105 protein-coding genes, 1 other RNA gene and 16 pseudogenes (2 of these 122 cut by a window edge) are annotated in these 110,789 nt (G+C 66.1%); 28 read left to right on the top strand and 94 right to left on the bottom strand.

The features are described 5' to 3' along the window. The 5 genes in view from LE197_RS12035 to LE197_RS12015 are tightly spaced (at most 25 nt apart) and all read right to left on the bottom strand, a layout consistent with a single transcriptional unit that may run on beyond the window. Positions 1-245, bottom strand: the 5' end (the start) of a protein-coding gene (locus LE197_RS12035; protein WP_003144639.1) for a penicillin acylase family protein. 2,185 nt of this gene lie to the left of the window's left edge; only the first 245 of its 2,430 coding nucleotides appear in the window; it begins with the start codon at positions 243-245; its stop codon lies beyond the left edge, outside the window. A gap of 25 nt (positions 246-270) precedes the next feature. Next, positions 271-894 (bottom strand): 2OG-Fe(II) oxygenase, encoded by a 624-nt coding sequence (locus LE197_RS12030; protein ID WP_009314568.1) that lies wholly within the window; start codon positions 892-894, stop codon positions 271-273. Positions 895-910: 16 nt separating this feature from the next. Continuing rightward, a complete protein-coding gene (locus LE197_RS12025) occupies positions 911-2,185 on the bottom strand; it encodes a fatty acid desaturase (RefSeq protein ID WP_003102695.1) in 1,275 nt (424 codons plus the stop codon). 18 nt (positions 2,186-2,203) lie between these two features. Continuing rightward, on the bottom strand, positions 2,204-3,373 hold the full coding sequence (locus LE197_RS12020) for a hypothetical protein (protein ID WP_003088150.1): 1,170 nt from the start codon (positions 3,371-3,373) through the stop codon (positions 2,204-2,206). Positions 3,374-3,378: 5 nt separating this feature from the next. Beyond that, positions 3,379-4,146 carry a sterol desaturase family protein gene (locus LE197_RS12015; protein WP_003102692.1) on the bottom strand — a complete coding sequence of 256 codons (768 nt, stop codon included), beginning with the start codon at positions 4,144-4,146 and terminating at the stop codon, positions 3,379-3,381. Positions 4,147-4,907: 761 nt separating this feature from the next. Here LE197_RS12015 and qscR point away from each other — a divergent pair. The 8 genes and pseudogenes from qscR to phzG all read left to right on the top strand — a co-directional run bounded on the left by qscR (position 4,908) and on the right by phzG (position 12,390). Beyond that, positions 4,908-5,621, top strand: a complete 714-nt coding sequence (gene qscR, locus LE197_RS12010) for a quorum-sensing transcriptional repressor QscR (protein WP_003118960.1) — start codon at positions 4,908-4,910, stop codon at positions 5,619-5,621. Positions 5,622-6,102: 481 nt separating this feature from the next. Further along, entirely contained in the window at positions 6,103-6,591 is a 489-nt protein-coding gene (gene phzA, locus LE197_RS12005) for a phenazine biosynthesis protein PhzA (protein WP_003450170.1), read from the top strand. 35 nt (positions 6,592-6,626) lie between these two features. After that, positions 6,627-7,115 (top strand): phenazine biosynthesis protein PhzB, encoded by a 489-nt coding sequence (gene phzB, locus LE197_RS12000; protein WP_003115119.1) that lies wholly within the window; start codon positions 6,627-6,629, stop codon positions 7,113-7,115. A 35-nt stretch (positions 7,116-7,150) separates the two neighbouring features. Beyond that, a pseudogene (phzC, locus tag LE197_RS11995) lies at positions 7,151-8,350 on the top strand (phenazine biosynthesis protein PhzC); the annotation flags it as partial. Positions 8,351-8,363: 13 nt separating this feature from the next. Continuing rightward, positions 8,364-8,987 carry a phenazine biosynthesis protein PhzD gene (phzD, locus tag LE197_RS11990; protein ID WP_003093625.1) on the top strand — a complete coding sequence of 208 codons (624 nt, stop codon included), beginning with the start codon at positions 8,364-8,366 and terminating at the stop codon, positions 8,985-8,987. Further along, a pseudogene (phzE, locus tag LE197_RS11985) lies at positions 8,984-10,870 on the top strand (phenazine biosynthesis protein PhzE). Before phzD ends, phzE begins: the two are co-directional and overlap by 4 nt. A gap of 13 nt (positions 10,871-10,883) precedes the next feature. Next, positions 10,884-11,720 carry a phenazine biosynthesis protein PhzF gene (phzF, locus tag LE197_RS11980; protein ID WP_003093628.1) on the top strand — a complete coding sequence of 279 codons (837 nt, stop codon included), beginning with the start codon at positions 10,884-10,886 and terminating at the stop codon, positions 11,718-11,720. 25 nt (positions 11,721-11,745) lie between these two features. After that, positions 11,746-12,390, top strand: a complete 645-nt coding sequence (gene phzG, locus LE197_RS11975; RefSeq protein WP_003112073.1) for a phenazine biosynthesis FMN-dependent oxidase PhzG — start codon at positions 11,746-11,748, stop codon at positions 12,388-12,390. Between the two features lie 295 nt (positions 12,391-12,685). Here the strand turns inward: phzG and LE197_RS11970 are convergent, their stop codons facing one another. From LE197_RS11970 to LE197_RS11670, 59 genes and pseudogenes are all read right to left on the bottom strand, one after another. After that, on the bottom strand, positions 12,686-12,910 hold the full coding sequence (locus tag LE197_RS11970; protein ID WP_010791890.1) for a hypothetical protein: 225 nt from the start codon (positions 12,908-12,910) through the stop codon (positions 12,686-12,688). A 77-nt stretch (positions 12,911-12,987) separates the two neighbouring features. Further along, a complete protein-coding gene (locus tag LE197_RS11965; protein ID WP_016068309.1) occupies positions 12,988-13,278 on the bottom strand; it encodes a hypothetical protein in 291 nt (96 codons plus the stop codon). Beyond that, positions 13,275-14,424: pseudogene (locus tag LE197_RS37115) on the bottom strand (hypothetical protein). Before LE197_RS37115 ends, LE197_RS11965 begins: the two are co-directional and overlap by 4 nt. Next, a pseudogene (locus LE197_RS11955) lies at positions 14,421-16,627 on the bottom strand (phage tail protein). The pseudogenes LE197_RS37115 and LE197_RS11955 overlap by 4 nt, the downstream one beginning before the upstream one ends. Next, the gene (locus tag LE197_RS11950) at positions 16,617-16,835 is read right to left on the bottom strand and encodes a hypothetical protein (RefSeq protein WP_015987655.1); all 219 of its coding nucleotides are present in this window, start codon (positions 16,833-16,835) and stop codon (positions 16,617-16,619) included. Before LE197_RS11950 ends, LE197_RS11955 begins: the two are co-directional and overlap by 11 nt. Then, entirely contained in the window at positions 16,832-17,071 is a 240-nt protein-coding gene (locus LE197_RS11945) for a hypothetical protein (protein ID WP_015987654.1), read from the bottom strand. Before LE197_RS11945 ends, LE197_RS11950 begins: the two co-directional genes overlap by 4 nt. Before the next feature lie 8 nt (positions 17,072-17,079). Then, positions 17,080-17,855: pseudogene (locus LE197_RS11940) on the bottom strand (phage BR0599 family protein). Between the two features lie 34 nt (positions 17,856-17,889). Then, positions 17,890-19,591, bottom strand: a pseudogene (locus LE197_RS37110) (hypothetical protein). Continuing rightward, a pseudogene (locus LE197_RS11920) lies at positions 19,591-20,513 on the bottom strand (hypothetical protein). Before LE197_RS11920 ends, LE197_RS37110 begins: the two co-directional pseudogenes overlap by 1 nt. A 1-nt stretch (position 20,514) precedes the next feature. Beyond that, positions 20,515-21,471 carry a hypothetical protein gene (locus tag LE197_RS11915; RefSeq protein WP_015987650.1) on the bottom strand — a complete coding sequence of 319 codons (957 nt, stop codon included), beginning with the start codon at positions 21,469-21,471 and terminating at the stop codon, positions 20,515-20,517. Between the two features lie 7 nt (positions 21,472-21,478). After that, positions 21,479-24,886: a tape measure protein gene (locus LE197_RS11910; RefSeq protein WP_237043634.1), complete on the bottom strand. Its 3,408-nt coding sequence runs from the start codon at positions 24,884-24,886 to the stop codon at positions 21,479-21,481. After that, a complete protein-coding gene (locus tag LE197_RS11905) occupies positions 24,850-25,176 on the bottom strand; it encodes a hypothetical protein (RefSeq protein ID WP_226034046.1) in 327 nt (108 codons plus the stop codon). The genes LE197_RS11910 and LE197_RS11905 overlap by 37 nt, the downstream gene beginning before the upstream one ends. A gap of 126 nt (positions 25,177-25,302) precedes the next feature. Further along, a complete protein-coding gene (locus LE197_RS11900; RefSeq protein ID WP_014604052.1) occupies positions 25,303-25,800 on the bottom strand; it encodes a DUF6631 family protein in 498 nt (165 codons plus the stop codon). Between the two features lie 3 nt (positions 25,801-25,803). After that, entirely contained in the window at positions 25,804-26,022 is a 219-nt protein-coding gene (locus LE197_RS11895; protein ID WP_226034045.1) for a hypothetical protein, read from the bottom strand. Positions 26,023-26,032: 10 nt separating this feature from the next. After that, positions 26,033-26,290: a hypothetical protein gene (locus LE197_RS11890; protein ID WP_226034044.1), complete on the bottom strand. Its 258-nt coding sequence runs from the start codon at positions 26,288-26,290 to the stop codon at positions 26,033-26,035. Positions 26,291-26,375: 85 nt separating this feature from the next. Further along, complete coding sequence (locus LE197_RS11885) at positions 26,376-26,576, bottom strand: hypothetical protein (protein WP_226034043.1); 201 nt, start codon at positions 26,574-26,576, stop codon at positions 26,376-26,378. 25 nt (positions 26,577-26,601) lie between these two features. Further along, complete coding sequence (locus LE197_RS11880; protein WP_015987646.1) at positions 26,602-26,787, bottom strand: hypothetical protein; 186 nt, start codon at positions 26,785-26,787, stop codon at positions 26,602-26,604. Further along, a complete protein-coding gene (locus LE197_RS11875) occupies positions 26,775-27,248 on the bottom strand; it encodes a hypothetical protein (protein WP_015987645.1) in 474 nt (157 codons plus the stop codon). Before LE197_RS11875 ends, LE197_RS11880 begins: the two co-directional genes overlap by 13 nt. Beyond that, positions 27,133-27,600, bottom strand: a complete 468-nt coding sequence (locus LE197_RS11870) for a DUF1320 domain-containing protein (RefSeq protein ID WP_264086480.1) — start codon at positions 27,598-27,600, stop codon at positions 27,133-27,135. Before LE197_RS11870 ends, LE197_RS11875 begins: the two co-directional genes overlap by 116 nt. 55 nt (positions 27,601-27,655) lie before the next feature. Further along, positions 27,656-27,823 (bottom strand): hypothetical protein, encoded by a 168-nt coding sequence (locus tag LE197_RS11865; RefSeq protein WP_003094562.1) that lies wholly within the window; start codon positions 27,821-27,823, stop codon positions 27,656-27,658. Next, positions 27,823-28,263 (bottom strand): hypothetical protein, encoded by a 441-nt coding sequence (locus LE197_RS11860; RefSeq protein ID WP_015987644.1) that lies wholly within the window; start codon positions 28,261-28,263, stop codon positions 27,823-27,825. The genes LE197_RS11865 and LE197_RS11860 overlap by 1 nt, the downstream gene beginning before the upstream one ends. A gap of 66 nt (positions 28,264-28,329) precedes the next feature. Beyond that, a pseudogene (locus LE197_RS37105) lies at positions 28,330-29,244 on the bottom strand (Mu-like prophage major head subunit gpT family protein). Positions 29,245-29,247: 3 nt separating this feature from the next. Continuing rightward, positions 29,248-30,218: pseudogene (locus tag LE197_RS37290) on the bottom strand (phage protease). Positions 30,219-30,563: 345 nt separating this feature from the next. Next, positions 30,564-30,788 (bottom strand): hypothetical protein, encoded by a 225-nt coding sequence (locus tag LE197_RS11845; protein ID WP_016068302.1) that lies wholly within the window; start codon positions 30,786-30,788, stop codon positions 30,564-30,566. Then, entirely contained in the window at positions 30,782-31,204 is a 423-nt protein-coding gene (gene acrF3, locus LE197_RS11840) for an anti-CRISPR protein AcrF3 (RefSeq protein WP_015987640.1), read from the bottom strand. The genes LE197_RS11845 and acrF3 overlap by 7 nt, the downstream gene beginning before the upstream one ends. 56 nt (positions 31,205-31,260) lie before the next feature. Then, positions 31,261-31,515, bottom strand: a complete 255-nt coding sequence (locus tag LE197_RS11835; protein WP_016068301.1) for a hypothetical protein — start codon at positions 31,513-31,515, stop codon at positions 31,261-31,263. Positions 31,516-31,627: 112 nt separating this feature from the next. Next, entirely contained in the window at positions 31,628-32,095 is a 468-nt protein-coding gene (locus LE197_RS11830; RefSeq protein ID WP_015649656.1) for a phage virion morphogenesis protein, read from the bottom strand. Then, positions 32,095-32,448, bottom strand: a complete 354-nt coding sequence (locus LE197_RS11825; RefSeq protein WP_226034041.1) for a hypothetical protein — start codon at positions 32,446-32,448, stop codon at positions 32,095-32,097. The genes LE197_RS11830 and LE197_RS11825 overlap by 1 nt, the downstream gene beginning before the upstream one ends. A gap of 232 nt (positions 32,449-32,680) precedes the next feature. Further along, positions 32,681-32,881 (bottom strand): hypothetical protein, encoded by a 201-nt coding sequence (locus LE197_RS36850; RefSeq protein ID WP_257601912.1) that lies wholly within the window; start codon positions 32,879-32,881, stop codon positions 32,681-32,683. Next, a pseudogene (locus LE197_RS11820) lies at positions 32,870-33,375 on the bottom strand (phage minor head protein); the annotation flags it as partial. The pseudogene LE197_RS11820 and the gene LE197_RS36850, both read right to left, overlap by 12 nt. After that, the gene (locus tag LE197_RS11815; protein ID WP_015987637.1) at positions 33,375-34,955 is read right to left on the bottom strand and encodes a DUF935 domain-containing protein; all 1,581 of its coding nucleotides are present in this window, start codon (positions 34,953-34,955) and stop codon (positions 33,375-33,377) included. The gene LE197_RS11815 and the pseudogene LE197_RS11820, both read right to left, overlap by 1 nt. Positions 34,956-34,964: 9 nt before the next feature. After that, complete coding sequence (locus LE197_RS11810; RefSeq protein WP_015987636.1) at positions 34,965-36,740, bottom strand: hypothetical protein; 1,776 nt, start codon at positions 36,738-36,740, stop codon at positions 34,965-34,967. Next, positions 36,737-37,237, bottom strand: coding sequence for a DUF1804 family protein (locus LE197_RS11805; protein WP_015987635.1), 501 nt, complete (start codon positions 37,235-37,237; stop codon positions 36,737-36,739). Before LE197_RS11805 ends, LE197_RS11810 begins: the two co-directional genes overlap by 4 nt. A gap of 8 nt (positions 37,238-37,245) precedes the next feature. Then, on the bottom strand, positions 37,246-37,434 hold the full coding sequence (locus tag LE197_RS11800; RefSeq protein WP_003094538.1) for a hypothetical protein: 189 nt from the start codon (positions 37,432-37,434) through the stop codon (positions 37,246-37,248). A 110-nt stretch (positions 37,435-37,544) separates the two neighbouring features. Then, on the bottom strand, positions 37,545-37,946 hold the full coding sequence (locus LE197_RS11795) for a hypothetical protein (RefSeq protein WP_015987634.1): 402 nt from the start codon (positions 37,944-37,946) through the stop codon (positions 37,545-37,547). Beyond that, positions 37,943-38,185, bottom strand: coding sequence for a hypothetical protein (locus tag LE197_RS11790; RefSeq protein WP_015987659.1), 243 nt, complete (start codon positions 38,183-38,185; stop codon positions 37,943-37,945). Before LE197_RS11790 ends, LE197_RS11795 begins: the two co-directional genes overlap by 4 nt. Next, positions 38,185-38,601 carry a structural protein gene (locus LE197_RS11785; protein WP_003094530.1) on the bottom strand — a complete coding sequence of 139 codons (417 nt, stop codon included), beginning with the start codon at positions 38,599-38,601 and terminating at the stop codon, positions 38,185-38,187. Before LE197_RS11785 ends, LE197_RS11790 begins: the two co-directional genes overlap by 1 nt. Further along, a complete protein-coding gene (locus tag LE197_RS11780; protein ID WP_012613779.1) occupies positions 38,601-39,023 on the bottom strand; it encodes a hypothetical protein in 423 nt (140 codons plus the stop codon). Before LE197_RS11780 ends, LE197_RS11785 begins: the two co-directional genes overlap by 1 nt. Next, positions 39,016-39,363, bottom strand: coding sequence for a hypothetical protein (locus LE197_RS11775; protein ID WP_015987633.1), 348 nt, complete (start codon positions 39,361-39,363; stop codon positions 39,016-39,018). Before LE197_RS11775 ends, LE197_RS11780 begins: the two co-directional genes overlap by 8 nt. Positions 39,364-39,466: 103 nt before the next feature. Further along, a complete protein-coding gene (locus LE197_RS11770) occupies positions 39,467-39,916 on the bottom strand; it encodes a Mor transcription activator family protein (RefSeq protein WP_015987632.1) in 450 nt (149 codons plus the stop codon). After that, complete coding sequence (locus LE197_RS11765) at positions 39,909-40,310, bottom strand: gp16 family protein (RefSeq protein ID WP_003137292.1); 402 nt, start codon at positions 40,308-40,310, stop codon at positions 39,909-39,911. The genes LE197_RS11770 and LE197_RS11765 overlap by 8 nt, the downstream gene beginning before the upstream one ends. Next, positions 40,243-40,602 (bottom strand): hypothetical protein, encoded by a 360-nt coding sequence (locus tag LE197_RS11760; protein WP_226034040.1) that lies wholly within the window; start codon positions 40,600-40,602, stop codon positions 40,243-40,245. The genes LE197_RS11765 and LE197_RS11760 overlap by 68 nt, the downstream gene beginning before the upstream one ends. Beyond that, an RNA gene (locus LE197_RS11755) (hammerhead ribozyme type II) lies at positions 40,603-40,674 on the bottom strand. After that, positions 40,673-40,822, bottom strand: a complete 150-nt coding sequence (locus LE197_RS11750; protein ID WP_226034039.1) for a hypothetical protein — start codon at positions 40,820-40,822, stop codon at positions 40,673-40,675. Before LE197_RS11750 ends, LE197_RS11755 begins: the two co-directional genes overlap by 2 nt. A 121-nt stretch (positions 40,823-40,943) precedes the next feature. Continuing rightward, on the bottom strand, positions 40,944-41,150 hold the full coding sequence (locus LE197_RS11745; RefSeq protein WP_003094506.1) for a hypothetical protein: 207 nt from the start codon (positions 41,148-41,150) through the stop codon (positions 40,944-40,946). 1 nt (position 41,151) lies between these two features. Continuing rightward, a complete protein-coding gene (locus LE197_RS11740) occupies positions 41,152-41,433 on the bottom strand; it encodes a hypothetical protein (protein WP_003094504.1) in 282 nt (93 codons plus the stop codon). 2 nt (positions 41,434-41,435) lie between these two features. Continuing rightward, positions 41,436-41,744, bottom strand: a complete 309-nt coding sequence (locus LE197_RS11735; protein ID WP_003094501.1) for a hypothetical protein — start codon at positions 41,742-41,744, stop codon at positions 41,436-41,438. Position 41,745: 1 nt separating this feature from the next. Beyond that, positions 41,746-42,123: a hypothetical protein gene (locus LE197_RS11730; RefSeq protein ID WP_004365122.1), complete on the bottom strand. Its 378-nt coding sequence runs from the start codon at positions 42,121-42,123 to the stop codon at positions 41,746-41,748. 1 nt (position 42,124) lies between these two features. Next, a pseudogene (locus LE197_RS11725) lies at positions 42,125-42,642 on the bottom strand (host-nuclease inhibitor Gam family protein). A gap of 16 nt (positions 42,643-42,658) precedes the next feature. Further along, positions 42,659-42,969, bottom strand: a pseudogene (locus LE197_RS37100) (hypothetical protein). Next, complete coding sequence (locus tag LE197_RS11715) at positions 42,932-43,345, bottom strand: hypothetical protein (protein WP_003099415.1); 414 nt, start codon at positions 43,343-43,345, stop codon at positions 42,932-42,934. Before LE197_RS11715 ends, LE197_RS37100 begins: the two are co-directional and overlap by 38 nt. Before the next feature lie 100 nt (positions 43,346-43,445). Next, positions 43,446-44,030 (bottom strand): hypothetical protein, encoded by a 585-nt coding sequence (locus LE197_RS11710; RefSeq protein WP_226034037.1) that lies wholly within the window; start codon positions 44,028-44,030, stop codon positions 43,446-43,448. 57 nt (positions 44,031-44,087) lie between these two features. Next, positions 44,088-44,840 (bottom strand): AAA family ATPase, encoded by a 753-nt coding sequence (locus LE197_RS11705; RefSeq protein WP_226034036.1) that lies wholly within the window; start codon positions 44,838-44,840, stop codon positions 44,088-44,090. A gap of 14 nt (positions 44,841-44,854) precedes the next feature. Further along, entirely contained in the window at positions 44,855-45,079 is a 225-nt protein-coding gene (locus tag LE197_RS11700; protein ID WP_226034035.1) for a hypothetical protein, read from the bottom strand. A 287-nt stretch (positions 45,080-45,366) separates the two neighbouring features. Further along, positions 45,367-45,513, bottom strand: a pseudogene (locus LE197_RS11695) (Mu transposase C-terminal domain-containing protein); the annotation flags it as partial. Between the two features lie 880 nt (positions 45,514-46,393). Then, positions 46,394-46,639: a hypothetical protein gene (locus LE197_RS11685; RefSeq protein WP_226034034.1), complete on the bottom strand. Its 246-nt coding sequence runs from the start codon at positions 46,637-46,639 to the stop codon at positions 46,394-46,396. After that, positions 46,624-46,922: pseudogene (locus LE197_RS11680) on the bottom strand (DNA-binding protein). The gene LE197_RS11685 and the pseudogene LE197_RS11680 overlap by 16 nt, the downstream one beginning before the upstream one ends. A gap of 209 nt (positions 46,923-47,131) precedes the next feature. Continuing rightward, positions 47,132-47,557: pseudogene (locus LE197_RS11675) on the bottom strand (hypothetical protein); the annotation flags it as partial. A 160-nt stretch (positions 47,558-47,717) separates the two neighbouring features. After that, positions 47,718-47,915 (bottom strand): helix-turn-helix domain-containing protein, encoded by a 198-nt coding sequence (locus LE197_RS11670; RefSeq protein ID WP_226034032.1) that lies wholly within the window; start codon positions 47,913-47,915, stop codon positions 47,718-47,720. Positions 47,916-48,446: 531 nt separating this feature from the next. On the opposite strand from LE197_RS11670, the gene LE197_RS11665 reads away from it, so the two are divergent. Then, a complete protein-coding gene (locus tag LE197_RS11665; protein WP_226034104.1) occupies positions 48,447-48,809 on the top strand; it encodes a helix-turn-helix transcriptional regulator in 363 nt (120 codons plus the stop codon). A 212-nt stretch (positions 48,810-49,021) separates the two neighbouring features. On the opposite strand, the gene LE197_RS11660 is transcribed toward LE197_RS11665, so the two are convergent. From LE197_RS11660 to LE197_RS11580, 18 genes are all read right to left on the bottom strand, one after another. After that, a complete protein-coding gene (locus LE197_RS11660; protein WP_003144460.1) occupies positions 49,022-49,558 on the bottom strand; it encodes an HIT family protein in 537 nt (178 codons plus the stop codon). 41 nt (positions 49,559-49,599) lie between these two features. Further along, positions 49,600-51,240, bottom strand: a complete 1,641-nt coding sequence (locus LE197_RS11655; protein WP_003144458.1) for an alpha/beta hydrolase family protein — start codon at positions 51,238-51,240, stop codon at positions 49,600-49,602. Further along, positions 51,237-52,448 (bottom strand): MFS transporter, encoded by a 1,212-nt coding sequence (locus LE197_RS11650; protein WP_003144456.1) that lies wholly within the window; start codon positions 52,446-52,448, stop codon positions 51,237-51,239. The genes LE197_RS11655 and LE197_RS11650 overlap by 4 nt, the downstream gene beginning before the upstream one ends. Before the next feature lies 1 nt (position 52,449). After that, positions 52,450-52,638: a hypothetical protein gene (locus LE197_RS11645; protein WP_003450223.1), complete on the bottom strand. Its 189-nt coding sequence runs from the start codon at positions 52,636-52,638 to the stop codon at positions 52,450-52,452. Continuing rightward, on the bottom strand, positions 52,635-53,786 hold the full coding sequence (locus tag LE197_RS11640; RefSeq protein ID WP_003144453.1) for a PepSY-associated TM helix domain-containing protein: 1,152 nt from the start codon (positions 53,784-53,786) through the stop codon (positions 52,635-52,637). The genes LE197_RS11645 and LE197_RS11640 overlap by 4 nt, the downstream gene beginning before the upstream one ends. Before the next feature lie 40 nt (positions 53,787-53,826). Beyond that, the gene (locus tag LE197_RS11635) at positions 53,827-56,241 is read right to left on the bottom strand and encodes a TonB-dependent receptor (RefSeq protein ID WP_003144451.1); all 2,415 of its coding nucleotides are present in this window, start codon (positions 56,239-56,241) and stop codon (positions 53,827-53,829) included. 208 nt (positions 56,242-56,449) lie between these two features. Beyond that, positions 56,450-57,400, bottom strand: a complete 951-nt coding sequence (locus LE197_RS11630) for a FecR domain-containing protein (protein WP_226034031.1) — start codon at positions 57,398-57,400, stop codon at positions 56,450-56,452. After that, a complete protein-coding gene (locus tag LE197_RS11625; protein ID WP_003088185.1) occupies positions 57,397-57,903 on the bottom strand; it encodes a sigma-70 family RNA polymerase sigma factor in 507 nt (168 codons plus the stop codon). Before LE197_RS11625 ends, LE197_RS11630 begins: the two co-directional genes overlap by 4 nt. Before the next feature lie 91 nt (positions 57,904-57,994). Next, positions 57,995-58,675 carry a hypothetical protein gene (locus tag LE197_RS11620; protein WP_003114933.1) on the bottom strand — a complete coding sequence of 227 codons (681 nt, stop codon included), beginning with the start codon at positions 58,673-58,675 and terminating at the stop codon, positions 57,995-57,997. 106 nt (positions 58,676-58,781) lie between these two features. Continuing rightward, positions 58,782-60,008: a DUF2599 domain-containing protein gene (locus tag LE197_RS11615; RefSeq protein WP_023109192.1), complete on the bottom strand. Its 1,227-nt coding sequence runs from the start codon at positions 60,006-60,008 to the stop codon at positions 58,782-58,784. A 567-nt stretch (positions 60,009-60,575) separates the two neighbouring features. Beyond that, positions 60,576-62,123, bottom strand: a complete 1,548-nt coding sequence (locus tag LE197_RS11610; RefSeq protein ID WP_023109191.1) for a PucR family transcriptional regulator — start codon at positions 62,121-62,123, stop codon at positions 60,576-60,578. Positions 62,124-62,186: 63 nt separating this feature from the next. Further along, the gene (locus LE197_RS11605) at positions 62,187-63,419 is read right to left on the bottom strand and encodes an aromatic amino acid transport family protein (protein WP_003139822.1); all 1,233 of its coding nucleotides are present in this window, start codon (positions 63,417-63,419) and stop codon (positions 62,187-62,189) included. A gap of 44 nt (positions 63,420-63,463) precedes the next feature. Further along, positions 63,464-63,811, bottom strand: coding sequence for a cupin domain-containing protein (locus LE197_RS11600; protein ID WP_003088200.1), 348 nt, complete (start codon positions 63,809-63,811; stop codon positions 63,464-63,466). Between the two features lie 12 nt (positions 63,812-63,823). Further along, positions 63,824-65,224: an NAD(P)/FAD-dependent oxidoreductase gene (locus LE197_RS11595; protein ID WP_023109190.1), complete on the bottom strand. Its 1,401-nt coding sequence runs from the start codon at positions 65,222-65,224 to the stop codon at positions 63,824-63,826. A 193-nt stretch (positions 65,225-65,417) separates the two neighbouring features. After that, the gene (locus LE197_RS11590; protein WP_003117379.1) at positions 65,418-66,116 is read right to left on the bottom strand and encodes an anaerobic ribonucleoside-triphosphate reductase activating protein; all 699 of its coding nucleotides are present in this window, start codon (positions 66,114-66,116) and stop codon (positions 65,418-65,420) included. Further along, complete coding sequence (nrdD, locus tag LE197_RS36845; RefSeq protein ID WP_003105835.1) at positions 66,113-66,259, bottom strand: anaerobic ribonucleoside-triphosphate reductase; 147 nt, start codon at positions 66,257-66,259, stop codon at positions 66,113-66,115. Before nrdD ends, LE197_RS11590 begins: the two co-directional genes overlap by 4 nt. Before the next feature lie 43 nt (positions 66,260-66,302). Continuing rightward, positions 66,303-68,330, bottom strand: a complete 2,028-nt coding sequence (locus LE197_RS11585) for a ribonucleoside triphosphate reductase (protein ID WP_003111559.1) — start codon at positions 68,328-68,330, stop codon at positions 66,303-66,305. Positions 68,331-68,487: 157 nt separating this feature from the next. Further along, a complete protein-coding gene (locus LE197_RS11580; RefSeq protein WP_003088221.1) occupies positions 68,488-69,297 on the bottom strand; it encodes a class I SAM-dependent methyltransferase in 810 nt (269 codons plus the stop codon). 167 nt (positions 69,298-69,464) lie between these two features. Between LE197_RS11580 and LE197_RS11575 the strand changes: the two genes are divergently transcribed. The 6 genes from LE197_RS11575 to metE all read left to right on the top strand — a co-directional run bounded on the left by LE197_RS11575 (position 69,465) and on the right by metE (position 80,854). Beyond that, positions 69,465-71,426 carry a TonB-dependent receptor domain-containing protein gene (locus LE197_RS11575; RefSeq protein ID WP_023109189.1) on the top strand — a complete coding sequence of 654 codons (1,962 nt, stop codon included), beginning with the start codon at positions 69,465-69,467 and terminating at the stop codon, positions 71,424-71,426. Then, entirely contained in the window at positions 71,426-75,271 is a 3,846-nt protein-coding gene (gene cobN, locus LE197_RS11570) for a cobaltochelatase subunit CobN (protein WP_023109188.1), read from the top strand. The genes LE197_RS11575 and cobN overlap by 1 nt, the downstream gene beginning before the upstream one ends. Beyond that, positions 75,268-75,744, top strand: coding sequence for a MotA/TolQ/ExbB proton channel family protein (locus LE197_RS11565; RefSeq protein WP_003088234.1), 477 nt, complete (start codon positions 75,268-75,270; stop codon positions 75,742-75,744). The genes cobN and LE197_RS11565 overlap by 4 nt, the downstream gene beginning before the upstream one ends. After that, on the top strand, positions 75,744-76,070 hold the full coding sequence (locus tag LE197_RS11560; RefSeq protein ID WP_003088238.1) for a DUF2149 domain-containing protein: 327 nt from the start codon (positions 75,744-75,746) through the stop codon (positions 76,068-76,070). The genes LE197_RS11565 and LE197_RS11560 overlap by 1 nt, the downstream gene beginning before the upstream one ends. An 80-nt stretch (positions 76,071-76,150) precedes the next feature. Next, positions 76,151-78,421: an OsmC domain/YcaO domain-containing protein gene (locus tag LE197_RS11555; protein WP_031638148.1), complete on the top strand. Its 2,271-nt coding sequence runs from the start codon at positions 76,151-76,153 to the stop codon at positions 78,419-78,421. A gap of 132 nt (positions 78,422-78,553) precedes the next feature. Then, positions 78,554-80,854, top strand: coding sequence for a 5-methyltetrahydropteroyltriglutamate--homocysteine S-methyltransferase (gene metE / locus LE197_RS11550; RefSeq protein ID WP_023109186.1), 2,301 nt, complete (start codon positions 78,554-78,556; stop codon positions 80,852-80,854). Between the two features lie 61 nt (positions 80,855-80,915). On the opposite strand, the gene LE197_RS11545 is transcribed toward metE, so the two are convergent. Together LE197_RS11545 and LE197_RS11540 are read right to left on the bottom strand one after the other, a co-directional pair. Continuing rightward, positions 80,916-81,485: a GNAT family N-acetyltransferase gene (locus LE197_RS11545; RefSeq protein ID WP_073647836.1), complete on the bottom strand. Its 570-nt coding sequence runs from the start codon at positions 81,483-81,485 to the stop codon at positions 80,916-80,918. A 46-nt stretch (positions 81,486-81,531) separates the two neighbouring features. After that, positions 81,532-81,828 (bottom strand): hypothetical protein, encoded by a 297-nt coding sequence (locus LE197_RS11540; RefSeq protein ID WP_003102361.1) that lies wholly within the window; start codon positions 81,826-81,828, stop codon positions 81,532-81,534. Between the two features lie 371 nt (positions 81,829-82,199). Between LE197_RS11540 and LE197_RS37285 the strand changes: the two are divergent. The 6 genes and pseudogenes from LE197_RS37285 to LE197_RS11515 form a co-directional block, all read left to right on the top strand. Further along, positions 82,200-82,919: pseudogene (locus LE197_RS37285) on the top strand (PAS domain-containing protein); the annotation flags it as partial. After that, positions 82,920-83,495 (top strand): methyl-accepting chemotaxis protein, encoded by a 576-nt coding sequence (locus LE197_RS37280; RefSeq protein ID WP_369810617.1) that lies wholly within the window; start codon positions 82,920-82,922, stop codon positions 83,493-83,495. A 169-nt stretch (positions 83,496-83,664) separates the two neighbouring features. Beyond that, positions 83,665-84,177 carry a (2Fe-2S)-binding protein gene (locus tag LE197_RS11530; protein ID WP_023109184.1) on the top strand — a complete coding sequence of 171 codons (513 nt, stop codon included), beginning with the start codon at positions 83,665-83,667 and terminating at the stop codon, positions 84,175-84,177. Beyond that, complete coding sequence (locus LE197_RS11525; RefSeq protein WP_023109183.1) at positions 84,174-85,163, top strand: FAD binding domain-containing protein; 990 nt, start codon at positions 84,174-84,176, stop codon at positions 85,161-85,163. Before LE197_RS11530 ends, LE197_RS11525 begins: the two co-directional genes overlap by 4 nt. Continuing rightward, positions 85,160-87,364 carry a xanthine dehydrogenase family protein molybdopterin-binding subunit gene (locus LE197_RS11520; protein WP_003102357.1) on the top strand — a complete coding sequence of 735 codons (2,205 nt, stop codon included), beginning with the start codon at positions 85,160-85,162 and terminating at the stop codon, positions 87,362-87,364. The genes LE197_RS11525 and LE197_RS11520 overlap by 4 nt, the downstream gene beginning before the upstream one ends. A 493-nt stretch (positions 87,365-87,857) precedes the next feature. Beyond that, positions 87,858-88,238, top strand: a complete 381-nt coding sequence (locus LE197_RS11515; RefSeq protein WP_003102356.1) for a DUF4354 family protein — start codon at positions 87,858-87,860, stop codon at positions 88,236-88,238. A gap of 502 nt (positions 88,239-88,740) precedes the next feature. On the opposite strand, the gene LE197_RS11510 is transcribed toward LE197_RS11515, so the two are convergent. From LE197_RS11510 to LE197_RS11495, 5 genes are all read right to left on the bottom strand, one after another. Further along, a complete protein-coding gene (locus LE197_RS11510) occupies positions 88,741-91,986 on the bottom strand; it encodes a hypothetical protein (RefSeq protein WP_124097462.1) in 3,246 nt (1,081 codons plus the stop codon). A 403-nt stretch (positions 91,987-92,389) separates the two neighbouring features. After that, complete coding sequence (locus LE197_RS11505; RefSeq protein ID WP_003117388.1) at positions 92,390-93,529, bottom strand: catalase family protein; 1,140 nt, start codon at positions 93,527-93,529, stop codon at positions 92,390-92,392. Positions 93,530-93,707: 178 nt separating this feature from the next. Beyond that, positions 93,708-95,603, bottom strand: coding sequence for a di-heme-cytochrome C peroxidase (locus LE197_RS11500; protein WP_016263564.1), 1,896 nt, complete (start codon positions 95,601-95,603; stop codon positions 93,708-93,710). Positions 95,604-95,914: 311 nt separating this feature from the next. After that, entirely contained in the window at positions 95,915-96,049 is a 135-nt protein-coding gene (locus LE197_RS36840; RefSeq protein ID WP_003088290.1) for a hypothetical protein, read from the bottom strand. 156 nt (positions 96,050-96,205) lie between these two features. Beyond that, positions 96,206-97,303 carry a GNAT family N-acetyltransferase/peptidase C39 family protein gene (locus tag LE197_RS11495; protein WP_003088292.1) on the bottom strand — a complete coding sequence of 366 codons (1,098 nt, stop codon included), beginning with the start codon at positions 97,301-97,303 and terminating at the stop codon, positions 96,206-96,208. A gap of 190 nt (positions 97,304-97,493) precedes the next feature. On the opposite strand from LE197_RS11495, the gene LE197_RS11490 reads away from it, so the two are divergent. From LE197_RS11490 to rbsK, 7 genes are all read left to right on the top strand, one after another. Next, complete coding sequence (locus LE197_RS11490; protein WP_003088294.1) at positions 97,494-98,981, top strand: RimK family protein; 1,488 nt, start codon at positions 97,494-97,496, stop codon at positions 98,979-98,981. Between the two features lie 135 nt (positions 98,982-99,116). Then, entirely contained in the window at positions 99,117-100,445 is a 1,329-nt protein-coding gene (locus LE197_RS11485; protein ID WP_003111270.1) for a sigma-54 dependent transcriptional regulator, read from the top strand. A 218-nt stretch (positions 100,446-100,663) separates the two neighbouring features. Then, positions 100,664-101,623 (top strand): sugar ABC transporter substrate-binding protein, encoded by a 960-nt coding sequence (locus LE197_RS11480; protein ID WP_003088297.1) that lies wholly within the window; start codon positions 100,664-100,666, stop codon positions 101,621-101,623. Positions 101,624-101,644: 21 nt separating this feature from the next. Further along, positions 101,645-103,177, top strand: a complete 1,533-nt coding sequence (locus tag LE197_RS11475; protein WP_023091390.1) for a sugar ABC transporter ATP-binding protein — start codon at positions 101,645-101,647, stop codon at positions 103,175-103,177. Between the two features lie 23 nt (positions 103,178-103,200). Continuing rightward, positions 103,201-104,199: an ABC transporter permease gene (locus LE197_RS11470; protein WP_196752423.1), complete on the top strand. Its 999-nt coding sequence runs from the start codon at positions 103,201-103,203 to the stop codon at positions 104,197-104,199. 3 nt (positions 104,200-104,202) lie between these two features. Next, the gene (locus LE197_RS11465; RefSeq protein WP_003119158.1) at positions 104,203-105,216 is read left to right on the top strand and encodes a LacI family DNA-binding transcriptional regulator; all 1,014 of its coding nucleotides are present in this window, start codon (positions 104,203-104,205) and stop codon (positions 105,214-105,216) included. Between the two features lie 53 nt (positions 105,217-105,269). Further along, a complete protein-coding gene (gene rbsK, locus LE197_RS11460; protein WP_003450278.1) occupies positions 105,270-106,196 on the top strand; it encodes a ribokinase in 927 nt (308 codons plus the stop codon). Between the two features lie 133 nt (positions 106,197-106,329). Here the strand turns inward: rbsK and LE197_RS11455 are convergent, their stop codons facing one another. From LE197_RS11455 to LE197_RS11435, 5 genes are all read right to left on the bottom strand, one after another. Further along, positions 106,330-107,595, bottom strand: coding sequence for a transporter (locus LE197_RS11455; RefSeq protein WP_003088309.1), 1,266 nt, complete (start codon positions 107,593-107,595; stop codon positions 106,330-106,332). A gap of 60 nt (positions 107,596-107,655) precedes the next feature. Next, positions 107,656-108,408: a hypothetical protein gene (locus LE197_RS11450; protein WP_003144431.1), complete on the bottom strand. Its 753-nt coding sequence runs from the start codon at positions 108,406-108,408 to the stop codon at positions 107,656-107,658. 13 nt (positions 108,409-108,421) lie between these two features. After that, the gene (locus LE197_RS11445) at positions 108,422-109,102 is read right to left on the bottom strand and encodes a C39 family peptidase (RefSeq protein WP_003117395.1); all 681 of its coding nucleotides are present in this window, start codon (positions 109,100-109,102) and stop codon (positions 108,422-108,424) included. A gap of 61 nt (positions 109,103-109,163) precedes the next feature. Next, positions 109,164-110,186 (bottom strand): hypothetical protein, encoded by a 1,023-nt coding sequence (locus LE197_RS11440; RefSeq protein WP_003121980.1) that lies wholly within the window; start codon positions 110,184-110,186, stop codon positions 109,164-109,166. 56 nt (positions 110,187-110,242) lie between these two features. Next, on the bottom strand, positions 110,243-110,789 hold the 3' portion of the coding sequence (locus LE197_RS11435) for a hypothetical protein (RefSeq protein ID WP_003111321.1). It continues 23 nt past the right edge of the window; the window shows 547 of its 570 coding nt (coding positions 24-570); the start codon falls outside the window, past its right edge; the stop codon is at positions 110,243-110,245.

Genomic DNA, 110,789 nt, shown 5'->3' with positions numbered 1-110,789 from the left:
AGGCGATCCCTGGCGTGGCTGTAGCCGAGCAGGAAATAGCCGTCCTCCAGGCTCTGCGCGCGGATATGCGGGACGCCGGCGGCGTCCCAGGCGATCCGCCCCTCGTGTTCCAGGCCATGGCCGACCTGGATCTCGCCGTACTTGAAGCCCAGCGGGACGGCCAGCAGGTAGACCGCGCAGGCCACTAGCCCCAGCAGCAGGCCGCCGAGGGACAGGCGCCAGGCGTAACGTGCGTTCTTCGACATCGCTTCGAGTCTCCACGCCGACGGGTCAATAGACCCGCCGGTTCCGGTCCGCATGGCGACTGACGAAGAACACCAGCGAGACGCGCTCGCCGGCGGTCACCCGCTGGACCTCGTGGGGATAGCTGCAATCGCTGATGATCACCGAGCGCGGCTCCGGCTTGATGTCGTTGCGCAGGTTGCCATCGCGGTCGTAGACCACGAACTGGCCGCCGGCGAAGTAGGTGCCGAGCTGCAGGACGATGGAGTACTGGTAGTCCGGGTTGCTGTCGGTATCCAGGTGCCGGCCGATGAACGAGCCGGCCTTCATCCGGTTCACCTGCATGCGCCGCACGTAGAAGGCGTCGTCGCCCATCAGCTTGCGGAACAGGCTCATCACGTTGTCGTTGCAGACGCGCGGGATGATCAGCTCCGACAGCGCATGGTTGACCACCGTGGGACGGTCGCGGTCGGTCATGAAACGGGCCACGTAGAGGTCGTTCTCCTCGTCGGCGTCGCCGATCAGGATCTTCTCCCACGGCAGGGTCGAGTTGGCCAGGACCTGGTTCATCAGTTCCCAGTCCTGCTCGTCGTAGAGCGCGTCGCTGGGGGTGATATAGGCGCAGCCGTTGGCTGCCAGGCTCTGGGTGATCTGGGCAATCTGAGTATTCATGGGGTTTCCTGTGTGATCAGGCGGTAGCCTGGGATGCGGGTTGGTTGGTGTGGGGCTGGTTGGCGGCATCGGTCTCCGGAGCGAGCCGGGCATGGTTCTCGCGGTACCAGTCGACGATTCCGAACGGGTCCGACTGGCCGCGGCAGAGGTGGTCGCGCAGGATCAGGAAGTTCTCCCACATGCCCCAGGTCTCGGTCATCGGGCCGAACTTCGAGGGGCGCGCCTCGTTGGCCGCGCGCTCCGGCGCGATGCGCCAGAAGTTCACTCCCGGCTTGCGATGGTGGAAGTCGTGGCTGGGCAGGTCCTGCATGAAGGAGAACACCCGCAGCGGGATGTCGATCAGCAGCACGCCCAGGCTCCAGCGAACGAACGCCAGGGCGAAGGCCAGGCCCTGCTTGTCGGCCGGGTAGGGGCGGCCGAGGAAGCGTCCCCAGCTCAGCGAGCCGTAGTGCAGGAAGCGCGGCAGGCCGTGCTCGTTGCGGGCGAACCAGAGGTGCTCGGAGACGTGCTGGATCCACGACGAGTACTGGGTGAGGATGAAGATCGGGAACAGGTAGAACAGCGCGAACGCCTCCAGGTAGCCGCTGGCGTACACCAGGCCGAGCAGCGCGGCCCAGTAGAGCGCCCGGCTGACGCGCTCGTGGCGCGGGGCGGAGACGAAGCTGACGTCGAAGCGGAACTTCAGGTGCTCGAGGATCCGCGCCGGATGGAAGGGCGCGAGCACCAGGCGGGTCCAGAAGGCGCTCTCGGACATGCCCTTGTAGAAGCCGTGCTGCTTCATGAAGACCAGGTCGACGTCGTGCTCGGTATTGAAGGTGCGTACGCTGTGGTGTTCGTTCACGTGCAGCTTCACGTACTCGTCGCGCGGGGTGTGCAGGATCGGGATCGACAGGATCCACTTGCAGGTGAAGCGGGCCAGCGCCTTGTTCTCCAGGCTGGCGCCATGGGTGGTGTAGTGGAAGGTATGGAGGAAGCCGCGCTGGCGGTTGACCACCAGGCACATGATCAACGCGCCCAGCAGGCACTTCAGCCACAGTGGCTGCTGCGAGGCGAGCAGTTGCTGGCCGTAGATCACCGCGAGGAAGAACACCGCGTAGCCCCAACTGATGTGCAGGTAGAGCTGCCAGGGCTTGAGCAGGGTGTCTTTCGGCCGTCGCGGCGGGCGGTCGTTCAGCGACTTGCCGGTGACCCAGGTCCAGAACGGCTGGCAGGGCAGGTCCTTGTAGGTACGGCGCACGTCGATGCCGTATCCGTACTTGGAGTATCGGGTCTTGAACAGTTCATCTTGCATGGCGCAGGCGCTCCCTGGTTACAGGTAGTCGGTTCGGATGTAGAGCGTCGGGACGGTCGCGAAGAACGAGTAGAACGGCTCCATCCGGTAGTGATCGACGGCCAGCACGACGAAGTTGTCGAAGCGCTCGCCGAAGAGTTTTCCCATCAATGCGTACTCGGCGGCCTGGGAGACGAAGCTGGCCCAGATCTGCTCGCGCGACTGGCTGGCGAACCATTTCTCGTAGAGCGGCAGGCGCGACAGGAAGATCGATTCCAGGGCCGGGTAGTCCAGCCCGGTCTGGCCGTAGTCGCCCTGTTCCAGGCGCTGGACGATCTCGCCGTGGGCCCGGTGCCAGCCGTCCTCGCCGCCGCACATCTCGAAGAACGAGCAGGTCGCGGCCGGGCAGGGCAGGGCCCCGGCGATCCGCTCGAGCTGGCGCTCGACCTTGCCGAGGAAACCCTCGCGGGTCTCGCCGGTGGCGGGGTTGCGGTTGAACGATAGGTACTCGAACTCGCCGCCGAGGATCGCGTGGCGGATTTCCACCTGGCGCGCCCTGGCCAGCTCCGCCACCGCCTGGCCGGCGCTGACCAGCTTGGCGCCGGCCAGGCCGGGCTGGTCGCCGACTCGCTCGAAGGTGTAGCGTGGCTTGCCCTCGGCATCGCTGGAGTGCGAGTAGTCCGGGCATACCGCGCTCACCAGGTGCAACGGACGGCCTTCGCCAGCGGCGCGCTCCAGCGCCTCAACCAGGCCGCGCAGGGCCCGCTCGCTGGGCGGCATGACGTTGCCGGCGGCCAGCCAGCGCTCGATGTCGCGAGCGTGGCGGTCGAGCTGCGGGATGTCCGGATGCTTGAGCTCCAGCTCGCTCTTGGCGTTGACCGCATCGGCCAGGAGCAGGGTGGTCAGGGACGGGATGCGTCCCTTGCTCTTGAATCGGTGGATGTTGGTGACCACCGAGTTGCCCTGGCGCAGCTTGAAGTCGAATTCCTGGTGGCGCGACTGGAGGATCAGGTAGAACAGGTAGTTGCTGAACGGCAGCTCGCGCGCGCCGTGGGAGATGCGCAGCTCCAGATACCTGCGTTTCAGTTCGCCGAGGCGCGTTTCCAGTTGCGCATAGGTATGGTCGGGGACCACTTCGGCGAGGGGGAGGCCATACGAGATGGATTTCAATATGTTCCGGCTGAGACGGGAATCGATGTCTGGAATCATGGCGTTCACCTGACGTCGGGCTTGACCAGGACGGGAGCGGGCTGGGTTTTTCCGGGGAGGCTGTGCACGTCGCGGAACAGCAGCATGTCGACGAACTGCTGCTCCTTGTCGCCGGCGAAGCCCTGCGGCTCGTCGATGCGGCGGGGGTTCTCGTAGGTGCCGAACAACATGTCCCAGATCGGGAAGTCGCTGTAGTTGCACTCGTGGCGGTCGCGCTGGTGGTGGATGCGGTGCATCTCCGGGCGCTGGAACAGGTAGCCGAGGACGTGCGGGGTGCGCAGGTTCGAGTGGTAGAACATCTCGCCGAGCGCGGCGAACATGATGTAGTAGGCGCCGGCCTCGATGCTGATGCCCATCACCACGTAGGCGACGAAGCTGCCCAGCAGCGAGTTGAAGACCATCTCGGTCGGATGCTTGTAGAAGGAGGTGAATACCTCGATGCGTTGCGGCGCGTGGTGCAACTGGTGGAACAGCCGCCAGAGCGTGTCGTTGGCGTGGCGCGCGCGATGCCACCAGTAGGTGACGAAGGTGTTGACGAAGTAGGCGGCGAAGCCGGCCAGCAGTGGTGGCAGGGCATCCGAGGTGTGCAGCAGGCTGTGCCCCATCATCCATTTGTTCCAGGTGATGCCGGCGAGCAGGGCGATCGACACCTGGACGATGTTGAGGAAGATCACCCGGGCCACCCAGGTGCTCACCTTGGGCAATTTCCAGCCGGGAACCAACTGTTCCAGCATGAAGATGAATAGCGCCACTCCGATCAAGTAATAAATCATATTTATCTCCTCTTCCTTAGGGGCGGACGCCATGCGGAACTTTCATCGATACGAAAGGCCAGCGTCCTGTTTATTGTCTGAAGCACTTCTCGGCAGGCTGCGGTTATCGCTTCGCTATATTCGGAAGGCGATCTCGGTCAGGCGTGGATAGCTTGTCCATGGTCGAATGGAGCGCTCTTTTTAATTGCCTCAGAATGCGCTTCGTGAAAATCGGCACGGACAATGAAATGCCTGGTCGAATTAAATTGTCACAGCCCGGCAGGGACAACCTGCCCTTCCGGGCAGGTATCTGCGGAGAGATAGGGGGGGAAGTATGTAGTTGCCATTTCTGGTCCCCGGGGAGCCTCGTCGACGAGGCCCGCCATGGGCCAAGGTTTGTTGTCGGGAGGCTCTCCCGACGACGATGGAGCGTGCGAGAAGAACAATGAGAAAGACCGCCGTGAGGCCCATCGGAGAGCCGTTCTACGGTTTCCGCAAAGATCCGGGGCGCCGTCCCCTCCAGCCCAGCGCAGTTCCTGCGCGGCGCCTCGTGTCCGTGCTCATCGAGAAGTTCTCTTCAGCCTCGTTTCGTCGTCGCCCGGCGGGCGGCGAATGGGCTCGACCTCGTCCGGAACACCCGCACAGGGCCGGTGGCGATATGTACTTCCAGGTCCGGCTTGATAAAGGGAATTGTCATGAGTGGATAAGACGGAAACAAAAAAGAATAAAAACGCTGAAGAACCGAATCCTGCCGGGATCGATTGTTGACTGGTGAAGCTGGCATGCATGATGAGAGAGAGGGATATCTCGAGATTTTGTCAAGAATAACAACCGAGGAAGAGTTCTTCTCCCTGGTTCTCGAGATATGCGGTAATTATGGATTCGAATTCTTTTCATTCGGTGCGCGGGCGCCTTTCCCGCTGACCGCACCTAAATATCATTTCCTGTCCAATTACCCAGGGGAATGGAAAAGCAGATATATCTCCGAAGACTACACATCCATCGACCCGATCGTGCGCCATGGTCTCCTGGAATACACCCCGCTGATCTGGAATGGCGAAGACTTCCAGGAGAACCGTTTCTTCTGGGAGGAAGCGCTGCATCACGGCATCCGTCACGGCTGGTCGATCCCGGTCCGCGGCAAGTACGGGCTGATCAGCATGCTGTCCCTGGTGCGTTCCAGCGAGAGCATCGCCGCCACGGAAATCCTGGAGAAGGAATCCTTCCTGCTCTGGATCACCAGCATGCTGCAGGCTACCTTCGGCGACCTGCTGGCGCCGCGCATCGTCCCGGAAAGCAATGTGCGCCTGACCGCCAGGGAAACCGAGATGCTCAAGTGGACCGCGGTGGGCAAGACCTACGGCGAGATCGGCCTGATCCTGTCGATCGACCAGCGCACGGTGAAGTTCCATATCGTCAATGCGATGCGCAAGCTCAACTCCAGCAACAAGGCGGAGGCCACCATGAAGGCTTACGCCATCGGCCTGCTCAACTGAATCGACGCCTCGTCGCCTAGCGAGGCCGCCGCGCAAGCGTCCGGCCATTCACCGAATGGCCGGATAGCGTTTGCGCCGGTCGCCTGAGCGCAGCCTTCCCACCGGCAGCGTTTCCCCGCTGCCCCCTTCGCCATTGCGCCCGTCCTCCTGTTGTCCGGCACGCTAGTGCAACTTTCCGGGCGCTTGGCAAACCGGCCAAAGAATAGAACGGAATCGATGCCCCACACCTGTAATTTTTAAGGGGTTATGGCTATTGCAAAAAAGCGTTTATAAGTTTGTCCCCTGTCAAATCTGGTTACAACTGGGTTTCAGGCGAAACATTCGGTCATGGCAATTCGGCATTAGTTGAAACTTTGGAGACGCTCCGAAGCGGGCAACTTTTGCCCGGAAAAAGCTTCACGGCAATTTCTCCGGCCTGTCATCCCGATGTCTTCTTTCCGGTATGGATGCCAGTCGATTCGAACTGGCGGAGATTCGCACCATGCGAGAGTACCAACGGTTGAAAGGGTTTACCGACAACCTGGAATTGCGTCGGCGCAACCGTGCCACGGTCGAGCACTACATGCGCATGAAGGGGGCCGAACGGTTGCAGCGGCACAGCCTGTTCGTCGAGGACGGCTGCGCCGGCAACTGGACCACGGAAAGCGGCGAACCCCTGGTTTTCCGGGGCCATGAGAGCCTCAGGCGGCTCGCCGAGTGGCTCGAGCGCTGCTTCCCCGACTGGGAGTGGCACAACGTGCGGATCTTCGAGACCGAGGATCCGAACCACTTCTGGGTCGAGTGCGACGGGCGCGGCAAGGCGCTGGTCCCGGGGTATCCGGAGGGCTATTGCGAGAACCACTACATCCATTCCTTCGAACTCGAGAACGGCCGGATAAAACGCAATCGCGAGTTCATGAACCCGATGCAGAAATTGCGTGCATTGGGAATAGCCGTTCCACAAATAAAACGTGACGGTATTCCCACCTGATTAATGTTTATTCCAATTCAAGAGGAGATATGACGATGCTCGATAATGCCATTCCCCAAGGTTTCGAAGACGCCGTGGAGTTGCGCAGGAAGAATCGCGAGACGGTGGTCAAGTATATGAACACCAAAGGCCAGGATCGCCTGCGCCGCCATGAACTTTTCGTCGAGGACGGCTGTGGCGGTTTATGGACCACCGATACCGGCTCGCCCATCGTCATTCGTGGCAAGGACAAGCTGGCCGAGCACGCGGTGTGGTCGCTGAAATGCTTCCCGGATTGGGAGTGGTACAACATCAAGGTCTTCGAGACCGACGATCCCAATCATTTCTGGGTCGAGTGCGACGGCCACGGCAAGATCCTCTTCCCCGGCTATCCCGAGGGCTACTACGAGAACCACTTCCTGCATTCCTTCGAGCTGGACGACGGCAAGATCAAGCGCAACCGCGAATTCATGAACGTCTTCCAGCAATTGCGCGCCCTGAGCATTCCGGTCCCGCAGATCAAACGCGAAGGCATTCCCACTTGATCGAAACGATATCTCCTGCCGAAGGGGGACCCACCATGGACGATCTATTGCAACGCGTACGGCGCTGCGAAGCGCTGCAGCAACCCGAATGGGGCGATCCGTCGCGCCTGCGCGACGTGCAGGCGTACCTGCGCGGCAGTCCGGCGCTGATCCGCGCCGGCGACATCCTGGCCCTGCGCGCGACCCTGGCGCGGGTCGCCCGCGGCGAGGCGCTGGTGGTGCAGTGCGGCGACTGCGCCGAGGACATGGACGACCACCATGCCGAGAACGTGGCGCGCAAGGCCGCCGTGCTGGAACTGCTGGCCGGCGCCCTGCGCCTGGCCGGCCGGCGGCCGGTGATCCGCGTCGGGCGCATCGCCGGGCAGTACGCCAAGCCGCGTTCCAAGCCGCACGAGCAGGTCGGCGAGCAGACCCTGCCGGTCTATCGCGGCGACATGGTCAACGGCCGCGAGGCCCATGCCGAGCAGCGCCGGGCCGATCCGCAGCGGATCCTCAAGGGCTATGCGGCGGCGCGCAACATCATGCGCCACCTGGGCTGGGACGCCGCGTCCGGGCAGGAGGCGAATGCCTCGCCGGTCTGGACCAGCCACGAGATGCTGCTGCTCGACTACGAGCTGTCGATGCTGCGCGAGGACGAGCAGCGCCGGGTCTACCTCGGTTCGACCCACTGGCCGTGGATCGGCGAGCGCACCCGCCAGGTCGACGGTGCCCATGTGGCGCTGCTGGCCGAGGTGCTCAACCCGGTGGCCTGCAAGGTCGGCCCGGAGATCGGCCGCGACCAGTTGCTGGCGCTCTGCGAGCGCCTCGATCCGCGCCGCGAGCCGGGGCGCCTGACGCTGATCGCGCGGATGGGCGCGCAGAAGGTCGGCGAGCGCCTGCCGCCGCTGGTGGAGGCGGTGCGCGCGGCCGGGCACCCGGTGATCTGGCTGAGCGACCCGATGCACGGCAACACCATCGTCGCGCCCTGCGGCAACAAGACCCGCCTGGTGCGCAGCATCGCCGAGGAGGTGGCGGCGTTCCGCCTGGCGGTGTCCGGCTCCGGCGGCGTGGCCGCCGGGCTGCACCTGGAGACCACCCCGGACGACGTCACCGAGTGCGTCGCCGATTCCAGCGGCCTGCACCAGGTCAGCCGGCACTACACCAGCCTCTGCGATCCGCGGCTGAACCCCTGGCAGGCGCTCAGCGCGGTGATGGCCTGGTCCGGCGCAGAAGCGATCCCGAGCGCAACCTTCCCCTGGAGACCGTGGCATGAGCGGCATTCCCGAAATCACCGCCTATCCCTTGCCGACTGCCCAGCAGTTGCCGGCCAACCTGGCGCGCTGGAGCCTGGAGCCGCGGCGCGCGGTGCTGCTGGTGCACGACATGCAGCGCTACTTCCTGCGCCCGCTGCCCGAGAGCCTGCGCGCCGGGCTGGTGGCCAACGCCGCGCGGCTGCGCCGCTGGTGCGTCGAGCAGGGCGTGCAGATCGCCTACACCGCCCAGCCGGGCAGCATGACCGAGGAGCAGCGCGGCCTGCTCAAGGACTTCTGGGGGCCGGGCATGCGCGCCAGTCCGGCCGACCGCGAGGTGGTCGAGGAGCTGGCGCCGGGGCCGGACGACTGGCTGCTGACCAAGTGGCGCTACAGCGCCTTCTTCCACTCCGACCTGCTCCAGCGGATGCGCGCCGCCGGCCGCGACCAGTTGGTGCTGTGCGGCGTATACGCCCACGTCGGGGTGCTGATCTCCACGGTCGACGCCTACTCCAACGACATCCAGCCGTTCCTGGTGGCCGACGCCATCGCCGACTTCAGCGAGGCGCACCACCGCATGGCCCTGGAATACGCCGCCAGCCGCTGCGCGATGGTGGTCACCACCGACGAGGTGCTGGAATGAACGCCCTGCCCACATCGCTGTTGCAGCGCCTGCTCGAACGGCCGGCGCCGTTCGCCTTGCTCTACCGCCCGGAAAGCAATGGCCCGGGCCTGCTCGACGTGATCCGCGGCGAGGCGCTCGAACTTCACGGCCTGGCCGACCTGCCGCTGGACGAGCCCGGCCCGGGCCTGCCGCGCCATGACCTGCTGGCGCTGATTCCCTACCGGCAGATCGCCGAGCGCGGCTTCGAGGCGCTCGACGACGGCACGCCGCTGCTGGCGCTGAAGGTCCTGGAGCAGGAACTGCTGCCGCTGGAGCAGGCCCTGGCGCTGCTGCCGAACCAGGCGCTGGAACTGAGCGAGGAAGCTTTCGACCTCGACGACGAGGCCTACGCCGAAGTGGTCGGGCGGGTCATCGCCGACGAGATCGGTCGCGGCGAAGGCGCCAACTTCGTGATCAAGCGGCGCTTCCAGGCGCGCATCGACGGCTACGCCACGGCCAGCGCGCTGAGTTTCTTCCGCCAGTTGCTGCTGCGCGAGAAGGGCACCTACTGGACCTTCATCGTCCACACCGGCGAACGCACACCTGGTCGGCGCCTCGCCCGAGCGACACATCAGCGTGCGCGACGGCCTGGCGGTGATGAACCCGATCAGCGGCACCTACCGCTACCCGCCGGCCGGGCCGAACCTGGCCGAGGTCATGGAATTCCTCGACAACCGCAAGGAAGCCGACGAGCTGTACATGGTGGTGGACGAGGAGCTGAAGATGATGGCGCGGATCTGCGAGGACGGCGGCCGGGTGCTCGGACCCTACCTCAAGGAGATGGCGCACCTGGCGCACACCGAGTACTTCATCGAGGGCCAGACCAGCCGCGACGTGCGCGAGGTGCTGCGCGAGACGCTGTTCGCCCCGACCGTCACCGGCAGCCCGCTGGAAAGCGCCTGCCGGGTGATCCGCCGCTACGAGCCGCAGGGTCGCGGCTACTACAGCGGGGTGGCGGCGCTGATCGGCGGTGACGGCCAGGGCGGGCGCACGCTGGACTCGGCGATCCTGATCCGCACCGCCGAGATCGAGGGCGACGGCCACTGCGCATCGGCGTCGGCTCGACCATCGTGCGTCACTCCGATCCCCTGGGCGAGGCGGCGGAAAGCCGGGCCAAGGCTTCCGGGCTGATCGCCGCGCTGAAGAGCCAGGCGCCGCAGCGCCTGGGCTCGCACCCGCACGTGGTGGCGGCGCTGGCCAGCCGCAACGCGCCGATCGCCGACTTCTGGCTGCGCGGCGCCAGCGAGCGCCAGCAGTTGCAGGCCGACCTGTCCGGACGCGAGGTGCTGATCGTCGATGCCGAGGACACCTTCACCTCGATGATCGCCAAGCAGCTCAAGTCGCTGGGCCTGACGGTGACCGTGCGCGGCTTCCAGGAGCCGTACTCGTTCGACGGCTACGACCTGGTGATCATGGGCCCCGGCCCGGGCAACCCCACCGAGATCGGCCAGCCGAAGATCGGCCACCTGCACCTGGCCATCCGTTCGCTGCTCAGCGAGCGCCGGCCGTTCCTCGCCGTGTGCCTGAGCCACCAGGTGCTGCTGAGCCTGTGCCTGGGCCTGGACCTGCAACGCCGGCAGGAGCCCAACCAGGGCGTGCAGAAACAGATCGACCTGTTCGGCGCCGCCGAGCGCGTCGGCTTCTACAACACCTTCGCCGCGCGCGCCCTGCAGGACCGCATCGAGATTCCCGAGGTCGGCCCGATCGAGATCAGCCGCGACCGCGAGACCGGCGAGGTCCATGCCCTGCGCGGGCCGCGCTTCGCCTCCATGCAATTCCACCCCGAATCGGTGCTGACCCGCGAGGGTCCGCGCATCATCGCCGACCTGCTGCGTCACGCGCTGGTCGAGCGGCGGCCCTGAGCCAGGAGAGCCCATGCACAGATATGTCGTGATAGACGCCTTCGCCAGCGAACCGCTGCAAGGCAACCCGGTGGCGGTGTTCTTCGACTGCGACGACCTCAGCGGCGAGCGCATGCAGCGCATGGCGCGGGAGATGAACCTGTCGGAGAGCACCTTCGTGCTCCGCCCGCAACAGGACGGCGACGCGCGCATCCGCATCTTCACCCCGGTCAACGAACTGCCGTTCGCCGGCCACCCGCTGCTGGGCACCGCCATCGCCCTGGGCGCCGAGACCGACAAGGACAGGCTGTTCCTGGAGACCAGGATGGGCACCGTGCCCTTCGCCCTGGAGCGCCAGGACGGCAAGGTGGTGGCCTGCAGCATGCAGCAGCCGATCCCCACCTGGGAGCACTTCAGCCGCCCGGCCGAGCTGCTCGCCGCCCTCGGCCTGAAGGGCTCGACCTTTCCCATCGAGGTCTACCGCAACGGCCCGCGCCACGTGTTCGTCGGCCTGGAGAGCGTCGCCGCGCTGTCCGCGCTGCACCCCGACCACCGCGCGCTGTGCGACTTCCCGGACCTGGCGGTGAACTGCTTCGCCGGCGCCGGGCGGCACTGGCGCAGCCGCATGTTCTCGCCGGCCTACGGCGTGGTCGAGGACGCCGCCACCGGCTCCGCCGCCGGGCCGCTGGCGATCCACCTGGCGCGCCACCGGCAGATTCCCTACGGGCAGCAGATCGAGATCCTCCAGGGCGTCGAGATCGGCCGGCCGTCGCGCATGTACGCCCGCGCCGAGGGCGCCGGCGAGCGGGTCTCGGCGGTGGAAGTGTCGGGCAACGGCGCGGCCTTCGCCGAAGGCCGGGCCTACCTGTGAACGGGCAGAACGGAGGAACGCCATGATGGGCGTCAACGCGAACATTTCCGAGTCCCTCACCGGGACCATCGAAGCCCCTTTCCCGGAGTTCGAGGCGCCGCCGGCGAACCCCATGGAGGTGCTGCGCAACTGGCTGGAACGCGCCCGCCGCTATGGCGTGCGCGAGCCGCGGGCACTGGCCCTGGCCACGGTCGACGGGCAGGGCCGGCCGTCGACGCGGATCGTGGTGATCGCCGAGCTGGGCGAGCGCGGGGTGGTGTTCGCCACCCACGCCGATAGCCAGAAGGGCCGCGAACTGGCGCAGAACCCCTGGGCCTCGGGGGTGCTGTACTGGCGCGAGAGCAGCCAGCAGATCATCCTCAACGGCCGCGCCGAACGCCTGCCCGACGAGCGCGCCGACGCCCAGTGGCTGAGCCGCCCGTACCAGACCCACCCGATGTCGATCGCCTCGCGGCAGAGCGAAACCCTCGCCGACATCCACGCCCTGCGCGCCGAAGCCCGGCGCCTGGCGGAAACCGACGGCCCGCTGCCGCGCCCGCCGGGCTACTGCCTGTTCGAACTGTGCCTGGAGTCGGTGGAGTTCTGGGGCAACGGCACCGAGCGGCTGCACGAGCGCCTGCGCTACGACCGCGACGAAGGAGGCTGGAAGCACCGCTACCTGCAACCGTGACGACACCGCTGCGCCGGCGTTTCACGGCGGATATGCGTCCCGCGGCCCCGGAGCCGGGCCGTAGGGCGAATAACGCCACCGGCGTTATCCGCCGCTGCGCTGGCGTTTCATGGCGGATAACCGCAAGCGGTTATTCGCCCTACGCGGCCTCGAAGCCCACCCGTTTCATGGTGGGTAATCGCACGCGGTTATTCATCCCACACGGCCTTGTAGCGCGGCGCGAAATTTGGCGCGGATTTGCGCAATAAATGACGCGCCCTAACCGTTTCGCCAGCGGCAAAAGAATTTCAAAAGATCAGCACAGCACGACGATATCGCCATCGGCTACCCGCTCAGACAGAGCGGTCAGCTTGCCGATGCCCTCCCGCAGGAATCGGCCGAGCTGCTCGATGCATTCGCGCTGGTCCTCGGTGAGGCTGAACTCGGCCTCCATCGCTTCCATCAGATCAAGGCAGCACTGGTTGAGAAACCCCACCTCCAGCAGCTCCGCCCGCAGCCTCCGTCTAAGCACCTCGTCCATACCAACATCCCTATCTACTCCGCACATCAGCTAGGGACCGTAGCAAAAGGAGACGTTGGTCACAATTATCAAAACGCTTAGGACTGGGGGAGCGGATAGCGTTCTTTGATCGCCTGCACGGCCGCGACCCATGCCTCCAGGTCCGGCTCTGTACCGGTAGCGATGGCGTCAAACTCGGCCTCCAGGCGCAGCGGGTCGGACTCGGTGCGATAGGCCTGGCGGCGAAGCTCCTGGACCTCTGCGAGGAGGTCGTCGGGATGGAACGCCAGGTCGCCGACCGGGACGCCAGCGAGTGCGGCGGCCTCGTCCAGCGTGCCATCCCATTCCGCGAAGAACTCGCCTTTCAGTAGAACTCGTTTCATGGTCATGCACTCTGTGAGTTGACGGTTGCAATGGGCGCGAAGTGGATTCCGGGGTCAACTAGCCCCCCGAAGAAAGCGGGACACGCCATAGCCGCAACCCCGCCTAGAGTCATGTGGAAGTACGGAAAACCGTTGTCGTACCCTTGCGCGGATCGCTTCGAAAGGCGGACATGCTTCCATCCATCAGCGGGGGTTAGTACCTGCCCCGGTAGTACGGGTTCGCCGTTAAGCCATATCCGGTAATCTGTCGTCGGAACCCCCGCCGGCATGAAATGGAGCGATCCGGTTTCAGCGCGCACCCACATCACCGCCGTACTCCATCCATCGGCGATGAACAGCGCTCGCGATACGTTGGTCATTTGAAGATAGCGGGTAGTCCCGTCGAGCCCAGAGGAACCCGTTGTCGCGTTCGGCCCTGCTGTCACCAGGGCGGTATAGAACTCCACCCCGTAGCGGGCAAGGCTACCGCTCGGCCGTCCCATCGCCACTAGCAAATCTTGGACGCGCTGGTTGATGTTGCCCGCCGTCCCGCCGTTTGTGGTGTTGTCGTAAATATACTTCCCGCCGTCCGTAATCGTCGCCCCGTTCCACGGCGAGAGGAACGTGCTGGAAAACGACCCGGTGAAGCGCAGAATCAGCGGATTGATGATGCCGGCGAATCGTCCGCTGTCGGGCATCAGATTGAGAAACGGCATGCCGTTGAGGTCTGCCACGGCAGCGGTCCCAAGTTTCCCCACGCCCCGTTGTTGCGTGCGTAGTTGCTGCCGTCGCTGGGCGCGTCCGACATACCGCCCACCAGCTCGACCCACGCCGTGCCGGAATACTCATACGTCTTGACCTGGCCGCTCGGCGTCGTCTCGTTTGCGACCTGGACACGCCAGCCCAGCCGTGGCGGCATGTACTCCCAAATTGCCGTGGTGGCGCCCGTTGCCCACCAGCGCGCTAGGCGGTTCTGATTGGAGCCGGAGCCAGTGAAAATGTACGTGTCCCCCTCGGCCTGGCCGCTGGTCGGGAGCGCGGCGACGCGCCCCTGACGACCGGCTGCCTCAGAAAGTCATCCCAGCGCCACATCCGAATCAGATCGCTGTAATGCCCTTCTCCCGGCAAGCCGTTGATCAGCAGGCCGGTGTTAGGCCCCATATAGAGAGTCATGCGGAAACGCCTCCAAGGTCTTCGCCCAAGCGGAAGCCCAGGCCGTGTCGTTCGATGGTGATGTCGTGTTGCTGCCAGGATTGGATTCCGTCGCGGACGCTGCGCAGGACTAGGCGCACGTCCTGGAGCGGGCCGTCAGCGACGTCTTCGGCCAGCGGATAGGACCAGTTACTGGATGTGAGGCCGGCATAGGTGCGCTTCAGCGTCGTGCCGCTGTAGACCTGGAGCGTCACCGTCGCCCCATCTTCGGGCCCGATGTTGCCGACAGTGGTATCGATCAACTGGTCGGCCTGGCCGATCCGGTCGCGCTTCGCCCAGCTCACCGACAGCGCCCCGTAGACCTTCGTTGGGTACGCGCTGCCGTTGATGCGGAACTGGCCGGGCGGGTACGGCTTACCTTGGCGCCCGGTCAGCGTCAGGCTGTCGGTGGCGGCCAGCGCCGGGGCCAGTTGGCCCTCGCTGGTGTTGGTCAGCAGCCGGGCCTGGAGCGTCACGCCCTGGCTGTATACCGTCTCGTCCACCGCTTCGAACGTGTCGTAGAACCAGACCCGAGCCCCGGCCAAGTGCTTGGCCGGCACGGTATCGGCGCAGCCGCGCGCCAGGGTGACGGTGCCACTGGCATAGTTGACGGCATCGACCCGGACTATCTCGTCGTCAACCACAGCGGCCTGGCCGACAGTGACGTCCTCCAGCCGACTGGCGTTGGTCAGCGTGACCACGTTCGGCCCGGCCGCCAGCGGCAGCTCGGCGGCGAGCAGGCCGGTCGGGCACCAATCCCCGGTTCCTCGATCAACGAACGCGCCAGAGCTGCCGACGCGGTCGGTCAGGGTGTAGCTCTGCGACAAGCTTGTCGGCGCCTCGGCCAGCGCAGCGAGGTAGGATGCGGACACGTCCAGGAGCTGGAGATTCGCCGGATCGATCACGCCGGCCAGTTCGCGATATGGCGCCTCGATCAGTCGGCGCACAGTGATCGCCCGAGGCGTCCGGTCGGGCGGAATCCAGCCCGGTGGCGGTGGCGCCACGCCGGTTGTCGCCGGCAGATTAAACTGGTCCTGGACGACGGTCAGAGTGATCTTGCCGTCGCCGAGGAAGTTGTCCTCGATCCGGCCGACCCTGACGACGGTTTCAGGGATGCCGCGTCGGGTCGAGCGGATGAGGAACGGTTGGCCGGGGTTCAGGCTGCGGGCGCGGCGGTCGAATACGCCTTTATAGCGCTTCAGGCCGGTTGTCTTCAGACGCATTTCCCGCTCCCCGACTCGCCCGGCCAGCTCGCCAGTCGGCACGCCCAGGAACTCGACTTCCTCGGACGACCGCCGCCCCTGCGAAGCGGCGACCGCGTTGTTGTTGACGATGACCTGGCGCTGCGCGCCGTCGGTCTGGTCGATGTACTTGACGATAAGCTGGCTCGGCGCGAGCGAGGTCGAGCCGGTCTTCTCCTGGGTGATCTCCAGGAGGCCGCTGTCCTCGTCGAACAGCGGCAAGTCTGCAACGCTGTAGTCGTCCCGCAGGAGGCGGATGCTGATTTGTCCAGTCTGTCGGTTCGGGTAAACCTCGGCGCCGATATGCGATTTCACCGTCTCGCAGAAGTTCTTGAAGCTGTCGGACCGGGTCCACTCAAAGCACAGCCCGAAGCCTTCGGCATACAACGTGTCGGCAGCAGCCCGCCAGCTCGCCTCGTCCATTCTTGTGCGGGCCAGCCCCGGAAGTCCCGGCCGGTGTAGACGAGATAGAGGATATGCGCCGGGTTCATCGCTTTGATCTGACCGTCCGCTAGCCAGACAAACTGCTTTTCGGGATACCAGGGTTGCCGTCCCACAAGCGGTTCCCGCCTCGGCGCAGAATCTCCCACTTCTTCGGGTACGGGTTAACCGAAGTCACCAGGCCGGAATAGAAGCACGTGGTAACGCCCCCGGAATGCCGGCACCAGGCCGCCGAGCATCGCCGCCAGGCGCGGCAGGACGCCCTGGTCCTCTTCACCGAACAGGACATCCAGCGTCCCATCGAGCCCGCCTTCGCCCTTGTCACCGCCGAACAGCTCAGGCGCGTTGATGCGGACCTGGCCATTGCTGGTGATTGACCCTTTCCATGCAGTCTTACCACTCGCCCGGATAGCACAGACTTCATCGACCTTCTTGCCCAGGGCGAAATGGATGTCGAAGTAATAGCGCCACCCGACCACCTGAGCCTTGGGTTTAGCGCCCATCAGCCACCTCCCGGCGCGCGTGCTCAACCAGTTTGAGCGCGAGCGCGTCGCCAGTCGCGATCAACAGGTCAGAGTCGATGCCGTCCTGCAAGAACGCCATCCAGTCCAGGCCGTGGCGCTTGAAGAATTCCCGCGCCCGGCCGTGGCAGTAGCCCTGCCGGGTAGTCCAAGTCGGGACGGTGTGCAGGTGCTGTACAGTCACGATCATTTCTTGCTCGCCTTGGTTTTGATGGCCTTCATGCGGCGGCGCTCTACCGTCAGCACCATCCACGACTTCGACCAGCACTGGCCGAACACCACCGCTTGATCTTCCCCTTCCTCGCATAGCGGGAAGTCAGCGGCATCGAATGCTGCTGGCTTGGGTTTCTGCGGTTTCGGCGCCAGGACGCTGGATAGGATGTACGACGCCGCCAGGATGGCGAGATTGATTGTGATCGGGTCCATGGCCTACCTCACCAGACCTGGTCGCCGTCGAACGGCGACCTGCCTTGCAGCTTGTTGAAGCCCCGGAAGTTCAGGATGTTGCCGAATTTGCTGTCGCAGGTTTCCGCGAGCCCGTCGCAACCCGGATACACCCGCAGCTGGCTCCCCGCCGGAATGCCCTCGGTGCCGCCCAGGATGTGCAGATCGGCCCCGGCGTGCTGCTCGATGAAGCGGCGGTCGTAGTTATCGCCGTCCACCTGCCACTCCACATAGCCCCGGTAAACCACCCATCGGCGTAGCCGGCGACCACGCCGCTGGAGATCACCCAGCCGCTGATGCTCTGCGGCGTCAGCGTCACGCGATACGGGACGAGGTTGACCTTGCAACGGTGGTCGCCAACGATGGCCGTGCAGGTGCGGCAGTAGGTGTCGATCAAGCCCGGCTGGTCCATCAGCTCGTCTTCGGACACGCACGTTATGCGGCAGCTATCCATGGTCGGCCAGTCCACATCGCCAATCTGGCCTACCCAGGAAACCGCTGCCTCGGCGTCGCCGTAGTGCATGTCGTAGACGACTAGGTCGATGGCATCACTCGGCGACCGGGTCTTGTACAGCAGCGCGACATCGAGGTCGGCCGGCGCGGTGATGACGAACTGGTCGGACTGCGGATCGCCGGAACAGATGATCCCGTTGTCGGTGATGCCGCCCTGGACCGTGCGGAAAATCTGGTTCTGGTAGGTGATGTCCCGGTCGCTGCTGTTGTAGCTCCAGCGGATCGCGCCACGGCTGAACTGGTACAGCCGCACCGGCTGCCCATCCGCGAGCGAGCTTTCGCGGCTGTTAAAACTCATCGTCACGAACCCCCTTGAACGTCAGGGCGGCAGTGGCGACGCCCTCGCTGTCGGTGACGTGCTCAATCTCGACCACGTCGCTTGCGGCGCTACAGAGCGCCATGAAACAAATGCGCGCCACGTCGCCAGGCTCGACCAGCCGGCCCAGGGCGGCGTCGATGGCCAGGCGCTCGGTGTCGGCGTCCAGCTCGGTGCTGGTAAGGATGCGTCGGTGATAGACGGTGCCGTCGTACAGCTCGATGCGGATATCGCGACGGCCCGGCCGACCATTGGCGAAACGGGCATAGCCGATATTGCGCACGTCCAGCGCGGTGGACAGCTGCGAGACGGTGGCGACCAGGGTCAGGTCGTCGGCGTGGGTCGGCACCCACAGCGGCTTCTGCTGACCGCGTAGCGCATAGACCAGGCTGCGGAACGCCGACCGTTCGGCTCGGCCCATGCCGATCCAGCGATGACCGATGACGGGCAGCGCCATGCCGGCGACGTCGGTCACGCGGGGAATGGCGCTGCCGTTATCCAGGGTGGACAGCAGGCGCTGATAGCTCGACGTCAGGTCTTCGCTTTCGTCGGGGCGCTGTTCCAGGACAGGACGCCCCCGGTACATCGTCGCCGGCATCACCTCGGGCCAACTGCTGGGTTCCATCACAGGAACGACACCCGCGCAGACTGCGCGGTATCGGTCAGCCGGGTCAGCGTGGGCTGTTCGGTCAGCTGCGCGGTGCGCACTGGGTACAGTCGCGAGCCAGTTCCCCACGCGGCCTGGACGGGCCGCACCAGGTCCAGGCCGCTGGCGGTCACCGTCTTGACCTCGACGACCTCGTAAGTAAAGCGTCCTCGCCGCGCAGCATCGCCAGACCGCCGTCGCGGAAGTCGAGGCCGGCCGTGTCGCACGGAATGCTCAGCGACCCGGCCGCCAGCGGCTGGTGGAGCAGCTGGATATCAGGCCAGATCGGCAGCGCCCAAATGCGCGCACCCCAGCCGAACAGCGTCATGTCCAGCAACTGCCGCTCGCGATCCACCGCGTACATGTTCGCTTCGAACTCTCGGCGCGGCGCCAGGCGCATGGCTCGGCGCTGGGTCACGGCCGATTCGCTTTGCAGGATATTTGTCGATGCGCTCAGGCGTTCGACGATGCTGTCGCCCCAGTCCGGCGCGAACGTCCAGGCGATGATGCGATTGCCAGTGATGACCAGGGCCAGGTCCGGCTCGCCCTGGAGCCTCCAGATGATCCGGGCATTGACTACGGGCGGGCCGTCGGTGCCAATGCTGACCGTCCAGGTGCGTTCCTCCAGGGCGGCAAAACCCAGCGGCGGCGAAGCCTGGCCGGACAGCGTAATGCCGTCTGCGGCTTCGCGGTCGATAGCGGTCAGCATGCGCGGGCTGAAATAAGCGTTCCAGACTGATGCCGGTCGTATCTGGGTGCTGACGACGTTGCCCAGTTCCATTGCGGTCGGAATCAACCAGAGGCGGTTGTAGTAGTTCTCTTCCAGAGCGCTTTGGTGGACAGCCTGGTAGGTCGAATGGATCACCTCTACCGGCTGATGCGCCCCATAGGCGCCGGCCCAGGTCGAGGCCGCGACCGCTGCAAGGCTGATGTCCTGGTTCAGCTCCAGGGCGTCGATATTCGGCGTGATGCCGGCAACGATCCCCTCCACAGGCTTCGGCACCTGGAACCCTGGAAACGTCGCCATCACTCGACCACCCGGAAGCAATAGCCGACCCAGGCGCTGGCGCTGTCGAAGTCGGTAGCGGTTCCGCGTTGGAGCAACGGATAGACGCGCCAAGTGTCGCTACCGACGACAAGCGGATCACCAGGCGCGAGGAAGGCCATGTTGCATATGCCAAAGTCCGGCACTTCGCCCACGTAGCGCGAGCGCTGCTGAGCGCCGAACGCATAGATGGCGCACGGCACAGTGGTGGTCGAGCTGTTCAGCTCGTTTGCGCTGGCGTCGATCAGTCCGACGTCAGGATGGTACTGACTTCTGTAGTTTCCACGGCCTGGCCCGATGACCCGCCGGGGATGGTCGTCGTGTAGTCGAATGGCAGCCAGTCGGGCGAGGGGCCGCCATCCAGGCCATCCACACGCAGTACGCAACCACCGTCGCTATAGCGAACGTGATAGCCGTCGAACGGATGACAGGACCAGCTCGATGTCAGCATCTGGCCCGTATGATAGATTACGGAGCCGCATACGTACTGGCCGCCGCTGTATTCGACTCCGCGCTTGTTGAGCGAGCCAATCATCACCGGCCGGAACTGACCGGCCGCAATCTCGACGTGCAGGTGCAGATAGGCCGCCGTGGCAAACAGGTGGTAGCGCGTGAACGGCCCACCGCTCAGCTGTGCGACGGTCGGTCCCTTCGACGAATAAGGGTTGTTCTGCACCGAGTTACCGGGCTGCGCGTTCCACGCCAGGCTGTTATCGAACCCCGTATTGCCCGCCATCTGGAACTGATTGGCTCCGGCATTGAATGACCAGTACCCATCAGCGTTGTGACAAAGCCATTCCGATGCCGAGGCGCGGTCGGTGACCCAGCCGAGCGACTCGGCGTGGACGCGCACCTTGGCGAGCAAGTCGGCCGGGTTGTTCGCTGTTCCTGTGAAATAGGCCATGTCAGTCCTTCCTGATCGCGTAGAGCCAGGGGTTGCCCGAGCGCCAGGCGGTTTGGAAAACAACGTGGTCCACTCCGTCCTCGACAATCACGTCCTCGGCGCCGGAGTTGAGCGTTGGCACGTAGAAAGCGCCGTCGAAGTCGCCCAGGTTTCGGCGACCCTCGGTTTCGCGGGTGACGAACGACAGCGCCTTGAGCGGGAACTTCCCGAATGAATCCCGCAGTTGTTTGACCACGGTGTCACTGCTGCCCGCATAACGGCCGCAGCCCAGCGGGAGGAGCGTCCGATTGTTGTAGTCGGACTCGTTGGCAGCCCCTCCGTCTACAGTGAAACCGAGCCAGCGCCCGGCAGGATCGCGGAGATAGCAGCTTCGCTCGTAGGGGCTGCTGATGCCTCGGTGCCGGTCGCTGACGTCTGACCAGCGAGTTGCAACGTCACCACGGTAGGAGCCCACGACGGCAAGCGGGTACGGATACTGCGACGGCGGACAGGGTGGCAGGATGAAGCCGGCGCCGGCCGACTCGTAGATCGTCGAGACTTTCACGACGATCCAGAAGCGTCGGCCGTTAGCGAAGAACCAGTACGGCATGGGCTGGTTCCACAGCAGCGCCTGAACCCGTGGGCTGTAGTTGGCAAACGCGGTCCAGTAGTCGCCACCGGGCGGGATCGCTCCAGGATTAAACGCCGTGCCGCCCATCAGGCGCAGGTTGTAGTAGTCCAGCGCCGTATCGCCATAACTCTGAATCCCCATGTAGATGGCGTCGGTGCCGCCCAGGCCTGGGGCGCGCAGTGTCACCTGGCGCACGGCGATGGCCGTGCCGGACGCGGGGATGGTGTTGTCGAAAACCTTTTCGTAGGCCTGCCCAGCCGCGACCAGGTCCGGGCTCACGGTGAGGAACTGGACCAGGCGCTCGACCAGGTCGGCGTGGTTGACGGCGGTGCCGAATTCGGTGGCCATGGGACTCCTAGATAATCTGCTTGACGGCCTGGCGGTTCTTGTTCAGCCAGACCAGGAAGTGTTCGCCGCCTTTGCCGGCCCACATGTCGGCCGCCATCTGATCCGTGTCCTGAACGGCGTGCAGGTAGATCGAGTTGGCGACCGAGGTACTGAAGTTCTTGGATGGTTCGGGCAGGTTCGCGCCGACACGGACGGGGGCCGGCAGGTTGGGGGCGGGAATGCCGGCACGTCCGCCCGTTGCGTGACGAACAGGATTCGCCCAGCCGGCCAGTGCGGCCATGCCGTAACGGTTGAACTGTTCGAGAAATGCCAGAGCGCCAGGTTGCTTCACGACGGCGGCACGGGTGACGTACTCCCAGTCCGACAGGCGAGCTGGAATGCTGTCACTGGTGGACGTACCGGGGCCGCGTACATGGCCGCCGCTGGCAAAACCGAACGCTCCAGCGATGGAGGACCACCAACTGCCGCCACCCGCCGCTGCTCCGGCCGCACCCGCCGCGCCACCGGCTGCGCCCAGGCCCTGGACGCCGTTAGCAGCGGCCAGGGATGCGGCGGCGGCCTGGATTGCGGCAGCCCCAGTCAGCAACGACGCCCCAGCGGTCGAAAGCGCGCCGGCCGACGCGGTAACAGCCGCCGCGCCGGTCGTCATACTGGTGTCCTGCTGGCCGCCACCAAACAGCCCCATGATGCCGCTGGACAGCGATTGCGCGAGGTTCTGCGCCGCCATGTTCACCAGGGCATTTAGTACAGCCTCGCCCAGCGACGTGATGGCGTCGCGCAAGTCCATGGTCCCGGAAGCCAGTCCCTTAATAGCGTCGGTAAAGCCGGTAGTGAGCCCGTCCCGCAAGGTGGTTTCGAGCAGCGTCGTGGTCTGCTGGAGTCGCTCCGCTTCAGCTTCCAGCTGGGCGAGCGATTCAGCAGCAGCTCGGCCGACCTCGCCAGGCTGGCGGGCCATCTGTTCCAGGATCGGCCGAATCTGCTGGAGCTTCTCGTAAGTCGCTCGGTGAATGTCCAGGATTCGCTGCCGAGCGTCCATTTCGTTGATAACGCCGGCATCCTGCTGGACGTTGACGGATGACTCAGCTCGCTGTTGCTCGGCCAGTAAGTCGTCCATCTTCTGCTTGACGTCATCCAGACGGACCTTGGCCTCGGCGACGGGGATTAGCTTGTCGATCCAGGCCAGGCCGGCGTCGTTGCCCGCCTTTTCGAAGTCCCGACGCATCGCGTCAAATTTCGTCCGAATCTCCAGCAGCCCCGCGTCAACGGTGCGCCCGGTCGCCCGCAGATACTCGGCCTGGAGGTCGGCATTGGCGCTTGCATTGGCATCGGCTTGGCGCCTCTTCTCGTCGGCATCGATAGCAGCCAGGGCAGCTTCTGCCCTGGCCCTTAGCGCTCCGGTAAGTCCTTTCTCGGCCAGCTCGTAGGCGCGAACCTCGGCGCTATTCATACCCAGCAGGGCCGCCTGGCGTTCCAGCTGGGTGACGTAGCCCTCTTGGCTCTTGCGCAGTTGTTCCGACGTCTGAGCGCTCTTGCGCGCCGCCGCTTCAGACTGGCGTTTGGACTCGGCTTCGGCCTTGTTGGTGGCGTCCAGCTTCTGGTTGGCGGCGGCCTGATCCAGGATCTTCCTACCCAGCTCCGACGTGGCGTCGATACCTTCCTTGCGCAGGTAGTTCAGGGCTTCTTCTGTCGCGGTGAGGTTCTGTAGGCGTTCGTTCTGGCGCTCCAGGTTCTCCAGGTACTGCTTGCCCTCGCGCACGTTCTTGAAGCGGTCGCCGGCTCGTTCTGCCTCAAGCCTGCGCAGGGCTCCGGTCAGCGCCTGTACCCGTTCGTTGGCTTCGTCCAGGCTCGGGAGGTCCATGCCCGGCACCGTAGGAACGTCCGTGTCCTGGAGGGCCTCGGCACGCTGCTGTATCTGCTCGGCCTCGGCCAGTTGCTGCTTGATCTGCTCGATGCTCTTGCCGAGCTGGTCGTAGTTGGCCGTCTTCAGGTCACCCAGGTTCAGCGCCTGGATGATGTTCCGCGAGGCGTTGCGGATGCGGACGCTAGCCGACTCGGTTGCATTGGCGGCACGGTCCATGCCGGACTCGGCGTCACTACCGAAGTCCAGGAACGCCGTGGCCGCAATGGCAATCATCGAGATAACGCCGATGGGACCGCCCAGGAACCCCAGCAGCCGGCCACCGACCGCCGTCACTGTTCCCATGCCGCGAGCCAGGAAGCTGGATGCCGCAGCGGCGGCCGCAGAGGCGATATTCGCGTTGTTCGTGGCGACCGTCAGGGCCTGTTGTGCCGAAGCGGCGGCCGCGACTGCGGCGGTCCTACGCTGATAGGCGGCGGTGACGGCGGCCGAAGACGCCAGCGTCGTGGATGCGAGCGCCGCCTCTGCGGCCTGGACCTGCCTGATAATGGCCACTTCGGACAGGCGCAGCTCAGCCAGGCGAGCGAGGGACTGTTGCCGGCCAATATCGGTGATCTGCGCCTGAAGGCGGGCCTGCTCCAGCGTGCGCTCCGCGACCAGGGCGGCCTGGACGTCCCGAAGGTTCTGGAGGCTGGCGGTCTGGCGGGCGCGGCTGGCCGCCACCTCGGCCTCTGCCGAGGCGACAGCGGCCTTGGCCCGTTGCAGCTCCTGGGCAGCGGCTCGCTGTGCCGCCACGGCGGCGCCTTCGTCGGCCGTGGCTTTCTGAGCGGCGGCGATGGCAGCGGCGCGGCTGGCCGCCGCGTTGCTGAGCCAGGTAGTGGTCAGCCCGGTGATGGCCGCCACCGCTCGCCCGGCTGCCGTCACCATCACGGCATCCAGGGCGGTGCCCAGTAGCTCGGCGTTATCGCTCAGGCCGTCCATGACATTGGCGACCCCGGAAATGGCACCGGCCAGCGCTTCGCCCGCACCTCGGCCATTGGTGAACTCACCTACCAGGCGAGTGAACGCATTCTCCAGTTCCTGGACTGCCATCGAAACGGTCTTGATGCGGGTGGCGAACTGATCGTTCACGCCGGCCGCCGCATTGCTCAAGGCGTCCACCAGGACATCAGCTGTCAACTGGCCTTCGTTCGCCATCTTGCGAAGCTCGCCGATATTGACGTTGAGGCCATCGGCAATTGCTTTCAGCAGCGCGGGCGCCTGCTCGCTGACCGAGTTGAATTCCTCACCGCGCAGAACGCCCGACGCCAGAGCCTGGCCGAACTGGACCAGGGCCGCCTCGGCGCTCTGCGCACTGGCGCCTGAAATCGCGATGGACTTGGCCACCGTGTCAGTCAGCGATGCGACTTGCCGCTGGCTGATGTTCAGCCGGTCGGCGTTCTGCGCGAAACGCTGGTAGACGGTGGCGGTAGAGTCCAGCGCTGAGCTGGTCAGCTGAGCGATGCGGTATACGTCAGCGGTCACCGCCGCCAGTTGAGCCTGGGTGCTGGTGACCAGGCGCAGCCGGTTCTGGAGGTTGGTCCAGGCGTCGGTGGTCTGGATGATCTCCCGAATGCTGAACAGCGCCCCAGCCCCAGCGCAGCGGCCTTGATGGAGGCAGCAGGGGCCGTCATGCCGCCACCGATACGCTGGGTGGCGGCATTCAGTTGATCAGCATCCCGCGCCGCTGTCCTGGTGCTCTGGCCCAGTTCATCGACATTACCGTTCAGACGACGCAGGGCGTCCTGGGCGTCGTTCAGATCGGCGCGGATGCGGAGGGCCAGTGTCAGTTGCTGATTGTTCGCCATTTCAGGATTCCAACTGTCGGAGCAAGGCGGTGGCGTCCGTGCCTCCCACCATTCCGTACATCACCGCGTTAATGTCTCGGGCCTGCTCGCGGCGCTCAGCCGCTTGCGCCTCTTCCCAAAAGAGAATCAGCTGTCGCCGGGTGTAGTTGTTGAGGGCGTCGCGGTGGTGGCCGGCGCGAATGAGGTCGGCGAAGACTCGGCTCCAGAGCGCTGCGCGGCCAGTGCCATTTCCAGGAGGCGCGGACGCCAGAGCCGTCGGACGAAAAAACCGCTGTTCACCTCCCACCAGGTCAGCACCAGGGCTTCACCTTCGTCTGGCGGCAAAGTGTCCACCCAGTCCACAGACTGGCCGCAGCTGATCGCGATCAGCTCGCGCAGCGCGTCAGCGTGCAAGGCCAGGGCGTCGAAGATGACGTTGATCGACTCCGGGCTGTCCATCTTCTGCGGGGGAATAGCGGCCAGGCTGTCGCCAAGCGGCGCGAGTAGATGGTTGTGGCGCAGTTGCTCGCTGAAACTCAGCTCGCGGACGGTCACCTCGACGCCCCCGACCGTCAGTTGACGGTCGGGAAACAGAACCTCCAGGCTGCCATCGGGAGCAGCCGCTTTCGCCTTCGGCTTCGCCATGGCTTAGCCCACCTGGATAATGCGGCCGAACTGCCCCAACGGACCATTGGCCGGCTTGGAGGTATCCAGGAGCGCGGAAAAGCTCACAGGCATACCCGCCACGTCGTTGCCGTCGGTGATCAGCGACAGTTCCTGGAGCAGCCCTGGGGAGAGTTTGTAAATCTCCACGATGATCGGCGCGCCGTCCTCAGCCAGGTTGATGCCTTCGTAACGCAGGGCCACATTGGAGCGCTTAGCCGCCGACAGCAACGTAACCTGCTTTACTGGCCATGTACTCATAGGCGGCAATGAACGGCTGGGTCGGAGCCGGCGACGTCGGCAGACTGAGGATTTCCAGCGCCCCAAACGCGGGCTCCAGCAAATAGTGATCCTCGGTCAGCGTGACGGGCGTACCCGCGCTATCGGTGATCACCAGGTCGCTGACGCCAGGGTTCTCCAATACAACCTGGTCACCTGCCTCCAGGCCGGCCGGCAGCAACTCACCGGTCACAGTACCGGCTGCGGCGGTGCTGGCGGTTCCTGGGAAAACAGGGCGACGTTGTCCACGTCCAGGCTGTGCAGGGTTGCGGTCATGTTCAACGAGGGGAAATGCCCCACTCGCGCACCTTTACCTTCTTGCCAGAGTACGATTCGCGGTGACTCATCGACTCTTCTTCCATCGCACCGCTGAGCGCGGACACGTCGCCCAGCCAGCGCCACGGAGTCAGCCCGGCAGCGGTATGGATGGCCAGCTTCAGCTTACCCTGGCCGTAGTAGTACGTTTCGACTTGGGCCATATCGGCACCCTCCTAGTTCGGTGGCTTATTTGTCGCTGTCGGCAACGGCCGAGCCTTGCGCTGATTTCGGAATCTTTTCGATCAGCTTCTTACGCAGCAGCAGTTGGGCCGCAGCGCGGGTGACTTCGATTTCGTCGCCCTTGGCCACCGGCTTGCCCGCGTGGGTGTGGTTGGGGTTCTCAGCAATGATCGTGACTTTTACGGTTTCCATGACTTGACCCTCGGGTAGACGAACCTGGCGGTGAACACCAGGGGGAAATAGAAGTAGCCGCTGGCGTAGGTGACAGGAGACTGTCGGGCGCTGCGCGCCAACGGCGCCACATCGATGGCTGGAGCCCATCCGGTCAGTGCCTTGACCAGCCGTCCCAGCAGCGGTCCTGCCTCTCGGCGCGCTCCTTCGCCGGAGTTCGACGAGTCGGCGTAATGCACCACCAGCACAACCGCCCATTGCTGGCCGATGGCCTGAATGGCGCGCCTGCCCCCTTGGTAATCCGCTCCGGTGCCTATTTCGTCGCCGAGATAGACGACATAGACGCTGGGGGCGGGCTGGTCCTGCTCACTCAAGGCCGCCAGATCGGGCACCCCGGAAACGATGGCCAGCCCAGGAACCTCTGAGCGGATACGCTCGATCAGCAACGGTTCCAGGAACAGGTAGTCGAACGGGTCGCTCACCAGTCGGCCCCCAGTCGTTACGGCCTTCGCTTATCTGCACCGTGTTGGCTACGGGCGCCGGCTTGCCGTCAGCATCCAGGGCCAGACTCAACTTGCCGTTGGCGATGCCCGACAGCAGCTTTCGCAGATGCTCGGCCGTTTTGTAGACCGGGTTCTCTTCCTTTAGAACGATGTGCAGATTGGCGTAGGCCAGGCCACAGGCAATGCGCTTGAGCGCCGTTGGCACGCTGGCGAGCGGCAACTGGTATCGGCCGTGCAGATGCAGGTCGATTTCTGAGTCGGCGTCGGCGATGGCGCGATCCACGATAACCGTGTCGATGGTTGTGGCCGGTTTATTGACGCGGTCACTCACCTCGCGGATTTTTGCTCGCTGTACTGCTCGATCAGGTCGGCCAGCGTGCAGTAGCTCACAGCGGCGACTCCAATTGTTCCAGGACGTCGAGCGCCTCGCGGCAGTCGGCGGCAACCTGGTGCTGCAACTCGGCCTGAGCGGCGTCACCCTGAGCCTCGCTGATTGGAGCGTTGTGCTCGGCGATCTGCGCGGCGATATCCAACTGGGCAATGGCGTGATTCATCACTCGCCCACCTGGTTGCCGGAAAAGGTGCAGCGCTCGACCTTGAGCAGCGGGTCCGACTCCAGAGCCTCCAGCTGCTCGTCGCTCAGCACGCCGTCAGCGAAGCCTTGGCCTTCCTTGTCGAAGCAGAAGCCCGCTCGGCAACGGCGCTCGACGGTGGCCCGAACAAAGACGCCCTCGACCTCGTCCGAGGCGCTGGCTGGCTTGGTGGCGGGCGTCTCGGATGCGGTGGACGAAGCGTCGTCCATAGAGTCCGGCAGAGTGTCGTCCTCGGGCTTCTCGGTCGCCGGAGCAGTTTGGGGCTTGGCGGCGGATGCCTCGGGTGCGGTGGACGAAGTGGCGTCCGTGGAGCCCGGCAGAGTTTCGTCCTTGGGCTTTTCGGTCGCCGGATCGGTCTTGGATTTTGCGGTGGTCTTGGCCGCAGAGTTCTGGCGTGCCATGTCGTGTCTCCTGTAGCTGGAAGAAGGTGGCCATCCTTGGCCTGGCAGGCGTTCCGTCTGGGGCTATCAGTTGAGCCAGGCGGTATCGAGTACCTGGACCAGTTCAGAAGTTGGGGTTGTCCGCGCCATTGGCCAGGCGCTGCACCCCGACCACTTCCTTGGCCTTGGAGCGCAGAGTGGTCGGCACCACCAGCAGGTTCGGACGAATGTCCAGCGGACGACCGCCGTCGGCCTTCTGGTTGCGCATGGCGTCGTAAACTTTCTCGAAGTTGACCTGGTTCAGTTCTTCGGTGGACATCGCCGCCAGTTGCCAGAAGCCGAAGCCGACATTGCAGCGGGAGCGCACGCCGTAGACGTACTCGTCGGCCATGAAGACCTGCTCGTTGTCTTCCTTGGTCAACGAAGTGAACGACGGCTTCATGCGCTCCTGGTAGATCAACGGCTTGAGGCTGCGGCTGGTGTCGAGCAGATACCAGGCCGCCCCGGATCAGCGGCCGGCGCGAACAGGTTGCTAACGGTGGTCGCCGTGCCGGTGCCATCCACGTTCGGATAGACCGGGTGATCGGTGTCGAAGAAGTTTTGACCGTCGTAGCAGAGATTGGCGTTGCCGGCCTTGAGCAGGGCGAAGACCAGTTCGTCGGGATGCGCGCCGGCAGCACGCCCCATTTCCTGCATGAGCGGTCCGTAGACGCCGAGGTTGTCGTCCTCGATGTCGGTACGTTTTACGCCCACGGTCGATTCGAAGAGCTTGTTGGTGATCTGGTAGCCCTGGGCCGCCATGTCCTTGATGACACGCTGACCGATCCACTCGCGCAGCTTGGGGAACTGCCCCAGCCAGCCATAGGTGTTACTGGCGGTGGTGGACGGAATCACCGTAGCAACCTGAAGGTAGGTGCTGGGTGCCGTCGCCAGGGCGTCCTGGAAGTGCTTCTGGAACGAGGTTTTCAGTGCGCTAATCAGCGCCGGAGTAATGATGGCCATGGGTCAGGCTCCTTTTGCCTTGGCGTAGTCGGCGGGGCTGATCCCGGTCAGACGGGCGGCCTCCATCTCGGCGTCGGTGAGGTTGTGGGTGTCGCCCTCCGGCTGGCGGCCTTGCAGGCGGGTCAGCGCGGCAATCGGCGCGGCCTTGTCCAGGTACGCCTTGAGCTGGACGATGTCCTTACCGCCCAGGTCGCGTGCCCACTGCTCCAGGGAGGGCAGCAGGCGACCGTCCTGGAGCGCAGCACCGACCAGCCTGTCCAGCTCGCCACCATTGAGGCGTGCGGTCAGAGCGGCGATTTGCTCCTGGAGGTCCGTCACAGCTTCCAAGGGCACGAACTTGGCCGGGTCGGGTTTCTGACTCGGGTCGGCCTTTTTCAGTTGGCTGGTGGCGGCGGCGATCTGCTCGACGCTGGCGTCCTGGCCAAGCCGAGGGTTTCGCGCAGCGTGGCCAGGCTGGCCGCCTGTGCGTCCAAGGCCGGCTTGAGCGCGGTCAGGGCGGCGATGGCTTCGGCCTCGGTCGCCCCTTCCTTGAGCGACAGCGCCTCGATGATGGCTTTCAGGAGTTCATCCACGGAGGTTTCCTCTTGGGTGGGGTAAAGGCCAAAGGTGGCCGCCGCTCGGCGGGCGAGCGGCTCCATGCCATCAATGGCGGGGTCGTTGGTGATGGCGCCCATCAGAATCGACAGGACCGTGCCGTCCGGGGCGTAGCTGAAGACCGGCGAGAAGTAGAGGTACTCACCGTCCTCGATCATCCGTGCGGCGCGGGCGGTGTATTCGACACGGCCCCACAGGCCGGAGCCTTCGCGCCATTCGAAATCGAGGAAGCGGCCGGCAGCAGGCGCCGGCTGGCCGTTTTCCTCTTTCTTGAGGGTCTGGTGCTCATAGTCCAGGACAGGCGGTGTCTTGCGTGCCCTGGCCCGGTCGATCACGGCGGCGGCGCTGGCGGCATCGATCCGCCAGGCCGGCACGTCCATGGGGCGCCCGTCCGTGGGCCGGAACTCACCAGCTGGAGTGACTTGAATCCAGGCGCTGCCATCCTCCAGCTGGGGAAGCTGGAACGAGCAGGCGGCGATGGCAACGAGTAGGCGGTTCTTTTCCATGCCGCCAATGGTGGCGACGGTCGAGCGCGGCGGTTACGGGAAGGGGTTCAACGACTGCGGAAACCGTCCGGCGCCATCTTCTGGCCAAACCCTGGCACACGAATGGCGCTGGAGCGATTTCTAACGGGGTTCTAACGGGGTTAACGCACCGACTCTGATGCGAGGTAGCGACTAACCCCGTTTCGGCGCGTGTAGCGCGTTTGCGGGCGGATCAGGTGATCACGCAGATGGCGGGTCGTTCGCCAGGCACTCCAGGGCGAACTGGACGGTATACGGCGCGGGGCGGTAGCCCTCCTTGATGTCCTCGCTCAGGTAATAGCGCATGACCCTATCACCGAGGCCGAGCAGCTCGGCTGCGCGCCGCTGGCTGATGCCGGCTTTCTTGAGCAGCCCGCGCAGGTAGCGCGGGTCTGGATTGTGGTTGGAGGCGTCAGGCGTCAGCATTCCTCATCCTCATAATGCTGTTGGAACCTGTCCTGAAAAATAGCCATTAAACGACCATGGACATGGCTTCCCCAGGCGACGCCTACGTTCTGCGAGGCAGTGGCCAGCATCACGTTGGCGATGCGATACCACCATCCCCAATCGGCAAACGGGTTGCTCGTTACTCGTCCATCTGCGTTGAGCAGCGCCTCTTCCCAGGCCTGGAACTCGCGATATTCGTCACGATTGGACTCGTCCACCAGTCGTTGCAGGACGGTAGCCTGAAGCCCCTCATGGAGCCTGGCGGCGAAACTAGAAGCGGCCAGAACCTGGCTTTCAGTCAGGTTGTCGGGGTCCGCATCTTCCCAGGACTGAATGAATCGAGCCGCTTCAATAACCGAGCGGGAGATGATGCGGTCTGAAATCGTGCTGCTCATGGTGTCTATCCTTGTTTGCGCCTCGCCGTTGCGGCTGGCGTGGGTTTAGATTCGGCTCAGAGTTCCATTACATGAAACGGATAGCCAACGGTCGTCTCCGTGCGGTTAGTGCCGTGCAGGTGGTGGTAGGCCTGGAACATGCCACTTCCGTTACTCTCCCCGGTTTCACGGTATACGAGGCCCTCGAATTCCTCGCCAAGAATCTGTTGGGCTGCGCTCTTCGCGGCGGCTGTAATGTCGACAGCGTCAACCGTGAAGCGCTCGCCGGAGTTGTCGTTGTTTTTGCGGGGGTCGATGAGATAGGTATTCATTTGGTCATTTCCCTGTGCTCGCCTCGCCGTTGTGGCTGGCATGAGGCTAGATTAGGCACATTGTGCCTAATGCGCAATAGGCACAATGTGCCGCTTGTCCGAAAGTGGCCCACTACCGATTTCGGCTCAGGGCTGTTAGGACGACCTCCAGAATGGACTGCCGAGCGCCGGCCGCCAGTTGGCCGTTTTCGTCGAACGGCAGATACCGCCGTGCAGGAATTTCGACCTGGTGACCCCGGCCGGCGTCACCACCAAATTGGTGGATGGCCGCATAGACCAAGTTGGACCCGATTCCCGCCTCGTTGCGATCCGCCCAGGTCGTGACCGAGCGAGCCAGGGCGTTTGTGACCTGGAGGATCGGGTGGGGACCACGCCCCTTCGCCTCGCGAGCGGCGACGGTCGCGGGGCTGAGCTGCGGCCAGCCCGGCCCCTCGTCCATAAAGGCGAACTCAGTTTCCGCGAGCAGCTCGGCAGCGATGCCACGCATCACCGGCAGCGTATCGGTCACCGAGCGCATCAGCACCGCCAGGCGCTGGCGAACCTCCTGGTCGTCCAGCTCGACGTCGATCCTAGTTGTCATTAGCGCACTCTCCTGTAGCGGCCCGTCGCCAGGCCATCCTGGATGCTATCCATGGTGATCTCCATAACCTGGCCGACATTTTCCAGTTGGCCGGGTCCGTATATCTCGCCGCGCAGACGGATAGCCAGGGCGGCACCATCGGCCTGGACGACGTAGACCAACGACTCGGTGCCGCGCTCCCACAGCACCAGGTCAGGCCGGGCGAAGCGCTGCGGCAGGTTGGCGAGCTGCTCGCGAGCGACGGCGCTGCTACGAATCGCGGTATCGCTGGTGGCGACCACGCCAGCGCGCAGTTGGGCGCCCTGGGCGACGGCGTAGGTGACATCGGTCGGATCGAGCACGCCGATGGACATGGTCTGTCCCTGGGGACGCGGCGCGATCTACGAAGGCCTCCCAGGCGCGCTGGCGGACCGGGTCCAGCAGCACACCCGTACCTCGTCGATAGCAGCCGGTGCCCCAGGGTACGCTCGGCGGTGTCGTACAGCACCTGGTCCATCAGGTGACTCTGTACGGGACTGCCGTCAAAGCCGGCATCGGGACGGAATTGGATCTTCCGCCCGGCCCGGTCGGTCGTCTCCAGGGTTGTCAGGGTCTGTTCCCGAATCTCCCCGTCCGCTTGTCAACCCCAGTTTCGACGGTGACCTGCCCCGTCCGGCCGAGGCTGGATTCGACGGTCAGGCCTCGACGGCGGACAGCGGCCACCGTCAAGGCAACGATCCGGCACCGGCAGTTGTAGCCATTGGGCGGGGTGATGTGCTGCCAGATCGGATCGTCCCACCTGAACACTTTCCCATGCAGGGCGGCATGGCTGGCCCGGTAACGCCATCCATCACCGCCACATACATCCAGTAAGGGTGGGTTTCCCTGGCTTCGTAGGCGGCCGCGTAGCGCCCCGCCATGTAGGCCGACTGCATGTTGGTCTGGTAGATGGTATCCAGGCGGCGCGGGCTGCCCAGTTGTGCAACCTCGGCGCCGCCATCTGGCGCGACTACCACCTGGCGACCCCACCAGCCTTTCGCCTCCAGGGTCGGCCGCAGGTTTCGCTTGAAGTCTCGTAGCGTCTCGCCGCGCTCCAGGTTCTCGACCAGGGCGTCGCGAATGTCCTGGAGCACGTCCAGGCGTGCTGCTCTGGCAACGGTCAGAGCGCGGGCGTGGGTGGCCGCGTCAACGTCATGCCAGTTCCAGGTGATCGCGAAGCCCTTGCGCTCCAGGTACTCGATGGCGGCGGCCGGCCGCAGGGCGAAGATGGCCCGCAGATCGGCCTCGGTCGGAGCGGCCATCAGTCGATCCGGTCCAGGTTGCCGTGGAGACGGCCCCAGGTATCGGCGGCGAACAGCAGCCGGTGGAGCGCGTCCGTTAGGGCGCTGTCATCCATGTCCGGGAACGCTTCGGCGAGGGCGCCGAGTAGTTCGGTTTCGCTGTCTCCGCGGTTGACCGCGTCCAGGAGCGGGGCGAGCAGGTCGTTGGCCTGGTTTTGCATGTCCTTGGCCGGCAGGTCGGCCAGCGCCTTGTCCAGGGCCTGCTGATCGCCATAGCGCGGGCCAACGATGGTGGCCAAGGCCGCCACCCGTTGTCCATGCTGGCGGCTCAGGATTGCAGGCTGCGCAGCCGGACGCAGAACTGGCTCATTCTTGGCAGGCTGCGGGATGCCGAGCTTGTCATAGACCCAGGCGCTGGGAATCTCCAGCCCCACGTTGACCAGTGCCGGAATCGACTGGGCCATGCTGGTGATGTCGGCTTGCTCGCGCAGGTCGAAGACTAGGCGCGGCGCCCGGCGCACGTCGGGACTGCCAGGACGGTTCAGTACCAGGAGCGGCCAGAGCAGATCGCGGGACAACGTGGCCGCCAGTTGGCGGGCATCGGATGCCAGTATGTCGTGCCGAACCTCGTTATGCACCTGGCCCAGGGCAAAAGCGCCGCCGCCTGACTGGCTGGTGGTGCTGGTCAGGGTGCCGCCCAGGACCGCCTTGGATATGGCGTCTTCGCTTTGCCGCATCATCGCCAGGAACGGCTCGCTGCTACCCTGCGCGGCCTGCTGGAAGTCGATGGCCATGGTTTCGGGGATGATCCCTGCGGCAGCATGGCCCAGGCCGGTAACGGCCCGCAGCAAGGTTGCCTTTTCCTCGTCGGCAGTACCTGGCGGATATTTCCCCAGCCGGATCGGTAGGCCATAGATTTCCAGCATTTCCGCCAGGTCGGAGGTGGCGTAGTGGCGAAACAGGTACGGCCAGGCCAGCACGCGAAACAGGCCGCTGCGGGCCACATAGCCGGAGCGCGCACGCGGCCGGTGAATGATCCAGCCGAAGGGCTGCAAGGCTTCGCCGGCCGGGCTGTTGTCGCGCAGCCGCAGCTCGTTCTGGTCTTCGGGGTTGAGCTGGAACCAGCTCTGCGGTCGGTGGTGGAACGCCAACGGCATCCACTCGCGCCCCTGTAGCGCCCACTCCAGTTCAATGCAGCTGTAGCCGTGGCCGATGCCGTCCAACGCATCGAGCAGCAAGTCCTCCAGCCCTTCCAGGTCGAGCAATAGCTCGTGCAAGTAGTCGGCATCGGCTTTCTCGGCCGCCGAGGCGTTACGCGGGGGTTCGACCGCCCAATCCAGGCCAAGGATTGCGCGCTTTCGCTTGCTCATTTCGGCGAACAGGTGGGCGTCGCGTTCCTCCATGTCCATGAACAATTCGGCCTGGGCTTGGAGGTTGCCCTGTTCGGCCTCGACCAGGATGCGAGCCAGCTTGGCCGGCGTCAGCCCCTTGGCCGGGTGCTGGGCGAACTCCTTCGCCAGGCCGGCCAGGCGCGAAGTCTGCGGCTCGCGCAACTGCTGGGGTCGGATCGGGTTGCCGTAGACGTCAACGATTTGTGCCATGTGTCGTACCTACCATGCGCCGCCGAAGCGGCCGCCAGTGTCAAAAGAATCGTCAAGGCCGCCAGCTTCTAGGGCGTTCCGGCGGTTCGGCACCGCTGTGAATTCAAAAGAGCCTGCGCGAGTGCTGGCGATCATCCAGAGGATTGACAAGGCACAAAGCCCGTCGTAGTGGTGCCCGGTCTGCGGTTCTGGCCAGCTGTCCAGCTCGTCGAGCAGGGCGACCAATCCAGGCGAAAACAGAATCCGTGGCGCAAATGCGTCGTTGATGAACGGCTCCATGGCATCGATTCGAACGGACTGGTCCGCCATGCTGGTGACGCCGATCAGAGGGAGCGCTACGCGCTGCATCAGCGCAGCCTTGGCGATGTTCTGCCGCTGGATTTCGAATGCCCCGTTGTTCTCGAAACCGATAGCGCGCATCTGGTACTCCCTTTGCGCCTTGATCAGGTCCGATTCCAGTTTCGAGGGGACGCGCCGCTTGATGGCCGCCTCTATGACGTTAAGTACCTGTTTCTCGGTGTCCCAGCCCCCCACGATGATCGCCGACGGGTCAGACTGTGCGCTCGCCCCGACAGAGGGGTCGCATGCGCCAAACATCTGCCAACGCCCGGAGCGCATGACCCAAAAGCGCGGGTTGGTAAACGTCTTGTCTTCATCGGATCGCGGGTCGCCTTGCAGCTCGGTCGCGAACGCGGCTTTGTTCTTCGCCCGCTGACGCATCAGCCAGTAGAGCGACCGGACACCTGGCCAACTGGTGACGGCCCCCAGCTCCATCTGCTCGCGGTTGTCCTGGTAGAACTGAAACGACGGCAGAGCGCTATCGGGCGCGACGCTACCGCGCTCGGCGTATTGCTCCATCACGGGCTTATCGTCGTTGAGCATCACCTCTTCGCAATGTGCCCATAGGTCCATGTGGGTGGGGAACGTCTCGATAGCGCGGAAGTGGTGGACCAGGTGCCCGACCGTGCGTTTGGCTCGGCTGATCGGATCATCCTTATTCAGCACTGTGCCCACGCCTAGATATTTTACGGAGCCATCCGGTGGGCCGAGATAGTCGATAGCCTTTTCCAGCCAGTCCCATCGGTTGTTGCGCTCGGTCGGGGACTTGGCCTCTTTGTCGGTGATCAGGTCATCGCCCAGGAGCAGCTTGGGGCGGCTCGCGCCGTGGAATGTGCCCCGGATCGCTTGTTCAGCGCCGAAGGCCTCCAGCTTGACCCCGGAGAGGGAAACAAACTCGCCGATCTTCCAGACGCTTCCCTTGCCGCAGACTTCGGGGAAGTCCAGGGACAGGGAGGCGTTTACCAGTAGCTCGGTCTTGACTACTTCCAGGAGCTTGGTTGGCAAGCGCGTTTCGGCGCCTAGGAGCGTGATGTAGTCGACGAAGTACGGCGCCGGGCCGGTCATGCCCAGTTCGGCCCGAATCTCCGGTCGCTGGAGCAGCCCCTGGACAACGACATAGCACGGCCCGACCTTGGTCAGCAGTGAGGACTTCGCCTCGCCACGCGGAGCTACCCACCATTCCTTGAGGCCGCTGGAGCTGCTGATGAGCTGGGGAAAGCGCTTGAAGAAATGCGCATGGAACAACGAGGCAGGCGGCCGGATGTGGTGCGGAAAGTAGGTATACGCGAAGAACTCGAAATCGCGATCTACCAGTACGCGACGACGCCGCTCGGCCCGAGCTTCCGGGGAGCTATCGAGGCCGATCTGTTGCGCCTCGATGTCGCGGCGCAGCTGCTGCGCCATGGCGGATAGTTCCCGTAGGAACTCTTTTTCCTCGGCGTTCATTTCAGCCCCTTAGCGATTACTTCCCCGAACGGCTCCAGAATCTCGGCGAAGGCCTGGACGTGCTGCGGGAACTGTTCACGGATGAAGGCCGCCAGGCGCTGGATGACTTCCATTGCGGTGGCCAGGCTGGAGGTTTCCGGTAGTACCCGCTTCGATGCGCTGATCGACTTGTTGTAGGCGTCGGCCAGGCTGGCGAGCAGCTGCACCTTCACGGCGGGCTTGATGTCCGCGTCTACCTGGACGGCTTCCATGGTGGCCTGGAACTGGGTCACCAGACCGGCCAGCACCTGGCGCGCCACGTCCTCCAGTCCACCACCGGCCAGCAACTGCGCCGATTGCGCCTTGTCCCAGTCGTCCCCCTCGGCTTCCGCCTGCTGTTTCCAGCGGCGGGCGGTGCCGTAGGAGACGCCGAACATGGCGGCCGCGACCTCCAGGGACTGGCGGTCGAGGACGTAGGCGCGGCGCAGGGCGTCGCGGGTTTCCTTCGGGTGCGCCATGGACTACCTCAGATACCGAGCTTGATACGCGCCGCGAGCAGGCCGCAGGCAACCAGGCCACCCGCCAGCGCGCCGGCCGCCGAGCCGTACAGCACGGCCTTGCGTTCGATCTGCGGGAATCGGTCTTCGAAGCGCTCCAGGCGGCCGTCGATGCGTTGCAGCAGTTCGAACTCAGGAGAGGCTTTCTTTTCGGTCATCGGATCAGTCCTTTTGAAAGTGCCGCACGGTGTCCCAGTGCAGGCCGGCGCAGGCGCCGTATTGGTCGTAGAGTTGTTTGAGGGCAATTGCGGCGGCATCGGGGCTGTCATCAGTCATCGCCACCGGGGTCGGGCACGGTTGAGCCAAGGCCGCCGGTAGTGGCCTGGGAGGCACGTTGACGGGCGGTTTCGAGCTGCTGCATGACGCCAGCAGGAAAGCGGCAGGCAGCGCGATCAGCAGCGGTTTCGGCCAGGGCATGGCGAAGCTCCCGAGTAGTTTGTTGGTCGCTGTCGGCCCGCTGGGCCAGGCGCTGGAAAAGAGCCGCGCTGGTGTCCTGGACCGTCTTCAGTTGTGCCGCCGATTGCTCCAGGACGTCGCGATATGCGCGGGTCTGTGCGTCGGCGCAGGCAGCGCGCCCATCGGCCAGGCCAGCCTCGCGACCGCCCCACCAGCCGGCCGTCCAGACCATCACCAGGAGCACAAAGACAACCAGGCCGACGCGCCAGGTCATGGCGATTTCTCGACGCTGAGCTGGACCTGGTAGGACGCAACGGTCTGCATGAAGCCGTAGGCGAACGCCCCGCCCAGGCCATAGGCGAGGCCTGCGGCACCAATTGCCATGAAGGCCAGAATCACGACGCGGGCCAGCAGGTCGCGGAGATAGAGGCGTATCCAGAGCCATCGGTTGGCCGGGTCTTCACGGCAGATCGCGAACAGATCGCTGAGGCTGATTCCGCTGGGGCGCTGCATCACAGCACCTCCCGCACGGCCTGGGCGATCTGCTCGGCGCTGTAGGGCTGCTGCCCGTTTTCCTGGTGAATGATGGCGGTCACCAGAGCGACCAGGGTGGCCTGGTCCAGGTGCAGGCTGGCCTGCGGCGGAACTCCCATCGCTCGGGCCACGGCCGAGGCATACGCGCGGGTGTTGTTCTCGTTCGACGGCGCCCAGCGTGCGATCAGCGATTCGACGGTGCGCAGGCCATAGACCTTGCGGTAGTTCAGCAGCAGCTTGGCCAATGCGCGGGTGCCGTTATGCGCCGTGTCGAAACGACAGAAGCGCGGTTCGATCTGCGGGTCGTGGGGGAGTTGACCCTGCCAGTTGTTGCGTGCCGACCAAACGATGTTGCCGGGGTTGTTGTTGCGGATGCCGCGAGGTTGAAGGGCCATCAGTTGTTCTCCAGTTTGCGTTTTACCCACTGGGCGAACGCGCCCAGCCATGAATCGCCGTCCCGCTCAAACAGGCGCAGGGCCGCCCCGATCAGCCACCAGGCGGGCAGACCGGCAATCACCAGGAGCGGAGCGGAAACGAACAGCAGGCCGACCGCTGGCTCCAGTTGGTAGAGCCCGGCCACCACCTGGGCCGACTCGAACAGCTCGGGGCGGTTGGAGTGCAGGTAGACCACCAGAATCGGCCCAAAGACGCTGGACGCGACGATGGTGCAGAACAGCCGGGCGAACCCCTCTTTCATGGTTCGGGGCCACAGGACCAGGAAGCCCAGGGCGGCAGCCAGGGCGCCCGCGCTGATGTGGATGCCGAACATTTTCAGCAGCGCGGCGCTGCCGGCCGAGGTGGATGCGGGATCAGGCATTTGGTGCTTCCGTTGCGAGCGCTGCCCGAATTGCGGATAGGTGCGCATTGCCTACCTCCGGGGCGGACTTGGTGTAGTTGGATATGCGGAAATCGGTGTCGGTGACGCGGGGAGCAGGAGGCGGGCCGCGCCGGATCGACTCGGCGCGGTTGTCCATCATCTGGCGATACGCCTTGACCTTCGCGAAGGCGTCCTCGACGTGCGCCCGAACGAGCGGCTGCCAGTTGACCGGGCAGGCTTCCAGCAGAGCGTTACGACGCTCGCGGCTGGGCTCGGCCAGGATGGCGGCGGCGTAGTCGCGTGGGCTGCGCGGTGGATGCGGGGCGTTGAACTCTTTCATGCCGCCATCGTGGCGGCGACATGCTAGGGGGAATTAGATGATTGACTTCAACGGCTGAGATAGGATCGGCGCGGAGACGCCGGCCGGGGCGTTGCGCCCCGGCTTAGTGGAACAGGGTGGATTGCTGCGGTGCCGGCTCGCTCGGCCGGTTGACAATCTCCCATATCCAGCGGTCGGACAGGTTGTACTTGCGGGCAAGATCGCTGAGCAGGCTACGGGCGGTTTGCCCATCACGCAAGCCCTGCTCGAAGCGTTCGACGATCTCCAGGTCGCGCCACCGTACCAGCGCCTTGTGGCAGCGGGCCACGTAAATTTCTTCGCCCCGATAGTGCGTGTGGAGCTGCTCCTCGATGTCGCTGCCCAACAGCTCGGCCAGCGCAGCCCGGCGCGCTTCGCCCCTCCGCGCCCGGCCCTCGGCTATCCGCCAGGACGTGCCGCCGAGCTGCTCGACTACTACCAGCGTGGCCGGCAGGCCGATGCGTCCGGCCATGTCGCGGACGGTATCCGGCAGCATGTCCTGGACCTCCCGAAGATCGACTTCAGACCTACTCATGGCGGCTCCTGTCAATGATAAGCGCCTGCATCAGCCGGTAGAGCTGGCTGTCGTCCAGCCACTCGACCCGCTCGACCTGGAACATGCGCCGGGCCATGTGGTCGGCGTAGCTCCAGGGGCGATGGGCGCTGGCCAGGAGCGCGGTGATTTTGCGCAGCACGGTTTGCCGGTTTTGCGGCACTTTTGGCGTCGCCCGGCCTTGCCGATTGCTCTTCGGTTTCCAGCCCAAGCGCTGGAGTTCGACCAGCACCTGATCGACCTGGCGCGGCCCTAAGTCCTTGGCCGAGCGCACGCCCGCGACGCGAGCGAGCAATGCGCGATAGGTGTCATCGTCCATGCCGAGCTGGGTCTTGGCGATGTGGATTTTTGCGAGGTTGACGGCGCGTAGGCTCATCGCTTGGTCCTCCTGGATGGCTTCTCTTTTGGATCAATTCGGCAAAACGTGACGCGTCACGCTCAGCAATTTCGGCAACGTTGTGTAGGAGCAAGGTGACCGCCTCGGCCGGCTCGGCGAAGCCACCGGCCGCGCAGATCAGATCGAGTGCATCAGCCGTTCCCTGGTACATGTCCATGTTGAAGCGGCGACCGCCCAGCGCAGCGCGGCGCAGGGCATCGCGCTCGCGCTTCGCCCGTTGGCGTTCTCGCGCCAGGCGGCGCTGGCGGTCCGTCTTAGTTTCGTTCGTCATGGGTGGCTGCTCATCAGTACCGGACCACCACGTCCGGCAGACCGTCCCGGCCAGGCCGGGGCGGTTTCGCTCAGTGGACGGTGCGGTTCTTGGCCGTGGTGTAGTGGATTTCCTGCTGCGGTTCCTCACCGCGAGCGCGCCGTGCCAGGCACTCGTCGCAGGCGCAGGAAACGGCGTTACCAACTCCGTTCTGCTTTGCGAGTTCTCGGCCGAGGGACATGGTCGATTGCATAAGGGCGTAGGCGATCTTCGATGCTTCGAGTCGTGCAGCGGCGGGCCTTGCATGGAGAAATCTATTCCGCCTTCGGTGTCGCTTAGGGTGATGGTGTATACGGCCATGGCTATGCCTCCTTCTGTGCGGATGCCTGCTTTTCCAGCTGGCGGATGCGGGTGCGAATTTTCTGCTCGACGATCTTCTGGAGGCCGGTGACCGCGAGCGCGGCGCGGCATTGCTCCAGGTCGAAGCCGGCAACGGCGCGGAGTCGGCTATCGACGTCTACGGCGCCGTAGCTCTGTCCGGGGTGATTGAAGGGGTTGGACTGCTGCATTTCACACCCCCAGCGCACGGAAGCCGGGCCGATCCTGCTGGCCCAGGGTCTGGATGTACCGGGCGATGGAGCCCAGGTTTTCGCGGTCGGTGGCGTCGGGGCTCACACCCGGCACGCGCCGGGCGACTTTCTTGCCGACCTGGTGCGGCTCAGCGGTTGCAAAGACCGCCGCCCGCACGCTGGCCAAGTCGCCCACGGCAAGGGCGAAGTAGCCCTCGCCTGGGTGTTCCTCCCGCAGCTCGATCAGGCCGTCGATGCGGCACATGGCGAACGTCTTGGTCATGATCAGAGCCCCTCCAGCAGCCGAATGGCATCGTGCGTGACCTGGGCCGGAGACTTCCGGCGAGCGCGTGGTGTAGCTGGGGCCGGCTCGGCCTGCGGCATGACCAATTGACTGGGGCGTACTATCGTCAACTCGACTTCCGGCACTTCGCCGACGGTGTACTTGAACCCAGCTCCAGAGGCGTAGTCGGCCTGAACCTCTGCGGCTCGACTCATGATGTCTATCAGCTTGAGTGCATCAGCCTGGGGTAACAGGAAGCGCTGATAATCCAAGGTGACGATGCACAGCTGTTGCGCGCGGTTGCGGGCCATGTCACACCTCCTGTTTGGTGAGCGATAGCGGGAGTGTGCCAAGCCACTGGCGGGCCACTCGTAGGCCGATTCGGAAGCCGATGGCTTGGGAACCAGTGAGCCTGGCCGAGCCAATCCGAACCTCGGCCGTATCCGGCGCATTCAGCGCCTGATCAATCTTGCCCATCCCGTTCTGGTGCCAAGAGGTGAGCAGCTCAGCCACGCGCAGGAGGTCAGTGTTCGAACAGAAGTCCTCCAGCATTTCGCGCAGTTCAGCCTTGGCTTCCTCAGCGTTCTCGATGGCGTGGCCGTCGTCGAATGTGCCCCCGACCAGCGCCCAAGCACTGGCGAATACCTGGGCCTGCGACATGATGGTGTCGATGCTGATTTCCTCGGCCATGTCACTGCACCTCCGCTTCGAAAGGCACGATGGCGAAGTCTTCGATGCCCGTGTTCAGGGTCAGCCCCGGCAGCCCCTGGACGGCCTCGGGTTCGTTGAGGATCGCTTCCTTGTTCACCTCTTCCTTGGTGCGGATGAAGCGGATTAGCCCCTTGCTGCGCAGTAGCTCCAGGACCGCATCGGCGCCGCGCACAGTCACGGACGGGGACGGATGCGCCACTGGACCTCGCCGGTCGTGAGGTTCGCGTACTTGACCTTGTTGTTGTCGGTCAGCTCGGCACGGTTGGCCTCGCACCAGGACTGGACTCCGCCCTGGAGGACCGCCAGGCGCTTCTTCAGGTCTTCGGCCGGCTCCGAATAGCGCTCGGTGATCTGGCCGATTTCATCGTTCATTGCGGTTTCCAGACGGGCCAGCTCGCGCTGGAGGTCGCCGATGTTCTTGATATCGCTGATGACCTGCTCGCGGGTCTGCGGGACGTAGACGGCGGCAGCGGATTTCAGACGTTTCTTCGGTGCCATGTTGGCGTTCTCCTGTTCAGTGAATTACGGGTTTGCTGCCGGCGAAGTCGCGGTAGCTGATCGGTTCGCTCCAGGCCAGGGGTGATGCCCTGGAAGCGGGTGATGTAACGGGTGCTGCCGGCCGAGGCCTCGCGCTGGAAACCCAGCAGGAGCCCCTTCTCCAGGAGCTGGCGGGCGTCATCTGCGGCGATGGTCACGCGCCCTCTGTCGGCTCCAGGCGATGAAGGCGAACCCCATGCGCTGGAGCAACCGGGCGGCATCGTTGAAGGTGCGCAGGCTCAGGGCCAGGTCAGGCGTCAAGACTTTCAAGGGCAATGCGGTTCTCATGGCCTTGTTCCTCTCGTTTCATGGGGGCGGTATGCGGGTTGCGTGGACAGGCGCGGCACGCTTTCCAGCAGCGCATCGCGACGGGGTTGTTCAGCGGCGCCGGCCGCTGGAGGTACTCGCTGCACTCGACCGAGGTCACCGCCTCGCCCAAGGCCGGGCACTCAATACGGCTCAGCGCGGCCAGGACGCGGCGCTCGACGCGGATCGTCGAGGGCGACGGGTAGCGGTTGGCGAGGATGGTGCTGACGGTCGAACGGCTCATGCCGATTGCCTCGCCGGCCTTCGTCTGGCTGCTGCGGGCCACCTCGGCGGCCAGCAACTGGACGAAGACAGGCGGACGCTCACCCCAGGCCGACAGATCGATTGCGCGTTCCATCAGCACCCCCACTGCCAGGCAATGAGGCGGCGGCCGAGCATCAGAGCATCACCGGCCAGGATCAGCAGCAGGCCGAGGGCCAGGAAGATGCCGATGGGGATCAGTGTTCGGCGCATGGCGGCACCTCCTGTTCTGATTTCTTGGAGCGACTCCGGTTGTGCTGGTACTCGCCGTGCGAACTCCACATGACCTGATCAAGGTTCGGGTCGTAGACCTGGCGGCGCGTCTCGCGCTGGACGATGGGCGGCCGAGGGCCGGTGTAGCGGCCTGGCTTGAGGGCGTAATGGCGGCCGTTGCGGGTCAGGTATCCGGCGTTTTGGAGGTCGATGAAGTAGCGCTGAACGGTGCTGGGCGACACGGTCGTGCCCGAGGCCGCCACCGATGCGGCGATCTGCTCCGGGGTCGCTGGACCGAGGATTCGCAACGTCCGCCAGACCGCCTCGGTGGTGTATCCCTGCTGGGATGGCTTGCCATCGGCGTTCAGGTTCGGTGCCTCGACGCCGTTGTCGCGGACCAGTTGGAAAACGACCTCTTCGCCGCGCTTGAATCCGCGGATCGCCTCGACGTAGCCGCCCAGGCGCAGGCAGGCGACATACTTCTCGACGGTCTTGTCGTGTTGGTTGGAGCGGCGCGCCACGCGGTAGACGGTGAACTCTTCGCGGTTGGCCCGGATGACTTCCCACATCTGCTGGCGGGGCTCTTGCCCCGACCATGCAGAGATGAGCCGGGTTCTTGCCGAGGCTCATTTCGAAGTCCTCGGGCTCGGGGCCGCACCGGTGTACAGCTCCAGGTTCAGGCGCTGGAGGTCGGCCAGTTCCAGCTCGCGCCGGCCCTGAACGGTGGCGGCCTCGGCCAACTGCTCCAGGTTCACCGCGACGCGACGGACAGAGCCCAGGGATTTCTTCACCAGGTGCGCGAGCAGATCGTCAGCGATAGCCACTCCGGGGCTGTAGACCGGCGCCAGGTTGCGGGCGTCTTCCAGGGACACTGGCTGGGCCGGAACCCAGCTCAGAACGCGGCCATGGAAGCGTTCGTACTTCTTGAGCTTGGTCGGCAGCATTTCCTCGCCGATCAGCAAGATGGAGGCTTGGCTGGACTCGTACAGATCACGAATCAGCTCGACCTGGCCAGCGGCGACCGGGTGGTCCATTTCGTCGATGATCAGCGGGCGGCCGCTGGCGGCCAGTTCCTCGGCGATCTGGTCGGCCATTTCCGGGATGGTGCCGGCCGGCTTGATGCCCATTTCACCCAGGATCGACTTCAGCGTGTGCTTGCGGGTCCAGACGCTTTTGGCCTGGACGTAGTAGGCGCGGCGGCGATTGGCGACCCAGGCGGCCGAAACGGATTTGCCGAAGCCGGACGGGCCGTAGAAGCAGACCAGGCCGGGCAAGGTGGAGGTACGCGACAGCGCTTTCTCCAGGGCGATATCGCAAAGGGCGATGTTGGCGATGTCGGCCATGCCGCTGGCCAGTTGGGTGGTTTTCGGGGTGGTCATGAATACAGCTCCTTTCATGCTTGCCGCTGCTGGGCGGCGAATTCTTTGGATTTGGGGTAAACCTCGAACCACTGGGCGGCGTCCGGCTCGATGGGTTGGCCGGAGCGCTGCCGCTCGGCCAGCTCGCACCACTGCCGGTAGCGCTGGGCGGGAGCGGTCGGCAGGGTGAAGACCTGGGCGGTGGTGGCTTGGGCGGTGGCTGCGGCCGGGCGCGGTTCGTCGATCCGCTCGGCCTGCATTTCGAGGTCGCGGCGCTGCGCGACCGGAGTTGCTCAGGGGTGATCGTGCCGAGGCCGGGGATGGACAGCGGCGCATCCATTTCCAGGGCATACCCGCCGTCACGCTCGGCGCGAATCTCGTCGAGGTGAGCCAGGGCGCGCTTCTCGCGGGCCTCTGCGCGTTTCTCGCGGGCACGCTCGACATACGAAGCCGGCATGTAGTCGCGGCTGTTGCCGTTCAGCTCTGCGGTGCAAAGGAAGCGGCCCTCGCCGTCGTAGACCCACACCTTGCTGGCGTCGTGGATGTCGTAGCCCACGGCCACCTGGTCGCCGTGGAATTCCTCCAGCTCGCGGGCGAAGTAGCGGTTGCCGATGAACTCCAGTTCGCAGCGGCGGACGGTGCGCAGCACCTGGGGTCGGAACAGCGGCCGGGCCTCGTCGTCGGTGACCCGCATCGGGCTGAAGCCATCGGCTTCGTGCAGCGCCCACGCTTCGTTGGGGTCATGTGCCGGCGGCGACCGGTGTTCGGGTCAACGATGCGCGGCAAGCTGCTGTGCGGCCGGTCGTTGTACTCGGCAATCTGCTGCTCGCAGAACGCGACAAAAGATTCCCAGGACATCAGCGGCATGGTGCCGCCCTTGGCAATGGCCCGGCGAGTCAGCTTGAAGGTGGCCAGCTTGGCCTGGCGGTCCATGTCGGCGCCGATGTATCCGGGCAGTTCCTTGGCGGCCCGAATCCACAGGCTCTGGTGGACGCGCTCAATCACGCCCCGCGCCTGGCTGTTGTAGGGCAGGCTGTTTTTCATGTCGATGCCCAGGCGGCCCATAAGGCCGACCGCCTCGTCGCGCATCATGTGGTTGATGTAGCCCGAGCCGTTGTCCACGTAGAAGATGGCCGGAATGCCGCCCTTGGTGCAGGCGTCGCGCAGGGCATCGACCACCACCAGGGCCGACTCAGCCAAGCCGGTGGACCATCCCGGAATTCGACGGGTACGGATGTCGATGATGGTGGTGATTTCCGGCCGGAAGGGCCGGCCGTGCATCGGGTGCTGGACCTCGGCGTCGAACGTGTGGCCGTCGCATGAATAGACGTCGGTCGGGAGCAGCTTGGTGAAGTCGCGGCGAATGAACGGGCGCAGCGCCTTGATTTCATGCTCACCCATGCGCCCGACCTCGCGGCTGACGTTGCCGACCTTGCGCAGGAACGCATAGACCTGGTCCAGGCTGGGCATTTGCCCCTGCCAGTGCTTCTCCAGCAGTGCATGGGCAGCGCGGGCGCTGCGCTTCTCCGGCCCTTGGTAGATCGTCATGAAGGCAGGCGCCCAGTCGGGAACGCTCATGTCCGGGCGGCGGACCTTCGGCACCAGGGCGCCACGCTCGGCCTGGTCAGGAAGCGCTCCAGGCTGCGCACGCTCGGCAGGCCATCCGCGCTCGGGCGGCCGCGAGGATCGCGGGCCATCTTGAGCATGGCGAGCAGTTGCGGCTCGACCTGGCCGAGGCGCGCCATGTCCAGCATCAGGGTAATGGAGCGCTTCCGGCTGTAGCCGGTGCGGGCCATCAGCAGGTCTAGGGCGTGCAGCACCCCTGGCGGGCGTCGGCGACCAGCTGCTGGCGGTTGGTTTCGACCAGGGCCAGTTGCGTCTCCTGGCGGACCACCTTGGTGGCCACCTCGCCCAGGGCGGCGTTCAGCAGTGCGGCGCGGGTTTCCTCGGGAGGCTGGAAATGTGGTACTCACGCCCACCGCCTCTACCCATGTGCTTTCTTTGCTGCCATGAGTCGCGGATGGCGCGACTATTGATGCCTTGAACCGTGCCAGGCAGTCCGGGCAGGCCGGCCAGTTTCTGTGCGGAGAACCATTCACTCATGGTCGCCCCCGACAGCTTTGCGCTGGGCGATCAGGGCGTCACCGAGGGCCAAGGCCGCCGATTCGAGCCAGTCGAGTGCGTCCCGGTAGGAGCGGTTGTGAACGGTGCTTTCGTCCGTAGCGCTGGCCTCTTTGACCAGGTTCCAGAACTCGGTAGCGTTCCGCAGGTTGTCGAGCAGCGGTTTGAGGTCGGTGTTTGTCATCACGGCTCCCCAGGATTCGTTTCAGCTCACGCGCCTGTCGACCCGCTTCCTCGCGGGTCCGCTCCAGGCGGCCCAGTTCGGCGAGCAGTGCGTCTCGGCCATAGGCCACGCGGCCGCCACGCACATCGACCAGCCAGTTGGTCAGCAGGTGGCTCGCACAGACGTCCTCCAGGAGGGCGGCGCGGTAGAAAGGCAAGTTGTGATCAACTCGGGCGGGACTCGACCAGGCGTCGAGCATGTTCTTGCTCACGTCATCGCCGGAGAGGCGCGACATGCGGGCGGCAATCTCGTAACGGTCGAGGTTGGCGGCCTTCAGAATTTCGCTGACCAGCTCGCTGACCTGGGCGGCATAGTTGCACTCGCCGGGTATAGCGCGGGCTGGCTGCGGAACATCGAAGATGTCCAGGGTGCGGTCGTCTTTGCGGCGGGCCATGTTCAAGCCCCCGCGTCGGCTTTACGCTGCGCTTGGTCAGCGTATCTGGTATTTTCCTCAGCACCTGGCATATGTCTGACATATGCCTGCAAGGTCTCCGAGCGATTGGGCCGTTGCCGCTTCGGATTCTCGTCGTCGAGCCAGCGCTCAGGCCACAGCACTAGGGGCTGAGGTCGAGCACAGCAGCGATGGCGCGCTCTACCCGAGGGTAGGGGTTCAGCTTGGCGTTTTTGACTGCCGGGCTGGATACGTCGAGGGAGCGGGCCACCTCGGCCAGGGACGACCCCCTGGCGCGGAGCTGGTATTTGATCCACTCCCAGCGGACGTTGTTGTCGCGGGGGATTTCGGTTCTGTTCATGCCTACGTTCCATCTCAACCACCTGGCAGGGTGGTTTTTTAGGGGTGTCTAACGTGACTTAGGGCATAAACATAGCGCTATAGAAGTTGAAAAACAAGCTCTATAGCGGTTTTCAAGTTCTATAGGAGGCAGATTTCGACCTCTATAGAATTAATATCAATTAAATCAAATAGTTAGGTTTACATGAAAACGCGTAGTGAGCGCACCGCCAGCCTTTCAAGTTCCGCAACCGAACCTGAAAATGACGCTGCCTTCATCGAAAGGCTGCGCTCAATTGTCGCTATAGCAGGGAGTGCAAGCGCTTTAGCGAGGAATGCTGGAATATCCCAAGGCGGGTTGCAGAGGTACTTGAAAGGCGGGGAACCCACCCGGAGAGTGCTCATTTCCTTGGCCAAGGGCGGCAGGCGTGAGCCTGGGCTGGCTTATGACCGGTGAGGGCAGTAAGAAGCCGGAAGAGCAGGAGGCTACGGGATCGGACCAATACGTCTACGTCCCCCCCTATGACGCGAGGGTCAGCGCGGGACATGGAAGCTGGAGCGAAGGCGCACACGTTCTTACGCAGCTTGCCTTTACGCGCTACAGCTTGAGCAAGAAGGGGTTAGAGCCAACCAGGATGTCGGCAGTAAGGGTCGGGGCGACTCCATGGAACCCCTCCTGTCGGATGGCGACGCCGTTGTTATCGACCATGACCTTAGAACCGTGCGGGATGAAGCGATCTATGTGATTCGGGTCGGGGATCAGCTCTACGCCAAGCGCTTACAACGGCAGTTCGATGGCTCTATCGCGATCATCAGCGAAAACAAGGCGTATAAGGACATGGTCGTCCCCAAGGACCAGCTTTCTGACTTGGATATCATTGGGCGCGTTGTCTGGCTTGGGCGATGGATGGTTTAGCGCTCATTCCGTGCCAATTAACGATCAATATTTTGCATTCCTTGCTCAATCCTGATCGATATTTTCCAAACACCCGCACGGTCCCTCTCCGGCTGGAGCCCTAGTGTTATAGGGGCTCTAGCCTATCCATCCCTCTTTTGGCATGTGTCAAAACAGTCACCTCCCCACAGGCCTTGGAACCCATCCGTTTCACGGTGGATAACCGCACGCGGTCATGCGCCCTGCGCGGGCTCGGAGTCCGGCCCAGACGATGTTCGGGGTTGGACGCCGTAGCCGAATGCCCGGCGCAATCCGGCGATCGCCTGTTGCCGATCCATGCCGCGCACGGCCGGCGGATCGGCGCGTTCGCAGAATTCGCGCCAGACGAACAGGGTCAGCTCGGCGCCATCGGTAAGGGGGTCGGCGGTCGGCACGCCGAACTGCTGGAGCGTCCGGTAGCGCGTGTCCTCCCAGAACAATTCCTCGACCCAGTCGTACAGTGGAATCAGGTGGAAATACACCGGCAGGCCGGGCATGTGGCCGTAGCGGCCGACATAGATGCGTCGCGGCCGCAGCAGCGTGTCCATTTCGCGTTCGACCCTGGCCAGCAGCGGCCCGAATTCGGCGAGGGCCTGTTCCGGCAACTGGTGGAAGGCCGTCGCCGGTTGCCGCGAGCCGAGCATGCAGTAGCCGGGCAGGGCCGAGTCGATCCGCTGGTTCAGCGTCCAGTGGCGGGTCTGGTGGATGATCAGCTCGGGCGGGATATGCATGGACGGCGCTCCGCAGATGGGGCGCCCACTGTAACCCGTCGTCAGGGAAGATCCAGCCCGGTCTTGCGCCGTTTCATTTCGTCGATGCGTTGTCGCAGCGCCAGGCGCTGGGCTTCCGGCTTGGCCAGCCACCAGTCGCGCACCGCCGAGTTGTCGTAGCGCGTCAGCCAGGCGGGGAAGCGCGCCATCTGCGCTTGCGGAAAGTCGTTGGCGCGGCCGCGCAGGTAGTGATCGAAGAAACCCAGCACCAGGGCGTTGGGAGCCTGGATGAGGACTTCCGTCGGTGCCGAGCCGAGCAGCCCGTCGCGCAGCGGCCGGCGGATGAACAGCGGATTGTCGGTAAGCCCGGCATGGGCCGAATCGCGCAGTACCAGGCGATGAATGTCCTGGCGTTGGCCGGCGTGCTCGAAGCGTTCGTAGGAAAAGTCGTTGAAGCTTCTCGGGCGGGCCGGCGGTTCGATGCCGAACAGCCGGTAGAAGTTGCCAAGGTCGGCGTGCAGCATCAGCAGCGGTGCCGGGAGATCGCTATCGAAGGGCGCGAAGTCGAAGTCGCCGCCATCGAGGTTGACGGCCGCCGCGCAGCGTCGGTCGACCATGCAGACCGCGCCGGTGGTCGAGCCGCCGAAGGACATGCCCATCTCGCCGGTGTGCGCGAAGTCGCTGGCGGCCACCAGGTCGGCGACCCTGTCCGGGACCTCGCCGGCCTGCAGGCGGTCATGGACGAACAGGCGGTCGGCCAGCCATACCGGCGCGCTGAGGTTGATGGCGCGGTTGGCCGGGGCGGGCAGGTCGAGGGCGGTGTGCAACTGGCCGTCGAGGCGCTGGTCGAGATCGTCGCTGACATAGCCCTGGCGCATGGCCTGCGGCAAGCCGTCGTGGGCGGCCCGGCGCAGGTGTTCGACCAGCCCGGGGTCCATGGGCAGCAGCGTGCCATCGGGCAGGCGGGTCGGCGACGCGTCGCCGCTGTGCTGGATGGCGTAGACCGCGTAGCCGTGGCTGGCCAGTTCTTCCATCAGGGTCCAGTTGCCGCCGGCGAAGGCGCTGTAGCCATGGCTGTAGAACACCACCGGCAGGCGAGCGGAATCGTCGCGCAGCGGGGCGTCCGGATAGGAATTGGTGCGCAGGTGCTTGAGGTAGGCGAGCAACGGCGGAAAGCCGAGTATTTCACCGAAGCCCCGCGCGGTGCTGCGCGCCTCGCCTGGATCGAAATAGTGACGCGGCGCGGCGCCGGCGATCGGGCGTGCCGGGTACCAGGCGCGTACCAGCAGGCGCCGCGGCTGCCCGGCCGGGGTGCCGAGCAGGCCGGGCCGGCTGGGGTCATCCAGTTCGAAATCGCGCACGCCGACCGCATAGGGGCCGCTCGGCGCCGGCAGCGGCGCGACCGGGAACAGGTACAGCGCGGCGATTGCCAGCAGCACCAGCAGGCCGTACAGCGAACCGGTCCGGAACGGCAGGCCGCGCTCGGGCTTCCGGCGCAGGCAGGCGCCGAGCAGCAGGGAGAAACCGGCGAAGGCGCCGACGCCGGCTTGCCAGCGGTCGTCCCATGCAGCGTACAGGCCGGCGCCGAGCGCCAGCGTCGAGGCGAGCGCCAGCAGGCCACGGTGGCCGGGCAGGGCGGGTATCCACCAGGCGAGCAGGGCCGCCAGCAGGGTCGCGACCAGCAGCAGGTCGACAGCGGTCATGGTGCTTCGCTCCTCGTTTCCACGGGGCGCGTCGGTTGGCTCGGCCAGAACGCCGCCAGCGCCAGCAGCAGACCGACCAGCGCGTAGGGGGCGCGGCTGTCCAATTGGTGGAGCAGCGCGCCGAGCAGCGGCCCGCTGATCAGGCCGAAGCCATGCACGGCCACCAGGGTGCCGGCGGCGGCACCCTGTTCCTCGGCGCGCACGGCATTGGCGTTGAGCGCCGAGACTGCCGGGAACACCCAACCCATGCCCGCCGCGGCGACGAAGAAGGCCAGCCAGAGCAGCGGCGGCGAGTCGGCGAAGCACACGGCGGCGAAACCGATGGCGGCGACCAGCCCGCCGACCCGGATCAGTCGCGGCGGTGGCCAGTCCAGGCGGCGCACCAGGAGCTGGGCCAGGATCAGCGCGACGCCCACGGCGGTCAGGGCGATGCCGGCCACCCGCGCGGCGTCGGCGGAATCCAGGCGCAGCCGGTCGAGGGCGAAGAAGCCCACGGTGATCTGCGCCACGGTGACGCTGAACATCGCCACGAAGCCCACCGCCAGCGGCCGCCGCAGGCGGCGGTCGCCGATCGCCAGGGCGGCGCCGCGGTTCGGCTGGCGACGCTCCTCGCGCGGCAGCCAGCGCCAGAGCGCCAGCAGGGCGACCAGGGGCAGCGCGCCGGTGACCAGCAACGGCAGGACCAGCCCGTGAGTCGCCAGCAGTCCGGCCAGCCCCGGCCCGATCACCATGCCTATCGCGCTGGCCGCGCCGAGTCCGGCCAGCGCCGCGGCGCGTCGTTGCGCCTCGACGTGATCGGCCACCAGTGCCGCCGTGCAGGCCGGCACCGCGGCGTAGAAACCGCCGGCGAGGCCGCGCAGGAGAACAATACCGGCGAAGGCGAACAGGGTCGGCAACGTCCAGTGCAGGGCGAGCACGATGAACAGGCAGAGCGAGCCGTAGGAAAGGGCGAAGCCGGCCAGCCCGCCGAGCAGTATCCGCCGTCGCCCATGCCGGTCGCTGGCGATGCCCCAGGGCCGCGCCGCGAGCATCCAGGCGATGCCGCCGACGGTCACCGCGGCGCCGGCCTGCCAGGGCGCCAGGCCGAGCTTGCGGGCGAGCGGGCCGACCAGGGCGACGAAGGACATCACCGCGAGGGTGCAGACGAAGGTCTCGAACATCAGCGGACGCAGGTCCAGGGTGTTGGCGGAGGACGGCGGGGTGGTCATCTCAGGGGTTCCTTCGGGGTCGCGGCAGGCGCAGCCAGACCCAGCCGACCAGCACCAGCGGAGTGCCCAGGGCGAGCCAGGAGAGCAGGTCGTAGAGGCCGTCGCCGAGCAGCGCCGAGAGCAGCCCGAAGAGGCCGAGCAGGGCCAGTAGCAGGGGCCAGCGGAAGATCATCCAGAGACCGCGCCTCATGCCTTGCCCTCCGTCGCCAGGCTGCCGTCCGGCAGTTCCGCCAGGCGCTTCTCCAATGGCGTCTTGCGTCGGCCGAGCCAGAGGTAGAGACCGCTGGCGAGGATGACGATGCTGATGAGGTCGAGCAGCGCCCAGACGATCTTCAGCGGCATGCCGCCGTAGTCGCCGAAGTGCAGCGGCTGCGACAGCAGGAGCGTCTTCACGTACAGCGGCATCTCGCGCATGTCGGTGAGTTCGCCGCTCTGCGCGTCGATCAGTGCCGGCTTCAGCAGGCGCTCGGTGAGCGGCGTGTTGCCGCGCATGAACACCGCATAGTGATGCTGGCTGCTGAACTGGGTGCCGGGGAAGCCGACGAAGCTGACCTCCATGTCCGGCGCCGCCCGGCGTGCCGTGGCCAGGGCCGCGTCGAGCGAGCCGAGGCGCTGTAGCGGCGGCGCGTCCTTGTAGGGCGCGGTCATTTCCGCCAACTGCCCGCCTTGCCAGAGCATCAGAATCGGCAGGGCCAGGGTGTTGATCACTCCGGTCACGCCGACCACCAGTACCCAGGACAGGGTGACGATGCCCAGCAGGTTGTGCAGGTCCAGCCACTTCAGGCGACGGCTGCGTTCGGCGCGTACCGTGGCGAAGTCCAGCTTGCGCATGAACGGCGTGTATACCACCACCCCGGACACCAGCGAGGCCACCAGCAGCAGGCCCATCAGGCCGAGGAACAGGTAGCCGGGCAGGCCGAGGAACAGGTCGGTGTGCAGCTTCAGCATCAGGTACATGAAGCCGCCCGGCGGCGGCAGTGCGTCGAAGAATTCCCCGGTGCGCGCGTCGAACGGCTGCATGTGGCCGTTCTCCGGCGGCGGTACCAGGCTCGGCGCGCTGATCACCAGGCCCAGCGGGTCGTCCTTTTCGAATACCAGGAAGCGCACCACTTCGCCCGGCCGGGCGGCCAGGGCGCGGGCGATCACGTCGTCGTAGTCGATGCGCGGCGACTCGGCGGTGAGCGGCTCGAGCTGCGGATGCGGCTCGAAGTAGTGCTCGATCTCCTCGTGGAAGATCAGCGGCAACCCGGTGAGGCAAAGCATCAGCAGGAAGATCGTGGAGATCAGGCTGGTCCATTTGTGCACCAGGTACCAGGTGCGCAGGGTTTTCGCGGTCATTGGCTGGTCATCGGCGGTTTCTGGTTATGGTGGGGCGGACTCAGAAGTCCGCCGTGAGGGAAAGGGAAAGGGTGCGCGGCGAGCTGATCGACAGGTAGCCGTTGGCTGCGGTCCAGTAGTCCTTGCCCAGTGCGTTCTCCAGGTTGGCGCGCGCCACCAGCGGCTTGCCGGCGACCTGGAAGGCGTAGGCGGCGCCGAGGTCGACGCGGTTCCAGTGCGGCACGGCGAGGGCGTTGGCGCTGTCCACATAGGCCGAGCCGGTGTAGATCCAGCGGCTGTCGAGGGTCAGTCCGTCGACGAACGGGGTGTCCCAGCTGACCCCCAGGTTGGCCTGGCGGCGGGCCACGCCGGGCGCGTCCTTGCCTTCGCTGGCAGGGTCGCCGGTCTTGTTCTGCTCGGGCTTGATGTAGGTGGCGCCGGCCATCACCCGCACGCCGTCCAGCGGTTCGCCATAGAGGCTCAGCTCCACGCCGCGGTTGCGTTGCTCGCCGTCGGCGCGGAAGACGTTGCTGGCGTCGGTATAGGCGTTCGGTTTCCTGATCTCGAACAGCGCCAGGGTGGTGGTGAAGCCGCCCAGGTCGTACTTGGCGCCGATCTCGTATTGCTCGGCCTTGTACGGTGCCAGCACCTGGCCGGCGTTGGCCGCGGTCATCGGCGCCGCCTCGCCCTGGCTGAGGCCCTGGATGTAGTTGGCGTACAGCGACAGGTCCTGCAGCGGCTTGACCAGCACGCTGGCCATCGGCGTCCACACGTGCCGCTTGTCGTGGCTGGTGCGCGCGCCGCTGGTCTGGTCGTAGTTGCGCGACTCGATCTGCTGGCGGCGCACGCCCAGGGTGACCTGCACGCGATCCTCGAGGAACGACAGCCTGTCGGCCAGCGCCACGCCGCCGAGGTCGGTTTCATTGGTCTTCGGAATGCTCCCGTCGAGGCTGGAGAAGTCCGGCAGCGGCGTATGCGGCGAGGTCTGGTAGAGGTTGCCCGGCTGCATCCCGGTGAAGGCATAGACCATGCCCAGCCGTTCGTGCAGGCGGTTGGCGCTGAGCGTCCAGTCGTGGCGGAGCGGGCCGGTGTCGAAGTTGCCGCGCAGGCCGACCTCGGCGGAATAGGTGCGGCGGTCGCCGCGCTGGCGTGCCAGGCTGTTGACGATATCGCCCTGGTTGCCGACGAGGATGCTGTTGGCGGCGATGGTTTCGTAGTTGCTCTGGCGGCCGCCGATGCTGGCGAACGCCGTCAGGTTGTCGGCGAGGTCGTACTCGCCGCGGTTGACCATGGAGTAATCCTCCTGGTCCAGGTAGGAATCGCGCAGGCCGAAGCGTGTCTTCGAGTCCGGGGCGTGGGGGATGTGGGTGGTTCCCGGGCCGGTCAGCAGCGGGCGCACCACGCCTTCCAGGCTTTCCTTCTGGTACAGCAGGTCGCTGGACAGGCGCAGGCGCTCGCCACGGAAGTCCAGGCCCAGGGAGAGCATGGGAAACTCGCGGCTCTGATGGTCGACGGCGGTATCGCCGTTGCGGTAGACGCCGTTGAAGCGCACGCCGAAGGCGTTGTTCTCGCCGAAGCGCCGGCCGATGTCGAGGTGAGTGCCGAGCTGGCCGCGCTGGGTCCAGTCGACGCTGACGCGGGTCAGCGGCTGGTCGTCGGCGCGCTTGGGCACCAGGTTGATGGTGCCGCCGACGCTGCCGCCGGGGGAAATCCCGCCGAGCAGGGCGTTCGGTCCCTTGAGCACTTCCACGCGCTCGGCGAATTCGATCGGTACCCGCCAGAACGGCAGCAGGCCATAGAGGCCGTTGAAGGCGACGTCGGCGTTCTGCACGCTGAAGCCGCGAATCGTGTAGCTGTCCACCAGGTCGCCGCGCCCGCCGACCACCCGCACCGACGGATCGTTGGCCTGTAGCAGGTCGGCGACGCTGCGCGCCTGCTGCTGCTCGATGGTCCTGGCGGTGTAGCTGGTGATGCTGAATGGCGCATCCATCACGTCGGCGTTGCCCAGCATGCCCAGGCGCGCGCCACGGGCCACCTGGCCGCCGGCGTACTCGGCGGGCAGGGTCTCGGCACCGGCGGCCTGGGCGGTGATCAGCGAGGATTGCAGTTCCAGCGCGCCATCGGTGGCTGCCGGCACCAGGGTGTAGCTGCCATCGCTGCGCTGCTGCAACTCCAGGCCGCTGCCCAGCAGCAGGCGGTGCAGCGCCTCGACCGGCGCGTAGCGGCCGCGCAGGGCGGCGCTGCGGCGACCCTCGGTGAGCGCCGGGTCGAACGCCAGGGATACCCCGTTGTCGCTGGCGAAGGCCGACAGGGTACGGCCGAGCGGGCCGGGGGCGATGTCATAGCTGCGCGCCGAGCTGGCGGCGGGCGCCTCGGCGGCAAGCAGGGCGGGGGCCGCGCCGGCGAGGGCGAGGGTCATGGCGGCGGCGTGGATGGCCAGGGACAGCGAACGGGGGCGAAGCGTGCGTACGGGCATGTACAGGGTTCCTCGTGGTCTCTGCGGACCTTGGGTCGGGGCGGATTCCTCTACTTGCCAGCCGAGAAGGAAAAAGGTCTCAGGTCGAGGCGGTTATTTTTCTGCGGAGCACGGTATGTCGATGGCAACGCCTGTTCCGGCGCAACGGCGGACGGCCTGCCGGGGTGGACGCGAGGGGGCGGTTGCCACGGGGATGGCGGCCGCGCCGTCACGCCGGCACCAGGCTGATCCAGTAGTCGGTCACCCCGCGCACCTTCAGCGGATAGGTGGCCTGCAGCATGCCCAGCGTGCGCCGCAGGTCCAGCAGCGGATAGGCGCCCGACACCGCCAGCCTGGCCAGTTGCGGGTCGCAGCGCAGTACGCCGCGACGGTAGCGGGCGAGTTCGGCGAGCACCTCGGCCAGCGGCATCCGGTCGGCCATCAGCATGCCGCGGGTCCAGGCGTCCGGCAGGCCGTCGAAGGCCAGCCGGCGCGCTTCGCCGTCGGCGCCCAGGCGCACCGATTCGCCGCTTTCCAGCCAGCGCCCGCGTCCGTGGAGCGGGCTCAGTTCGACCCGCCCGGCGAGTACCGCGACCCGGGTCGCGGCCATCTCCTGGCGTACGTAGAAGCGGGCGGCACCGGCATGCAGCCGCGCTTCGGCGGTGGCGACGCGGAACGGACGCGGGTCGGCGCGGCTATCGACGAAGATCTCGCCGCGCAGCAGGCGTACCAGCCGCTGGCTGGCGTCGAAGGCCAGGTCCACGGCGCTGTCGGTGTTCAGGGTCAGCAGGCTGCCGTCGGGCAGGGTCAGGCGGCGCTGTTCGCCGACGCCGGTGCGCTGGTCGGCCAGCCAGTCGCGCAACGGTTCGGCCTGCCAGGTGGCGAGCCCCAGCGAGGCGCCGCCGAGGACCAGGGCGAGGTGCTTGATCGCGCGCCGCCGGTCCAGCCCGTGCTCGCGGCCGAGGGTCGGCAGGGCCAGCGCCGGCGGCAGTCGGCCGAGGCATTGCAGCAGGCGCTCGGCGCGCTCCCAGGCATGGGCGTGCTGCGGGCTGCGCTGCCGCCACTGGGCGCAGGCCTGGCGCGTGTCGTCGGTGCAGCCGCTGTCCTGCAGGCGCACCAGCCACTCGGCGGCCTCGTCGAGGATCGGCGAGGGAATCCGGCCTTCGTCCGCGGCGTTCATTCCATCAGCTCCAGGCACTGGCGGAAGGCCTGCTGCATGTAGCGCTTGACCGAACCCAGGGACACGCCCAGGCGCTCGGCGATGGCTTCGTACTTCAGGCCTTCGATCTGCGCCAGGAGAAACGCCTGGCGGACCCTGTCCGGCAGGCTGCCGAGCAGGGCGTCTACTTCATGCAGGGTTTCCAGCACCATCAACCGCTGTTCCGGCGGCGGCGCGAGGTCTTCCGGGAGGTTGGCCAGGGCATCGAGGTAGGCGCGCTCCAGCGACTGGCGCTGGAACCAGTTGATCATCAGCCCCTTGGCGACGGTGGTCAGGTAGGCGCGCGGTTCGCGCGCATCCAGTACCCGGCGCGAGGCGAGCAGGCGGGCGAAGGTGTCCTGGGCCAGGTCGGCGGCGTTTTCCGCGCAGCCCAGGCGTCGCCGCAACCAGCCTTGCAGCCAGCCATGGTGGTCCTGGTAGAGATGGCTCACAGCGTCGTGCAGGGAGGCGTCGGCCGGCGGCATGGAGGGGATCGCTGTTGTAATTGAGAATGAGTCTCATACTACTTACAGCGAGGGCATGCCTACAAGTCCCCCGGATCGGCGGCGCAGCGCCTCAAGCGTTTTCCAGGCCGTACTGGAAGAAAGCCATGTCGGCCAGGCGCCCGGTGGGGTAGAGGAGCCCCTTGCGGGCGGTCTCCAGGCGCGGGAACGACAGCCTTTCTTCGCCGATCAGGCGGTGCAGCGCGGTGAGGGTCCCGCCGTTGACGCTCGTCAGGCCCCGGCGTGGATACAGCGCGCGACAGGCGGCCACGTAGTGGCGGTCGAGGGCGGGAAACTCGCCCCAGACGCCGAGCAGGATCTTGCTCTTCAGGGTGTCGGTCCAGCTCACCCGGCTGCTGAGGGCGTCCATCGACCCGAGTACCGTTTCCAGCAGCTTGCGGTTGTGCGCCAGGCGCGCGCCGTTGCCGGCGAAATCCACCAGGGACAGCTCGAAGAGTTCCGGTCCGGCACCGCTGAAGAGCTGCCGGGCCAGCGCTTTCATCAGGTCCAGGTTGCTGTTCTGCAGCAGTCCCGAGGAGCCACGGAACATGCCCCAGTTGGCCAGGTAGAAACCCAGGTGCAGGGCGGTGGTGTCGAGCTGTTCGGGGGCGGTCAGGTCGTCCCAGCTGCGACTGGGGTCCCAGACATACTCCCAGAGGTACTCCCAGGCCCTCAGGCGCGGGTATTCGTTGCCCGGGGCGGGCGCCAGGCTGGCGTAGTAGCGGTGGACATAGCGGGCGGCATCGAAAGCCATGCGTTCGTTCCCTGGCGGCTTGGAAAGACGGCATGGTAGAACGCGTGATGTCAAAAGGCCATATCGCTGTTCGCAGGGGACGCCGTAGCGCCCCCGCGGAGCGGCCTCAGGTGTTATTGCAGCCCTTGGCGATGGAGTCCTCGTTGGAGGTGTACGGCCGCGAGGGTTCCAGGTTCCACTCGGGCTTGTTGCGGGCGACGTTGAAGTGGCAGACCAGTTGTCGGCGCATGCTGCCGATATTGCTGTCGCGGTTGTCCGGGTTGTCCTTCCATTCGCTGTCCAGGTAGTGGTCGACCACCAGCTCGTTGAAGAAATTGTTGGTCTGGTTGTCCTGGATCTTGCGCCCGCAATCGGTCGGTACCACTTCCAGGGTCATGATCTTCTTCCTGAAGCCCGGATCGTCGCGCTCCACCCAGGTGGCGCTTTCCACATAGCGCTCGCAGGCATTCTTCTCGCTGGTCGGGTAGATCGCCTGCTTACGCCCGTCGTAGGCGAACTGCACGTCCTGCTGGCGGGTCTGCGGCAGTCGCATGTTGATGATCGGGAGGAATGCCTGGACCGACTGATACCACTGGATCTGGTTGAGCCGAGCGCCCTCCAGGCCGGCGTCCTCGGTGTAGAACGCGGCGAGGATCGACGGCGACTTCGGCGGGTTTTCCTCCCACTTGGCCAGGCGCAGTTCGTTCTGGGTGGTGAAGGATTCGTCGGCGATCTGCGCCATCGCCCGGATGCTCTGGTAGAAGGCCGGGCCGGCGGCGGTATTGCGCTCGTCGCGGACGTCGAAGGAGCACTGCCGCGAATGGTCGCCGCGGTTCTGCCGGTAGTTCGCCGCCCACTGCTCGGCGGTGCTGACGTTGATGTCCTGGCAGGACTTCTCGACGCTGTTCGGCGTGCGCCGCGAATCGGTGCAACCCTGCTGGGCGCGGTCGTCGGTGGCGGCGTCGATGGGGAAGGAACAGAGCACCGCATAGTCCTGGTGGTCCTTCGGATTACCGAAGATGGTGTCGAAGATGAAGCCACTCTTCAGGCCATAGGCGAGCTTGCGGTACTTGGCGTCCTTGCGCAGGTAGGAGGCGGAGACGCCGCCGCTTTTCTGGCTCTTCGGACTGATGCTGTAGAACATGTAGTCGGTCGAAGGCCAGGTGGCGCGGAACAGCACGCCGGAACAGAGGAATGCCGGCTTCGACGGTCCGCCGCAATCCTGGCGGGTGTCGTTGTACAACTGGTTGAGCCGGGCGACCACGTCGTTGCCCCGGTCGGCCTGGGCCGCGGGTGTCAGCGCCAGGCCGGCGGCGGCGAGAAGGTAGAGAAAGGTGGATCTGCTTCCGTTCATGGGATGGACTCCACGCAGGTTCGAAGGAGCGGGCCGGGGGCGGCCCGGTTGGTCCCGATGGGGACGAGCGCGACGGGCGGATCGCGGGGGATGAAGCGCTTGCGACGGCATGGCCGTCGGCGTTGGGACGTCAGTGGGACGTGGTGGCGCCAGTCTGCAACCGGGCGCTGCCGGGAATGCCGGGCGACCCCGGCGGGCGCTGGGCGGCGGGGGCCTGTCGAGCGTGTGGGGGAAGTCGCTCGAGGGAGGCAGTGAAGACCGCCGGCGGAGATACGAACAGGGTGGGTAGCGGGGCGGATACAGCGTCGATTCCGTTACGCATCGCAGGCCTCCTTTGCGCCGCGCCGATGGGCTTCCGTCTTACCGTTCGAGCCTAGAAGCGCGGGCCGCGCCGCTCCAGCGGCGGGGTGGCTAGCTAGCAAGGGGGATTAATGCATTCGCAACGGCGCTCGCTGCGATGCACCGTGGTCCGGCATCCACAGGCCACGCCCCTGCCGGGCAACCGTTCCTGGCCGCGCCTGTTGGCGGCGGCGTCGCCCTGCAAGCGCCAGGTATCGGGCTCCGCCGTCAGTCCATGTCGCCGCCATGGTGCGCGGACTGTTCCAGGAGGCTGCTCCTCGCCGTCCTGCCCCTCGCTTCCGGCGACAGCCGGGTTGCCTGCAAGGCGAACCAGAGGGTCGCCACATCGGCGGTGCTGTCCAGCGAGCGACCGCTGATTTCCTCGATGCGGCGTATCCGGTAGACCAGGCTCTGCTTGTGTATGTGTAGCCGCTGCGCGGCGTTCAACCAGGACCTGTTTTCCTCGAGAAAGACCTGCAGCGTGTATAGCAGTGCGGAGCCATTGGCCGCGTCATAGTCGTGGAGGGCGCCGAGGACCAGACGGAACGCCCGCTCGGCCTCGGCGAGGCTTCTGGGTAGCCAGGGCGCCTCGTCGTCCAGTTCCGCGTAGCGACACAACGGTCGCCGGGAATGGCTGTGGGCCAGGGCCAGACGCGCTTCGCGCAAGGCCTCGGCGCAACGTTCGGCACGACGGAGCGGGGCGCTCACGCCCAGCGAGCTGTCCAGGGCTTCCTGCAGTGTCGAGGCGAGGCCGGCCTGGTGCAGCAGAATGATTTCCTGGCCTTGCGCGCGAACCAGCAGGCGTGAGTCGTGGCCCCGGAAAAGACCGATAGGGTCGGTCGCGAGCCCCTCGGAACTTGTCACGGAAACGACTGCATCGTCGAGATCGAGCCCGGGCAGCAGTTCCTCCAGCCGCTCCTCGGCTTGTTCCCGGTATAGCCGTCGTTGCAGCAGGTCGTCGAGCAATTCCGAACCCAGGCGCAGGTGGCGTTCGCTTTCGACGCGCAGCCGTTCGATCTCTATGCCGAGCACTGCCGTCAGGTGGTGCAGGAGACTGTAGTCCGGCAGCCGCTCGCCCAGGGCTATCAGCAGGCAGTTCCGGTCGGAAGGAATGCCGATGCTGAGCGCTTCGCCTTCCGCGAGCGGATGGCGAAGGACCATTGGCTGCGGCTCCGCCTGCTCGCGACGGCGGTTGCGCAGCGCGTCGGCCAACTCCGCGGGCAGCCCTGGCAGGCCTGGCTGCCAGGCCGCCAGGGTGTCGGGAACAATGAGGTAGAGGCTGCTCCGCACGTCCTTGCCGAGGCGTTGCAGCAGCGCCGGCAGGCCCAGTCCCTGCATGCTCAATCGGGCGCTTTCGTATATCCGGGCCAGGGCGTTGCGGCGCTCGTATTCGTCTTTCTGCCCCGCATCGACGATGGCCCGGGTCACGGCGGCGAAAGGGACGCCGTAGTGGGTGAGAATCAACGGGAAGCCCAGGGCCTCGGCCGTCTCGCGCAGGGCATCGAGGTCGCTCGGGGCTTCCATGTTCTCGCCGATCATCATGCCTGCCAGGCCGGCCTCGGCCAGTCTTCGGACGTAACGCCGTTGCCGCTCGGCGTCGCTCGGTATGCCCAGCCCGGTGGTCATCAGCAGGTCACCCTCGCCGAGCCATTCGGTGGGGTCGTCGAGTTCGCAGACATGCGCCCAGCGAACCGGGCGGTCGAGGCCGCCGGCTCCGCTCAGCAGGCGTGAACGGAGTTCGGGGAGGGCGATCAGGTGGCGGATGCTCTGCGGCATGTCCAGGAAACTCCAGGCATGGGCCTTCAGTGTAATCGCCCCGGGCGCAGGCAGCGCGCCCTGTCACCAACTGGCGGGCAGCATCCCCAGTGCCGAGGCGATCGCGTAGACCCCGCTGGAGGCGAACACCAGGACGATCAGCCCCTGTATCAGCGGATGGGCATACCAGCCGCAGCTGAATGCCGGCAGTTGGTCGCCGTGGCGCCGCGCCGCGTTGAGCAGGAGGATGGGGATGATGCCCATCAGTACGCCGCCGAAGGTACCGGCGAAGTACAGCGCGTTCACGAAGCCGCCGAGCCCCGCATAGGCCAGCAGGAACGGCGGGACCGAGACCGCGGCGAGCACCGCCAGGCGTTTGCGCCGGTTGGTTTCGCTGCCCAGGCGGAAGTGGTCGAAGATATTGGTGAACAGGCACCCACCGAGTCCCCAGTAGGAGGTCAGCATCGCCAGCAAGGCGAAGGTGTTCGCCACGTAGTAGGCCCATTGGCCGAGGGAGCGTCCCCAGCTCAAGGTCGCCACCTCGCTGAGGTTGTCGGGGCCGACCAGGGCGATGACCGAGGCAGGAATGGCCGCCACCAGCAGGAAGGTCAGCAGCATGCCGACCACGATCAGGCGCGGCACGCGCGCGGGGGTTGCCAGGTTGCCGCGCACCAGCTCCGGAACCAGGAACTGCGCGCCGAACACGAAGACCGCCAGGTTGAACACTGGAACCACGTATTGCCACTGGCTCTGCCAAAGGTGGGCGAGACGGGCGTCGTCGTGCATCAGGGTCGCGCCGATGAGGATGCAGACGATGGCCACCATGCCGGCGCTGATCAGCTTCTCGCCCACGCCGAGCGCCTTCAGGCCCAGGTAGAGCACCAGCGCCGAGGGGACGAAGAAGATCAGGCTGCCGACCTCGCGCGTGAGGCCGTACTGGCCGAAGAACTCGAGCATGATGTTGCCGCTGCCGGTCATGTAGGCGACCAGGGCCCCGTAGCTGTTGGCCGCCACCGCGATGAAGATCAGCCAGCCGCCGAGCGGGCCCAGGTAACGCCGGGAGAGGCCGCTGAGCTGGTTGTTGCCGCGGGTTCTCAGGCAGGCTTCGGTCACGTAGAGCATGGTGACGATGCAGAAGAGGCAGGTCAGGGCCAGGCATACCAGCAACGGCACGTAGCCGACCTTGCGGGCGGCGTAGGCCATGCTCAGCACGCCGGCGCCGATGTTGGTGCCGATGATGATCGCGATCGTCTCGAGCGAGCCCAGGGGATGGGCCTTGAGGCCCGATGCGTTGTCGTTCGCTTCTCGCATACCCATTTCTTGTTTCCTCTGTCAGGGCGGTGGAGTTCGGTTCTTCGGGGTCAGTCGAAGATCAGGTAGGTCTTGCGCACGGTCTGGCGGATGTCCCAGGTGCCCTGGGTGGCAGCGGCGAAATAGAGCGCGTCGCCGGCGCGAAACTCCACGGCCTGGCCTTCGTCGGGGGTGAAGCGACCTTCACCGCTGACGATGTAGCTGTACTCGGCCTGCTCGACCTGTCGGCGGAAGCGCCCCGGGGTGCATTCCCAGATGCCGGTCACGCCGTTGCCGTCGGCGAGAGGGCGGTGGGCCGCGGTACGGGTCAGGGCTACCGGTTCGCCCAGGGGCTGGCCGACGGGCGTGGGCGAGGTGAAAGGACTTTCGTCGTCGAGACGGATGAGCGAAGGGTTCATGCCATGGGCTCCTCAGGATTTGTCTTCAAGGCCGGCGGGGGCGAAGCGCGCGAGAAAGCGGTCGGTGGCCGAGGGCGCGGTACCGGCGAGTTCCGCGCGTTCCTTGCGCAGGACGGCGTTGCGCACCAGGGAGCCACCCAGGTAGCGCAGCGGCTCGGGGGGGAAGCTCCGGCAGCGGCGTTCTACCAGCGGACAACGGCTCCACGGGTCGTCGCGGCCGAGGGCGAGGCTGGCGAGGATCCGCCCGCCCAGGCGGCTCGGTCCCACGCCGTTGCCGCTCCAGCCGATGCCGTAGTGGATGTTCTCGTGCAGGCGGCCGAAGACCGGCAGGCTGTCGTAGGTACGGTCGATGGGGCCGGACCAGCCGTCGACCAGCGGGATGTCGCCTAGCGAGGGATAGGTGCGGCGGAAGTCGGCCTCGGTCAGGGCCAGGCTCTCCCGGTCGACGTCGAATACCCGGCCGATGCGCGAGCCGTAGCTGATGGCGCCGGTGCCCTTGCCGAAGGCGATGCGCCCGTCGCGGGTGGTGCGGTAGTAGTCCACCATCAGTTGGGAATCGGTGATGGCTTCCCCGCCGGTCCAGCCGATTCGCTCCAGCCGTTGCGGTATCGCCTCGGTAACCGCGATGGAACTGTTCACCGGCACGATCAGCCTGGAGAGCCTGGGCAGGGCGGCCGACCAGGCGTTGGTCGCGAGAACCACCGCCTTGGCCTGAACCCGGGCCCCGGCGCTCAGCAGCTGTGCCGGCTGGCCGGGAACGATCTGGCTGACGCCACAACGCTCGTGGATTTCCACGCCGAGGGCCAGCGCCACGCGGCGCATGCCTTGCACCAGCAAGGCTGGTTGCACGGTGGCATTGCTGCGCTCGAAGACCCCGGCGAGATGCACCGGCGAACCGGTCCGGCGTGCCACTTCGCTGGCGTCGAGGCGTTCGAAGGGACTGACGCCGAGCCGTTCGCAGGCGGCGAGGGTATCGTTCCAGGCGTCGAGGTGGTGCGCCGTGGTGGCGGTCCACAGCCAGCCCTTCTGCTGGAAGTGCGCATCGATGTCATGCCGCGCGCAGAACTCCCCGAGTTCCTGGATCGCCCGCTCCGCGCTTTCGCCAAGGAAGCGCGCCTGCGCCTCGCTGCAGAAGCCCAGCAAGGTGCCGGTCTTCGGCCACCAGGACATCACGAAACCACCGTTCCTGCCGGAAGCGCCGCCGCCGCAGACGTCCTGCTCCAGCAGCAGGACCCGTGCGTCCGGCTCCAGTTGCTTGAGGGTGATGGCGGTCCAGAGCCCGACGAAACCGCCGCCGACTATCGCCACGTCCGCCGAGTGGGTGCCGACGAGGGGGGCGCTGGCGGCGTCGGCCAGGTCGGTCGAGCGCATCCAGTGGCTGGGGGTCAGGGGAGGGGTGAGCGTGAGTTTCATGGCGCGGGTCCGGGGTCGCTGAATCTGGAGCAAGGGTGGCGAGCGGCGCCGTCCGCGACAATTGGACGCAACTAGGAATCGAGGAGGTGCTCTCGTACGATCGTATGAGTCTTGTGAAGGACAGGCCTGGTCGGGACTGCCCGCCCTGTCCGAGCGAGCTGGCAGGCCCGAGCGGCGCCGCTGAACCGGAGGCTCAGGCGTCGCGCAGTTCGAAGGCGGGAAACAGCTCTTCCAGTTCTCGCCATAGCTGCGCAGCGCCCTGCGGCGCGGGCTTCGCGAGAAGCTGCGGATCGAGCTGGCGGGCCGGGCGCGCCAGTTGTACGGCGAAGCGCTCCACGCCCATCTCGCGCAGGCGCGTCGCCAGGCGCCAGAGGCGTTCGCTATCGAACAAGCGCCAGTGCACCGTGGTCCGGCATTCGTAGGCCACGCCGCTGTCCAGCAGGCATTCCAGGCTGCGCCAGTTGGCCGCGCCGCTGCCGTCCACGCCGGTAATGGCGGCGACGTCCTCGGCCGGCGCCTTGACGTCGAAGCCCACCCAGTCGCTCTGCGCCAGCACCCGGGCGAAGGCGCGGGGGTTGATGCCGGCGCTGTGCAGGCCGACGCGGAAGCCCAGTTCGCGGACCGTGCGCATGGCGTCGCCGAGGGCCGCCTGCAGGGTCGCCTCGCCGCCGCTGAAGACCACCGCCTGCAACAGGCCTTGGCGTCGGCGGAGGAAGTCGAGCAGGCGTGGCCAGGGGATTTCCTCCGCGCCGCGCGGCGCGATCAGTTCCGGGTTGTGGCAGTAGCGGCAGCGCCAGGCGCAGCCCTGGCAGAACAGCACGCAGGCGAGCAGGCCGGGGTAGTCGAGGGTGGTCAGGGGCACCAGGCCCCCGACCCTGAGCGTGGCGCTCATCGCGTCTCGCGGAAATGGCGGCGTTCGCGATGCTCGGACTGCTTGCCGGCATTGAACGCTGCCACGGGACGGTGGTAGCCCATCACGCGGGTCCAGACTTCGCAGCGCTGGCGCTGGTCTTCGGGCAACTGGTTGGGGTTCATCGGTGGTACTCCTTGCTGGTGGATGAAAGGAACGACAGGCGACTCAACCGCCGCAGCCGCCGCAACAGCTCTTGGGCGTGGAGCGTTGCAGCAGCTCCTCGTCGCACTTCGGGCAGAACTCGTGCTCGCCGGCCAGGTAGCCGTGCCGCGGGCAGATCGAGAAGGTGGGGGTGACGGTCAGGTACGGCAGGCGGAAGCGACCGAGGGCGGTGCGCACCAGGGTCTTGCAGGCTTCGGCGGAGGAAATCCGCTCGGCCATGTAGAGATGCAGCACGGTGCCGCCGGTGTACTTGCATTGCAGGGCGTCCTGCAGCTCCAGCGCCTCGAACGGGTCGTCGGTGAAGCCCACCGGCAGTTGCGAGGAGTTGGTGTAGTAGGGCGCCTCCGGCGTGCCGGCCTGGAGGATGCGCGGATAGCGCTTGCGGTCCTCGCGGGCGAAGCGATAGGTGGTGCCCTCGGCGGGCGTGGCTTCCAGGTTGTAGAGGTGCCCGCTGTCCTCCTGGAAACCCACCAGCCGCGCGCGCACGTGATCGAGCAGGGCCAGGGCCATCTCGCGCCCGGCTTCGCTGTGCAGTCCCTCGCGGTCGTCGCTGAAGTTGCGCACCATCTCGTGCAGGCCGTTCACGCCGATGGTGGAGAAATGGTTGCGCAGGGTACCCAGGTAGCGTCGGGTGTAGGGATAGAGGCCGGCATCCATGTGCTGCTGGATCACCTTGCGCTTCAGCTCCAGGCTGGCGAAGGCGAGTTCGAGCAGGTGGTCGAGCTGGCGGTAGAGGCCGGCGGCGTCGCCACGGTGGCGATAGCCCAGGCGCGCGCAGTTGATCGTCACCACGCCCAGCGAGCCGGTCTGCTCCGCCGAGCCGAACAGGCCGTTGCCGCGCTTGAGCAGTTCGCGCACGTCCAGTTGCAGGCGGCAGCACATCGAGCGCACCTGGTTGGGCTGCATGTCCGAGTTGAGGAAGTTCTGGAAGTAGGGCAGGCCGTAGCGCGCGGTCATCTCGAACAGGCGCGTGGCGTTGTCGCTGTCCCAGGGGAAGTCGTGGGTGATGTTGTAGGTCGGGATCGGGAAGGTGAATACCCGGCCGTGGGCATCGCCGGCCTGCATCACCTCGATGTAGGCGCGGTTGATCAGGTCCATCTCGGCCTGCAGCTCGCCGTAGGCGAAGGGCATCTCCTCGCCGCCGATGCGCGGCACCTGGTCGCGCAGGTCGTCCGGGCAGACCCAGTCGAAGGTCAGGTTGGTGAAGGGTGTCTGGGTGCCCCAGCGCGACGGCACGTTGAGGTTGTAGATGAACTCCTGGAGGGCCTGGCGTACGCTGGCGTAGTCGAGGCGGTCCTTGCGCACGTAGGGCGCCAGGTAGGTATCGAAGGAGCTGAAGGCCTGGGCCCCGGCCCACTCGTTCTGCAGGGTGCCGAGGAAGTTGACCATCTGCCCCAGGGCGCTGCCCAGGTGCTTCGGCGGACCGGCCTCGACCCGCCCCGGCACGCCGTTCAGGCCTTCGTTCAGCAAGGTGCGCAGCGACCAGCCGGCGCAATAGCCGGCGAGCATGTCGAGGTCGTGGATATGCAGGTCGGCGTCGCGGTGGGCGGCGGCGATGTCGGCATCGTAGACCTCATCCAGCCAGTAGTTCGCGGTGACCTTGCCGGATACGTTGAGGATCAGCCCGCCGAGGGAATAGCCCTGGTTGGCGTTGGCGCGCACCCGCCAATCCTCGCGGGACAGGTATTCGTTCATCGACGCGGCGACGTCCACCAGGGTCTTGCGCTCGCGGCGCAGCCGGCCGTGGCGTTCGCGGTAGACCACGTAGGCGCGCGCCGTGGGGTAGTGGCCGGCCTCCATCAGCACCCGTTCGACCAGGTCCTGGACCCGTTCGATATCCAGGCAGGCGCGCTCCGGCAGGCGTTCCACCACGCGTTCGGCGAGCGCCTGCGCCTGCTGCGGGTCGAACTCGCCGGTGGCCTGGCCGGCGGCGGCGATGGCGCGTTCGATCTTGCCGGGATCGAAGGGGACTTCACGTCCGTTGCGCTTGAGCAGGGTGGCCGGCCAGGTAGCCTTCCGGGGCTGGGTCATTTCAATTTCTCCACAACATGATGTGTTTTGATTTTGCAAAACAACAAGATGTTGTGGATTCTGGCGAGCGACGCCGAGCCGGCGTTGATCTGCGTCAACGTCCGGCGGATTGCCCGGGTTCCATTGGAGGTATTCCCCGCGCCCGGGTGACGGCGTATCAGGCCTGGGCGAGGCGGGCGAAGACCACGTAGTTGTCCAACTGCTGCCAGACCGTGGCGGCCTCGGCGAAACCCGCCTGGCGCAGGGCGGCGAGATGGAAATCGAGCGAGCAGTCTTCGTCTTCGCTGGCGCGCCTGAGCGGGCGCCGCGCGAAATGGGCGTCGCGCTGCGCCTTCAGCGGGGCCAGCCGGGGGATCTGCGCGGCGCGTTGCCACCAGTCTTCCCAACTGTCCGCGCCGCTGGCCACGGAAGCCTGGAGGACCCGCTCGCGGTGCTTCCGGGACAATTCCGCGAGTCCCGGCCAGCGTCGGTCGTAGCGCATGTGGTCGGCGTTCAGCAGCACGCCGCCGGGGGCGAGCAGTTCGCCGGCCTGGGCGTAGAACCCGGCGAGTTCGGCGGGCGACAGCCAGTGCAACGCGGTGGAAGAGAGCAGCGCCGCGGGCCGTTCGCCGGCGAGGGACTCGCGCGCTTCGGCGACCCGTTCGGTCCAGCCTGGATCGGTGAGGTCGCACTCCACCACGCGGACCCGTTCGGCGAAGCCGGCCAGCGCCGTACGCGCGATCTCCAGCAGCATGACGTCGGCGTCCAGCGCCACCACCCGCGCCGCCGGGAAGCGTTCGAGCAGGCGCCGGCCGAGGGAGCCCGGGCCGCAGGCGGCGTCGATGGCGGTGAAGCGCCCGTCGCGGCCGAAGAGGTCTTCGAGCAACTGGAACATCGCCTCGTAGCGCTCCTCGCGTTGGCGGATGTAGCCCTCCTGCTGGCGGTCCCAGCGTTCGAGGAGCGCCATGATCTGCTCGGTTGCGGTCATCTTTCCTCCTGGGGGGCATGCCCGGTTGAGAGTGGGGTCCTGTGCTTCGAGGGATACGGCGAGCGAGACGTTCCCTCGCCTCGATGAAGAAGAAACGGCGGGCATTCTTCATTCGAAGAAATGTTATGTTATAACTTATAAGTATTCATAATTCATACCTGCCGACCATGACCCCCCATTCCTCCCCGCACCGTCTTCCTCCGCTGCGGCTGGCCCGCGCCGTGCCGTTCCTCTACCTGCTTCCCTGCCTGGCGCTGGCCGCGCCGGTCGACCTGGAGCCGACCGTGGTCAGCGCCACCACTACCGAGCGCAAGCTGCGCGACGCCCCGGCCAGCGTTTCGCTGATCGCCGCCGAGGACCTGCGGCGGCGCCCGGTGCGCGACCTGCAGGAAGCCCTGCGCGGTTCGGAAAGCCTGCAGTTCAACGGCGTCGGCATGTCCCGGCGGGGCATCAGCGTTCGCGGCATGTCCAGCGAGCACACCCTGGTGCTGGTGGACGGCCAGCGGATCTCCACCTCGTCCGGGGCCATCGCCCATTCCGACTTCGACCTCGGCTGGGTGCCGGTGGAGAGCATCGAGCGTATCGAGGTGGTACGCGGGCCGATGTCCTCGCTCTACGGTTCGGAAGCTCTCGGCGGGGTGGTGAACGTGATCACCCGGCGCGCCACCGATACCTGGACGGGCAGCGGTCTGCTCGATGGCGGCGTGCGCGAGGACGGCCTCGGCGGGCAGAGCCACCAGCTCGGCGCCTATCTCGCCGGGCCGCTGGTGCCCGGCAAGCTGGGCCTCGCCCTGAACGGCGAGAGCCGCCGCCAGCAGGAAACCCCGGACGCCGACGAGCGCCGGCTCTCCGAGCTGGAAGGCGTCAACGCCGACAGCGGCGGGCTGAACCTCAGCTGGACCCCGGACGACGCCCAGCGCATCGACCTCGGCCACCAGCGCGGGCGCGAACGACGCTGGCGCAACAGCGAGACCGGGGGGCCGCGCTCGCGCTACTACGAGTCGCGCGACGTGATCGAACGCGAGCGCTGGTCGCTCGCCCACAATGGCCAGTGGGACTGGGGCAGCAGCCAGCTGCGCACCTACCGCAACCGCCTGGAGCGGCACAACGCGCGTTCCGACGGACAACCGCCGAGCAACCCGCAGCGGCTTACCGACAGCGTGGTCGACGGCCACCTCAGCGTGCCGGCCTTCGAGCGACATCTCTTCACCCTCGGCGGCGAATGGCGCAAGGAAGAACTGGAGGATCGCTCGGTGAATACCGCCGGCGACGCCAGCGCGCGACACAAGGCGCTGTTCCTGCAGGACGAGATCGCCTTCGGCCCGGACTGGTCGCTGACCCTCGGCAGCCGCTTCGACAAGCACGAGGCGTTCGGCTGGGAAAGCAGTCCGCGCCTGTACCTGCTGCACCACCTTTCCGATGCGCTGACCCTGCGCGCCGGCGTCGGCCGCGGCTACAAGGCGCCGAGCCTGAAGCAGCTATCGCCGGAGTATGCGGCGGTCGGTGGCGGCGGGCGCTTCACCATCTACGGCAATCCCGACCTGAAGCCGGAGACCAATACGTCCTACGAACTGGGCGCCGACTACCAGGGCGATGGCTGGTCGCTGAAGGGCACGGTGTTCGAGAACGATGTCCGCGACCTGATCCAGACCGTCTGCGTAGCGCGCTGCGGGGTGCGCGGCGGCGAGATACGCAACTACGAGAACGTCGACAGGGCACGGATCCGCGGCCTCGAGCTGGGCGGCGGCGTGGACCTGCCGGCGGACCTGCGCTGGGAACTCAACTACACCTACCTCGACGCGCGCAACCGCACCGCCGGCCAGCGCCTCGGCGATCGCTCCCGGCACCTCGCCAACAGCCAATTGCGCTGGAGCCCCAATGCCCGCTTCAGCGCCCAGTTGCGCACCGAATACGTCGGCAGCCAGGTGGCCTACAGCAGCAACGTCGGCTATGCCCTGCCGGCCTACAGCCTGTGGCACCTGGAGCTGAGCCAGAAACTCAACGAGAACCTGACACTGCGCGGCGGCATCGAGAACCTCGGCGACCAGCGCCTGGCCGACGACGACACGCACTTCACCTATGCCGAACCTGGGCGGACCTTCCATCTCGGCCTGGTGGCGAGCTTCTGATGCGCCGTTCGCTACTCTTCTGCGGCGCGCTGCTGGCCAGTCTCTGTGCCTGGGCGGAGCCGGCCCAGGTGCGTCTGCTCAGCAGCGATTTCGTCCTCCCGGGCAAGCACCAGCGCCTAGCCGGTTGGGCGCGCGAGGCCGGTGTCGAGTTGCGCGGCCTGCGCCTCGGCGTCGGCGAGGCGCCGCCCGGCGAGTGGCTGGACGGCGGCGACCTGCTGATCCTCGACACGCCGCGGCCGACCGATCGCGCCCAGGTCGAGCGGGCGCTGGGCGAGCGCTTGCAAGGCGGGACGCAACCCTGGATCCGCGTCGGCGGCGGTCCGCCGGGTTTCGGCAACCTGCCGGCGGCGCTGGGCGGGCGCCTGGTCGGCTACTACGCGAACGGCGGCGAAGCCAACCTGCGCCGGCTGTTCGAGGCGGTCCGACGCTGGCATGCCGGCCTGCCCGTCGACGCGTTGCCGGCGCCGCAGCCCCTGGCGCAGGCCGGCTTCTATCATCCCGACGCACCGGCGCCGTTCGCCGGCCTCGCCGACTACCTCGCCTGGGGCGTCTCGCGCTGGGCCAGCGATGCCCCGCGCATCGCCTTCCTGATCCCGCGCGGCGCCATCGCCGACGCCCAGACCGGCGCCATCGACGAACTGTTGCGGCGTAGCGAGCGGCACGGCCAGGCGCCGCTGGCGGTGTGGTTCGACGACAGCGATCCGGAGGCGTTGAGGAAGTCCTTCGCTGGCGCCGATGTCCAGGCGCTGGTCAACCTGCAGCACCTGCAGAACGGCCCGGCGCGCCGTGCCGAGTTCCTCGCGCTGGACGTGCCGGTATTGCAGACCCTCGGCTACCGCGACGGCAACGAGGCCGACTGGCTGGCCGCCGCCAGCGGGGTGGCGCCGCGTACCGTGGCGGCCTTCCTCGGCATGCCGGAAACCTGGGGAATGAGCGATCCGCTGGTGATCAGCGCCCTGGAGAACGGCGAGCCGAAGCTGATGGCCGGGCAGGCCGAGGCCCTGCTGGACAAGCTCGACCGGCTGCTGCGCCTGCGTCGCCTGCCGGCGGCGGACAAGCACCTGGCGCTGATGTTCTGGAACCACCCGGAGGGCGAGAAGAACGTCGCCGCCTCGCATCTCAATGTACCGGCCAGCCTGGCCCGTCTCGGCGAAGCGCTGCGGGCGGCCGGCTACCGGGTTGCGACGAGCGACGAAAGCGCGCTGATCGATACCGCCCAGCGCCTGCTCGGCGGCTACTACCGGCCGCAGACCCTGGACGCGCTGCATCGCGACGGCCTCGCCGCGAGCCTGCCGCTGGACGCCTACCTGCACTGGTTCGAGGCGCTGCCGGCGGATCTGCGCGAGGAGATGCGCGCGCGCTGGGGCGACCCGCGTCGACATTGGGCCTTGCGCGATATCGACGGCCAGCGACGCTTCGTGTTCCCGGCGGCGCGCCTGGGTAATCTGCTGCTGTTGCCGCAGCCGCCGCGTGCCGGCCGTCCGGGCGAGGCCTACCACGACAGCGCGGTGCCGCCGGACCATCTCTACCTGGCGGTCTACCAGTTCGTCCGCGAGGGTTTCGGCGCCGACGCGCTGATCCATTTCGGCACCCATGGCACCCAGGAATGGCTACCCGGCAAGGACCGCGGGCTGGCGGTGGGCGACTACCCGCTGCGGGCGCTCGGCGACCTGCCGGTGTTCTACCCGTACATCCAGGACAACGTTGGCGAGGCGATCCAGGCGCGCCGGCGCGGGCGCGCGGTCACCGTCAGCCACCAGACGCCGTCGTTCGCCCCGGCCGGGCTGTACGACGAACTGCGCGACCTGCACCAGCTGATCCACGAATACCAGCAACTGGACGAGGGCGCGGTGCGCGAACGCAGCGCCGAGCAGATCCGCGCGGCGGTGCGGGCGGCGCACATGAACGACGACCTGGGCTGGAGCGAGGCAGCGATGCGCGAGGATTTCCCGGCGTTCCTCGGTGTGCTCCACGACCACCTGCACCGACTGGCCGGCTCGGCGATGCCGCTGGGGCTGCACACCTTCGGTGTCGCCGCCTCGCCGGAGCTGCGCCTGGGCACCGTCATGCAGCAGCTCGGCGAGCCCTACTACCGCGCGCTCGGTCTCGACCCCGACGAACTGTTCGCCGCCGATTTCAGGGCGCTGCGGGAAGGTCGTGCCTACCGCACGCTGCAACGCTACCTGCGCGACGGCGGCGAGATCGCCAAGGTGGCCGATCCGCGCCTGCGCGAGCAGTTGCTGCGCGCCCGCGAACTGGACCGCCAGCTCGCCGACACCGGCGAACTGGAGGCGCTGCTCGCCGGCCTCGCCGGGCGCTTCGTCGCGCCCGGGCCGGGCGGCGATCCGATCCGCAATCCACAGGTACCCAGCGGGCGCAACCTGTTCGCCTTCGAGGCCGACAAGGTACCGACCCGCGCCGCCTACGAAGCCGGCGCCGAGGCCTTCGGCCAACTGCTGGAAAGCTACCGCGCCGAGCACCAGGGCAGGGCGCCGGAAAAGCTCGCCTTCAGCCTCTGGTCGTCGGAAACCATGCGCCACCTGGGCATCGTCGAAAGCCAGGCGCTGCACGCCCTCGGCCTGCGCCCGCGCTGGGACGCCGGTGGCCGCCTGCTGGCGCTGGACATCGTGCCGGCGGCGGAACTGGGGCGTCCACGGGTGGACGTGGTGCTACAGGTGACCAGTGTCTACCGCGACCAGTTCGACGGCTTCATGCGCCTGCTCGCCGAGGCCATCGAGCGCCTCGCCGCGCTGGACGAGCCGGGCAACCCGCTGGCGCGCAACAGCCAGGCGCTGGAGCGGCGCCTGCGCGAACGCGGCGTCGAAGCGCCACTGGCGCAGCGCCTGTCGCGCCTGCGGCTGTTCGGCAATGCGCCGGGCGACTACGGCACCGGGGTAACGCAACTGACCCTCGATTCCACCCGCTGGGACGATGACTCGGCGCTCGCCGAGCAGTTCCTCGGGCGCTTGCAGTACGCCTACGGCAGTCGCGACTGGGGCGTGAAGCTGGATGGCGGCAACCTGTTCGCCGAACAGTTGAAGGGTGTACAGGCGGCGATCCTCTCGCGCTCCTCGACGCTCAACGGCGTGCTCTCCACCGACCACCCGTTCGAGTACCTCGGCGGCCTGTCGCTGGCGGTACGCCACCTCGACGGCGCCAGCCCGGCGCTGTACATCGCCGACCTGCGCCAGCGCCAGCCGCGCACCACGGCCGCCGCGCAGTTCCTCGCCAGCGAGCTGCGCGGGCGCTACCTCAGCCCGCAGTGGATCGCCGCGATGCAGCGCGAGGGCTACGCCGGCAGCCTGGAAATGCTCGACCTGGCCAACAACCTGTGGGGCTGGCAGGCGGCGGATCGCACCATGGTCCGCGCCGACCAGTGGCAGGCGTTGCACGACACCTTCGTCATGGACCGCCGCGAGCTGGGTCTCGCCGAGTGGTTCGAAACGCACAATCCGACCGCCCAGGCGCAGATCATCGCGCGCATGGCCGAGGCCATCCGCAAGGGCTACTGGGACGCCAGCGAGCAGACCCGCCGCGAACTGGCCGAGCGCTGGCGGCAACTGGCGGCCGCCGGCGCCGGCGAGGTCGGCGCGGCGACCACCCGTGAATTCATCGAACGGATGGCCGGCGGTTTCGGCGAGGCCGCGGCGCAGGCAGAGGGCGCGGCCGCGTCCGGTGCCGGCGAAACGGTCAGCGGCCGCGTCCTCGAAGAAGTCGCGCCGCCGCCGTCCGGCGAGCCGCAGCCGTGGCTCCGGCTGGCCGCCGCCGTGCTGCTCGCGCTGTTCGCCGCCGGCGCCGTCCGGCAATCCGTAGTCAATCGTCGTCCGATGGAAAATCGCTCATGAATGGTCTGGAAACCAGCCTCTACGAACTCACCCGCCTGTTCCTGCTGCCGGTGCTGCTGTTGATCCTCGCCGCGCTGGCCTACGCCTTCGTCGCCCTCGGCGGCTTCGCCATGGAAGCCTGGCAGCGCCGTCGCGGGCGCTACCGCTCGCGCCTGGCGGCCTGGCAGGCGCTGCATGGCGGCAACAGCGACGACCTCGAACTGTGGATCATGCAGCGCCTGGAATGGCTGCGGATCACCTCGCGCAGCGCGCCGATGCTCGGCCTGGTGGCGACCATGATCCCCATGGGACCGGCACTGCTGGCGCTGACCCGCAACGACGCCCAGGGGATCGGCGAGAACCTGGTGGTGGCGTTTTCCGCGGTGATCCTGGCCCTGGTCGCCGCCAGCATCACCTTCTTCATCCTTACCGTGCGTCGCCGCTGGCTGCTCCAGGAACTGCGCGCCGTCGAACGTGCGCGGGAGGCCGGCTGATGCGCTTCCTCGAACACGACGAGGCGGACGACCCGATCCTCTCGATGGTCAACCTGATCGACCTGTTCCTGGTGGTGATCGGCATCCTCCTGATCGTCATCGTGCAGAACCCGCTCAACCCATTCAGCCAGGACAAGGTGGTGGTGGTCGAGAACCCCGGCGAGGCGGACATGCGCATGCTGGTCAAGGACGGCAAGGAGCTGAAGCGCTACCAGGCCAGCGGCGAGATCGGCGAAGGGCAGGGCAGCCGCGCCGGAGTGACCTACCGCTTGGCCGACGGACGGATGATCTACGTGCCGGAGAGCGGCGGGGAGGCCGGCAAGTAGCGACGCGTACGGCGGAGAGCTGGGACTTTTGCCCAGAGTTCCCGGATAATGGCCGGTTTCCGTTTCTCTTGGTGCTCGCCGTGGAAGTAAAGGTCAATTTTCTCGATAACCTTCGACTGGAAGCCAGGTTCGATGATTTCACGGTGATCGCCGACCAGCCGATCCGCTACAAGGGCGACGGCTCCGCGCCGGGGCCGTTCGACTACTTCCTGGCGTCGTCGGCGCTGTGTGCCGCCTACTTCGTCAAGCTGTACTGCCAGACGCGCAACATCCCCACCGACAACATACGCCTGTCGCAGAACAACATCGTCGACCCGGAGAACCGCTACCGGCAGATCTTCAAGATCCAGGTGGAACTGCCGGCCGACATCTCGGAGAAGGACCGCCAGGGCATCCTCCGCTCCATCGACCGTTGCACGGTGAAGAAGGTGGTGCAGACCGGACCCGAGTTCGTCATCGAGGAGGTCGACAACCTCGATGCCGACGCCCAGGCGCTGCTGATGCCCGGCACCGATGCAGCCGGCTGCACGCGCATCCCGGGCAAGGACCTGCCGCTGGAGCAGACTATCGCCAACCTGTCGGCCATCCTCGCCGGCCTCGGCATGAAGATCGAGATCGCCTCCTGGCGCAACATCGTGCCCAACGTCTGGTCGCTGCACATCCGCGATGCGCAGTCGCCGATGTGCTTCACCAACGGCAAGGGCGCGAGCAAGGAAAGCGCGCTGGCCTCGGCGCTGGGCGAATTCATCGAGCGGCTGAACTGCAACTTCTTCTACAACGACCAGTACTGGGGAGAAGAGATCGCCAATGCGGCGTTCGTCCATTACCCGGACGAACGCTGGTTCAAGCCCGGCCGCGACGATGCGCTGCCGCTGGGACTGCTCGACGGCCATTGCCTGGCGATCTACGACCCCGACGGCGAGCTGCGCGGCTCGCACCTGTACGACACCAACTCGGGCAACGTGCAGCGCGGTATCTGCGCCTTGCCCTTCGTGCGCCAGTCCGACGGCCAGGTGGTGTATTTCCCCTCCAACCTGATCGAGAACCTCTACCTCAGCAACGGCATGAGCGCCGGCAATACCCTGGCCGAGGCGCAGGTGCAGTGCCTGTCGGAGATCTTCGAGCGCGCGGTCAAGCGGCAAATCCTCGAAGGCGAGCTGGCGCTGCCGGACGTGCCGCCGGAGGTGCTGGCCAAGTACCCGGGCATCCTCGCCGGGATCCGCGGCCTGGAAGAGCAGGGCTTCCCGGTACTGGTCAAGGACGCCTCGCTGGGCGGCGAATTCCCGGTGATGTGCGTGACCCTGATGAATCCGCGCACCGGCGGCGTGTTCGCTTCCTTCGGCGCCCACCCGAGCTTCGAGGTGGCCCTGGAGCGCAGCCTGACCGAACTGCTCCAGGGGCGCAGCTTCGAAGGCCTGAACGACCTGCCCCAGCCGACCTTCGAAAGCCATGCGCTGACCGAGCCGTACAACTTCGTCGAGCATTTCATCGATTCCAGCGGCGTGGTGTCCTGGCGCTTCTTCAGCGCCAAGGCCGATTTCCCGTTCGTCGAGTGGGACTTCACCCGGCAGGGCGAGGCTGCCAACGCCGAGGAAGCCGCGACCCTGTTCGGCATCCTCGAAGCCATGGGCAAGCAGGTCTACATGGCGGTGTACGAGCACCTCGGCGCTACGGCCTGCCGGATCCTGGTGCCGGGCTACTCGGAAATCTATCCGGTGGAAGACCTGATCTGGGACAACACCAACAAGGCCCTGGCGTTCCGCGAGGACATCCTCAACCTGCACCGCCTCGACGACGCCGCGCTCGGGGCGTTGCTGGAGCGCCTGGAAGACTGCGAGGTGGACGACTACACCGACATCACCACGCTGATCGGCGTCGAGTTCGACGACAACACGGTCTGGGGCCAACTGACCATCCTCGAGCTGAAAGTGCTCATCGGCCTCGCCCTGAAGCGCTTCGAAGACGCCAAGGAAGGCGTGGAGGCGTTCCTCCAGTACAACGACAACAGCGTCGAGCGCGGCCTGTTCTACCAGGCGCTGAACGTGGTGCTGGAGGTCGTCCTCGACGACGAGCTGGAGATCGCCGACTACGAGGCCAATTTCCGCCGCATGTTCGGCGACGCGCGGATGGACGCCGCGCTGGGCTCGGTGGACGGCAGCGTGCGCTTCTTCGGCCTGACGCCGACCAGCATGAAGCTGGAAGGGCTCGACCGGCACCTGCGGCTGATCGACAGCTACAAGAAGCTGCACGCGGCGCGAGCCAGGATGCAGCCCGTGGTCGACGGCGAGGCCGGCGCTGCCGCGGCTGGCGGTCTCAAGCCTCGGCGCATGGCGATCCGCAAGCGCAAGTGAGGAGGGCGCCGAGGTCAGGGCGCGAGGATGATCATGAGGGAAACTTGATTTCATCACGAAGAAATTGAGTTTGTCTCATGGCATGAGCCTCACGAGAATCCCTCCATCGACCTTTCGACTGGAGGAACACCCATGGCCCTGGCCCACACTCTCGGCTTCCCACGCATCGGACGCGATCGCGAACTGAAAAAAGCCCAGGAAGCGTTCTGGAAGGGCGAGCTGGACGAGGCCGGCCTGCGGGCCGTCGGTCGGCAGCTGCGCGCTGCCCACTGGCAGGTACAGAAGGATGCCGGCATCCAGTTGCTGCCGGTCGGCGATTTCGCCTGGTATGACCAGGTGCTGACCCATTCGCTGACCTTCGGCGTGATCCCCGAGCGCTTCCGGGCGCACGGCGAGGCCGGGCCGACCCTGCATACCCTGTTCGGCATGGCCCGTGGCGTCAGCGACGACAGTTGTTGCGGCGGTGCCCATGCCCAGGAAATGACCAAGTGGTTCGACACCAACTATCACTACCTGGTCCCCGAGTTCAGCGCCGATCAGCAGTTCCAGCTGAGCTGGGAACAACTGTTCGAGGAGGTCGACGAGGCCAGGGCCCTCGGCCACCAGGTGAAGCCGGTGCTGATCGGTCCGCTGACCTACCTGTGGCTGGGCAAGGCCAAGGGCGCCGAGTTCGACAGGCTCGACCTGCTGGACCGCCTGCTGCCGCTCTACGGCCAGATCTTGCGCCGTCTCGCCGGCCAGGGCGTGGAGTGGGTGCAGATCGACGAGCCGATCCTGGTCCTCGACCTGCCGCAGGCATGGAAGAACGCCTTCGAGCGCGCCTACAACCTGCTACAGGGCGAGCCGCTGAAGAAGCTGGTCGCCACCTACTTCGGCGGCCTGGAAGACAACCTGGGCCTGGCCGCCAACCTCCCGGTGGACGGCCTGCACATCGACCTGGTGCGAGCGCCGGAACAGTATCCGAGCATCCTCGACCGCCTGCCGGCCTACAAGGTCGTCTCGCTGGGCCTGGTCAACGGGCGCAACGTCTGGCGCTGCGACCTGGAGAAAGCCCTGGAGGTGGTGCGCCATGCCCGGGAGCGCCTGGGCGAGCGGCTGTGGGTCGCGCCGTCCTGCTCGCTGCTGCACAGCCCGGTGGACCTGGAGCGCGAAGACGGGCTGGACGCCGAGCTGAAGAGCTGGCTGGCCTTCGCCGTGCAGAAGTGCCGCGAAGTCGCGGTGCTGGCCCGTGCCGCCATTGAGCCGGAAGCCGCCGAGGTGCTTGCCGCCCTGGAAGAGAGCCGTGCGGTCCAGGCCAGCCGCGCTTCTTCGCCGCGAATCCACAAGCCGGCCGTGCAGGCGCGCCTGGCCGCGATCAAGGCCTGCGACGCCCAGCGCCGCTCGCCGTTCGCCGAACGCATCGCCAGGCAGCGCGCCGGACTCGACCTGCCGGCGTTCCCGACCACCACCATCGGCTCCTTCCCGCAGACCTCGTCGATCCGCCTGGCCCGCCAGTCGTTCAAGCAGGGCAAGCTGAGCGAGGCCGAGTACATCGAGGCGATGCACAGCGAGATCCGCCATGCGGTGCAGATCCAGGAACAACTGGGGCTGGATGTGCTGGTGCACGGCGAAGCCGAGCGCAACGACATGGTCGAGTACTTCGCCGAGCAACTGGACGGCTACGTCTTCACCCGCTTCGGCTGGGTGCAGAGCTACGGCTCGCGCTGCGTGAAGCCGGCGGTGATCTATGGCGACCTGAGCCGTCCGCGGGCCATGACCGTGGAGTGGATCAGGTACGCCCAGAGCCTTACCGACAAGGTGATGAAGGGCATGCTGACCGGCCCGGTGACCATGCTGATGTGGTCCTTCCCGCGCGAGGACGTGTCTCGCGAGGTGCAGGCGCGCCAGTTGGCCCTGGCGATCCGCGACGAAGTGGTCGACCTGGAGGCCGCCGGCATCAGGATCGTGCAGATCGACGAGGCGGCTTTCCGCGAAGGCCTGCCGCTGCGCCGCAACGCCTGGCCGCACTATCTGGAGTGGGCCACCGAGGCCTTCCGCCTGTGCGCCTCCGGAGTCCGCGACGAAACCCAGATCCATACGCACATGTGCTACAGCGAGTTCAACGATGTGATCGAGTCCATCGCCGCCATGGACGCCGACGTGATCACCATCGAGACCTCGCGTTCGGACATGGAGCTGCTGGAGGCTTTCGAGCAGTTCGACTACCCGAACGAGATCGGTCCGGGCGTCTACGACATCCACTCGCCACGCGTGCCGAGCCGGGAAGAGATCGTCGCGCTGCTGCGCAAGGCAGCCCGGCGGATACCCGCCGAGCGGCTCTGGGTCAACCCGGACTGCGGCCTGAAGACCCGCGCCTGGCCGGAAACCGAGGCAGCGCTGGTGAACATGGTCGCCGCCGCCCGCGAACTGCGTGGCGACCTCGCCCGCGGCTGACCGGCAGGCCTGGTGAGCAGAACGGGACGCCAGGCGTCCCGTTCTGCATTTGCACGTCGGTTCAGCGCGGAGCGTCCACCAGCGCCCGTAGCACATGGTCTTCCCAGACCCCGGCGATCTTCAGGTAGGCGCGGGCGTAGCCTTCCTTCTCGAAGCCGAGGCTTTCCAGCAGGCGCTCGCTGCGTGCGTTGCGCGGCAGGTGGCTGGCCATGATCCGGTGCAGGCCGAGCTGCTCGAAGCAATACCGGTTGGCTACCCGCAGGGCTCGTGCCATCAGGCCGCGGCCCTGCGCCGCAGCGGCCAGGGAAAAGCCCAGGTGGCAGGCCTGGAATACCCCGCGGACGATATTGGTGTAGCTGCAGCGCCCCAGCACCTCGCCGTCGTCGGGATCGAGCAACAGCAGGAGAAGCGCCTCGCCTTCGTCCATGCTCGCCACCTGTAGCAGGGTGCGGGCGCGGGCGTTGTCCACGGAAAAATACCCCGGGTCGCGCAGCGGCTCCCATGGCGCCAGGTGCTCGCGGTTGGCGTTCTCGTAGCGGCTGGTCCGGACGAAATCGTCGGGTTGCAGCGCGCGCAGGAGGAAGTCCGCGTCGCGATGCAATATCGGCACCTGCCGCCGGTTGTCCGGCAAGACCCTCGGGTAGTCGGGCGGGAAGGGCGCCAGGGCAGACTTGAAGTCATTCATAGAACTTGCCCGCCAGCATCAGCTGCGCCGCGCGCCGCCAGGCATTCTCCGGCCTGGAATAGCCCGGCAGGCCGTCGCGGGAGTCCTCGCCCCAGGTCGCGGCGGCATCGAGGAAGCCACCGATGCTGCCGTTCTCCCAACCCAGCGGGCTGGGGCCGAATGGTTTCGGCGGGTTGGCGGCGGCGAGGCGGCGGTCTTCCTCCCAGTCCGCCGCCAGCGCGGCGAGGAAGTGCAGGAAACCCGCTTCGTCCTCGACCTGTTCGGCCAGCGCGTAGAGATCGGTTGCCATGTGCTTCCTCTTGGAAGTGGGTTTCGGGATACGACGGCGCGAGGTCGGAGCGCGGTCAGTCCGGGCGCAGTGATCATAGCGCGGACCGGCGCTGGCATGGCTCGCAGCCTGGCTGATGCGCGGGCGCGGGGCGATTGTCTGGGCGTACCAATGCCTGCCTCAACAAGAGCGTCTCGGTAGTCGGGCTGGCCGGCCTGGCGATCCTGGCATCGCGCGCCCCGCTGGGCCCCGCCCGCTAGGGGACGGACGGCGATGCGGGCACCGAGGAAAGTTGCCGGAGCCCGATCTACACTGGCGTTTAGCGGTAGGACGGCTATCTCCGGTTCTCCACTCCCTCGCGATGGACAGGTGCCATCAAGGAGTCGTGCGCGATGCTCTTCGGCAGAAAAAGCAGGGCGGTGGAAAGCGCCGCCAAGGATGAAGACCTGGCGTGGCGACTCGAGGCCATCGGGCAGAACGTCGCCACCATCCGTTTCACTCCCGATGGCCAGATACTGTCCGCCAACCCGCTGTTCCTCGCGGTGGTCGGCTACTCGGCGGACGAGCTGGTCGGCAAGCACCATCGGATCTTCTGCGAAGAGGACTTCCAGGCCTCCGCCGCCTACGTGCGCTTCTGGAAGGAACTGGCCAGCGGCACGCCCCAGCGCGGCGTGTTCAAGCGCCTGCGGCGCGATGGTACGCCGGTCTGGCTGGAGGCCACCTATTTCCCGGTGAAGAATGCCGAAGGGGCGGTCGTCGAGGTGCTGAAGATCGCCGCCGACGTGACCCGCAACCATTCCGAACTGCTCCTGCTCAACGCGATCAACGACGCCATACGCCAGTCCATGGCGGTCATCGAGTTCACCCCGGACGGCGAGATACTCGATGCCAACGAGAACTTCCTGCGTCTCTTCGGCTACAGCCTCAAGTCGCTCAAGGGCCAGCACCACCGCATGCTCTGCTTCGACGAGTTCTATCGGGAGAACCCGGATTTCTGGGCTCGGCTGCGGCACGGCGAATTCTCCCGCGGGCATTTCGAGCGCCGCAGCGCCGCCGGCGAGCGGGTACATATCGAAGCCACCTACAACCCGGTCAAGGACAGTTCGGGGCGGATAATCAAGGTCATCAAGTTCGCCATCGACGTTACCGAGCAGGTCAATCGCAACGAGGAGGTACGGCGCGCCGCCGAGCTGTCGTTCTCCACCGCGGAAGAGACCGCGCAGATTTCCACCCGCGGCATCGACTCCCTCGACCAGTCCGTCGCCCTGTCGGCCAAGACCCTGTCGATGGTCAACACCGCCGTCGGCCTGATTTCCCAGCTCACCCACCAGACCAAGGACATCGAGAACATCGTCACCACCATCCAGAGCGTCGCCGAACAGACCAACTTGCTGGCCCTCAACGCCGCCATCGAGGCGGCTCGCGCCGGCGACATGGGGCGCGGCTTCGCGGTGGTCGCCGACGAGGTGCGGCAACTGGCGGCGCGCACCAGCGGCGCCACGGTGGAGATCAAGAACGTGGTCACCGAGAACGTCAAGCTGACCCAGCAGATCAACCACAACATGCAGACCATCGAGTCCAGCGCCCAGGAGAACAACAACCAGATCACCACCGTGGCCGGCATCATGCAGGAGATCAGCAAGGGCGCCGAGCACGTGGCGCGGGTGGTGTCGAGCCTGTTCAAGTGACCTCGGCGCAGGGCTCCGGCGGCCGATAGCGGCGCAGGCGTCGAGCATCCGCCCGCCTTTGTGGCATGGCCATGGCCGTCATTTACTTTGAACGTATCTTCGAGCCGTTCGGTCGGACCTGAAAAAGCGGCATCCGCCGCGCCGATGCACCGACCGTGAGGCTTGTACCATGACCAATCCGGAGCCGGCGGACCTGCCGATCAGCCTGCTGATCAATGGCCAGCGCCGAGAGCTGAGAGTACCCCCGTGGCTGACGCTGCTCGACCTGCTGCGCGAGCGGCTCGACCTGGTGGGCAGCAAGAAGGGCTGCGACCACGGCCAATGCGGCGCTTGCACGGTGTTGCGCAACGGTCGCCGGATCAACGCCTGCCTGACGCTGGCGGTGATGTGCGACGGCGATGCACTGACTACCATCGAAGGTCTGGCCGAGGGTGATCGCCTGCATCCCCTGCAACAGGCGTTCATCCGCCATGATGCCTTCCAGTGCGGCTACTGCACGCCCGGACAGATCTGTTCGGCCCTTGGCCTGGCGAGCGAGGGGCGGGCGCGCTCGCGGGCGGAGATCGGCGAGGGCATGAGCGGCAACCTGTGCCGCTGCGGCGCCTACGGCAATATCCTCGACGCCGTGGAAGACGCCTTGCCGCTGCTCGATCGCGACGGACAGGGAGGGCAGCGCGCATGACGCCCTTCGCCTATGCCAAGCCGGCCGACATCGAGCAGGCGCTGGGCCTCGCCGGCCCGGAGTCGCGCTACATCGCCGGCGGCACCAACCTGCTCGACCTGATGAAGGAAAACGTTGCCAGGCCCCGGCGACTCATCGACATCTCCGGCCTCCCGCTGCGCGACATCCGCCGGACGCCCACCGGCGGCCTGCTGGTCGGAGCCCTGGTCAGCAACGCCGAACTGGCCTGGAATCCCGCCGTGGAGGCGGACTATCCCTTGCTAGCCCAGGCGATCCTCGCCGGCGCCTCGCCGCAGTTGCGCAACATGGCCAGCACCGGCGGCAACCTGTTGCAGCGTACCCGCTGCCAGTATTTCTACGACACCGGCACGCCATGCAACAAGCGCGAGCCGGGCAGCGGATGCCCCGCGCGCAGCGGGCTGAACCGCAACCATGCGATCCTCGGCGCCAGCGAACACTGCGTGGCGGTACATCCATCCGACCTGTGCGTGGCGCTGGCGGCGCTGGAGGCTCAGGTACTGGTGCGCGGCCGCGCTGGCGAGCGGCGGGTCGCTTTCGCCGACTTCCATCGCCTGCCGGCGGACACGCCCGAGCGCGACAACTGCCTGGCCGTCGACGAACTGGTCACCGCCATCGAGCTGCCAGCGCCGCGCTTCGCGCGGCATTGCCACTACCTGAAGGTGCGCGACCGGGCCTCCTACGCCTTCGCCCTGGTCTCGGTGGCGGCGGCCCTGGAACCGGACGGCGAGCGCATTGGCGAACTGCGCCTGGCGCTCGGCGGCGTGGCCCACAAGCCATGGCGCGTCGCAGAGCTGGAGGAACGTTTCAGGGGCCATCCGGCGAACCGGGACAGCTATGTCCGCTTCGCCGAAGCGCTGCTGCGTGACGCCAGGCCGCTGGCCCACAACGCCTTCAAGATCGGATTGGCGCGCAACGCCATCGTTCGCGCACTGGAAGAAGCCCACTCGGGAGGGGTCGGCCAATGAGCAGCCTGCCACACAGCACCGGGCAAGCCCTGGATCGCGTCGACGGGCCAGCCAAGGTCACCGGCCAGGCTCGCTACGCCGCCGAATATCCTGCCGCCGACCTGCTCCACGGCAGCGTGGTCAGCAGCGACGTCGCCCGCGGCCGGGTGCGCGGCATCGACTGTGCGGCGGCCCTGGCGGTACCCGGGGTGGTCGCGGTACTGCATCACCTGAACCGGCCGCCGATGGCGGGCGACGACGAGCCCTACAAGGACGCTGATGCCGCCGAAGGCGAACCCTTCCGCCCGCTGTTCGACGACCGCGTCCTGTACAGCGGCCAGCCCCTTGCCCTGGTCCTGGCACGGAGCCTGGAACTGGCCCGCTACGCGGGCTCGCTGCTGCGCATCGATATCGAGCCCGAGCCGCACCAGACCGACCTGCTGGCCGCCCTCGACCAGGCCCATGAGGCTCCCGCCGAACTGCCCGCCGAGCGCGGCGACTTCTACACCGCCTACCGCGCCGCGCCGATTCGGGTCGAGGCCAGCTACAGCACGCCGATCGAGCACCACAATCCCATGGAACCGCACGCGTCCACGGTCATCGTCCAGCCCGACGGCAGCCTGCTGGTGCACGACAAGACCCAGGGGACGCAGAACAGCCAGGCCTACCTGCAAAAGGTCTTCGGCCTGCCCGCCGACAAGGTAAGGGTCTGTGCCGCCTACGTCGGCGGCGCCTTCGGCTCCGGCCTGCGTCCGCAATACCAGTTGGCCCTGGCGGTGATGGCGGCGCTGCAACTGCGGCGGTCGGTGCGCGTAGTGCTGACCCGCCAGCAGATGTTCACCTTCGGCTACCGGCCGCGCACCCTGCAGCGCCTGCAACTGGGCGCCGATGCCGAGGGGCGCCTGCTTGCGCTGGGCCACCAGGCGACAGCGCAGACCTCGCGCTTCGAAGACTTCACCGAGCACGTGGTGGAGTGGAGCGGCATGCTCTATCGCTGCGAGAACCTTTCCCTGGCCTACCGTCTGGTGCCGCTGGACGTCTATACCCCGCTGGACATGCGCGCCCCCGGCGCGGCGCTGGGACTGATCGGGCTGGAATGCGCGATGGACGAACTGGCGGTGCGGCTCGGCATGGACCCCATCGCGCTGCGCCGGTTCAACTTCGCCGAGCGCAACGGCAACGAGGACAAGCCGTACTCCAGCAAGGCGCTGCTGGCCTGCTACGAGGAGGGCGCCCGGCGCTTCGGTTGGCAGGCCCGCGACCCACGGCCACGGAGCATGAGCGAAGGGCGTCAGCTGCTCGGCTGGGGCATGGCCGGCGGCGTCTGGGAGGCCATGCAGAGCAAGGCCAGCGCGAGGGCGCGACTGGAGGCGGACGGCCTGCTGCGGGTGGCCAGCGCGACCACGGATATCGGCACCGGCACCTACACGGTGATGACCCAGATCGCCGCCGACGCCGCTGGCATGGCGCCGGAAGAGGTGCGCTTCCAGCTTGGCGACAGTGCGTTGCCCAAGGCTCCATTGCAGGGCGGCTCGTTCACCGTCTCGTCGGTCGGTTCCGCCGTCCGCCTGGCCTGCCTGCGCCTGCGCCAGGCCCTGGTTGCCCATGCCAGGGCCCGCCATCCGGAGCTGGCCGGCACCGCCGAAGAACGCTTCCGCATATGCCGTGGCCATCTGGAAGCGGGCGATACGCGATACGCCCTGGCCGACCTGCTGCAAGGGCTGCCGGAAGACGCGTTGCAGGTGGAGGTGGAAGCTGAACCCTCGGCGCGGCGCAAAGGCTACGCCACCGCGACCCATTCGGCGGTATTCGTCGAGGTGCGGATCGACGAAGCCCTCGGTACCCTGCGTGTGAGCCGGGTGGTCAGCGCGGTCGCGGCGGGGCGGGTGATCAACCCGAAGACCGCTCGCAGCCAGATACTCGGCGGGGTGGTCTGGGGCCTGGGCATGGCCTTGCAGGAGGAAACCCAGGTCGACCATGCGCTGGGCCGCTGCATGAACCACAACCTCGCCGAGTACCACATCCCGGTTAACGCCGATATTGGCGATATCGAGGTGATCTTCGTCGACGAACCCGACGATATCGTTAACGAACTGGGCTCCAAGGGCGTCGGCGAAATAGGCATCGTCGGCGTCGCCGCCGCAGTGGCGAATGCCGTGTACCACGCCACCGGCCGCCGCCTGCGCGACTTCCCGCTGACCGTCGACAAGTTGCTCGGCTGAGCCCGGCAGCCTGCGCAAGCGGCTTGGCGGCCACCTGCCGGGTCGCCGGGCTGGACTCTCCCCCAAGGGAAGATCGCAGGCCCCGCTCGCCACCCGCAACGGAGTCGAACACGACATGCCGCCGACAGCCTCGGTGGCGCCCTCGCCGAGCGCTACCGCGATGCCGGTCCAGGCGCACTTGTTGCATCGCGGCCACGCCGAAGCGGACCTGCCCGGCGCCCATTGGGCCATCGCCTGGGCCGAGCGTCCGGCCTGTGGTTGCAAGCGTTCGAGGGCAACCTGGCGGGCGCGAGGACCGTGTGGGTTGGAAGACCGGCGTTCCGCGTAGCGAGCGGTTTTCGCCTGGAAGCACGGTTGCGGGAAAAGTTCCGCTGGAAACCCTCCGACTTGCAGAACACGAGGCAGCCCGCATTCCTTGGCACTGCGCTTGATCGCGGCGAAAAGACCCACGGAAAATCACCGGGTCGTTCAGTCTTTGCCAAAGGAAATCAGTATGAAGAACGCAATGGCCCTGACCCTGGCCGGCCTGCTGGCCGCTCCTTCCCTCGGCTTCGCCGCCGCGCCGGATGCAGTGATGGTCTTCGCCCGCCAGGGCGACAAGGGCAGCGTATCCGTCGGCGACAAGCATTTCCGCACCCAGGCCTTCAAGGTCCGCCTGGTGAATGCGGCGAAGAGCGAGATCAGCCTGAAGAACAGCTGCCTGGTGGCGCTGTCCGCCGCCGGCCAGTCCTTCAGGCTGGATACCGTGGACGAGGAACTCACCGCCGAGACCCTCAAGCCGGGCGCCTCCGTCGAAGGCGACGCGATCTTCGCCTCCGAAGACGACGCGGTGTACGGCGCATCGCTGGTCAGGCTGAGCGACCGGTGCAAGTAGGCGACTAGCCGTTGCGCAGCGAAAGCCGCAGGGCAGCCTCGGCGGCTTTCGGGTGCGAGGAAACGGCTTTCGAAGGTTTCGGCGCGAATCTGAAATCATTCAGGGCGCGTTTCCGGCGCTTCTGGTTGCCTGGGCTGGGGGCCGAATTCTAGATACCCGGGGCCTAGAGGAGGGTAGACATCATTCCTTGTCGGCAGATAATTCCTTCAGCAGCTTACGCGGCGCGGTGGAAACGCGAAATGAGACTAGGAGAAAAGGCGACATGGTTTGCAAGGAAGTTACGAACTCATTAGCAGAGTGTCCATGACCTGTTTTTGGTCGGCTACTGCTGCTCGTGACGAGGCCATAGCTATCTCTCTAGGGTCGCTTCAGACAGCTCCCTGCTTGTTTTCAGAGGCAGCTCCCAGCCAGACGCTGCCATTTGATGAGGAAATGCAATACCGCGAAGCCGGTGGTCTGGCCATTCGCTGAATGGGCCAGAGCTCAGGGGACTTTTTAGTGGCTACCGCTGTGCAACGGTTGAAGCTCTTGCTTCGATCGCCGCAAGGGCGTTGCGAGCATTCCATGAGAGTTCCACTTGATCTACAAAAGTACGAAGCAGCGGCAAGTCGTCTGCCCCCCCGTAAGAACCAATCATGGAGATCGCAAATCGCTCGGCATCTCTGCGCTCGAAGAAGTGCGGGCCGGAAAAGTATCCTTCCATAGGGCCTCCTTGCTGGAGGGCTACGCGAGCAAGCATGACCATACGGGCGGGAAAGGCTGTAACCAACAACGTGCCGCGCGGGTCATGGCCAATGATCGACTGGGAGATCTCGCATAGCACACCAATCGCGCGCGATGGATCGGCAGAAAGAGCCTCCAGAGCAGCCATAACTGGCGGTTCCGCCTCTGCTGCTTCAAAGGTACGCCGCTGCAGCCAGTAGTAGATCATCCCGCATGCGGACATCGCATCTTCACGGGGGCCGAGCCCCATTGGGCACGACTCCACCGGTAGATCTGATTGAAGTTTCCCCAAGGCCATCAGCGCGGAAATATAGATTTCAACTGCGTTCTGACGTACTGGACTGGTCGGATCTGGCAAGCGTGCCCAGCGCGAGATCGCCGGAACCGCGAGGGCATCACCTTCACCAGCAAGCTTGTCCATTAGCGACCCCACAAAGAAACTGTACTCGGACGCTCCCATGCAGGCCAATCGCATCAGTGTCAGTTGCTGCTCGTTTGAAAGGTTGTCGACAACGTTGATGTAGGCCATGTCGAAGGGGTGATCGAATTGCCCGCTATAGATCTCCCAGGCGATTTCCGCCGCACCCTCCGCACCAGGGTCAACGAGGACCTCGGCAACTTGTAGTCGAATCTGTGTCTCGTGCCCCTTAACCTCGTCATCCAGCGCTCCCAAACTGCTGAGGGCTTCGAGGGCAGTGGTTTGCAGAATCGGATTTAGCACGGGGAGCAGGCTTTCGAGTGCCTTCGACAGCTTTTCTTGCTGGGTCAAGTCATCCCGTGGAAGAAAGTGCACGAAATGCATGAGATCTAATTGAACGTGATAAGGCAGATACTTCCAGCGCTCAATTTCGAACAGCGGCAGCGTTTGGTCGATCGCCAGGTTAAGAATGCTTCGCTCCAGCCTGTAGGTATCACGCGACAACGCCAGCGCAAAGTAGAACTGTCCTGGCGTAGCTACATTGAGCCATACGTCTCTCAGGGGCGCTTGCCGCTCAGAATGTAGGGCTAAGCGCTCTAAACCCCCGCCGTGGAGAGCCGATATGACAAGTGAAACTCCAAGGTCGTGCTGACCGAATACGTAGGCAGCTGCAAATAAGCTGGTCCTCAGCAGCTTGAAGCCCTGCTCAACCGCCTCACTTTGAAGCCGTGCTCGCTCCTCGATTAGCCGCTTATCGAGCAGTCGGAAAACATCGAGCAACTCCAGTGAGTATTGACCGAGCGCCAATGCAGCAGGCAATGCAGACAGCATTGCTCTTTCATGCTCTGTCCAGAGCATGCGACTAGCGGGCTCAACGCCAATATGCCAGTGCTGGTCAGGAGCGATGAAGAAACGGACTGTTTCAACTTCAACCCGTAATCGGCCCATTACGGCATTCAAGTCATGGGCCACGAACCTCTTAGCGGCGCTGCCACATTCTCCTTTTATGATGGCCTTCAGCAACTGCGCATCTGTGGTCGAGCTGAGCAAGCGAGCGAGCAACTCCATATCCTCGATAGCGCCAACCACAAATGTCCGCAGTTCATGGAATCGGGGTAGCGCCAACGCCCGAGTCATAGCGTCGAAGTCGGAACCAAACTGCCGCAGGATAGCCTCGGCCGCAAAGGCATTGAGGTACATTTCATGGACGAAACTTAGGCGCTCTCCTCGCTGGATCAGCAGCCGCATCCGAAGTGCCTCTTGGAGCACCTCAGCCCCAAGCCGTTCTCTAACTAGGATGCGGTCAAGCTCGCGTATGGATAAGCTGAAAGTCATGCGCTCGAACAGCAGTCCAGCGACGTGACATAAGAGCGTTATGCCCTCGCTTGCATTAGAACCAAGGCGCCGCCGAACAAAGCCGTCAAACAGTGCGGATCTGCTAGAAACTAGGTTCACTTCGCGCCCCATTTGACCAACAAGGCTGGCCTCAATACCGGTAGCGATTGTCTGTAGCAGAGGAGCCAGCAACTCCGTGGAGGCGGTATCAAGGGACGCTATCTCAACCTTGAGGTCGTGGCTGGGAGCGGAAACGGTGACCTTCCGAAGCGGAAGCAAATCCGCCCTGTCGGTCTCGATTTGCGAACTCACGACAATCGCTGCGTCATACCTGATCGAAGCGGCGCGGAGCGCCCGGATCAATTTAAACCTCAAGTCGGAAGGGCACTCGTTATACCCATCCACGATTATGGCAATCGGTCGCGATAGCGTACGAACTGCAGCCAATAGCTTCTTGGCTGATAGTACGTCCAGTAGAGCTGCTTCACGATCCAGCGCCGGGCCAAGCTGTCCCTCAAATAGCTTTCCCTCCACGATGATCGGTATCACATCTTTAGCGCACAACCGGTTTGCTAACACCACCGACAGCAATGACTTACCGCAGCCTGAAGGACCTTGGATTAGAAGGTCCGTGCGAGCCTCCTGCAACAGATGCTCGAGACATGGCAAATCTACGAGCTCCCCGTCGACGTCGTAGAGGTCCGTCTTGTACTCAGCTGCTGCCGAAGCATACGTAGCGGTGAAAGCGGCGATATACGTTGCAAGTGTTCGCTGCGCTTCGAGCGAGCGAGGGTCCAGAGCGCTGGAAAGATCGAACACCTGCTCAAGGCTATGCTGGATTGCAAACGCGCGCCATTGATCGGTAGTGCAGCGGAGTTCGGTGCGCTTGGCCAGTTGTATAGCGAGCCCGTCTATCCCGCCATAGGTGACCTTGAAGTCAAACAACAACTCTGAGCCCGCAGCCAGCTCGGGGACGAACACCACATGAGCATCCGGATATCCTTCAACACTACCTAAAAAGTCTCGGAGAGCGTCGCAGAGAGCGTTTTTTTCGCCCAAGGCCTGGGCGTAGGCATTGCCCGTGGCTCTCGAACGCCCTGAACGGGGATGCGCGGTCCATGGGCCATTTGTCGTCCCGCTGAGCGGCACCGTACAGGCTTTGGCTTCAAGGACCAAAGTTAGACGATCCGTCCCGAGCACTAAGTCTAGCTGCCGCCCCTTCAGATTTATGTTGACCAAAACCGTAGCTGTTTCGCCGGACATCTCGAGCAATCTCAGCAGCTTGAGGAGTACAGCCCGCTCCGACTCATGCTCAATCGGAGAACCTATAAAAAGTGCAATTTGACTAGGGATCATGGGAGCGAGACGAAATATTCGAGGGTTGGCCGTCCGGCTATCATAGCTGTAAACCAAACTGGGAAATCGAGAGTCCACCGGGTACACGTCAGGCCGATAGGCCTTTCCTCATGGTGAGGTTTGGCGTCTTCTGTGCAAGTGAGGCCCATCTCTGAAGCAACTGTTCATGTACCAAGGATCGGTATCTTAGATCAGACTGATGCGGGCACTACGTGGTAGCGCTCGATGGCTGCTTCTGGCCGTTTCCTGCCAGTCCAAATTGGCGAAATCAATACCAAGAGAGACGCCATACGCCGCTACCTTCCACCTTCCCAACCCCTCACCCATTCCTCCCCAACCTATACCCACTGACCGCCTCGTAAACCGCCTTCCGCAACCGGTTGATCCCGCCGATCGGCCGATGCTCCGGCAGCGCGTGCCAGGGGTTGAACGAAAGGTTGTCACAGAACAGGTTCTGTTCCCGGCTATCGAAATCCTGAGCTGGCACAATGATGTCGGCTATGGTAGCGAAGGGCGCGTCCGACTCCTTCCATTCGACGCTGGTGTCTTCGATGGGCATGTACTTGGCCGGGTCCTGGCGCTGCACCTGGAAGGCGTAGCAGGCGGGGGCGCGGTCGATGGAGAGTTGCTGGTACAGGGCGGCGCGGAGGAAGTTGGGCAGGTCCTGGTTCTGCTTCGGCAGCTCGTAGGCCGGGCACTTCTCCGGGGCGGGGACGACGCGGAACTTGATGTTGTGTTCGCCCAGCTTGTACGGCGAGATGCCGTTGTAGCCGGCGTGCAGCGGGCTGTCCGGGGCGGGGGCGAGGGTGCGCAGGGCGATCAGCAGGTGGCGCAGTTCCCAGCTGGCGGGGTTCCAGTTGGGGAAGAAGGCCAGGGCTTTCTTGCCGTCGGCCTGGGCGGCGAAGTTCTGCCGGTATTCGGCGATGTCGCGGATGAAGAACACCGGCTGGTTGAACATGACGAAGTCCTGCTCGCCGTCATGGCCGCGGCCGGGCAGGAGTTTTTCGCCGGGCACGTCGAGCAGCTTGATGGCCATGCCGCGCGCGTCGTTCTTGCTGTCGAACTGCGGGTAGGCGTTGCCGTTGGAGAAGCGCACCCAGGCGTTCCAGCTCTTGCCCGCTTCGGCGAACACGCCGCGACGCAGGGTTGGGTCGAGGTCGGCGCGTACCTTGAATTCGGCCTTCACGCAGCCGTGGGCCTTGGCGTGGGCATCGCGCAGGACGCGGGTGTTGTCGCGGTGCTGTTCGACCACGCGGATGGCGTCCTGGATGATCGCCTGGGTGATGCGGGCTTCGTCCGGGGCGATCTGCTCTTCCGCGGACACCGGGCCGGAGAATTTCCAGGCGTAGTAGAGGCTGCCGATGGCCCAGCCGCCGAGGCCGACGGCCAGCAGGAGGAGGAGCAGGCGGCCGAGCCATTTGCCGAGGAACAGCCAGGCGTGGGTGAGGAGTGCGCGCATGGAGTGGGTGTCCTTGGTGGTGTGCGTTGGCTGTGGGCTTTTATTCTTCTTGGGCGGGGAGTGCGCCACGATTGCTTCTCCCCGTCCTCTGGCTAGGCGTCCCCCCTGAAGGGAGAGGGGCTGCTAGGGGTGGAGAGGGGCGGCGGCGCCATGCCTCGCGCTTCTCCATTTCCCAGGTTCAGCGTTGCGCGGTCCGTTGCTCCGGCGCCGGGCATTTCGGGCCGGGCGTCCAGGGTGGGGTCTGGGCCGGGACCAGGCGGCGCTCGAATTCGGGGTTGCCGAGCACCTTCAGGTATTCCACCAGCGCCCAGCGTTCTTCCGGGCTGAGGGCGCGGCCGATCACGCCGTTCTGCCGGCAGCCGTCGCGGAATTCGTGGCCGCTGTTGCGGTTGCCGGTGAGACGGGTGTCGAGGAGGAAGCCGCCGGGGAATTTCTCGGTGCGGAATCCAACGAATTTCGGATCGAATTCGAAGGTGCCGACGTAGAACTGCGGCGAGCGTTCGGCGGCCGGGGAGAGCAGTTGGAACAGGTTGGGCACCGAGCCGTTGTGCAGGAACGGCGGGGTCGCCCAGACGCCGTCCAGCGGGCGTGCCTTGTAGGCGCGCAGTTCCTGTACGCCGATCGGCAGGTCGAAGCCGTTCATGGTCTTCTGCTGTTCCGGCGGGATGCCGGCGTCCCGGTAGGCGCGCTGCTCGACGAAGGCGGTGATGTAGGCCAGGCCCTTGGCCGAGGACAGTTGCGAGAGGTCGAGTTGCTGCGGATCGGCGCCGATCAGCTGGACGTTCATCCGCGCCAGTTCGTCGACGCTCCAGCCGAGCTTGCGCAGGTCGTAGCGGTGGTCGGCGATGTTGTCGGCGGTGGTCGGATCGGTGCCGATCACCTCGGTCGGCACCATGTGCATGCGCCACTCGGGATTGCGTCCGGGGGCGGCGTATTCCGCCGGTTGCACCTTGGGTGCATGGCAGAAGGCGCAGTTGGCTTCGAACAGGGCGCGGCCCTGGGAGGCGCGTTGCAAGTCGATGCGGCCGAAGAGGTCTTCCGGCCAGGTCGGCGGTTTCAGTTGTTGCAGGGTTTCTTCCAGGGCGTGCAGGTCGTGCAGGCGTACGCTGGAGGCGTAGCGCTGCTCGCCCCGCAGCGGCTGGCCGTGCTCGTCGAAGATCTGCAGGCGCGCGCCGACGCCGAGGGCCTCGCCGATATTGCGCGCCATCGGCTGCATGGCCGAGCCGTTCCATTGCACCCAGTCGAATTTCCAGATGTCCCAGACCTGCGGATAGCTCACCGGGGCGTTGGCGACGCGGTAGTTGCCCGGGTCGATGGCATCGCCGAAGACGCTGTTGGCGATGCGCCCGAAGGCGTCGGTGCGGCCGGGGCCTTCCTCGGTGGGGTAGAGGTGGCGGCGGGTGTCGTTCCAGGCGGTGCGCAGGAGGGTGTCGAGCACGGCCTTGAAGTCGGCGCGCAGTTGCGACTTGTCCTGTTCGTAGCGTTCGCCGAGGACTTTCCTGGCGAAGCGGTTGAACTTGAACGGGTTGTAGTAGGTGGCGGCCATGCTCGCGCCGAGCGCCTGGCCGAAGGCGCCGCCACGCAGGGTCGGCACGGTGGCGGCGATGGAATGCATGGCGGCACCGCCGTCGATGCGTAGCGACTTGCCCTGGTAGCGCAGTTCGCCGGTGTGGCAGGCGGCGCAGGTGATGTCCAGGTAGCGGGTGCCGGTCTTCTCGTCGCGGTGCTGGCTGAAGCCCACCGGCAGGTTGCCGGGGTTGAGGTCGCTGGCCTTCTGCTGCGGATCGACGAGGAAGCCGAAGCGGGCGAGGTATTCGGGGGCGGCGAAGGGTTCTTCGGAGAAGGGCAGTTCGAGGGCGGTGAACCAGTCGTAGTGCAGGCCCTTCACCAGGGTGCCCTGGGGCGTGTAGTAGAAGCGCTGGCGGGCCTCGTCCTGCCATTGCGGCAGGTAGCGTACCTCGCTCGGCGCCTGGTAGTGGGGCAGGTTGGGATTGGCGATGTAGTAGACCACCACCCCGACGACCGCCAGCACGATCACGCCGACAACCAGCAGAGCCTTTTTCACGGTGCGCATCAGGAACGTCCTTGTAGGCCTTTTTTGGGCACCGTTATGCCAAGGCGTTGGCATATTGGCAAGCTGCTATCAGCTTTTTTGACAAGGTTTTCTTGACAGCGAACGGGTGAAACGTTTGCGCAGGCCTCGCCTGGCGATGTTGGCGACGAAAGCTCGGTATTTCACCGGAGAAAGGCGGGACGCCGGAGCGTCTTGGAATGGCAGGGCGAGGCGCCAGCGGCCTGCCGGTCAGAGACCGGAGAAGGCCAGCCAGGCGATGATTGCGGCGTAGAGCATCCAGGTGGGATCGGTACGGCGGTCGAGCAGGGCTTTCATTTCTTCGCCTCCGCGCTCCAGAAGCCCTGGGCGTTGCGGAAGGGCTGGCGGGCCAGTTGTTCCAGGCGGGTGATGCCGTCGGCGCGCATGGCATTGATCAGGGCCGAGAAGGATTTGGCGGAGTAGCTCATGGTGTCGTCTCCAGTTCCGTTCTGGTTATTCGGGGATCTGGCGACTATGTAAACATCGGCGTTGGCGAATGAAAAATGGATAGTCTCACTAGCCACTATCGATGGAATTGATTGATAGGTGAGAACATCTCCCGCCGCAGGGCGGGGCGATGCGGATCATTCCGGGTTGAACAGGATCACCGCCGCGCGCAGCTTGCTGCGGCCGAAGCGGCTCATCTTGTCGAACTCGGCGTGGCTTACCGGGATGTGTTGGCAATCCAGCGGCTGGCGGTGCTGGCTGTGGTCGACGTCGGGATCGTGGAGGTAGACGAAGTCCTCGTCGTAGTGGGTGACCAGCACCCAGTGCGGGGCCTTGGAGCGGGTCAGGCGGTAGCTGCTGATCAGCACCAGCGGCTGGCCGCCCCTGGCCAGCTGGCGTGGGATGTCGAGCCTGGCCGAGCGCTTCTGCTCGACGCCCGAGGCGTCCAGTTCCTCGCAGAAGTCCTCGTGGACCAGGCGCATCACCGCCTTCTTGTCTTCGTTGCGTACGCCGTCGAGGAACAGCGGGCCGCTGGCGGACAGCACCAGCTTGACCCGGAAGCCGCGCCGCCAGGCGGCCAGCGCCAGGCCCTGGGGGCTACAGCCGCCGTGCCCGGCGGTCATGTAGATGGTGGTCGCCTCGCGCCACAGGCGCAGTTCCTCGCGGCGGGTCAACTGGCGTTCTGGTTGCAGCGCGCCCATGGCCATCAGCAGGCAGGCCGGGCCGCAGGTGAAATCGGTGGTCTGCCGGTAGAAGGGCACGTGGCGGCGCTGGTCGTGGCCGGGGTTGCGGATGCGTTTCTCGAAGCGCAGCGCTTCGCTGTGGTCCTCGTAGTAGTCGCGCACGGTGGCGAAGGGACGGTAGCCGTTGCGCTCGTAGAGGGCGATGGCGCCACGGTTGTCCGGGCGCACTTCCAGGCGCATGTAGGCGCGGTCGTTGTCCCGCGCGGCCTGCTCGGCGGCTTCCAGCAGCTTCTGGCCGAGGCCGATGCCGCGGGCGCGCGGGTCGATGGCGATGGAGTAGAGGCGGGCCAGCGAGGTGCCTTCGTGGAACAGCACCAGGGCGTAGCCGAGCACGCCGCCGTCGCCCTCGGCTACCGTCAGGCTGGCGTGGGCGCGGGTGAGCATCCACTGGAAGTTGCGGCGGGACAGGCGATCGTAGTCGAAGCAGCGGTTTTCCAGCTCGACCAGGGCGGACAGGTCGTCCGCGCCGGCCGGGCGGAGGGTCAGGTTCATAGCGGTCTCCACGGCCGCGGGCGGGAACTTCCGCGCGGGCGTGCTGTAATGGGTGCTGTACGCTTCGGTTTGCTGGCAGGCGCCATAGAGCGGTTTCGCAAGGGATTCCCGCCGAGTATTGGCCGGGATGCGTGCGCCGGCAAGCCGGTTCCGAATGCGCCGTGGTTTCGCTGTCACCCCGGGAGGTGTCGTGAGCAAGCTGTTCATCATCGTGGAACGCAAGGAAGACTGGACGTCCTATTACCCCAGCGAGGATGTGGTCACCGCCCAGGAATACCTGGAACTGCCCATCGACGACGACACTGGCAAGCGGGTCCAGGTGATCAACCTGTGCCGGCACTACAAGTACCTGCGCCATGGCTACTACTGCTCGCTGCTCGCCGAGGCGCGCGGGCACAAGGTGATCCCCTCGGTGCGGACGATCAGCGAGCTGGCCAGGAAGTCGCTGTACAGCCTGGTCCTGGAAGATCTGGATCGCACCCTGGACAAGGCCCTGGCCGCGCACCCCTACGGCAGCACCGATGGTTTCACCCTGACCCTGTATTTCGGCCGTACCGACATCGAGCCGCTGCAGGACCTGGCGCGACAGTTGTTCGAGGCGTTTCCCTGCCCGTTGCTGCTGGTGGAGTTCAAGCGCAACCGCACCTGGCACATCGAGGGCATCAAGCCCGGCGCCATCCACAAGCTGCGCGAGGACCAGGAAGACCTCTTCGCCAACGCCCTGGACAGCTTCAGCCGGCAGATCTGGCGCAAGCCGCGTTCGCGCAAGCCGTTCCGCTACGACCTGGCGATCCTCCACGACCCCGGCGAGGCGTTCCCGCCCTCCGACGCCAAGGCGCTGAAGAACTTCGTGCGGGTCGGCCGCAGCCTCGGCATCGACGTCGACCTGATCGAGCGCAAGGACTATTCGCGGATCGCCGAGTACGACGCGCTGTTCATCCGCGAGACCACCAATGTCGCCGACCACACCTACCGTTTCGCCAAGAAGGCCGAGAGCGAAGGGTTGGTGGTGATGGACGACCCGGTGTCGATCCTGCGCTGCACCAACAAGGTGTACCTGGCCGATCTGCTGCGCAGCCACAAGCTGGGCATGCCGGCCACCGAGATTCTCTACAAGGAGAACCCGCAGGAACTGGAGAAGGTCGGCGAGCGCCTGGGCTTCCCGCTGGTGCTGAAGATTCCCGACGGCAGCTTCTCGCGCGGGGTGATCAAGGTGGAGGACCAGGAGCAGTTGCTGGCGGCCAGCGCCGAGCTGTTCGAGCGCTCGGTGCTGATCCTTGCCCAGGAGTTCTTCTATACCGAGTACGACTGGCGTATCGGCGTGCTCAACCGCAAGCCGATCTTCGCCTGCCAGTACTTTATGTCCAAGGGCCACTGGCAGATCTACGACCACAGCCCGGACGCCGAGGAGGTCAGCGGCGATTTCCGCACCATGCCCGTGCACGAGGCGCCGCGCAAGGTGGTGGAGCTGGCGGTGAAGACCGCCAACCTGATCGGCGACGGCCTCTACGGGGTAGACCTGAAGCAGGCCGGCGACAAGGTGGTGGTGATCGAGGTGAACGACAACCCGAACATCGACTGCGGGGTGGAGGATGTCTACCTCGGCGACGACCTCTACAAGCTGGTCCTGGAGGAGTTCGTCCGGCGCCTGGAAGTCAAGCGTCGCGGCTACGACTGATAAGACGATTTCGGCATTGGCGATATAAACAAAGATTCACTTTCGCGCGTCAAAAAATTGCTAGATTTTCCTTTCAGAGCGCCAACATGCCGTTTTTATGACGGTTCAAAGAATTGGCGCCGCAAAGGAGCACACATGTTAGATGCATCGAACCTCCGCCGTCTGCTGGTGGTGGACCCGTGCGACGATTGCCGGCGCCTGTTGCCGGGCCTTCGCGAGGCGGGTTGGGCAGTGGACAGCTGCGCGCTGGAAACGGCGCGCGAACGCGCTTGCGACGTCGGCCTGCTGCGCCTGCGGCCGTTCCACCTGGAGCGGCCGGAGACGGTGAAGGACCTGATCAGCCGCAGCGGCACCGAGTGGATCGCCGTGCTCAGCCCGGACACCTTGCCGCTGAATGGCGTCGGCGATTTCGTCTGCGAATGGTTCTTCGACTTCCATACCTTGCCGTTCGACATGGCGCGGGTGCAGGTGACCCTCGGCCGCGCCTTTGGCATGGCCCGCCTGCGCGGGCGCGGCACGGTGCCCGGCGATGCCGAGGGCGAGCACGAACTGCTCGGCGAGAGCCTGGCCGTACGCGACCTGCGCCGGCTGCTGGCGAAGCTGGCGCCGACCGACTCGCCGGTACTGATCCGTGGCGAGAGCGGCACCGGCAAGGAACTGGTCGCGCGTACCCTGCACCGGCAGTCGCGGCGCGCGGACAAGCCGTTCGTCGCGATCAACTGCGGGGCGATTCCCGAGCACCTGATCCAGTCCGAGCTGTTCGGCCACGAGAAGGGCGCCTTCACCGGCGCGCACCAGCGCAAGGTCGGACGGATCGAGGCGGCCGACGGCGGCACTCTGTTCCTCGACGAGATCGGCGACCTGCCGCTGGAGTTGCAGGCCAACCTGTTGCGCTTTCTCCAGGAACAGCAGATCGAGCGGGTCGGCGGTAACCGGCCGGTCGAGGTGGACGTGCGGGTGCTGGCGGCGACCCATGTCGACCTGGAGGCGGCGATCGACGCCGGGACCTTCCGCGAGGACCTCTACTACCGGCTCAACGTCCTGCAGGTCGGCACCGCGCCGTTGCGCGAACGGAGCGAGGACCTGCCGCTGCTGGCCAATCATTTCTCCCGGCTCTACAGCCTGGAGACCGGCCGCCGCCCGCGCCGCTTCAGCGAGGACGCGCTGGCGGCGATGGCGATGCACGCCTGGCCGGGCAACGTCCGCGAACTGGCCAACCGGGTGCGTCGCGGGTTGGTCCTGGCGGAGGGGCGGCAGATCGAGGCCCAGGACCTCGGCCTGGAATGCGCGCGCGGCGACGGCCCGCCGTTGTCCAGCCTGGAGGTCTACAAGCTCTGCGCCGAGCGCCAGGCGATGTGCGACGCGCTGGCCCGTTACGGCGACAACCTCAGCGTGGCCGCGCGGATGCTCGGGGTGTCGCGGCCGACCTTCTACCGCCTGTTGCACAAGCACCGGTTGCGCTGAGTGGGCGGCGGGAGATCTGCCGGCCAGGCAAAATATCCTGCGTTTCCCAGCCGTAGCGAACTAGAATCCAACCGATCCCGACCGGTTCGCGACAGTTGCTCGTGGCGATTGACAGAATCTGTCAGATCGACGCATATTCACCTAACGCAAACGTTTGCGTCTGGATAATCTCCTGGAAAAGCCACAATACAACGATAAGAAAAGCTGGAGGATACACCATGAAGCGGGTCGCTTCCCGGCGCCTGTTGGCTGCCGTTGTGCTGACTGCCTGTTCCTCGTTCCTGCCCCTGTCCGCCGTCCACGCGGAAACTCCCGAGAAGCCCAGGATCGCGCTGGTGATGAAGTCGCTGGCGAACGAGTTCTTCCTGACCATGGAGGACGGCGCCAAGGCCTACCAGAAGGAGCATGCCGACCGGTTCGAACTGGTTTCCAACGGCATCAAGGACGAGACCGATACCTCCAGCCAGATCCGCATCGTCGAGCAGATGATCGTGTCCGGGGTCGACGCACTGGTGATCGCGCCGGCCGATTCCAAGGCGCTGGTGCCGGTGGTGAAGAAAGCGCTGGACGCCGGCATCGTGGTGGTCAACATCGACAACCGCTTCGACCCGCAGGTGCTGCAGGCGAAGAAGATCGGCGTGCCCTTCGTCGGGCCCGACAACCGCAAGGGTGCGCGGCTGGTCGGCGAGTACCTGGCGAAGCGACTGAAGGCCGGCGACGAGGTCGGCATCATCGAAGGGGTCTCCACGACCACCAATGCTCAGCAGCGCACCGCCGGCTTCAGGGATGCGATGGACGCGGCGGGGATGAAGATCGTCTCCTTGCAGTCGGGCAACTGGGAAATCGAGAAGGGCAACGCGGTGGCTTCGGCGATGCTCAACGAGCATCCGGACCTCAAGGCGCTGCTCGCCGGCAACGACAGCATGGCCCTCGGCGCGGTATCGGCGGTGCGCGCGGCGGGCCGCGCCGGGCAGGTGAAGGTGGTCGGCTACGACAATATCCAGGCGATCAAGCCGATGCTCAAGGATGGCCGGGTGCTGGCCACTGCCGACCAGTTCGCCGCGAAGCAGGCGGTGTTCGGTATCCAGACCGCGCTCAAGCTGCTCGCCGGGCAAACCCCGGAACATGAGAAGGACGGCGTGGTCGAGACGCCTGTCGAGTTGGTGACTGCGCCCTGAGCCGTCCGATGGAGCCTTCCCATGTCTAGCGACGCATTGCCGCTGCTGAGCATCCGCGGGGTCGGCAAGACCTACGCGCAGCCGGTGCTGGCGGAGATCGACCTGCAACTGTTCGGCGGCGAGGTGCTGGCCCTGACCGGCGAGAACGGTGCCGGCAAGAGCACCTTGTCGAAGATCGTCGGCGGCCTGGAACGTCCCGGCGCCGGCAGCCTGGAGCTCCTCGGCCGGCCTTACGCCCCCGCTAGCCGCCGCGAGGCCGAGGCGCTGGGCGTGCGCATGGTGATGCAGGAACTGAACCTGCTGCCGACCCTGTCGGTGGCGGAGAACCTGTTCCTCCACGACCTGCCCCGGCGCGCCGGCTGGATCGACCGTCGGCGCCTGCGCGCGGCGGCCCGCGAGGCGATGGCCCAGGTCGGCCTGGAGGCGATCGATCCCGACACGCTGGTCGGCGACCTCGGCATCGGCCACCAGCAGATGGTCGAGATCGCCCGCAACCTGATCGGCGACTGCCGTTTGCTGATCCTCGACGAACCCACGGCGATGCTTACCGCGCGCGAAGTGGACATGCTCTTCGAGCAGGTCGAGCGGCTGCGCGAACGCGGCGTGGCGATCGTCTACATCTCCCATCGACTGGAGGAACTGGCGCGGATTTCGCAGCGCATCGCGGTGTTGCGCGATGGCCACCTGGTCTGCGTCGAGCCGATCGAGCGCTACGACGCCGACCAACTGGTGACCCTGATGGTCGGCCGCGAGCTGGGCGAGCGCTTCGACCTGGGTACACGGCAGATCGGCGCGCCGTTGCTGCGGGTGGAGCGGTTGAGCCGGCGCGGCAAGGTGCATGAGGTGTCGTTCGAGGTGCGCGCGGGGGAGATCTTCGGCATTTCCGGACTGATCGGCTCCGGGCGCACCGAATTGTTGCGCCTGATCTACGGCGCCGACCGCGCCGACGGTGGGCAGGTCCTGCTCGGCGATCCGCCGCAGCGCCTGAGCCTGCGTTCGCCGGCCGACTCGGTGCGCCAGGGGGTGGCGCTGATCACCGAGGACCGCAAGGGGGAGGGCCTGCTGCTGGACCAGTCGATCAGCGCCAACCTGGCCCTGGGCAACCTGCCGGCGCTGGCGCGCCACGGGGTGATCGACCGGCGCCGCGAGGAAGCCCTGGCGCGGCGTCAGGTGGAGGCGCTGCGGGTGCGCTGCGCGGACACCGCGCAGGCGGTGGGCGAACTGTCCGGCGGCAACCAGCAGAAGGTGGTGATCGGCCGCTGGCTGGAGCGCGACTGCCAGGTGCTGCTGTTCGACGAGCCGACCCGTGGCATCGATGTCGGCGCGAAGTTCGATATCTATGCCTTGCTCGCCGAGTTGACCCGCCGGGGCAAGGCGCTGGTGGTGGTGTCCAGCGACCTGCGCGAGCTGATGCTGATCTGCGATCGCATCGGCGTGCTCTCGGCGGGACGTATGGTGGACACCTTCGAGCGCGACGCCTGGACCCAGGACGCGCTGCTGGCGGCGGCCTTCGCCGGTTACAAGAAACGCGACGCGCTGCTGGCGACGTCGTGAACACGCAACGCAAGGAACCAGAAATGAGCGACCCGACGTCTTCCGCTACCGCCGCCGCAGCGCCAACCCTGCGACGCGGCAACTATTTCGGCCTGGGCACCTACCTCGGCCTGGCCGGCGCGCTGCTGGCGATGATCGCGCTGTTCTCGGCGCTGAGCAGCCACTTCCTCAGCTATGGCACCTTCCTCGCCATCGCCAACCAGATCCCCGACCTGGTGGTGCTGGCGGTGGGCATGACCTTCATTCTGATCGTCGGCGGCATCGATCTCTCGGTAGGTTCGGTGCTGGCCCTGGCGGCCTCGGCGGTAAGCCTGGCGACGCTCGGCTGGGGCTGGGGCGTGCTGCCGGCGGCAATGCTCGGGATGGCCTGCGCGACCCTGGCCGGCTGCGTCACCGGTTCGATCACGGTGGCCTGGCGGATTCCCTCGTTCATCGTGTCCCTCGGGGTGCTGGAGATGGCCCGTGGGCTGGCCTACCAGATGACCGACTCGCGCACGGCCTATATCGGCGACGCCTATGCCTGGCTGTCCAATCCGCTGGCGTTCGGCATCTCGCCGGCCTTCGTGATCGCCCTGCTGGTGATGTTCGCCGCCCAGGCGGTGCTCACCCGCACGGTGTTCGGCCGCTACCTGATCGGCATCGGCACTAACGAAGAAGCGGTGCGATTGGCCGGTGTGAACCCGAAACCCTATAAGATTGCAGTATTCGCCCTGATGGGGCTGCTCGCCGGGTTGGCCGCGCTGTTCCAGATCTCGCGTCTGGAAGCGGCCGATCCCAACGCCGGGGTCGGCCTGGAACTCCAGGTCATCGCCGCGGTGGTGATCGGCGGCACCAGCCTGATGGGCGGGCGAGGTTCGGTGGTCATCACCTTCTTCGGCGTGCTGATCATTTCCGTATTGGCGGCGGGGCTGGCGCAGATCGGTGCGTCGGAGCCGACCAAACGAATCATTACCGGGGCGGTGATCGTGGTAGCGGTGGTGCTGGATACCTACCGCAGCCATCGCGCCCGCAGACAGGGCTGAACGATGGCGACAATGAAGGACGTGGCGGCGATGGCGGGGGTTTCCTTCACCACCGTATCGCATGTGGTGAACAGGACGCGGCCGGTCAGCGACGCGGTGCGCAAGAAGGTCGAGGACGCCATCGCGCAGCTGCACTACGTGCCCAGCGCGGTGGCGCGCTCGCTGAAGGTGCGCACCACCTCGATCATCGGCCTGCTGGTGCCGAACAGTACCAACCCGTATTTCGCCGAGCTGTCGCGCGGCATCGAGGATTGCTGCGAGCGCAACGGCTACTGCGTGATCCTCTGCAACTCCGACGACAACCCGCAGAAGCAGGCCAACTACCTGCGCGTGCTCCAGGAGAAACGCATCGACGGCCTGGTCCTGGCGTCCGCCGGCGGCGACGGCGCGCTGGCCAAGGGACTGGCGAACATGCGCACGCCGACCGTGATCGTCGACCGCGAGGTGGAAGGCGTGGAAGCCGACCGGGTGCAGATCGACCATGAGATGGGCGCCTACCTGGCGACCCGCCACCTGCTCGAACTGGGCCATCGCGACATCGCCTGCATCGGCGGGCCGCTGTCGACCAAGGTCTCGACGCTGCGGGTCGAGGGCTACCGGCGGGCGATGGCCAAGGCCGGCCTGGAGGTGCGCCCGCAGTGGCTGCTGGAAAGCGAGTTCAGCAGCCCCGGCGGCTACCACGCGGCGCTCGGCCTGCTGGGCGGCGAGGGCGAGCGACCGACGGCGATCGTCGCCGGCAACGACATGATCGGCATCGGCGTGCTGCGCGCCGCGGCCGAGCTGAATATCAGGGTGCCGCACGAACTGTCGGTGATCGGCTTCGACGATATCGAGCTGAGCCGCTTCGTGTTTCCCGCCTTGACCACCGTGGGCCAGTCGATCCGCCTGCTTGGCGAGATCGCTGCGCAATTGCTGCTGCAACGCATCGCCGAGCGCGAGGAGCCGATGCAGCGGCGGGTGGTGGCGCCGGCGCTGGTCCTGCGCGAATCCACCGCGCCGCCGCTGGTGCGGGTCTGAACCGGGCGCCGGGGGCGCCCTCGCTAGAGAGAGGCTGGAACAAGGACGCAACGATGCAAGCGAAAGTACTGGTGGTGGGCAGCCTGAACATGGACCTGGTGGTGCGCGCGCCGCGCCTGCCACGGGGCGGCGAGACCCTCGCCGGGCAGTCCTTCATCACCGTTCCCGGCGGCAAGGGAGCCAACCAGGCGGTCGCCGCGGCGCGTCTCGGCGCGGAGGTGGCGATGATCGGCTGCCTTGGCGACGATGCCTACGGCGACCAGTTGTACCGTGCGCTACAGGCCGAGGGCATCGACTGCCAGGGCGTCGAGCGGGTGGCCGGGGAGTCCAGCGGAGTGGCGCTGATCGTGGTCGACGACAGCAGCCAGAACGCCATCGTCATCGTCGCCGGCGGCAACGGCCACCTGTCGCCGGCCGTGCTGGCACGCCACGAACACTTGCTGGAGCAGGCGCAGGTGGTGGTCTGCCAGCTGGAAAGCCCGCTGGAGACGGTTGGCCATGTGCTGCGCCGGGCCCATGCGCTGGGCAAGACGGTGATCCTCAACCCGGCGCCGGCCACCCGCGACGTGCCGGCGGAGTGGCTGCCGCTGGTGGACTATCTGGTCCCCAACGAGACCGAAAGCGAACTGCTCTGCCGCCTGCCGGTGGACTCCCTGGAGAGCGCCGGGCGTGCCGCCGAGCGCCTGCGCGAAATGGGCGCCGGCAGGGTGATCGTCACCCTCGGCGCACAGGGCGCCCTGCTGGTGGGCGAGGGGCGGGTCGAGCATTTCCCGGTGGCGCGGGTCAAGGCGCTGGATACCACGGCGGCCGGGGACACCTTCGTCGGCGGCTTCGCCGCGGCCCTTGCGCGCGGCCTCGACGAGGCGGCGGCGATCCGCTTCGGCCAGGCCGCCGCGGCGATCTCGGTGACCCGCCTCGGCGCGCAGACCTCGATCCCCTCGCGCGAGGAAGTCGAGCGGGCGCTCGCTGGCGAGGCTTGAGAAGGACGGTGCCGTTGCTACCGGCGGATAACGCCTGCGGCGTTATCCGCCCTGCGCAGCTAGGCGAGGACCGCTCCCAGGCTCACGCATCCCTTCGAGGGGTAAGGCATGCCCAGGCTCGAACGGTGGCCCCTCAGAAGTAGTAGGGGAATTTCACGCCGAAGGTGAAGTCCGGCGCGTCCGGAGTGATGCCGATGGACAGGCTGGGCACGATGCTGAACCTGTTGCTCACCGCATAGGTCATGCCCAGGCCGAAGTAGCCGGCGTTGGCGTCGCTGCCGCTGACGGTCTGCCAGCTCTGGCCGTCCTGCTTGACCTTGCTCTTCTGGCTGATCAGTTCGGAGAAGGAGAACGACATGCTCATCTTCTCGTTCAGCGCGAAGGCCACGCCGACGCCGAGTTGGAACCAGTTGCCGAGCTTGACCTTGCCGCCGGTCTTCACGCCTTGCTGCGGGTTGATGTCGTCGAACGACTCTTCGAAGTTGTAGGTATACGACAGGCTGCCGAACAGCACCGCCGGGTCCACCGTCTTCACCAGCGAGATGCCCGGGGTGATCGACCAGACGCCGTTGCCGGTGGGCAGGTCGTCGGGCACGTTGAGGTTGTTGTTGCCCGGTACCTGCTTCAGCTTGATGCCGTAGGGATCCTTGCCGGTGGGCGCCTTGACCCGCAGGCTGACCACCGCGTCCGGGGTGCTCTCGCTTTCGTCGAGGAACTTGTAGGCGACGCCGAAGCTGACGTCGCCCAGGCGTGGGTCGCCGGTCACCGATTTCTCGGTGATCTGCGAGGTCGAGCCGCCGGCGCCGGCGGACTGGTAGGTCGATTCGCGATAGACCACCGGGGCGTTGATATCCACCTGCCAGCGCTGGTTCCAGTTGTAGCGGCCGGTCAGGTCGAGGGTCCAGATGTCGGCATCGATCTGGTCCACGCCGATGTTGCCGAGGAAGATCGAGTCCAGCGCCAGGAAGCCGTTGAGGAACAACTGGCGGGTGTCGTAGTGGCTGTAGGTGAGGCCGGTCTCCAGGCTGAAGGTGCCGCCGCCGAAGAAGCCGCTGGCGTCCTGGTAGATGTTTTCCACGCTGGGCGCGGGCGCGCCATCGTCCTTGAGGCTGGCGCCGTAGGTGCCGGCGACCGCGTTGGCGTCGTTGCGCGCCTGCGCCGGCGGCTGGATCGACTTGACCAGGCGTTGCGGCTGCGGCGCCTGGGGTTGCGCCTCGACCTGGCGCACGCGCTGTTCGAGGACCATCAGGGCGTTCTGCTGGGCCTCGTAGCGTTGGCGCAGCTCCAGGAGTTCCTTCTTCAGCGCCTCGACCTCGGACTCCGTCGCGGCCTGCGCCAGGAACGGGGAAACCAGGGTGGTGGCGCAGAGGACAGCTCGCAGCGAGAGTGTCTGGGTCATGTTTGCCGTTCCGTTTTTATGGCCTTCCGATAGCACAGTGATTTCAGACTAGATCAACTTTCAGTAGCCGCTGGGGCGCAGCGCGCGCAATTGCTCCCAGGCGCAATTCAGTGCCGGATCGGCGCCCGGCCGGTCCTTGAGCATCACCTCGAGCGCCGCCAGGTTCTGCACCAGGTTGCGGTTTCCGCTGAGCGCCACGCTCTGCACCAGGCCGCCGGCGCCGAGGCTTTGCAGGCTGGCGCCCTGGCCGCTGGCCTGGATCGCCAGTTGCAGGGCGCCGCCGTTCGGCGTGACCTTCACCGTGCCGGCCTCGCCGCTGAGGGCGAGCGCACCTTCCAGCGGCGTGCCGCCCGGCAGTGGCGGCGGCGCGTCGCCGTGGCGGACCTCGATGCTGACGCCATTGCTGGCGCTGTTGTGGTCGCCGGCGGTGCGGATGCTCTGGCTGACCCCTTGGGTCTGTGCCAGTCCGGCGCCGCCGAGGACCTGGCCGTTGCCGGCGGCGGGTGGTGGGGCGTCGCCTGGCCGATCGACCAGGGTGACGTTGAGGACCGGGCGCGCCAGGTTCTGCCGCACCTGCAGGTCGACGCGCGCGCCGAGGACCTGGCCGCTGGCGTTCTGCCAGGTGCTGCTCATGGTCACTCCGAAGCTGACGATCCGCCCCGGCAGCACATAGCGCCCGCGCAGATGGGAAAGCTCCTGGTCGCTCAGTTCGGCGGGGGCGAACAGGTCGCTGGCGGGGGCGGGCAGCGCAGCGCCGAGGCAGCAGGCGAGGACGAAGCAGTGGTGCGTGTACATGGCGTGCTCCCGGAGCATCCGGCTCCTGCGATCAGAAGAAATCGCTCTGGATGAAGCCGAATTCCATCAGTTCGGCGTCCCTGACCGGTTTGAAGCGGTCCAGGCGATTGCGCGCGGTCAGCGGCTCGGGCGGCGTCAGCAGCGGATTGCCGCGGTCGTATCCCTGGCCGATCACGGCGAAGACGATGCCGTTCCAGCCCTTGGCGAACTCTGTCAGCGCGTAGCGTTTGTGCCCCAGCGCCGGGTCACCCACGTACACGTACTCGCCCTGGGTGCGTTGCAGGACGACGAAGTGCTTGTAGCCGCGGATTTCCATCAGCACGATGGCGGGGATCTTCAGTTGCTCCAGTTGCGCCGCCTCGATCCGGTAGCCGCGCGCGCGCATGCCCATGGATTCGACGTAGCGCTTCATGTCGAGCATGGAGAAGCCCTGGGTGCGGACGATCTCCGGGTCGGCGTGGGCGAGCATGCCCTGGATCACCGCCTGCTCGTCGAGCGGGGCGCCGTAGGCCTTCTCCAGGATGGTCGCGAGGGCCGCGGCGCCGCAGCTGAAATCGGTCTTCTGCTCGACCAGGTCGGCGAAGCGCCGCTCGCGGATGCTCTGCACCTGCTTGTAGACCAGGCCGCCGCCGGGCAGGGCGGGAAAGCCGAGGGTCGCCGCCTGGGCGGTGAGGTCGACGAGCAGCAGCAGGGAAAGGATGAGCGTGCGCATGGCCGGTTCCTGTGTCGGATGGAAAAGGGTTCCGGCTGGCGCCGGAACCCCTGGGCCAGGATCAGAAGCCAAGGCTCTCGCCACCGGCCGGGCAGCTGCTGCAACCGGCGGCGATGGACAGGGAGTTGCTCTGCTGGTTGCCGCCACCGGCGGCGATGTTCACCCCGACGTTGCCCGAGACGTTCTGCAACGAGTTGCTCAGGCTGGCGTTGTTGGTGACCGGGGTCTTGAAGCCGACGATCGCCGGGATGAAGCCGGACACCGTGCCTTTCAGGTCGACGTCGCCCTTTTCCTTGAAGGCGAACGCGCCGCCGTCGTGGTTCAGGTCCTTGGCGCCCTGGGCCTGGCTGTCCACGTCGATGTGGCCGGTATTGCTGCCGCCCGGATGGGTCTGGCCTTCCCAGGTGTCGAGGTAGACGTCGCCGATCTGGTCGGAGGTGCCCTTGTAGCTGCCGTCGGCGTTCAGCTTCAGCGACACGTAGGTGCCGCCATAGGCGTAGTTGGCGCTGTTGACGGTGGTGTTGCCGGTGGAGGTCTGCGACGCGGCGCTACCGGCAGTGCTGTACTGGCCGTTGGAGACGGCGGCGGCCAGGTCGTTCTTCTGCTGGTTGAAGTTGCCGGCGGCGACGTTCACGCCCAGGTTGCCCGAGACGTTGTTGGCCGAGTTGCTCAGCGATGCGGTGTTGGGGTTGGAGTAGTTGTTCAGCGTATTGCCGTAGCCGCTCTGCAGCACGCTGGTGCTGGCGGTCGCGGTGCCGAACACGAAGCTGGCGTCGGCGCTGGCCAGCGCGGCGGCGTTGGCCTGCTGGTTGTTGTCGCCGGCGGCGACGTTGACCCCGACGTTGCCCGAGGCATCCTTGATCGAGCCGCTCACCGAGGCATTGTTCACCGTGCCGAAGTTGCTGACCTTGTTGTTGTAGTTCTGCTGCGTATCCACCACCAGGGCCGTGGCTCCGCCCTTGTTGTTCGACTGCGGGTTGGGTTTCGGCGGGTGCCAGCCACCTTCGTTTCCGGCGTAGGCCGATACCGACAGCACTGCAGCCATTGCCAGGGCCAGCGGGGTCAGGACCATAGTCGCTTTCATGGCGTTTCTCCTTGCATTTCTGTGCTTAGTGTTGGGCTTGTGTTGGCTTGGCAGAGTCATTCCATGACCCTGACGCTGAGGGTGTTCATCGACTGATTGCCCACCCCAGCGCTCTGGTTCACCTGCACCACGCCGCTGCTCCCGGCGAAGGCGCGATCGTCCGTCGAGACGCTGCGTCCTCCCGGGACCGGAGTGGCCGAACCGGAGACTTTGGTCAGCGCCACGCTTTGCGCGAGAACGCTGTCATCCAGGCTTTCCGGGCCGTTGCTGACGCTCAGCCGGAAGGCGTTGATCTGTTGGTTGCCGAGGCCGGCGCCCTGGTTGACGCCGAGGATGCCGCTGCCGCGTAGCGCCGCCCCCGAGATGCTGGCGCTGGCCGCGATCGGCTGGCTGGCGTCGAGTTGCAGATGCTGGCGCTGGTCGCTGCCGACGAGGGCCGCGGAGCCGACCGCGACGACACGAACGTTGCTCTGTTGCTGGGCGTCGCCGGCGGCCTGGTTGAGGGCGAAGTTGCCGCGGTAGGTGCCGCTGGCATCGATGCTGGCGCGATTGCGTGAGGCCAGCGGGTCGGCCTGGAGCGACGCGATACAGGCGAAGGCGAGG

Source organism: Pseudomonas sp. PS1(2021), from assembly GCF_020405165.1.
Classification (GTDB): domain Bacteria; phylum Pseudomonadota; class Gammaproteobacteria; order Pseudomonadales; family Pseudomonadaceae; genus Pseudomonas; species Pseudomonas aeruginosa.
The sequence above is the reverse complement of the archived record's forward strand: the minus strand, read 5'-3'. Positions and strand labels throughout refer to the sequence as shown.

What these genes read in the sequence shown, in the direction of transcription:
- acrF3 (WP_015987640.1), bottom strand. Translation starts at nt 31,204, where the DNA reads ATGAGCAGCACGATTTCAGACCGCATCATCTCCCGCTCGGTTATTGAA.
- LE197_RS11825 (WP_226034041.1), bottom strand. Translation starts at nt 32,448, where the DNA reads ATGTCCATCGGCGTGCTCGATCCGACCGATGTCACCTACGCCGTCGCC.
- LE197_RS11495 (WP_003088292.1), bottom strand. Translation starts at nt 97,303, where the DNA reads ATGAACCTGACCCTCCGCCCGGCCGGCGCGGACGACCTGTCCGCCCTG.
- LE197_RS11450 (WP_003144431.1), bottom strand. Translation starts at nt 108,408, where the DNA reads ATGCTCCGGGAGCACGCCATGTACACGCACCACTGCTTCGTCCTCGCC.
- LE197_RS11515 (WP_003102356.1), top strand. Translation starts at nt 87,858, where the DNA reads ATGAAGAACGCAATGGCCCTGACCCTGGCCGGCCTGCTGGCCGCTCCT.
- LE197_RS11950 (WP_015987655.1), bottom strand. Translation starts at nt 16,835, where the DNA reads ATGATCGTGACTGTACAGCACCTGCACACCGTCCCGACTTGGACTACC.
- LE197_RS11835 (WP_016068301.1), bottom strand. Translation starts at nt 31,515, where the DNA reads ATGAATACCTATCTCATCGACCCCCGCAAAAACAACGACAACTCCGGC.
- LE197_RS11640 (WP_003144453.1), bottom strand. Translation starts at nt 53,786, where the DNA reads ATGACCGCGAAAACCCTGCGCACCTGGTACCTGGTGCACAAATGGACC.
- metE (WP_023109186.1), top strand. Translation starts at nt 78,554, where the DNA reads ATGGCCCTGGCCCACACTCTCGGCTTCCCACGCATCGGACGCGATCGC.
- LE197_RS11605 (WP_003139822.1), bottom strand. Translation starts at nt 63,419, where the DNA reads ATGGGTATGCGAGAAGCGAACGACAACGCATCGGGCCTCAAGGCCCAT.
- LE197_RS11705 (WP_226034036.1), bottom strand. Translation starts at nt 44,840, where the DNA reads ATGACCACCCCGAAAACCACCCAACTGGCCAGCGGCATGGCCGACATC.
- LE197_RS11530 (WP_023109184.1), top strand. Translation starts at nt 83,665, where the DNA reads ATGACCAATCCGGAGCCGGCGGACCTGCCGATCAGCCTGCTGATCAAT.
- LE197_RS11805 (WP_015987635.1), bottom strand. Translation starts at nt 37,237, where the DNA reads ATGGCGCACCCGAAGGAAACCCGCGACGCCCTGCGCCGCGCCTACGTC.
- LE197_RS11480 (WP_003088297.1), top strand. Translation starts at nt 100,664, where the DNA reads ATGAAGCGGGTCGCTTCCCGGCGCCTGTTGGCTGCCGTTGTGCTGACT.
- LE197_RS11440 (WP_003121980.1), bottom strand. Translation starts at nt 110,186, where the DNA reads ATGAAAGCGACTATGGTCCTGACCCCGCTGGCCCTGGCAATGGCTGCA.
- LE197_RS11815 (WP_015987637.1), bottom strand. Translation starts at nt 34,955, where the DNA reads ATGGCACAAATCGTTGACGTCTACGGCAACCCGATCCGACCCCAGCAG.
- LE197_RS11525 (WP_023109183.1), top strand. Translation starts at nt 84,174, where the DNA reads ATGACGCCCTTCGCCTATGCCAAGCCGGCCGACATCGAGCAGGCGCTG.
- LE197_RS12030 (WP_009314568.1), bottom strand. Translation starts at nt 894, where the DNA reads ATGAATACTCAGATTGCCCAGATCACCCAGAGCCTGGCAGCCAACGGC.
- LE197_RS11610 (WP_023109191.1), bottom strand. Translation starts at nt 62,123, where the DNA reads ATGCCGCAGAGCATCCGCCACCTGATCGCCCTCCCCGAACTCCGTTCA.
- LE197_RS11770 (WP_015987632.1), bottom strand. Translation starts at nt 39,916, where the DNA reads ATGAGTAGGTCTGAAGTCGATCTTCGGGAGGTCCAGGACATGCTGCCG.
- LE197_RS11905 (WP_226034046.1), bottom strand. Translation starts at nt 25,176, where the DNA reads ATGGCGAACAATCAGCAACTGACACTGGCCCTCCGCATCCGCGCCGAT.
- LE197_RS11505 (WP_003117388.1), bottom strand. Translation starts at nt 93,529, where the DNA reads ATGCGCGCACTCCTCACCCACGCCTGGCTGTTCCTCGGCAAATGGCTC.
- phzG (WP_003112073.1), top strand. Translation starts at nt 11,746, where the DNA reads ATGGGCGTCAACGCGAACATTTCCGAGTCCCTCACCGGGACCATCGAA.
- LE197_RS36840 (WP_003088290.1), bottom strand. Translation starts at nt 96,049, where the DNA reads ATGAGCTACTCCGCCAAATCCTTCTCGGCCCTGATCAATGCCATGCGC.
- LE197_RS11865 (WP_003094562.1), bottom strand. Translation starts at nt 27,823, where the DNA reads ATGAATCACGCCATTGCCCAGTTGGATATCGCCGCGCAGATCGCCGAG.
- LE197_RS11780 (WP_012613779.1), bottom strand. Translation starts at nt 39,023, where the DNA reads ATGCCTGATCCCGCATCCACCTCGGCCGGCAGCGCCGCGCTGCTGAAA.
- qscR (WP_003118960.1), top strand. Translation starts at nt 4,908, where the DNA reads ATGCATGATGAGAGAGAGGGATATCTCGAGATTTTGTCAAGAATAACA.
- LE197_RS11830 (WP_015649656.1), bottom strand. Translation starts at nt 32,095, where the DNA reads ATGACAACTAGGATCGACGTCGAGCTGGACGACCAGGAGGTTCGCCAG.
- LE197_RS11710 (WP_226034037.1), bottom strand. Translation starts at nt 44,030, where the DNA reads ATGTGGGAAGTCATCCGGGCCAACCGCGAAGAGTTCACCGTCTACCGC.
- LE197_RS11775 (WP_015987633.1), bottom strand. Translation starts at nt 39,363, where the DNA reads ATGAAAGAGTTCAACGCCCCGCATCCACCGCGCAGCCCACGCGACTAC.
- LE197_RS11785 (WP_003094530.1), bottom strand. Translation starts at nt 38,601, where the DNA reads ATGGCCCTTCAACCTCGCGGCATCCGCAACAACAACCCCGGCAACATC.
- nrdD (WP_003105835.1), bottom strand. Translation starts at nt 66,259, where the DNA reads ATGAACCCCAACCAGTTGCCCGAAGACCAGCGCCAGCGCTGCGAAGTC.
- LE197_RS11945 (WP_015987654.1), bottom strand. Translation starts at nt 17,071, where the DNA reads ATGGACCCGATCACAATCAATCTCGCCATCCTGGCGGCGTCGTACATC.
- LE197_RS11800 (WP_003094538.1), bottom strand. Translation starts at nt 37,434, where the DNA reads ATGACCGAAAAGAAAGCCTCTCCTGAGTTCGAACTGCTGCAACGCATC.
- LE197_RS11540 (WP_003102361.1), bottom strand. Translation starts at nt 81,828, where the DNA reads ATGGCAACCGATCTCTACGCGCTGGCCGAACAGGTCGAGGACGAAGCG.
- LE197_RS11965 (WP_016068309.1), bottom strand. Translation starts at nt 13,278, where the DNA reads ATGACCATGAAACGAGTTCTACTGAAAGGCGAGTTCTTCGCGGAATGG.
- LE197_RS11760 (WP_226034040.1), bottom strand. Translation starts at nt 40,602, where the DNA reads ATGACGAACGAAACTAAGACGGACCGCCAGCGCCGCCTGGCGCGAGAA.
- LE197_RS11765 (WP_003137292.1), bottom strand. Translation starts at nt 40,310, where the DNA reads ATGAGCCTACGCGCCGTCAACCTCGCAAAAATCCACATCGCCAAGACC.
- LE197_RS11590 (WP_003117379.1), bottom strand. Translation starts at nt 66,116, where the DNA reads ATGAGCGCCACGCTCAGGGTCGGGGGCCTGGTGCCCCTGACCACCCTC.
- LE197_RS11660 (WP_003144460.1), bottom strand. Translation starts at nt 49,558, where the DNA reads ATGCATATCCCGCCCGAGCTGATCATCCACCAGACCCGCCACTGGACG.
- LE197_RS11620 (WP_003114933.1), bottom strand. Translation starts at nt 58,675, where the DNA reads ATGGCTTTCGATGCCGCCCGCTATGTCCACCGCTACTACGCCAGCCTG.
- LE197_RS11650 (WP_003144456.1), bottom strand. Translation starts at nt 52,448, where the DNA reads ATGACCACCCCGCCGTCCTCCGCCAACACCCTGGACCTGCGTCCGCTG.
- LE197_RS12025 (WP_003102695.1), bottom strand. Translation starts at nt 2,185, where the DNA reads ATGCAAGATGAACTGTTCAAGACCCGATACTCCAAGTACGGATACGGC.
- LE197_RS11600 (WP_003088200.1), bottom strand. Translation starts at nt 63,811, where the DNA reads ATGAACCCTTCGCTCATCCGTCTCGACGACGAAAGTCCTTTCACCTCG.
- LE197_RS11595 (WP_023109190.1), bottom strand. Translation starts at nt 65,224, where the DNA reads ATGAAACTCACGCTCACCCCTCCCCTGACCCCCAGCCACTGGATGCGC.
- cobN (WP_023109188.1), top strand. Translation starts at nt 71,426, where the DNA reads ATGCGCCGTTCGCTACTCTTCTGCGGCGCGCTGCTGGCCAGTCTCTGT.
- LE197_RS11560 (WP_003088238.1), top strand. Translation starts at nt 75,744, where the DNA reads ATGCGCTTCCTCGAACACGACGAGGCGGACGACCCGATCCTCTCGATG.
- LE197_RS12015 (WP_003102692.1), bottom strand. Translation starts at nt 4,146, where the DNA reads ATGATTTATTACTTGATCGGAGTGGCGCTATTCATCTTCATGCTGGAA.
- LE197_RS11565 (WP_003088234.1), top strand. Translation starts at nt 75,268, where the DNA reads ATGAATGGTCTGGAAACCAGCCTCTACGAACTCACCCGCCTGTTCCTG.
- LE197_RS11615 (WP_023109192.1), bottom strand. Translation starts at nt 60,008, where the DNA reads ATGAACGGAAGCAGATCCACCTTTCTCTACCTTCTCGCCGCCGCCGGC.
- LE197_RS11655 (WP_003144458.1), bottom strand. Translation starts at nt 51,240, where the DNA reads ATGACCGCTGTCGACCTGCTGCTGGTCGCGACCCTGCTGGCGGCCCTG.
- LE197_RS11810 (WP_015987636.1), bottom strand. Translation starts at nt 36,740, where the DNA reads ATGAACGCCGAGGAAAAAGAGTTCCTACGGGAACTATCCGCCATGGCG.
- LE197_RS11860 (WP_015987644.1), bottom strand. Translation starts at nt 28,263, where the DNA reads ATGGCACGCCAGAACTCTGCGGCCAAGACCACCGCAAAATCCAAGACC.
- LE197_RS11970 (WP_010791890.1), bottom strand. Translation starts at nt 12,910, where the DNA reads ATGGACGAGGTGCTTAGACGGAGGCTGCGGGCGGAGCTGCTGGAGGTG.
- LE197_RS11735 (WP_003094501.1), bottom strand. Translation starts at nt 41,744, where the DNA reads ATGGCCCGCAACCGCGCGCAACAGCTGTGCATCGTCACCTTGGATTAT.
- phzF (WP_003093628.1), top strand. Translation starts at nt 10,884, where the DNA reads ATGCACAGATATGTCGTGATAGACGCCTTCGCCAGCGAACCGCTGCAA.
- LE197_RS11745 (WP_003094506.1), bottom strand. Translation starts at nt 41,150, where the DNA reads ATGCAGCAGTCCAACCCCTTCAATCACCCCGGACAGAGCTACGGCGCC.
- LE197_RS11915 (WP_015987650.1), bottom strand. Translation starts at nt 21,471, where the DNA reads ATGGCCACCGAATTCGGCACCGCCGTCAACCACGCCGACCTGGTCGAG.
- LE197_RS11885 (WP_226034043.1), bottom strand. Translation starts at nt 26,576, where the DNA reads ATGGCCCAAGTCGAAACGTACTACTACGGCCAGGGTAAGCTGAAGCTG.
- LE197_RS11445 (WP_003117395.1), bottom strand. Translation starts at nt 109,102, where the DNA reads ATGCGCACGCTCATCCTTTCCCTGCTGCTGCTCGTCGACCTCACCGCC.
- LE197_RS11500 (WP_016263564.1), bottom strand. Translation starts at nt 95,603, where the DNA reads ATGCGCACCGTGAAAAAGGCTCTGCTGGTTGTCGGCGTGATCGTGCTG.
- LE197_RS11795 (WP_015987634.1), bottom strand. Translation starts at nt 37,946, where the DNA reads ATGACCTGGCGCGTCGGCCTGGTTGTCTTTGTGCTCCTGGTGATGGTC.
- phzD (WP_003093625.1), top strand. Translation starts at nt 8,364, where the DNA reads ATGAGCGGCATTCCCGAAATCACCGCCTATCCCTTGCCGACTGCCCAG.
- phzB (WP_003115119.1), top strand. Translation starts at nt 6,627, where the DNA reads ATGCTCGATAATGCCATTCCCCAAGGTTTCGAAGACGCCGTGGAGTTG.
- LE197_RS11845 (WP_016068302.1), bottom strand. Translation starts at nt 30,788, where the DNA reads ATGCTGACGCCTGACGCCTCCAACCACAATCCAGACCCGCGCTACCTG.
- LE197_RS11740 (WP_003094504.1), bottom strand. Translation starts at nt 41,433, where the DNA reads ATGACCAAGACGTTCGCCATGTGCCGCATCGACGGCCTGATCGAGCTG.
- LE197_RS11645 (WP_003450223.1), bottom strand. Translation starts at nt 52,638, where the DNA reads ATGAGGCGCGGTCTCTGGATGATCTTCCGCTGGCCCCTGCTACTGGCC.
- LE197_RS11625 (WP_003088185.1), bottom strand. Translation starts at nt 57,903, where the DNA reads ATGCCGCCGGCCGACGCCTCCCTGCACGACGCTGTGAGCCATCTCTAC.
- phzA (WP_003450170.1), top strand. Translation starts at nt 6,103, where the DNA reads ATGCGAGAGTACCAACGGTTGAAAGGGTTTACCGACAACCTGGAATTG.
- LE197_RS11585 (WP_003111559.1), bottom strand. Translation starts at nt 68,330, where the DNA reads ATGACCCAGCCCCGGAAGGCTACCTGGCCGGCCACCCTGCTCAAGCGC.
- LE197_RS11750 (WP_226034039.1), bottom strand. Translation starts at nt 40,822, where the DNA reads ATGTCCCTCGGCCGAGAACTCGCAAAGCAGAACGGAGTTGGTAACGCC.
- LE197_RS11700 (WP_226034035.1), bottom strand. Translation starts at nt 45,079, where the DNA reads ATGCAGGCCGAGCGGATCGACGAACCGCGCCCGGCCGCAGCCACCGCC.
- LE197_RS11520 (WP_003102357.1), top strand. Translation starts at nt 85,160, where the DNA reads ATGAGCAGCCTGCCACACAGCACCGGGCAAGCCCTGGATCGCGTCGAC.
- LE197_RS11880 (WP_015987646.1), bottom strand. Translation starts at nt 26,787, where the DNA reads ATGGAAACCGTAAAAGTCACGATCATTGCTGAGAACCCCAACCACACC.
- LE197_RS11630 (WP_226034031.1), bottom strand. Translation starts at nt 57,400, where the DNA reads ATGAACGCCGCGGACGAAGGCCGGATTCCCTCGCCGATCCTCGACGAG.
- LE197_RS11635 (WP_003144451.1), bottom strand. Translation starts at nt 56,241, where the DNA reads ATGCCCGTACGCACGCTTCGCCCCCGTTCGCTGTCCCTGGCCATCCAC.
- LE197_RS11455 (WP_003088309.1), bottom strand. Translation starts at nt 107,595, where the DNA reads ATGACCCAGACACTCTCGCTGCGAGCTGTCCTCTGCGCCACCACCCTG.
- LE197_RS11485 (WP_003111270.1), top strand. Translation starts at nt 99,117, where the DNA reads ATGTTAGATGCATCGAACCTCCGCCGTCTGCTGGTGGTGGACCCGTGC.
- LE197_RS11465 (WP_003119158.1), top strand. Translation starts at nt 104,203, where the DNA reads ATGGCGACAATGAAGGACGTGGCGGCGATGGCGGGGGTTTCCTTCACC.
- LE197_RS11475 (WP_023091390.1), top strand. Translation starts at nt 101,645, where the DNA reads ATGTCTAGCGACGCATTGCCGCTGCTGAGCATCCGCGGGGTCGGCAAG.
- LE197_RS11790 (WP_015987659.1), bottom strand. Translation starts at nt 38,185, where the DNA reads ATGCAGCGCCCCAGCGGAATCAGCCTCAGCGATCTGTTCGCGATCTGC.
- LE197_RS12020 (WP_003088150.1), bottom strand. Translation starts at nt 3,373, where the DNA reads ATGATTCCAGACATCGATTCCCGTCTCAGCCGGAACATATTGAAATCC.
- LE197_RS11470 (WP_196752423.1), top strand. Translation starts at nt 103,201, where the DNA reads ATGAGCGACCCGACGTCTTCCGCTACCGCCGCCGCAGCGCCAACCCTG.
- LE197_RS11670 (WP_226034032.1), bottom strand. Translation starts at nt 47,915, where the DNA reads ATGAACAGAACCGAAATCCCCCGCGACAACAACGTCCGCTGGGAGTGG.
- LE197_RS11900 (WP_014604052.1), bottom strand. Translation starts at nt 25,800, where the DNA reads ATGGCGAAGCCGAAGGCGAAAGCGGCTGCTCCCGATGGCAGCCTGGAG.
- LE197_RS11730 (WP_004365122.1), bottom strand. Translation starts at nt 42,123, where the DNA reads ATGGCCGAGGAAATCAGCATCGACACCATCATGTCGCAGGCCCAGGTA.
- rbsK (WP_003450278.1), top strand. Translation starts at nt 105,270, where the DNA reads ATGCAAGCGAAAGTACTGGTGGTGGGCAGCCTGAACATGGACCTGGTG.
- LE197_RS11575 (WP_023109189.1), top strand. Translation starts at nt 69,465, where the DNA reads ATGACCCCCCATTCCTCCCCGCACCGTCTTCCTCCGCTGCGGCTGGCC.
- LE197_RS11715 (WP_003099415.1), bottom strand. Translation starts at nt 43,345, where the DNA reads ATGGAACGCGCAATCGATCTGTCGGCCTGGGGTGAGCGTCCGCCTGTC.
- LE197_RS11580 (WP_003088221.1), bottom strand. Translation starts at nt 69,297, where the DNA reads ATGACCGCAACCGAGCAGATCATGGCGCTCCTCGAACGCTGGGACCGC.